This is a genomic window from Dickeya oryzae, assembly GCF_009372235.1.
Taxonomy (GTDB): Bacteria; Pseudomonadota; Gammaproteobacteria; order Enterobacterales; family Enterobacteriaceae; genus Dickeya; species Dickeya oryzae.
Map to the genome: position 1 here is coordinate 57672 of NZ_SULL01000016.1, position 115343 is coordinate 173014.

Below are 115343 nucleotides of genomic sequence, written 5' to 3' on the forward strand. Positions count from 1 at the left end.
CAGCGTGCCGCGCTACAGGAAATCACCCGCGATTTGTCTCGCCTGCACATTAATGACGCGCAGTTTCTGCATGAAGATAAGCGCTTCCACCTGTTGGTGAGCGAAATGTCTGGCAATGAGGTGTTGCAGGACATGATGGAATACCTGTGGAACAAGCGCCAGAGCAGCCGATTTGTTCGGCTGGAAACGCTCTATGCCGACTCCGATTTCCCTCGCACCATGAATCAGGATCACGCCGATATTGCCGACGCTATCATTGCGCACGACCCGGCCCGGGCGCGTGCCAGCATGGAGCGTCATCTCCAGCATGTGTACGATCATCTCTTCAGCGGTGATAAGTAAGCGTTGAATGAAGCCGGTGTGTATGGCGTTGAAAATAAAAAACCCCGGGGGGACACAGGCACCGGGGCTGAGGGATAATGATGAATTCGTGGGCAAGGATTATTTGTAGATAGTCGCATTGCCGTGCAGGGTATCTTCGCCGCCAGCGTAGGTAATGGTATACGCGGAAGCGCCAGCTGCGCTGGCTTTGTGTGCCAGTTTGTTTTGCAGCGAGGTCACGTCATTGGCGGTGGCGGACACGGCACCGATTTTTTCCAGCTGTTGAGCCTGTGCATAGCTGACGCTATGAGCGGCCGCGAAAGAACCAAAAGATACTGTGGCAAGGGCGGCGGCGATAGCGATGGTTTTGATGTTTTTCATGTCTCTTTCCTTTTTCGGTCATCTTGGTAAAGGCGTTTGCGCTTTCGATATAACGCAGAGGTTACGCCCTGTTAGCCTTCGTGGAAAACGGAGGTTGTTGACGCTATCTTTCTACTTTTTTGACCAACAATACAGTCAGGTATTGTAAACAAACCGCTGATTTTTCATTGTTTTTGTCATTCATTGCGTGGTTTCTTATGATATGCCAAGTTAATTTATCAAAGCGGGGAATCTGTGATGAATGAAGACAGGCAGATAACATGTGGGGCATTTTCACATCAGCTGACCAACATCAGTATTTGGTCATGTGATGGAAACTGGCTGATTTATGATGTCCGGCCGCATGGGTCTTCGTTTACCGGTTCGACGATTGAGCGCGTCAATGTGGAAACCCGCGAGTGCGAGGTGCTTTATCGTGCCGGGCAAGGTGCACATGTGGGTGTCGCGACCGGCAGCCCGGTGCCGCCGCAACGCTACGTGTTTATCCACGGTCCGGAAAATCCCGATGCGCTCTGGCAGTATGATTTTCACCATCGCCGTGGCGTGATGATAGCCGATGACGATCGCCAGCAGGCCACGACGCTGGATGCCTGTGTCCTGACGGCACCCTATCTGGCTGGCGCACTGCGCGGCGGTTCTCATGTGCATGTGTTCAGCCCGGACGGTACTCGCCTGAGCTTTACCTACAACGACCATGTGTTGCATGAGCGTGACCCGGCGTTGGACTTGCGCAACGTCGGCGTAGCGGTGCCGTTGCACCGGGTTGACGCGCCACATCGTCATCCGCGTGAGCACGACGGTAGCCATTACTGTGTGCTGGTGAGTCAAACCACACCGCAGCCGCGTCCCGGTAGCGATGAGATTAACCGCGCTTACGAAGAAGGTTGGGTCGGCAATACCGGTTATGTCCGTCTGGACGGTAGCCACCAGCGCTGGGCGCTGGCGTTTATCGGCGATACGCTATCGGCGCGTGGCGAAAAAGTGCCTGACGTGTTTATTGTTGATTTACCAGAAAAACTGGACGACTACGCCCGCCCCGGCGAACGCCCACTGGGTGGTACGGATGACACCTTGCCTGCGCCGCCAGCCGGTGTGTACCAGCGCCGACTCACCTTTACTGCTGACAGGGCTTACCCCGGTGTGGTGAATCAACCGCGCCACTGGTTACGCAGCTCGCCGGACGGCAGCCAAATCGCGTTTTTGATGAAAGACTGTCGTGGCATTGTGCAACTGTGGACGGTATCGCCGAACGGCGGTGAGCCGCGTCAGGTCACGCACAGCGACTGGCCGATACAGTCAGCATTCAGCTGGCATCCGGACGGTGACTCTCTGGCGTTTATTGCCGACAACAGCGTGATGCTGTGTGAGGTCGCCACCGGTCGGTTGATTCGCCAGACGGCGCGCAGTGAAACGCCGCCTATAGGGGATGCGGTAGTGTTTTCACCCAATGGCGATCGCCTTGCCTACCTGCGGGACATTGACGGTTTCAGCCAGATTTTTGTGGTGACAGTCGCCCGTTAACCACCGGTTTTCCCTCAGGCGGCGCGTACCGGATGTCTGCGCCGCCCAGTGCTGACGCCGCGTCAGCACCTTCTCTGCGGTGTTCATCGCGAGGCAATTTTACTTGCCTGATAAAACTGTTTTCTTTCAAGCGATTATTTTTTATTCACCGATCTGCCTCACAGTTCGCAACAAAAATCATTGTCATCTTCTCCATGCTTAAAATAAATTGCTAACTCGACTTAGCAAAGAGATTTCAGCATGAAAAACGATTGCTTTATCGGTGTGGATGTCGGGTCAGCCAGCGTCAGGGCTGGGGTATTTGACGGCAATGGCCAGCGTCTGGCGTTTGCGGTGCGGCCTATTGAACAGTTTCATCCCCGCACGCATGTGGTGGAGCAATCGTCGGCGGATATCTGGCAAGCGGTGGGTACCTGTGTGCGTGAAGCGCTCAGTGTGGCGGCGGTTGCACCTTCGCAGGTCCGTGCCATTGGTATCGACGCCACCTGCTCGCTGGTGGCGGTGGGTCAGCAAGGGCAGCCGGTATCGGTAGCGGAGCAGAATGACCCGCAGCGGGACATCATCATGTGGATGGATCACCGTGCTGCAACCGAAACCGCTGATATCAATACCACTGGTGACGAGGCGCTGCGCTATGTGGGTGGTGAAGTCAGTATCGAGATGGAACTGCCCAAAATCCTGTGGTTGAAGCGCCATTTCCCCGCACGTTACCAACAAACATGGCGTTTTTTCGATTTGGCGGACTATCTGGTATGGCGCGCGACTGGTGCGGATGTGGCCAGTGTCTGCACCCTGACGTGTAAGTGGAACTATCTGGCGCATGAAAATCGCTTTAGCGATGGTCTGTTGCAGGCCGTCGGGTTGGGCGATGTAGTGCAGAAAATCCCGCCACGCATCCTACAACTGGGTGAGGCAGCCGGAACGCTGGCGGCTGACGTCGCGCGCGACTGGGGATTGCCGGAAAACGTGGTGGTCGCCGGTGGCATCATCGACGCGCACGCCGGTGGGCTGGCATTGGTGGGCAGTGAACCGCAGGGGAGTCTGGCCATCATCAGCGGGACGTCTAACTGCCATATGCTGGTCAGTCGTCAGCCGGTCGAGGTGCCCGGCGTATGGGGGCCGTACTGGGGAGCAATGCTGCCGCAATGGTGGCTCAACGAAGGTGGGCAGAGCGCGGCAGGGGCGCTGGTGGAGTGGACCTTACATCAGCATGCCCAGTGGCCGACACTGCTCGCGCAGGCTGAACAACAGCAGCGTAGCCCGTATGCCTTATTGAATGAATGGGTGGCATCACTGGAACAGCGCGAGCCGTTACCGACCCGTCACCTGCATGTGCTGGCGGATCACCACGGTAATCGCTCGCCACGGGCGAACCCGGATACGCGCGGCATGGTGATGGGGCTGACGCTGGAGCAAGGCCCGGACGCGCTGGCCCGGCTTTATCTGGCGACGTTACAGGCTATCGCCTACGGCACCCGGCACATTATCGAGACGTTGAATCAGGCCGGTCATCGTATTACCCGGCTGGTGATGTGCGGCGGGGCGACTAAAAACCCGCTGTGGCTGCGGGAATACGCCGCCATTACAGGGTGCGACATTCAACTGGCGAGTGAGGAGGATGCGGTCACGCTGGGGGCGGCGTTATTGGGAGCGGTGGCGTGCGGCGCGTATTCCTCGTTACCACAAGCGGCACAGTCGCTGGTGCGCCCCGGTGTGCTAATCCGCGCCGATCGAGGCCATCAACCGTTTCACGACGATAAATATCAGATTTATTTGCAGATGTATGACTACCAGCAGGCCGCACAGCAACAGATGCGCCGTCACTGATAGCCGAATTTTCTTCCGGTACCGTCCGGAGAGGACACCAGGAGTACATTATGTTGACACTGAATCTTCCCGTCTCACCCCGCTCGCTTTCCGTCGGCGAACGTGAGGTCTTGCTGGTTACCAATGCGGACTTGCGTGAATCCGCCAACCTGACCTGCTGGCCGACCCAACAACAGTTCGAAAGCCGCCTGCAGAGCGCGCTGGAACACCTTGGGTACCGCATGACGCGCGCCCATGCAGTAGACACCGCACGCGGGCATGGTTTTATCAGCTCTCAGCGGGAAGGCAGTGATGTTTTCGCCGCACTCGACCCGGATGTGCCAGTGATTGTGCTGCTGACCGCCTGGCAGTATTCCCACCATATCGCCCCGTCGCTGGTGCATCACCGTGGTCCGGTGCTGTTGCTGGCCAACTTTGACGGCACCTGGCCGGGGCTGGTGGGGATGTTGTGTATGGCGGGCTGTCTGACCAGCCTGGGGCGCAGTTATTCCCGTTTATGGTCAGAAACCTTTGATGATGAGGCGTTCCATCAGGGGTTGGCGACCTGGCTGCGTGACGGCGCAGTCAGTCACAAGACCGGCTACCTGCGTCCGGTGGCCGCGTCTCACCCGGTGCTGGCGACCACTGCCGGACAGATTGGCCGCCAGGTCGGCGACTACATTTTGCGTCACAAGGCGATTATCGGGCTGTTCGATAGCTTCTGTATGGGGATGATCAACGGTGTATTCCCGCAACAGGCGATGATCCAGACCGGTATGCCGATCGAGTCGTTGTCCCAGTCGGCGTTGCTGGTGGAAATGGCGAAAGTGCCCCATAGCCTGCGGGAAAGCTGTCTGGCGTGGTATGAGCAGCGTGGTATGCGTTTTGAGTTCGGCGATGATGCCAGCCGCCAATTGATACGCGAACAGGTACTGGAGCAGTGCGCGATGATGATCGCGATGGCGCGTTTCGTACAGCGTTTCGGGTTGTCGGCGGTTGGGGTGCAGTATCAGCAAGGGCTGAAGGACAGCTGCGCCGCGTCCGATTTCGCCGAAGGCGCGATCGGCAATGCGGAGCGTTTCCCGCTGCCGGATGAGCAGGGCGTACCGATTCGTCCTGATGTCGCCATCCCCTGCATCAATGAAGTGGACATGGGCAGCGCCATTCCGCAGGTCATGTTGTGGCACCTGTTGCACGGACTGGGATTACCGGCAGAAACCACGCTGCACGATATTCGCTGGGGCAGTGAGTATCAGGGCGTTTTCTACTGGGATTTGGAAATCTCTGGTGCGGTGCCGTTCGCCCATCTTAAAGGTGGTATTGCGGGGGCTACCGGCTATCGTCAACCGCCGATGTTCTTCCCGTATGGCGGCTCCACGATTGCCGGACAGGGTAAAGCGGGGCGTTTTGTCTGGGCGAGGGCGCACTACGAAGGAACGCAGGTTGTCATGCATATTGGTACCGGTACCGCGGTGGAGCTGCCTGCGGACGAGTTCGAGCGCCGTCGCCGTGCAACCAACTACGAGTGGCCGCTGCTCAACGCGGTGCTCGACGGTGTGACCCGCGATGACCTGATGGCGGGTCACCAGAGTAACCATTTGACGGTGGCGTATGTGGACGACGATAAACTCGCCGACGTACTGAAAGCCTTTGTTGCCCAGGCGCTGACGCAGCATATCCAGGTATGGGTAGCGGGCGACGCTCATTCACTGCTGGCGGAGTAACATCATGACCCACGACAATCCTTCGATCAGTGATCAAAACAGTGATCAAAACAAGTACACCGGCATCTGGCCGGTGATGCTCACCCCGTTCGATGCACGTGGCGAAATCGACTACGCGTCGCTGGCGCGCTTGGTGGAGTGGTATCTGCAGGCGGGTGTACACGGTCTGTTTGCCGCCTGCCAGTCCAGCGAGATGTTTTTCTTAAGCGACGCCGAAACCCGCGAGCTGGTGCGCTTTATTGTCGCGCAGGTGGATGGTCGGGTACCGGTCGTGGCGTCAGGCCACACCGCCAGCGCCTTCAGTCAGCAGGTGGATCAACTCAACGGCGTGGCGGAAACCGGCGTTGACGGCGTGATCCTCATCAGTAACCGGCTGGCGCTGGCCGGTGAGTCGGATGAACTGGCGTTGGCCCGGTTGCAGGCGCTGACGGCGCAACTGCCCGTGCAGGTGGATCTGGGGATTTACGAGTGTCCTTATCCTTACAAGCGGTTGCTGTCTGACGAGACCGTCGCCTGGTGTGCGCGCAGCGAGCGCTACACCTTTATCAAAGACACCTGTTGCGATTTACCAACGATTCGTCGGCGGTTGCAACTGGCGCAGGGTTCCCGCCTGCATCTGGCGAATGCCAATAGCCAGACACTGCTGCCCTCGTTACAGGCGGGGTGTCAGGCCTATAGCGGTGTGATGGCTAACTTCCATCCGCAGCTGTACGTGTGGCTGTTCGAGCACTGGCGGGATCACCCGGAGGCAGCGGCGCATTTGGCGGACTACCTCGGTACGGCGGCGTTGGTGGAATTTCTCGATTATCCGGCCTGCGCCAAGTTCTATCAGCAACAATGTGGTACGTTCTCGACCCACGTTTGCCGGGTACGCAACAGCGCGGCTTACGACGAGAGTTTTTTCCCACAGGCTATCGAGAGCATGCTCCGGCTGGGCAATACGCTGGCGGCTGGGCTCCCGGTATCGCCACGTTAACGCAAGGACATCCTGATGAGGCTGACAACGACAACACGGCAATATGTCCTGCCCGAGGGGCATGACTATTTTGGCAACTGCCACGCCTCGACCGTGGTGGCGTTGCCGGACGGGCGGTTACGGGTTGCCTGGTTTGCCGGTGAAAAAGAAGGCAGTGGCGATACCGCTATCTGGCTGGCGAACTGCGAGCAAGGGCGCTGGTTGCCGCCGGTTCGGGTGGCCTGGGAAGACGGGCTGGCGCACTGGAACCCGGTGCTGCATTGGCAAGCGGGCACGCTGTGGCTGTTCTACAAGGTGGGGGCTGACGTCCACCACTGGCAGACGCGGGTACAGCTGTCCACGGATGAAGGCGCGAGCTGGTCCGAGCCGCGCCCACTGGTGCCCGGCGACAGCGCACCGCGCGGGCCGGTGAAGAATAAGCTGCTGGTGATGTCGAACGGCGAATGGCTGGCTCCCGCGTCCGTTGAGGATGACCGCCACTGGGACGCGTTTGTCGATCTCAGCGCTGATCAGGGGCAGAACTGGCAGCGTGCGCCTATCCCGTTGACCCATCGCTTACCCGGCGATCATGGTCGTGAGGCCTTGTGGTCGGGGCTGGAGCAGGCGGCGTTGTGGGAAAACGACCTGACCCGTGTATTCCAGTGGGACGGTGTGATTCAACCGTCGGCATGGGAGTCGTCACCCGGGCGGGTACACGTACTGATGCGCAGTACCCGTGGCGCGTTATACCGCAGCGATTCTGACGATTATGGCCGCCACTGGTGCGGGGCTTACGCGGTGGATTTGCCAAACAATAATAGCGGGGTCGATCTGGTGCATCTGGGCGCGGGTCGTCTGGTGCTGGTCTACAACCCGGTGACCGGCAACTGGCATCGTCGCTACCCGTTAGCCGTGGCCTGTTCGACGGACAACGGTGAACACTGGCAGGATGCCCTCTGTCTTGAGCAGGAGCCTGGCGAGTTTTCTTATCCCGCCATTATTGCTGATGGCGATACGTTACATGTGACCTACACCTGGAATCGAAAAAATATCGTTTACTGCGCGCTGATATTCAGCGGGTAGTCGTTGTAGCACTCAAAAAAACCTGTACCCTACACCCCCCGCCAACCTCCGGGTTAGGCGGCGTCCGGATGGTTTTGCCTGAAGGGCGATAAAATCATAAAGCGAGGAACATCATGTCGATTTCCGTGGAATTATCCCAACACCAGGCGATGCACAATAAATCCAACATTCGCCGCGTGGTGATCTCCAGTTGGATTGGCAACACCATCGAGTTTTACGATTTCCTGCTCTACGGACTGGCGAGCGCACTGGTCTTTGGCAAACTGTTCTTTCCCAACGTCAGCCCGGTAGCGGCGATGCTGGCATCGTTCGCCACCTTTGGCGTGGGGTTTATCGCCCGTCCGTTAGGCGGCATCTTTTTCGGCCACATGGGTGACACCCTGGGGCGCAAGCTGACGCTGCTGATTACCCTCGGTGGCATGGGGATGGCGACCTTTTTGATCGGCTGTCTGCCGACCTATCATCAGATCGGGGTCTGGGCACCGATTTTGCTGGTGGTGCTGCGTTTTGTGCAGGGTTTTCTGGTCGGTGGCGAATGGGGCGGTGCGATGCTGATGGTGGTGGAAACCGCGCCTGCCAATCGTCGCGGCCTGTTAGGCTCTATCCCGCAGACGGGCGGTTTTTCCGGTCAATTGCTGGCGACGGCAATATTCGCCATGGTTTCGACACTGCCGGAAGATCAACTGATGTCCTGGGGCTGGCGTGTGCCGTTCATGCTGAGTGTGGCGCTGGTGCTGGTGGGGCTGTACATGCGCCGCAAGGTGGATGAAACCCCGGTGTTCCAACAGGTTCAGAAGCAGCAACAGCAGCAGGCGAATCAGCGTGATGCCGCGCCGCGTCAGAGCCCGGTGGTGGAAGTGCTGCGTAATCAGTGGCGCAGTGTCTGTTTGATCATGGTGTTGCGCTTCGCGGAAAGTGTGCCGTTCTTTCTGGCGACGGTGTTCGCCGTATCCTACGCCACGGTGCAGTTAGGCGTGCCGAAGCAAACCATGCTCAACGTGATCATGGCGACCTGTGTGCTGGCGTTCCCGATGCACGCGCTGTTTGGCGCGCTGTCTGACCGGGTGGGGCGTCGTCCTATCTACATCTTCGGTGCATTGTGCGCGGCGGCAATGGCATTCCCGTTCTTCTATCTGCTGGAAAGTGGTTCTTTTGGGCTGATGGTGCTGGGGTATGTGTTGCTGATCAATATCGCTCATAACTCCATTAACTCGGTGCAACCGGCGTTCTTTACCGAATTGTTTGGCCCGAAAGTGCGCTACAGCGGCGCGTCTATCGGTGCGCAACTGGGGGCGATTGTGGCCGGTGGTTTTACCCCGTTTATCGCCAAGGGGCTGACGGCGATAGATAACGAATCCTGGACGCTGGTGGCAACCTACGTCACGGTAGCAGCGCTGGTCGCGGCCTTCGCCGCCTGGAAAGCGCCAGAAACATCACGCCGGGATATGACCAAAGACGTGTGATTTATTGATCGCGGCCAGGGTAGGCCGCGCTTTAGCTGCGTCGAGTTAGTTATTCCGTTACACTGGTTATCTTTCAGTTCTCATAGGGATATTCTGTTTCATGGCGAAAACAGTTGAACAGATTGCCAGTGCCTTGAAGTTGTCCGTGACCACGGTACGCCTGGTACTCAATGGAAAAGCGGAACAGTATCGAATCAGTGCCAAAACCCAGCAACGCATCCACCAGTATGTGACGGAGTACGGTTATACCGTTAATCACGTCGCCCGCAGCCTGAAGCTGAACAAAACCGAAACGCTGGGGCTTATCGTTCCCCGTTTATCCAACCTGTTTTTCTCGACACTGGCCGAAAAGCTCGAAACGCGCTGCCGTGAGGTGGGCTACCAACTGATGATCAGCTGTTCTTACAGTGACCCACAGTATGAAAACCGGCTGGTGGAGGCGTTGTTGCAGCGTAATGTCGACGGGCTGTTTGTGGTGCCCTCATCGCTACAGGCCGCGCAGCATCACGCTAAAGTGGTGAAAAAGCCACTGGTACTGCTGGACCGCGATTTTGGTATCGAACAGGTGCCGCTGGTCATGAGTGACAACCTGCAAGGCGGCGCGGCGCTGACTCAGGCGATGCTGACTGCCCAGCCTGCCGCACCGTTGTTTTTTATGGCGGGTGACGTACAGCAACCGGCGATCCGCGATCGTCTGCGTGGTTATCACCAGTCCGTGCAGCAGGCGGGCCTGACGCCAGCGGTGCTGGAAGCCAGCCATAACCGCCGTGAGGATGGCATGTTGATGATGGAGCAGTTTTTACGCCAGCACGATGCGCCGCCGCCCGCGTTTATCGCGTCATCACTGCCGGTGCTGGAGGGGATGCTCAGTGTAGTTCGTGAGCGCTATGGCTATATTCCGGCGCATATTAATATCGGCACCTTCGATGAACACGCCATGCTGGGGTTCTTGCCAAATACGCTGTGGTCGATGCGTCAGAATGAAGATGCATGGTCAGAACAGGCGTTTACCGCGATGCAGCAGGCGTTAAACGGTGAAGTGCAGCCGCATAAAGCGGTGATCCCCATGACGCTTATCCATCGTCGTCAGGCCGGGCATCACTGACCCGCGTTATTCGCCGACGCTGGCATCACCACCAAAGGTGGAGGGGAGCCCATCGGCTGGCGGCGCTCGTATTCTCCCAGACGGTCGTGTGCGGAGGTGCTGTGGGTATCGTCGTGGGTGCGATAGAAGTCATAGGGTAACAGTAGCGTATCCAGCATGGCGGAGAAGGGGACATCCAGCGCCACCATCGGCATCATCGCCCAACTGGTGTCCTCATCTTTCAGCGTGGTCATGCTGGCCTTGGTGCCGGAATAGTATCCTTGTTCGCCGCCAGAGTGGGTCATCACGCTGGAGCAACCGCCGCACGTCGCCAGTATCCCGCCTGACAGCACGAACGACAATGAGGCATTTTTCAGAATGGTCATCATGTTACCTTGAGGTAAATCGTCCCGGTTACGTGGTTGACTGTACTTACATCGACCCGCCCTCGACCTGCATGTGCTTACATGTTTTAGCAAAATGTGCGCGTTGTCCAGTGTATGCGATTACATCAGGACTGGGTTAGAGAATAAGAAAAATTTCCCACCTGCCGTGTTGAAAAGCAGAGACAAATCACCATATCTCAATCAGAGCCGCAGACATACGCCGACAGGGTATGGCGCTGTGTTCCTGATATACAGCAGCTGCGGCCAGGAGCCCGTCCGAATGGAGGGCCGTCGATATTGACCTCGCTGCATGTCAGGAGAGAGTTTATGCGTAATCCCGATTTTTCCCCGCTGTATCGCTCTGCTATTGGTTTTGACCGTCTGTTTAATCTGCTGGAAGCTGGCCAGAGCCAGGGGAATGGTGGATACCCTCCCTATAACGTTGAGCTGGTTGACGAAAACCTGTATCGCATCGCCATTGCCGTGGCGGGGTTTGCTGAAAGCGAACTGGAGATCACCGCGCACGACAACATGCTGATTGTTAAAGGATCGCATAGTGGTGACGCCACCCCGCGCAATTACCTCTATCAAGGCATTGCCGAGCGCAATTTTGAGCGCAAATTCCAACTGGCCGAGCACATCCAGATTCGTGGTGCCAGCCTGGAGAATGGCTTGCTGTTTATTGAGTTACAGCGGGTGATTCCAGAAACGCTCAAACCGCGTCGTATCGAAATCAAATAACCGTTATGGCCGCTGGCGTGCCACGTCGCGGCGTTATGTGGATGACCGGGCGTGAGCGCTATCACCCCGAATCCTGATTGTGACTCGTCCGCCGAACGGGGACGATCCGGTCATCGGCCGGAAACCATTATCTCGCTTCACAGAAGGAGTTATGAGTATGCGTAATTACGATTTATCCCCCCTGCTGCGTCAGTGGATTGGCTTTGACAAGCTCGCCAGTTCTATGGGTAATCAGGACGCCGTGGAGTTCCCGCCGTACAATATCGAGAAAATCGACGATAACCATTACCGTATTACACTGGCGCTGGCCGGATTCCGCCAGTCAGAGCTGGATATTGAAGTGGAAGGCCAGCGTCTGACCGTGAAAGGCACGCCGACATTGCCAGAGAAAAAAGTGCAGTATCTGCACCAAGGGCTGGTGTTCAAACCCTTCACGCTGAGTTTTACCCTGGCCGAGCACCTGCATGTGTCACAGGCCCAGTTCCAGCATGGGTTGCTGCATATTGACCTGATCCGCGAAGTGCCGCAGGCATTGCAACCGCAGCGTATCGCTATTGGCCGACCGGTCCCCGCACTCAATGAGAGTGCGCCTGACGATAAGGCTTAACATTCTGTTCCTTCTGTTACCGACCGCTCGCGGTGTGTCCGTGAGCGGTTTTTTAACATTTCGCGTCACACTTCCCGCGCCTTCCTTCAAGGCTGGGCGTGGTTCGCTTTACGGTAGCTGAATAGTTTTCTTCATTTGAAAGATAAACAGTGAATAACCCTTTAGAGTTATTTTACTTCCCGAGCCAATCAGGCGAAATAAACCAATAAATAATCACGGTGAAAAAGAAATACGGCGATAAATTACCATTAACATTATCGTTAATGGCATGTTCAGTAATTGTTATTTTGTGCGATAATGGTAAATATTTATTTATTTTTGAAAGGGTGTTTTTATTCTTAAAAGTAAATTATTAAACCTATTTAGTAATTAAAATAACAATGGTTTATTCCGTTTTTAATAATACTATTTTCCTCGTTGATCACTTCACTTGATTTTGATGGGACGAGAAAAGCACCCTGTTCTTTATTGTTTTCTCGTCTTTTTTTTGCTGATGCTGTACCCGTTGTGTTTGTCAGGCCGCACTCGTCATGAACGTGGTGATGGCATGATGAAAAAACCGCTATCTGCATTTATTTGCGCTTTTGCATTTGTCTGGATTGTCAGATGGCGACATTAAGGGTGATGAAGAAATAAAATAACTCCTCCACTCATAACACGGGGCCTCCGGTAAACGTGGCTGATTTCGTTTTAATCTTGAGTGGTGTTAGTATGTCTGCAAATAACAGCAGGTTAGTGAAGCTTTTTATTATCCTTGGTATAGCCATTATATTTTGGTTTATCCCCGTCCCTGAAGGTGTGAATCCCCCGGCGTGGCATCTGTTGGCAATATTTGTTGCTACCGTTGTCGGTTTGATCCTTTCTCCCTATCCACTTGGCGCTATTGCCGTTTTTAGTATCACCGCCGTGTCGGCGCTCGGACTCCTGCCGGTCAAGGAGGTGTTGGTTGGGTTTAGTGACCCGACTATCTGGATGATTGCCTGTGCATTTTTCATTTCGCGCAGCTTCATCAAGACGGGTTTCGGCCGTCGTATCGGCTTTCTGTTCATCAGTAAACTCGGTAACAGCAGCCTGGGGCTTGCGTACGGTCTGGTGTTCACCGACCTGCTATTTTCCCCGGCGATGCCGTCAACCTCTGCCCGTTGCGGCGGTATCATCACCCCGCTGTTTCGTTCGATTGCTGAAGCCTACGGTTCGACGCCAGAGCAAGGGACGCAGCGTCGTATTGGTGCGTTTCTGGTACAGACCATTTTCCAGTGCAACACCATTACATCGGCGATGTTCATGACCTCAATGGCCGGTAACCCGCTTATCAGCAAACTGGCGACCCAGTTCGGTGTTCACCTGACCTGGACCGAATGGGCCACTGCCACGCTGGTACCGGGGCTGCTGTCGTTAATCGTCATCCCGCTGGTGCTCTACCGTTTCTACCCGCCGGAACTGAAGAAAACGCCGGAAATGCGCGAGCTTGCTAAAGTCCGCCTGCAGGAAATGGGGCCGATGAGCCGCAACGAATGGGTTGTGCTGTGTGTGTTCCTGGGACTGGTGGTGTTCTGGGTGCTGGGTGCGACCCTGAATATCGATGCGACCCTGACCGCGCTGGGCGGCTTGAGCGTGCTGTTGCTGACCCGAGCGTTAAGCTGGGAAGACGTCACCGGTGAGAAAGAAGCCTGGCATACCGTGGTGTGGTTCGCCGTCTTGATGATGCTGGCGACGCAGTTGAACAAGATGGGGTTGATAGCCTGGCTGGGCGGTATCGCCAGTCACGCGGTTGTCGGCATGCACTGGCTGCCAATGCTGGGGCTGTTGTTGCTGGTGTACTACTACAGCCATTATTTCATGGCCAGCGCGGTCGCGCACATCAGCGCCATGTACGCCATTTTCGTGTCTATCGCTATTGCTGCCGGTGCGCCGCCGGTATTAACGGTGCTGGCGTTTGCCGCGTTCAGTAACCTGTTTATGGCGACCACGCATTATTCTGGCGGCCCGGCACCGATCATGTTCGGCTGTGGTTACCTGCCGTTGGGCACCTGGTGGAAAATCGGTTTTCTGGTTGGACTGGTGGTGATTCCTATCTGGTTAGGTATCGGTAGCCTGTGGTGGAAAGTCTTGGGTATGTGGTAACAAGCGTTAGGTATAGGGTATTGCCTGACGGTTTGTTTCATCCGCCGCCTGTTAAGGGCGGCGGTTTTGTTATCAGCACGGGCAGAAAGGGCCTGAACAGGTTAAGATAACGGGATCGATGATGCGAATTCCGGAGCGAGAAATGAGTAAAAAAAAGACGCCGCTGAAATTGGGTACCTCGGTCATCCTGATGGTGTCGGCGGTGATCGGCTCCGTCTTGCTGGTGGTGTATGCACTGCTGTTTTTTCGCATTACCGAACTCACTGAAGCACATCTCAAAGATAAGGCTTTTGCGGTTGCCCGCACCGTCGCCAATTCGCCGATCGTGGTGGATGAACTCAAAGGCATCGGTGACCCGGCGCTGGTGCAGCGCTTTTCCGAGAATGTGAAAAGCCGCAACCATCTGTTGTTTGTGATTGTTACCGATATGGGGGGGATTCGTCATTCCCACCCGGAGCCGGAACAAATTGGTCGTCACTTTATCGGTGATGATCTCTATCCGGCGTTGCTGGGGCTGGAGAATACGGCGGTGAACCGTGGGGTACTGGACCCGGCACTGCGTGTGTTTACGCCGGTGTTTGACGAAAATAACCACCAGCTTGGTGTCGTGGCCGTTGGGATTTCACTGTCCAGCGTGCAGTCGGTCATCAACGAAAATCGCTGGATTATCCCCTGGACTATTCTGTTTGGTGCGCTGGTCGGTCTGCTGGGTACCTATTTCCTGGTGAAAACCCTTAAACGCATCATGCTGGGTTTTGAGCCGTTCGAAATTTCCAACCTGTTCGAGCAACGTAACGCGATGCTCAAACAACTCAAGGAAGGGGTGATCGCGGTCGATACCGACCTGCGTGTCACTATCATCAATGACGAAGCCAAACGGCTCTTCAGCCAGCACGGCTCCGGCGAAACGCTGGCTATCGGCAGTACTATTAGCCGCTGGCCGGCGCTGATGAACCTGGAAAAGGTGCTGGCCTCTGGCGCGCCGCGCCAGGATGAGGAAATCAATTTCAACGGCAATTTGCTGCTCATCAACACCGTACCGGTGGTGGTGAAGGGCGATATTATCGGTGCGATTGCGACCTTCCGCGATAAAACGGAAGTCAGCCAGTTGCTGCAACGTCTGACCGGGATGTCCTATTACGCTGATGCCTTGCGTGCCCAGTCACATGAATTCATGAACAAGCTGCATGTGATTCTCGGCATGTTGCATCTGAAATATTACCCGCAGTTGGAAGAATATATTTTAAAAACCGCCAATAATTATCAGGCGGAAATCGGTTCGATTATTCGAAAAGTAAAATCACCGGTGATTGCCGGGTTCCTGTTGGGTAAAATCAACCGGGCGCGGGATTTAGGTGTCACGCTATCCATCAGTGAAGATAGCCTGTTGCCGGATACCGACGATGCTCAGGCCACCAATGAATTGATTACCGTGCTGGGCAATCTGATCGAAAATGCGATGGACGCGTTATCTGGTCTGGATAATCGAGAAATCACCGTGACATTTCATCATCAGGATGGGCAGTTGCACTGCACGGTCAGCGATGATGGGCCGGGTATTGCGCCGGATATTCAGCAGCGCATTTATCAGGAAGGCTTTTCCACCAAAGGCTCCGGACGCGGTATCGGTTTGTATCTCACCCGACAGAGTCTTGAGAAAATCGGCGGGACTATCGATTTTGAATCCGAACCGGACGTTTACACCCAGTTTTTTGTGAATATCCCGTATCAAGCAAGGCAGTTTGACCATGATTAAGGCAATTTGACCATGATAAATGTACTGATCGTCGATGACGACGCCATGGTGGCGGAGTTGAATAAGTGTTATCTGAATCAGATTTCCGGGTTTAGCTGCTATGCGACAGTGCCGACGTTGCAGCAAGCGCGAAATCTGCTGATGCAGCCGGACTGCGAGATTGATCTGGTGCTGCTGGATATCTACATGCAGCAGGATAATGGTCTGGATTTGCTGCCCACCATCCGTGAATTTAGTGAACACACGGATGTCATCATTATTTCGTCAGCCAGTGATGTTTATACCATCAAAAAAGCGCTGCACTATGGCGTGGTGGATTACCTGATCAAACCGTTCCAGTTTGCGCGTTTCGAGCAGGCGCTGACGGCTTATCGGGAAGAAGCTAATCTGCTCAAGCACCGTGAGTTTGTAGCACAGTCAGATATCGATAACCTGATCCGTCGTACCAGCGGCACACCCGTGGTGGAACGCAAAAAATTACCGAAGGGATTGACCAGCCTGACATTGCGCACCGTCTGTGAGTGGATTGAAGGTAATCAAGGGACAGAGTTCTCCACCGAGATGTTAGCCAATGCCATCGGCATTTCGCGTGTATCCTGCCGTAAATATCTGATCTACCTGGCAGACACCGGTATTCTCGATACCAACATTCTCTACGGCTCCACCGGCCGCCCGGTTTATCTCTACCGACTGTTGCCGGAAAAGCAGGACGCCCTGCGTCAGTACTGCGAATAACTCAATAAAATCCAATAAAAAAGCCACGGACGACGTGGCTTTTTTATTGGATGTATAAAACGAAAAAGGCCACGAAATCCGTGGCCTTGTCGTATGGCAATCAGTGGATTTGATTACACCAGCCAGCCCAACAGCAGGGTTGCTGCGATCACGGTAGAAGCACCGCCGATACGGGTGGCGATTTGCGCGAACGGCATCAGTGACATACGGTTGGAGGCTGACAGGATGGCGACGTCGCCGGTACCGCCCAGGCCACTGTGGCAACTGGTCACGATGGAGGCTTCAACCGGGTACATTTTCAGGTACGGCGCGATGAAGAAGCTAACCAGCGCCATTGAAAGCACTACCGAGCCACACACCACCACGTAACCGACGGAGAAGACCGCGACCACGCTTTCCAGCGGTACGTACAGCATACCGAGACCGATCATCAGCGGCCACACCAGTGAACTGGACACGAATTTATAGAAGCTGTTGGCACCCGTTTCCATGCTGGAGGGGATAATACGACCGTATTTGCACAATACCGCGATCAGGATCATCAGTACCGGACCGGGAATGTGCAGCACTTTTTCAAACAACCCACCCACGATGAAGAAGGTACAAATCAGCAGCAGGCCGCCACCCATCAGGTGGAAATCCACCGTCTTCGGTGTGTCTTTTATGGCAAATAACGCGTTATCCGCCTCGTTACGCACCAGGTTGCCATTACCGTTCAGGTCACTGCGCAATACACCGATACGAGCCAGCACACCGGCGCAAATGATGGCGAAAATGTTGCCGACTACAGCGGCCGGGGCCAGTTGGGCAACATACACATCCGGTGCGTGACCAAGGATAGCGGAGTAGGCCAGTGACAGCGGCAGGATACCTTCACCGATACCGCCACCGATAATCGGCACGATGATGAAGAAGAAGGTGTGATAGAAGCTGTAGCCAAACAGTTTACCCACCAGCAAACCGGTAATGACGGCTGTAGCGGTACCCACCACCAGCGGAATGAACATGCGGATCATCCCCTGAATCAGGATAACGCGGTTCATACCCAGAATACTGCCAACAACCAGACTGGCGATAACAAAGTAAAGGAAATTGGCGTCTTTCATCAACAACTTGACGGTATCCAACGTGTTAGCGTTGAACAGATGAAAATACACCAGAACTGACGGCACCATCAGGCAGAGAATAGCCGGGCCGCCGATTTCTTTCAGAACAGGAATACGCTGGCCGATATATGCCAACAGGAAGCCCATGGTCATGATCACCGCGAATCCGCCGATCATATTCTTAGGCAAGTAGCTGGCATAAGACGCAATAAAAACAACAGCGGAAATGACCAGGAAGAGAATAAAAGGCACTGATCCGATGCGAGCTTTATTCAGGCTTTCCAGTAAGCCTGATGGTGCGGTGGTGGCGAGCGTGTTATCGCTCATGATTTCAGTTTCAATATTTTTCATTATATTCACCCTGTTGTAGCGGCATTAGGACAGAGATAAGCAGTTTGCTCTGCAATACGTGGAAAACTCAGTCAGGGCGCAGAGCACGTAGTCGTGTGCTGCACCATCCAAGACGGATGCGATGTTATTTTTATAATACTGTGGCAAGTAATTTAGCATGGAGAAATGTTAAAAATAATAGTTGTTCACTGCAAATATTAGGGAATTGTGAACCGCACAGCAATTCATTTTTAAGTAGCTTAATTAGCTATTTTGTAATTAAAATTAGTTCGTGAGTGCCGTGGGCGGGATATTTATATGGAAGGGTTGATTCAGTGTTATATAAAGTTAACACGCTAGCGATGGATGGAAAAATAATTTTTTAAAGTTATATAAATAAAGTATTCAATCCGCCTTTTCTCCAATCTCATGTGATATCTTTGCCTGACCTTGCCGTTATGTTGCTGCTGTTGTTCTGCTTATTGTTATGCCGCTTGTCGTTAATTGATGGTGTGAAGCGAATGGTGTGAAGCGAATAGCGCAGGAGTTTTTAGCGCCTGTCTCTCCATACTCCTCCTGTGTGGTAACAAACGGTATTCGACCTTGCTCACGATATCTCAGCGTTGGGGCATTCTACACTGCACGATGATCTACACTGTGTTAGGCAGGCGAAGTAAAGGAAGCGATGACATGACGTGGCGATCACCCGCCTCTACCATGTTCTGTCACCGTGTTCGGTGCTTTTGCCGCTGTGCGATAAAGTTTTTTTATAATGCGCAAATAGTTGGCTAACAATCGTCAGGGATGATAGGAATACATCACCATCGAGGGGTTTTGTCAGTATTTTCACCTGACTTTAACCTTTTTAACACGCTTTATTGTGCAGTAATTCACCATTCGAGAGGGTTTTCCTATGAGTTATTGTGTGGTGATAATTATCGAATGATGGCTCTGGTGTGGTTTTCTCTGTTGGATTTTTGTTATTTTGTGGGTTTTGTCACCAACTCAGTGGCAAATTGAGCTAACTTTATACCTTGATGATTCCGTGGTTTCTGTTTGTAAATCCTAACAGGTTATATTGACGCGATTGTGATCTGTTGACACATTGTGGGCGTCACAAGGAGGAGAACAGCAGCAGAGGACCAGGAATCATTACGGTTGAATCGACAGGGCTGGTGGGGTTTTTCCTGCTTGTCCCGCACTGTTGTCTCTCCCTGTTTACTATTACATTGGTCTTTGGACGCGCTCCTCAGGCTGAAATAGAAGAAAAGTACAGACCACCGCGATAAAAATCATCGCGATAACCTAAGTTGCGATAACCCTGTTGTAATCACAACAGTCGCGATGACAACAAACAGGTCTGGCTGACACACAACATCCACAATGGAGTTCATGTAATGGCTAAATCCCTGATGAAATCAAGGGTGCTGAAATTCGGCCTTGGTTTGCTGGCGCTGTCCGTTGCCGCCGGTGTACAGGCAAAAACCCTGGTATATTGCTCAGAAGGTTCTCCAGAAGGCTTTAACCCACAGCTGTTTACGTCTGGTACGACGTTTGATGCCAGCTCCATTCCTATCTATAACCGTCTGGTTGAGTTCAAGAACGGTACTACCGAAATCGAGCCGGGTCTGGCCGCAAAATGGGACATCAGCGCCGACGGTAAAACTTACACCTTCCACCTGCGTAAAGACGTGAAGTGGCAGGACAGCAAAGATTTCAAACCGAGCCGTACGTTCAACGCGGACGACGTACTGTTCTCCTTCCAGCGTCAGTTGGATGCTAACCACCCGTACCACAAAGTCTCCGGCGGCAGCTACGAGTACTTTGAAGGCATGGGGATGAATGACCTGATCAGCAAAATCGAGAAAGTGGATGACTATACTGTCCGCTTCCAACTGAACCACGCTGAAGCACCGTTCCTGGCTGACCTGGCGATGGATTTTGCGTCCATTATGTCCGCTGAATACGGCGACAAGATGCTCAAAGCCGGTACGCCGGAGAAAATCGACCTGGATCCGATCGGTACCGGTCCGTTCCAGTTGGTGCAGTACCAGAAAGACTCCCGCATTCTCTACAAGCGTTTTGACAGCTTCTGGGGCACCAAGCCGGGTATCGACCGTCTGGTATTCTCCATTACGCCGGATGCCTCCGTGCGTTACGCCAAGCTGCAGAAAGACGAATGTCAGGTGATGCCGTACCCGAACCCAGCTGACCTTGCCAGCATGAAGCAGGACAAGAACATTGAACTGCTGCAGAAACCGGGTCTGAACGTCGGTTACCTGTCGTTCAACGTTGAGAAAAAGCCGCTGGATAACGTGAAAGTACGTCAGGCGCTGACGTATGCGGTGAACAAGCAGGCTATCATCGAAGCGGTATACCAGGGCGCGGGCCAGGCAGCGAAAAACCTGATTCCGCCGACCATGTGGGGCTATAACGACGACGTTAAAGACTACGCGTACGATCCGGCTAAAGCCAAAGCGCTGCTGAAAGAAGCGGGTCTGGAAAACGGCTTTGAGATAGATCTGTGGGCGATGCCGGTACAGCGTCCGTACAACCCGAACGCTCGCCGTATGGCAGAGATGATTCAGGCTGACTGGGCGAAAGTCGGTGTGAAAGCCAAGATCGTTACCTACGAGTGGGGCGAGTACCTCAAACGTGCCAAAGCGGGCGAACACCAGACCGTGCTGATGGGCTGGACTGGTGACAACGGGGATCCGGATAACTTCCTGGCGACGTTGTTTAGCTGCGATGCGGCGAAGAAAGGCTCTAACTACTCCAAGTGGTGTTACAAGCCGTTCGAAGACCTGATCCAGCCAGCTCGCGCGGTGTCCGATCAGGCCAAACGTATCGAACTGTACAAACAGGCTCAGGTTGTGATGCATGATCAGGCTCCGGCACTGATTGTGGCGCACTCCACCGTGTTTGAACCGATCCGTAAAAACGTGAAAGGCTACGTTATCGAGCCGCGCGGCGTACACAGCTTCAACCACGTATCAATAGACTAATTATCTCATCACGTCACACTTATGGGCGATGGCAGCGCTGTCGCCCCTGTTGTTTTTGAAATGCGTGTTTCTGGAGACACGTGTTTCTGTAGGGAAACGGCAGGGTGCGCTCAACGCCCATTTTAACGCAGTGAGCAATGTCAGGCTCGATGGTGAGCACCATCGAGTCCTTTATCTCTATACGAGAAAGCACAGAGAGTTCGGGATATGTTGCAGTTCATACTCCGTCGTTTGGGGCTGGTTATCCCAACGTTTATCGGTATTACCCTACTGACTTTCGCTTTCGTGCACCTGATCCCCGGCGACCCGGTAATGATCATGGCAGGAGAGCGCGGTATTTCCCCGGAGCGTCACGCGCAGTTGATGGCGGAGCTTGGCCTGGACAAGCCGCTTTGGGAGCAATACGTCCACTATATTTACGGCGTGCTGCACGGTGATTTGGGCATGTCCCTGAAAAGCCGCATCCCGGTCTGGGATGAATTCGTGCCGCGTTTCAAAGCTACGCTGGAACTGGGCACCTGCGCGATGATTTTCGCGGTGATCGTCGGTATTCCGGTAGGGGTTCTGGCGGCGGTCAAACGCGGTTCCGTGTTCGACCATACGGCTGTCAGTATCGCGCTGACCGGTTATTCCATGCCTATCTTCTGGTGGGGCATGATGCTTATCATGCTGGTGTCGGTGCATTTCAACCTGACGCCGGTATCCGGCCGCGTGGGCGACACCGTGTTCCTGGATGATTCCCTGCCGCTGACCGGTTTTATGCTGATCGATACCTTGATTTGGGGTGCGGAAGGCGACTTCAAAGACGCGGTGATGCACATGGTGCTGCCAGCCGTTGTGCTCGGTACCATTCCGCTGGCGGTCATTGTGCGTATGACGCGTTCAGCGATGCTGGAAGTGCTGGGCGAGGATTATATCCGTACTGCGCGCGCCAAGGGGCTAAGCCGTCTGCGGGTCATCGTGGTACATGCGTTGCGTAACGCGATGCTGCCAGTGGTGACGGTGATTGGCTTACAGGTAGGCACCATGCTGGCCGGGGCCATCCTCACAGAAACCATTTTCTCCTGGCCGGGGTTAGGCCGCTGGTTGATAGACGCGTTGCAGCGTCGTGACTACCCGGTGGTGCAAGGCGGGGTATTGCTGGTTGCCACCATGATCATTTTGGTGAACCTGCTGGTGGATGTGCTCTACGGCGTGGTGAACCCGCGCATTCGGCATAAGAAATAAGGGAGACGCGGGATGACTCACGTTACCGAATCCGCAGCGACGGCTGCGCCGAAGCCCATGACCCCGTTGCAGGAGTTCTGGCACTACTTTAAACGTAACAAAGGGGCTGTTGTCGGCCTGGTGTATATCATCCTGATGCTGGTGATAGCGATTGGTGCCAGCGTACTGGCCCCGCACGCACCGGCTGAACAGTTCCGCGACGCGCTGCTTAAACCGCCAGTTTGGCAGGAAGGCGGCAGCTGGCAGTACATTCTGGGAACTGACGATGTGGGCCGCGACGTGCTGTCGCGCCTGATGTACGGCGCGCGTTTGTCGCTGCTGGTAGGCTGTCTGGTGGTGGTGATGTCGCTTGTCCTCGGCATCATTTTCGGGCTGCTCGCCGGTTACTTTGGCGGTACGGTTGATGCGGCCATCATGCGTCTGGTCGATATCATGCTGGCGCTACCGAGTCTGTTGCTGGCGCTGGTACTGGTGGCCATTTTCGGCCCGTCTATCGTCAATGCCTCGCTGGCGCTGACCTTCGTGTCGCTACCGCACTATGTGCGCCTGACCCGTGCCGCCGTGCTGGTGGAAGTGAACCGCGATTACGTGACCGCCTCGCGTGTGGCAGGTGCCGGTCCACTGCGTCAGATGTTCGTCAACATTTTCCCTAACTGTCTGGCACCGCTGATCGTGCAGGCATCGATGGGTTTTTCCAACGCCATTCTTGATATGGCTGCGCTTGGGTTCCTCGGCATGGGCGCACAGCCGCCTACGCCAGAATGGGGCACCATGCTCTCCGACGTGCTGCAGTTTGCGCAGAGCGCCTGGTGGGTGGTGACGTTCCCCGGTCTGGCGATTCTGCTGACGGTATTGGCATTTAACCTGATGGGGGACGGCCTGCGTGATGCTCTCGACCCCAAACTCAAGCAGTAACATGCAGTGATAGAGGTAGAGAGATGGCGTTACTCAATGTAGAGAAACTGTCGGTGCATTTTGGCGATGAGGGGCTGCCGTTTCGTGCGGTAGACCGCATCAGCTATCAGGTGGAACAGGGACAGGTGGTCGGCATCGTCGGCGAGTCCGGTTCCGGCAAATCCGTCAGTTCACTGGCGATCATGGGGTTGATTGATTTCCCCGGTAAAGTGATGGCTGACCGGCTGGAGTTTAACCAGCGTGATTTGCAGACGCTCTCCGACAAGGAGCGGCGTCAACTGGTGGGTGCGGAAGTGGCGATGATCTTCCAGGACCCGATGACCAGCCTTAACCCGTGTTACACCGTAGGCTACCAGATCATGGAAGCCATCAAGGTGCATCAGGGCGGCAACCGTAAAACCCGTCGTCAGCGGGCGATTGACCTGCTCAATCAGGTGGGTATTCCTGACCCGGAATCCCGGCTGGATGTCTATCCGCACCAGTTGTCGGGCGGGATGAGCCAGCGTGTGATGATTGCCATGGCGATTGCCTGTCGGCCGAAACTGCTGATCGCAGACGAACCGACGACCGCGCTGGATGTGACCATTCAGGCGCAGATCATCGAGCTGCTGCTGGAGTTGCAGCAGAAAGAGAATATGGCGCTGATCCTGATTACCCACGATCTGGCGTTGGTGGCGGAAGCGGCGCACCACATCATCGTGATGTACGCCGGGCAGGTGGTGGAATCCGGTAAAGCGGCGGATATTTTCCGCGCCCCGCGTCACCCCTATACCCAGGCGCTGCTGCGTGCGTTGCCGGAATTCGCGGCCGACAAATCTCGTCTGGCATCGCTGCCGGGCGTGGTACCGGGTAAGTATGACCGACCGCAGGGCTGTCTGCTTAATCCACGCTGTCCGTACGCCAGCGATCGTTGCCGTCAGGAAGAGCCTGAGATGCGGGATATCCCCGGTCGTCAGGTGAAATGTCACACACCGCTGGATGATGCGGGGAGGCCAACCGTATGAGCCAGACCATGAATGCTGCCGGGCAGCCGTACCTGCTCGAAGCGATTGATTTGAAAAAACACTACCCGGTGAAAAAAGGGCTGTTCGCACCGGAACGACTGGTGAAAGCGCTGGACGGTGTGTCCTTCACGCTGGAGCGCGGCAAGACGCTGGCGGTGGTAGGCGAGTCTGGTTGCGGCAAGTCCACGTTGGGACGCCTGCTGACCATGATTGAAACGCCGTCGCATGGCGAGCTGTACTATCAGGGACAGGATTTGCTCAAGCCTGATCCGACAGCGCAAAAGCTGCGTCGGCAGAAAATCCAGATCGTGTTCCAGAACCCCTATGCGTCACTCAACCCGCGTAAAAAGGTCGGGCAGATCCTGGAAGAGCCGCTGGTGATCAACACCGAGCTCACCAAGGCAGAACGCCGTGAAAAAGCATTGGCGATGATGGCGAAAGTGGGCCTGAAAACCGAGCATTACGACCGCTATCCGCATATGTTTTCCGGCGGCCAGCGCCAGCGTATTGCTATCGCCCGCGGGCTGATGCTCGACCCGGACGTGGTGATTGCCGATGAACCGGTATCCGCACTGGATGTATCGGTGCGTGCGCAGGTGCTGAACCTGATGATGGATTTGCAGCAGGATCTGGGGCTGTCTTACGTGTTTATCTCGCACGACCTGTCGGTGGTGGAACACATTGCTGATGAAGTGATGGTGATGTATCTGGGCCGCTGCGTGGAGAAAGGCAGCAAAGACGCGATTTTCAACAATCCGCGCCACCCGTACACCCAGGCGCTGTTATCTGCGACACCACGTCTCAACCCGGATGCCCGCCGTGAACGTATCAAACTGACCGGTGAGCTGCCAAGCCCGCTGAACCCACCGCCGGGCTGCGCCTTCAACGCGCGCTGCCAGCACCGTTTCGGCACCTGCACCCAGTTGCAACCGCAACTGAAACCGCATGGCGAGCAACTGGTCGCCTGTTTCGCGGTGGAGCAGGAAGAGAGTCAGGTTAGCTGATTGATACGCGTTGGTGAGATAAAAACGGCCCCGACTAAAATCGGGGCTGTTTTACGATTGGCGAGCAGGCTCGCTTTACTCCCTTAATTGCCGCCACTTGCTATCGATCTCCTGCTGAATGCTGGTAATCAGTGGTGCCGGGAGGCTGAAATGGCTGGCTTCCCGATGAAAGTTTCTGGCGATGTCATAGAGCTCATCCGCTATGTTGAGAACCTCTTTAGCCTTTGATAAACCAGCCTGCCCCGCCAGTTGCTCCATTGCGCTTAAGGTAATGCGTGAGCCATGACCATTAAACGCCGTCATATGCTCTCTCTGTGGTGAAGGGCTGTAGACCACATCGTAAAATGGGGACAGTCGCCAGTGATCCTGATCGTCTGCCAGAAATGAAAAATTCTTAGCGTGATCGTCCTGGTTGACCAACAGGTAATTGAACAGGGCCCGACGCAGTAATTTTCTGGCTTCTTTCACGCCGCACAGTAGCCGTGTTGCTTTAACCAGATCGACATAATCCAGAGAAGGGGCGTGAAAGTTTGCATCCAGTAAGCCACTGGCAGATGCCATGTGTAAGCGACCGGCTTCACCTATACAATCAAATCGGGACTGCTGTAACCAGTAACGTCCTCCACCGACAGGTAGCAACTCAAAGTCAGCGACATCAATACCGGCCTGCCTGGCTATTTTCATATAGAGATATTCGATCTGACTTTCAGCATGCTGGAGAGCAAATTTCTCTGAAGTGAGCTTGACCAGCAGCTTATCGCCCACAGTATCCTGACGAGTGGTAAAGGTACCGTCAGGCTTTTTTGTCACGCTGAGCTTCGGTCTGGCACCACCCGATCCCCCTGCATTCATCAAGTGTTCAATCAGACTGGATTCCGTGCCTTCGAATTCATCGATAGCGGCGTGGCCCAATTGGATCAACTCAATAACCTCTTCACCAACGCCATCAGAACGGGGCATCGCTGGTTCATAGCGTAGCGCACCTGGACCACGGTGGCCGATGAAAGCAAGCCTTTCCAGTGCCGTCATTTGTGCGGGGTTATAACCCTGCTGGCGGAAAAAGCGGTCCATAAGATACAAGCCCCAGCCATCAGGCAGACTGTCAGCAAATATGCCGTGTAAACCATAGTGGGGTTGGCGCGGCGCAGCCTGAAGCTGACCAGTAAACTCCAGATTGAAAGGGCTGAGAGAGGCGTTGTGGCTGGTGAGATAGTCTGCGCTGTACTGGAAATAGACACCCTGTCGGTTTTCCGCCAGTTGTCCAACATGCTCTTCCCGGCCATTGCTCAGGCGGCGCATGACTTCCAGAGGTACACTAAGCATTTTTAAGCACCTCTTCGATGCTGGTGGGGGCATGTACCTGGCTGGTGAGTGCGTTGAGGTCGTTCAGGTTACCCAGGACTTCGTACAACATCAGAAATTGTCTGAGAGAGATATTACCTGTCGCTTCAAATTTGCGGATGGTGCTGTTGGGGACACCGGACTGCCGGGCTAGTGCATCAACAGAGAGCTTGCGATGTTTGCGCATTGCTTTCAGATGTTGTTTGAGTTTCTGTTGAATGTCGTAAGCCGTGTATAGCGATAGCATTCTGAGGCTCCAGATGGCTTTATTGCTATAATGGTAGCAATTAATGAGGAAAAATGATCTTTGTTGCCACTATAGTAGCACTTTTTATTTGGTTATACCTTCGTGATCCCTATGGCGACAATGCTGCACCGCCTGACGCAGTCGCCCGACCTGATCTGTGAGTTCGCTGCGCAGTTTGCGCACGAGGGCGAAATGTTCATCTTCCAGCGTTCGCAGGACTTTCATCGCGGTCGTGACGCTGACGCCATGTTGCTGTGCCAGTGACCGTACTGAGGGGAGCCGATGGTGGATGGGCAACGTGCCGCTCTGGATAGCCTGAATGAAATGGTCGGCGATTTGACGGTAACGGGGCAGGTCTGGCATCGGGAAGTCCCTGGCGTCGACAGTGATGCCGACAGGTTACGTTGAAGCGTGGGTGACAGGCAAATTCCGTCGTGTGGCGCCTCTATCTGTTCGTCAGGCGGTGCTCTGTATTACCTGTCATTGCAGATAACTGTGTCTGTCGGCTGAACCTGTTTGCCAGTAGTTTACTCACAGGTGTGACGTTTAAAGGCAGATAAAAATGACAATAAAAGATCGGTTGCTGGCATTGTGCGTGGTGGTGGTATGGGGTGTGAATTTTGTGGTGATGAAGATGGGCTTGCATGATATGCCGCCATTTTTGCTGGCTGGGTTGCGCTTTTTGCTGGTGGTGCTGCCAGCTATTTTAGTGGTGCCACGCCCGGCGTTGCCGCTACGCTGGCTGGCGGCTTATGGTATGACCATCAGTTTCGGGCAGTTCGCATTTCTGTTTTGCGCCATAAAAATGGGGATGCCGGTTGGCATGGCGTCATTAGTTCTCCAGTCGCAGGCGTTTTTTACCCTGATGCTGGCCGCTGCGGCCTCCTGGGCCTGTGGCAATCTCTGTAACAAGCAAATTATGCGCCGTTATCAGGTCAACGCTATGTCGCTGGTGGTCTGGAGCGCGTTGATTCCGGTGGGGCCGTTTCTGCTGTGTTCCTGGTTATTTGAAGGCGCGGATACCATTGTCGTAAGCCTGACTGCGATGCGCTTGCCGACGATGCTGGCGCTGATGTATCTGTCGTTTATTTCTACGCTGATTGGGTATGCCATCTGGGGCAATTTGTTGTCGCGCTATGAGACCTGGCGGGTTGCGCCGTTGTCGTTGTTGGTGCCGGTCGTTGGCATACTGAGTGCATCGCTCTTACTGGGGGAAAGTCTGTCCGGCAGGCAACTGTCAGGGGCAGCGTTGGTTATGCTGGGATTATTGGTCAACGTATTTGGCACACGGCTATGGCTGTTGCGATGGGTGCGACAGTTGTAACAAGGTGTCCTGCTGTATCACGGCGTTCACACCGCACGGTTGCGCAAGACACGCATTGATGGGGTGATTATTTAATTTATTTTAACGATTTGGTTAATATTTAATCGTGGATTTCGGGTGGAGACTAGACTATCTTCTCGCAGTACATTTATTGCACCGCCTTGAGCAAGTGGTTTCCGCTGTAATTACCGTGAGTTTAACTATCAAGACAGTGAACATTCAGCCGATAGATTATGTTGCTTTAAACACGTTAGAGAAGGAAAAGTTTACTTATAGAATATTTATTTATTTTTCTTGGGTAATTTACCTTCATCACAAATCTCGGTATAAGACTAATCTTAAAAGAGCGTTTTTTGCGCGGTTGTTTCGCGCTATTTAGCCGTCATCCTTTTCCAGGGAAATGTCAGTTAGATGAATAGTTACGATGATATGCAACGCTTTAAGGATAAAGCCCAGATAAAAGATATTAATTTCAGGGACATGTCCGGACAGGTATTGCAATCTGACACTGTCGTCTGGCCGATCATGAAACAACTGTTGCGCAATCAGGCGGATGACGATTCGCTGTCTGGTGCGCAAGCGGTGGGTGTGGCACAACCTGTGCCCGCGAACCTGCATGCGTTGTCTGCGACCGCGCCGACATCGCCTCGTCGCGTGGCACTTCCTTCTCCTCTGGTTCCTGATACGCCAGTGGATGATTCACGTTCGCTGCTGAGTGCTGTTGCTGCGTCATTGCCGCCTGCCGGAGTAGCACCTGCACCACACGTACAACCACTGCCACCAATACCGCCACAGCCTCAACCTCAACCACAACAACCACCGCAACCGGTGGTCACCGGGAGCAACGCGGTATTGCAACCCGAAGCGGTACGGCCTCGTCCGTTGTCACCGGCACCTATGCTGTCGGTTCCGGTAACAAACGACGCGTCAATGGCGACCGATACCGGGCGATTCCGCCAGCTATTCAATGTTCAACGTCATGATGAAACCCATTCGGGTTCCAAGACGATGTTATTAAAACCCTTGTTGGAGAAAATTGCGTTATGCCGTTAGTTTGTGTCTGTTCTCCGAAAGGTGGCGTCGGTAAAACTACCATGGCGGCTAATCTGGCATATGCGCTGGCCCGTGGGGGTAGCAAAGTGCTGGCGATCGACTTCGATGTGCAGAATGCTTTGCGTCTGCATTTTGGCGTGCCGCTTGGCGACGAACGTGGTTATGTCGCTAAATCCGATGAAACGGCGGACTGGAGCCAGTCTATTATGACCTCGGGCGATAACATTTTTGTGCTGCCTTACGGCAACGTCACTGAAGAGCAGCGACTGGCATTTGAGCACCGTCTGGCGAGCGACCCACTGTTTCTTAAACGTGGCCTCAGTTCGGTGATGAATTATCCGGGGCTGGTAATCGTGGCGGATTTTCCGCCGGGACCAAGCCCGGCCCTGAAGGCGATGACGGAGCTGGCCGACCTGCATTTGGTGGTGATGATGGCGGATACGGCCTCTTTGTCGCTGATGCCACATGTTGAAGGCAACAAGCTGACCGGGCAGCCTCTCAACCACCGCAAAGGTTCTTACCTGCTGCTCAATCAGACGGATAACCGTCGTGCAGTCAGCAGTCAGGTCACCTCGTTTGTTCAGCAACGCATGGCGGACAAACTGATAGGCAGTGTGCACCGCGATGAAAGCGTGGCGGAAGCCAATGCTTCACAACGCTCTATTTTTGATTTCAGCCCGGTGTCTGCCGCTGCATTTGATATCGAACTGATTGGAAAGCGCGTTGCTGCGCTGCTGGATATTCGAATCGGGAATGGAGAAGTTCACGCCGATCTGCCAGCCTATCAGACTGTAATGAACCACTAGTCGCCGGTTCCGGCTATATTTGTGAAGAAATTGATATTCTCCGGCTGGTTTTCCCGGCACAAGGTGTGTGCGCGCAAATATTTTCCATCAATTAAATATCAGGATAATCGATGAAAAAGATCCTGTTTTTAGCCGTGCTGTTGCTATTGTTACCGGTTGCGGCGGTGATTGTTATCACCCCAATGGATAGTGAAAAACAATATATTTTTGGTTTGATTAGTCTGGCATTGATGTTGTTGCTGGGCTTCAATAAAAGTCGGCAGGTGACGCTGATACTGATTATTTTGTCGGTACTCTCTTCGACGCGCTATATATATTGGCGAGCAACAGCAACCCTGCATTTCAATTCTGAAATCGAAGCCATTCTCGGTATTGGGCTGTTTATTGCCGAGTTCTATGTCTGGATTGTGTTGTTATTAGGCTTTCTCCAGACGGCCTGGCCGCTGGAGCGCGTCATTGAGCCGATGCCGGAGGACACGCAATTGTGGCCGACGGTGGATGTGTATATTCCTACCTATAACGAAAGCCTGGATGTGGTGCGTGATACGGTACTGGCAGCGCAGTGCATCGATTATCCGCGCGAGAAAATGAAAATTTATCTGCTGGATGACGGTAAACGCAGTGAGTTCGCTGTGTTCGCCTCGCAGGCTGGCGTTGGTTATATCACCCGCGATAACAACTCGCACGCCAAGGCCGGTAACCTTAACCATGCGCTCAAGCTGACCCAGGGTGAGCTGATTTGCGTATTTGACTGTGACCATGTCGCCAAGCGTATCTTCTTGCAGGCGACGGTGGGCCCCTTCCTGTCAGACCCGAAACTGGCTCTGTTGCAGACGCCACACTACTTTTATTCGCCGGACCCGTTCGAACGTAACCTGCGTGCAGCGCGGGATATGCCAAACGAAGGTGCACTGTTTTATGGGCCGGTGCAGCAAGGCAACGACCTCTGGAACGCGGCTTTTTTCTGCGGCTCCTGTGCGGTGATTCGTCGCTCGGCGTTGATGGAGATCGGTGGTTTTGCGGTGGAAACCGTAACGGAAGACGCACATACCGCCATCAAGATGCAGCGTAAAGGCTGGAAGTCCGCGTTTTTGTCAATTCCGCTGGCAGCGGGACTGGCGACGGAACGACTGGTACTGCATGTGATTCAGCGTACCCGCTGGGCGCGCGGGATGACGCAGATTTTCCGGGTCGATAACCCGTTATTCGGGCGCGGACTGACCTTGCCGCAACGGTTGTGTTACCTCAACGCCATGCTGCATTTCCAGTTTGGTTTGCCGCGCGTGGTGTTCCTGACCGCGCCGCTGGCTTATTTGCTGTTTAATCTCAATATTATTCATGCCTCAGCGGCCATGATTTTCGCCTATGCGCTGCCACATCTGGTGGTATCGATGTACGTCAACTCGCGTATGAACGGGCGTTTTCGCTATAGCTTCTGGGGTGAAATTTATGAAACGGTGATGGCGTTCCATCTGGTTATCCCGACTATCGTTACCCTGTTTTCACCGACGCACGGCAAGTTCAACGTAACTGATAAAGGCGGTTTGTTGGACGAAGGTTTTTTTGATTTCCGCATTGTGCGTCCGCATATCGTTGCGGCGGTGTTGCTGGTGGCAGGTGTGTGTGCCGGTATTACCCGTATCGTGGCGCATGACTATTTCAACGTTGACCCTTATGTGATGTTGCTGAACGTCGGGTGGGCGCTGTTTAGCTTGCTGACCCTGCTGGCGGCGATAGCCGTAGCCCGGGAAACCAAGCAGGTGCGCAAGACCATCCGTATCGATGTGGATGTGCCTGCTATCATCCATTACGCCAGCGGTATTGCTTCGCGTACCACGACCATCAATCTGTCGATGGGCGGGGTACAGCTTAAAGCGCCGGATCAGCGCCATAAAACCGATGAAATTGAAGCGGTGGAGCTGTTGCTGCAATCCAGCGAAATCTGCCTGCCAGCGCAGTCGGTGGCGGCAGATGACGACATTATTCGCCTGCAATTTGACGATATTCCACTGGCCCAGCGTCGGGCGCTGGTGCGTGTGGTGCTGTCTCGTGCGGATGCCTGGATGAGCCAGCCCTGGCAGAAAGATCGTCCTTTGCGTTCTCTGTGGGCGGTAGTGTGTACCGTTTGCGCGTTCTTCTGGATGAGTGTGAGAGGCCGTAGCAGAAAAGCGGACCTGAAGAAGGAGGACGTTGCAGCATGATAACGCCACGTTTTATCAAAGCGCTGTTGCCTTGGTGTGTCGGTAGTGTGCTGGCGCTGTGTGGTCATGGTGTGCTGGCCGCTGGTGATGCCGCTGATGAGCCATTGCCCTCGATGCTGAGCCCCGGTGGCAATAGTCCGCAGCCGACGACAGCCGAACCGACGCCTGTGACGACGGTTGCGCCAACACCGGCACCGTTACCCGATATGCCGCCGGTAACCTCACCAACGGTATCGCCAGCGTCATCACCATTATCATCGACAACATCGGTTACACCGGTGACGCCGTCCCCCGTCGTGCCAGAAACGACGTCACCGCTGACTACGCCTCCTATGCTGTTGCCGACCCCAGTGGGCGATCCGGCGGCAGGTTATCAGCCATTGTCCAGTGATGTCTCCGTCGCGCAGATGGGGCAAGCGCAGGGCATTACCCTGGCCGGGGGACAGGTGCAGGCCGGGGTGATTTTTACCCTGCCGGGCGATCAGGTGGTGACTAACGCACGGTTGGATTTGGCGTTGCGGGTATCGCCGGAACTGGCGGCGCTGAATACGTCGATGCAACTGATGTTAAACGGCCAGCCGCTGGGCACCGTGCCATTGAGTGCGGCGACGGGCGACAGCACGCTGTTTCAGTTGGATATTCCTGCCGCGATGGTGGTGTCCAGCAACAACCTGAGTTTTCGCATCAACGATGCCGATCGCCTGCTGTGTGAGCGCGATAGCGCGACCCGTTACAACCTGACCATTTTGCCGACGACGATGCTGCATCTGGAAGGTCAGCAATTGGATATCGGTACCCGGCTGGAGAATTTCCCACGCCCGTTTATCGACCCGTTGCAGATGACGCCAGCCACAGTGACGATGGTGTTCCCGACCACGGTGAACCCTTCAGAGGTGAGTGCCGCCTCGCTGGTGGCCTCCTGGTTGGGGATGCGGATGGACGGCTACGGCGTGACGTTCCCGGTAATACGTGATGCGCTGCCCGAGAAAAGTGGCATCGTGTTTGGCCGCCCAGGGGATAAAATCGGCACGCTGACGTTGCCGGAGGTGGCAGACCCTACCTTGCAACTGATTGATAACCCAGTGAACCCGGTTTACAAGCTGCTGCTGGTGGTTGGTAAGGATGACGAGCAATTACGACAGGCGGCCTACCGTCTGGTGAGCCAGCCATTCACCGGTGATGCCTCAAGCCTGTTGGTCACACCGCAGAAGATACCGTTTCGTCGTGCCTACGACGCGCCGCGCTGGATTAATACCGACCGACCGGTACGGTTGAGTGAATTGTTGCGCAACGATCAAAGTATGACGGTCAATGGGTTGTGGCATGAGGCTCTGCGTATTAATTTTCGTGCCGCGCCGGACTTGTTCTTGTGGGATGGCGATACCGTTCCAGTCACCGTCAATTACCGTTTCCCGTCAGAATCCTGGATTGACGAGAAACGCTCGTACCTGAACGTGATGCTCAACGGTACCTTCTTGCGCAATCTGACGGTGAATAAGATTGGTGTGCTGCAAGAGCTATGGCGTGAGATGGGGGGAGACTCCCGTCAGGAGAACTATACGCTTAAAGTGGATCCGTATTTGATTTACGGATACAACCAGTTCCAGCTCTATTTCAATATTCGGGCAAAAGATGACGCGCCGTGCAGTGTGTTGCTCAACAACAATATCAAGAGTCAGATTGCTGACAGTTCGTCTATCGATCTGAGTCGCACGCGCCATTTCACTATGTTGCCGAACCTCTCCTACTTTGTGGGGGTGGCATTCCCGTTTAGCCGTCAGGCAGATTATGCCCAGACCGTGATGCTACTGCCGGAAAACCCGAGCAATGCTGAAATTGGTTTGCTGCTGGACCTGGCGGGTCGTGCCGGTGATGCCACCGGGGTAAGCCTCAATCATAACCGTGTGATGTTTGGCCTGCCGACCAATGCCGCTGATCGTCAGAAGCTGGAAAGCAGTGACGTGCTGACCGTGACCACATTGCAGCAGACCGCGTTCAACCAAACCTTGCTGTCCGATTCACCGTACACCGTGAACCCTCACACCTTTGGCGTTAAGACTCCGAGCATGTGGGCCCATTTGCGCACGTTGATGACCGGTGACTGGAACCGCACGCCGATCGATGCTGACCGTTATTTTTCGTCTAATCAGGCCTGGCGTGGTTTCCTGAGTTATCGCTCGCCGTGGAGTTCCAGTCATGTGGTGGTGGTGGCGACCGGTAGCAGCGATGAACAGCTATTGCGCTTATATGGCGACCTGAACTCACCCAACATTAACGCTGCGGTACGGGGCGATACCGCCATCATTACCGATGAAAACGGCGTGCGCAGTTTTCGGGTAGGGCCGCAGTTCCCCAGCGGTGAAATGCCCTGGTACATGATGATTGTCTGGTACGCCAATCAGCACTCGGTGTATCTGGCTGTGATGGCGTTGCTGTTGGCAGCAGCGGTAGGGCTGAGCCTGACATCGGTTCTCCGGCGTCTGGCGGAAAAAAGGCTGTCGACCCGACGTGATGCGGGAACGGATAAAAAATAAGCGAGCTACGTATGAAAATAACGACCTTAACAGCCCGCATCCGTCAGTCACTGTCTCTTACCGGGGTGGTGGTCAGCGGCATGCTGTCGACTTGCGCACTGGCGGCACAGACCAATCCGGCGTTACAGGCGCTGTTTGATCAGGCTGATTACTGGCATCAACGTTCTCATGACGATCTTGCCCGTAGTGCGTTGCAGAAAATCCTGATGGTGGATGCCAACAATACCAAGGCGCTGTATTTGATGGCGCTGTACGCTCAGAACAGCGGCGACGGTGCTGAAGCCGCCAAATGGCGCGAACGTTTGAGCAAGGTATCGCCGCAGGACCCGCTATTGCAGTCGCTGGATAATGCCCGCCAGGCGGCGGCCATCCCGCAGTCGCAACTGGCGCTGGCGCGCCAACAGGCCCGCAGCGGTAATATCAGTGCGTCGTTGCAAACCTGGCGCAATCTGTTTAGCGGTAACCAGCCGCCTGCTGGCATCGCGGCTGAATACTATCTGACCATGGCGGGTGACCGGACATTACTGCCACAGGCGATTGACCATTTGCGCGAGTTTACTGCGTCGCACCCGCAGGATACCAGCGCTGCGGTCGCGCTCGGCAAGGCACTGACCTATCAGGAGCCGACCCGGCGTGAAGGGTTGCAAATATTGAGCGGACTGGCATCGGGCAGTACCGATGCAGATCAGGCGATGCGTCAGGCACTGTTGTGGCTGGGTCCGAAAGCCGAGGACGCGCCGCTCTATCAGCTTTATCAGCAGCGACATCCACAGGATACGGCGGTGATAGATTATTACCGCAAAAATGTGGGTGGCAACGAGAAAGACAAAGGCTTTACTGCGCTAAACAGCGGCGATCTCTCCAGTGCGCAAACGGCGTTCGGTCAGGTGTTGCAGGCTAACCCGGAAGATGCAGACGCGCTGGCGGGGATGGGATATGCGGCCCAGCGGCGTGGTGATTTTGCCGCTGCCGCGTCCTATCTGGAGAGAGCGGCCCGGCAGGGCGGCGAGAACAGCACGCAGCGTCAGCAGCAGGCTGAGGATGCCCGTTTCTACGCTCAACTGGCGAATGCCCAGCAGGCAATGAAAAGCGGCAATACCGCGCAGGCGTTGAGCCTGAGCGAGCCGTTGGTGCAGGCGAGCGGTGATAAAGGGATGGCGGCGAAGCTGTTCCGGGCTGATGTGCTGCGCCGCACCAACAATTTTCCGCAGGCGGAGCGTCTGTACCGTGACATCCTGCAAACCGATGCGGACAACCGTAATGCTAAAGAAGGGTTGTATTACGTGCTGCGCGAGCAGAACCGTACCGCTGAAGCTAACACCCTGTTTGCAGCGTTACCGGAGAATGTGCGTCGCAGCATGGCACCGCGTCCGGTCGCGACCAGTTCGCCGATTCGTAATGAAGCCAAACAGGCACTGGCGGTGGGTGACACAACCCGGGCGATTGGTCTGTTGCAACAAGGGGTGCAGCGTTTCCCGAACGACGGCTGGTTGAGGCTCGATCTGGCGCGGATTTACCAGCAACAGGGTAATACCGCTGCCGCCACCTCGGTAATGCAGCCTTTGTTCCGTGCCGGTGCCAGTGGGGATGACCTCTACGCGGCGGCGTTGTTCGCCAGCGAAAATAACGCCTGGCAACAGGCCAGCACGTTGCTGTCACGTATTCCGCCGCGCGATCAGAATGAAGAGAGCCGCAGTCTGGCGCGACGCGTCAATTTCAATTTGCAGATGGCGACCGCTCAGGTGTATCTGTCGCGGGGTGAGAACGCCGCGGCTGCCAACACCTTGCGGGCGTTGTCGGTGACACCGCCGGATAACCCGGCTGATGCCGGTAAACTGGCCCGGGCGCTCGCTGCCTCGGGCGACACTACCGCTGCTGTGGCGGTGGTACGCAGCAATATGCAGCGCGGTGTTCAGGGTAATGCGGGCGATTATGCGGATCAGGTTGGGGTACTGAATCAGGCTGGGCTGGGTGATGAAGCGCAGTCGTGGTTGAGCCGTCCTGAGCTGGTGGCGCGCAGCACGCCTGCGCAGTTGGATGAACTGCGCACCGGTTTTGTGGTGCGAGAAGCCGACCGTCTGCGGGAGAACCAGCAGTATGCGCAGGCGTATGACAAGCTGGCCCGTGCGTTGCAACGCGATCCGAAAAATACCGACCTGATGTTCGCAATGGCCCGGTTATATCAGTCCGGCAAAATGTACAAAGAAGCGGCAGACGTTTACGACTATCTGTTGGCGCACGATACGCCGACACAGGAAGCCCGTGTCGGTGCCATCAATGTGGCGCTGGAACGGCATGACGCGCAAAAGGCGCACGCACTGTCCACCGGGTTGCAGGGTGAGCAGACGCCGGAGCGGCTGTTATTGCTGGCCCGGGTGGCGGATGCTGAAGGCAACCGCGATCAGGCGCTGGCTTACCTGAAAACGGCCCGTGCTAAAGCGGTGGGGCTGGACGGGGCCACGCCGGGCAAAACGCCCGCCATTGGTGGCCTGGCGATGGCGGATAATCCGTTCATCGATCGCTCGACACTGGCTGCCACCCGCAAGGCCAGTAACCCTTCTGCGTATGGCGGCGTGATGCCATGGCAGCAACGTCCTGATACTACTGGCGGTGATACCGCGGTGGTTGCAGGCACGGCGGCGCAACAGCCAACGGCAACACTCACCCAGATCAACACCATGATGGACGATCTGGAGCGGGATAGCGGTGGCTGGGTGCAGACCGGAGTGCAGATTCGATCCCGCGACGGTGAGTCGGGTTTAAGTCGGTTAACCGAAGCCAAAGCACCGTTGACCTGGTCGAGTGGCTCGTTTGGTGACTCTCACATCAATTTTAACGTTACGCCGATGACACTAAGTGCGGGTTCGTCAAGCGGTGATGCGAACCGACGGTTCGGGACAGGTGCTTTGGCTCAAGCACTCAATGCAGCTAATCAAACATTGATCAATGAGTTGGGGGGGAATTTCAACCTTGCCTCTCTCTCATCTGCTCAGGTGCTAAATATTCTCCAAAACTCTACGAAGAAACCGAATATCGATCAGGTCACGGTGGATTCACAGGGTAAGCAAAATGCCTCTGGCGCAGAGCTGAATCTGGCGCTGATCGGTAAGAATTATAAAGTTGACCTGGGTAGTACGCCGTTGGGCCAGGAACTGAATACTCTGGTCGGCGGGGTACAGTGGTCGCCTAAACTGACAGACTTCCTGACGCTGGTGGTGACGGGTGAACGTCGTGCAGTGACGGATAGTCTGTTGTCATATGTGGGTGCCAAGGATTCGCTGACCGGCAAACGCTGGGGACAGGTCACCAAAAACGGCGGCAATGTGCTGCTGAGTTACGATAACGGTGATGTCGGGTTCTATGGCGGCGGCGGCGCTTACAGTTACCTTGGTGACAATGTGAAGAGCAATACCGGCGTGATGGCCAATGCTGGCGCTTATATTCGGCCCTTCCATGACCGCGATCGTGAGTTGAAAACCGGTATTAGTTTGAGCTGGATGAACTTTGCCAACAACCTGGGGTACTACAGTTTCGGTCAGGGGGGCTATTTCAGCCCACAGGACTATGTCTCCGTGTCGTTCCCAGTGGAATGGAGCCAGAAATATGACGACCTGAGCGTCAGGGCGGGCGTGTCGGTGGGGTATCAGTCTTACTCGCGTGATCGGAGTGATTACTTCCCGAATAATCCAGACTGGCAAAGAGCCTTGGACGGTGCCGAACTCCTGGGGCTGGCCAAAGAATCCCACTATGCGGGCGATAGCAAGAGCGGTATCGGCTACAACGTGCATGTTGGTGCGGATTATCGCGTCACCAGGGACGTGACCGTCGGTGGGCAGATGGGCTATGACACCTTTGGCAACTATAACGAAACCACGGCACAGCTCTATTTCCGCTACGGGCTCGGAGGTAAATAAGCATGAGTGACCTGCAACAGCATGCATTGAACTATTATCGCCAGCAGCAATTGCCGCCTGGCTGGGCGGATTTGTTCGGTGTGATCGTCAATGGGATGATGGATAGCGCCGGTGAGCAGGAAGGGCTGGCGTTTTTACGCCACATGGGCAGGCAATTGGCGGGGCGTTATGCATTGCCTGCGGCGGTTACCGTTGCCGACCTTGAACGGGAGATGAATCAGGTATTGTCCCTGTTTCACTGGGGATGTGTGGACCTGCGGCCGTATGAAAACCGGCTGGAGATTTATCATCTGTCATTGCCTGTTCTGGTGGGGGCTGCGGGTAGCACGCGATGGAGGATGTCAATGGCGGCAGTATTGCAAGGACTCTACGGCCATTGGCTATGTGAGCAGGGCGGAGCGGAATATGTCCCGCTGTCCTGTGAGGAAACCGACAATGGCTCGATTTTGCTGTTTCGTTATCAGCATTGAGCCGGGGGATAACATGATAAAGCCAATGTGGCGTGGTTGGGTATTGATAGCGATGATGTGGTTTAGCGTGTCGGCAACGGCAGCAACCGGGTGGGAAACCTACAAAAGCCACTTCATGACCCCAGATGGACGCATTCAGGATACGGGCAACAAGAATGTCAGTCATACCGAAGGCCAGGGGTTTGCCATGTTGATGGCGGTGCACTATGGCGACCGTGCCGCATTCGATAGCTTGTGGAACTGGACGCAAAGCCACCTCAGGGATACGTCCAGCGGCTTGTTTTACTGGCGCTATGACCCGTCGGCAGCCAATCCGGTCGTTGATAAAAACAACGCGTCGGATGGTGATGTACTGATTGCGTGGGCGTTGCTGAAGGCCGGGAACAAGTGGCAGGACAATAGCTATTTGCAAGCCTCGGACGCTATTCAGAAAGCGGTCATCAGTCATGAGATTATCCAGTTTGCTGGTCATACCGTGATGTTGCCCGGTGCCTATGGCTTCAATAAAAACAGTTATGTGGTCCTGAATCCCTCCTATTTCCTGTTCCCAGCCTGGCAAGATTTTGCCCGTCGCAGCCACCTACAGGTGTGGCGGCAACTGATTGACGATGGTTTATCGCTGATTGGTGAAATGCGCTTCGGTCAGGTTGGCTTACCGACGGACTGGGTGGCGTTGAACGCGGATGGCACGATGGCACCCGCCACGGCCTGGCCGTCGCGTTTCAGTTATGACGCTATCCGCGTGCCGTTATACCTGTACTGGTATGATGCCAAAACCACAGCACTGGTGCCGTTCCAGTTGTACTGGCGTAATTATTCCCGCCTGGCGACACCCGCCTGGATTGATGTGCTGAGCAATAATACCGCGCCGTACTCGATGCAGGGCGGCTTACTGGCGGTTCGTGACCTGACGATGGGTAACCTTGACGCATTGAGTGATAAGCCTGGTGCTGCGGAAGATTACTACTCGTCCAGCTTACGCCTGTTGGCGATGATGGCGGCACGTCACCAATAACGAGTGAGTCTACACATGGCGGGGTACTTCTCCTCGCCATATACTCTCCTCGCCATACTCCTCTTCTCTCATCCCCCTTTGTCAGTTTGTGCTTCACGCTTTGTTAACCTGATTGTTACCCGTGATCTCATTCACAAAAAAATCTTATGAATCAGCACAGAATAGTGCTGTGGCGCGGTTTTTCACGTGCCTGAAAGCGTGTTAGTTATGCGTGATGTTGCCAGTAGATTAATGCAATGTTTTTGGGAAAGAGGTTGTTGAAGCGATTCAGCTCTTGTTTTTAACCGGGCGTTCACAAACTAAAGTTATAAAAGTATTTTCTCTGTTATCGGGATGTTATTTTCCGACGCAAGCACAGGCGGCAATTTTATCGTTCTTTGTCCCCTGTGTCTTTTCCCATCAAAGGACGTCACACTATGAAAAAATCAATATTCAAAAGTCTCTACTTTCAGGTGCTTACAGCTATTACTATAGGGATATTGCTGGGTCATTTCTACCCGGCGCTGGGGCAGCAAATGCAGCCTCTGGGCGATGGATTCGTGAAATTAATCAAAATGGTGATCGCGCCAGTGATCTTTTGTACCGTCGTCACCGGGATAGCCGGGATGGAGAGTATGAAAGCGGTCGGGCGCACCGGTGCGGCTGCGCTGCTCTATTTTGAGATTGTCAGTACATTAGCGTTGATTATCGGTCTGGTGGTGGTGAACGTATTGCAGCCTGGTGCGGGCATGAACGTCGATCCATCGTCGCTGAACGCCGCAGCGGTAGCGAACTATGCTACGGAAGCGGGTAAGCAAGGCGTGGTGCCGTTCCTGATGGATATTATTCCTTCCAGCGTCATTGGCGCGTTTGCCAGCGGTAACATCCTGCAGGTGTTGCTGTTTGCGGTCATGTTCGGTTTTGCTCTGCACCACTTGGGTGACAAAGGTGTGCTGATTTTCGACGTGATCGACAGTTTCTCCCGGGTTATTTTCGGCATCATCAATATGATTATGCGTCTGGCACCGCTGGGGGCATTCGGTGCGATGGCCTTTACCATCGGTAAATATGGCGTGGGTACGCTGGTGCAACTGGGGCAGTTGATTATCTGCTTCTACATTACCTGTATCCTGTTCGTGGTACTGGTGCTGGGTAGTATTGCCAGAGCCGCCGGTTTCAGCATCTTCAAATTCATTCGTTACATTCGTGAAGAGCTGCTGATCGTACTGGGAACGTCGTCTTCGGAGTCCGCGCTACCGCGTATGCTGGAGAAGATGGAAAAACTGGGTTGTAAGAAATCAGTGGTGGGTCTGGTTATCCCGACCGGCTACTCCTTCAACCTGGACGGCACCTCGATTTACCTGACCATGGCGGCGGTATTTATCGCCCAGGCCACCAACAGCCACATGGATATCTGGCATCAGATTACCCTGTTGGTGGTGTTACTGCTGTCATCTAAAGGGGCGGCAGGCGTGACGGGTAGCGGCTTTATTGTGCTGGCGGCGACCATTTCTGCCGTAGGACATCTGCCGATTGCCGGTCTGGCGCTGATTCTGGGGATTGACCGCTTTATGTCCGAAGCCCGTGCGCTGACCAACCTGGTGGGCAACGGTGTGGCGACGGTAGTGGTTGCCAAGTGGTGTAAACAGCTTGATTCCAAACAGATGAGCGATGTGTTGTCCGGTCGTCAGGACGGCACGGCGGCGCAATCCCACCCATCCTGATAGTCAGATAGCGTAGTTCGGATTTTTTCCTGCCGGTTACCCACAGTTCGTTTCACGGACTGTGGGTAATTTTCATCCACTCTGTGTTAAATTTAGACGCCACTAAATTTTTTACTCTTATTTTCACATTGTTGAGTGACATAGACGAAAGCACGCTGTCTAACCTGATGGTACACTTCGCCTCTCGTTTTTTGTGGGGCGACTATACCCGTCGTACTTCAAGTTGCAGTTGCGTTGGCTGCCCTCACTCACCCGGTTGCCGCGTTACAAGGCTCATATGCGCTTTCCCCTTGAAGGGCCCGCGTTTTGCGTTGTTCAAACGAGCGCATTGTCCTGCAACTCGAATGATGTGGGTATGACACGTGAGGTGACAGGACGATGTCGCCCGAATTCACAAAAACATACTGTATTGGTTAGTGATTAAAGTAGGGGTTCACATGCAGGGCACCAAATTTGGCCTTTTTGTTGGTGGAGTGTTGCTGGCGATGACAGTCAGCAACGTGCAGGCTGAAGCACTACAACCCGATCCCGCCTGGCAACAAGGCAAGCTGGATAACGGCTTTAGCTGGCAGCTTCTTGCAACACCCCAGCGTCCCAGCGACCGGATTGAACTACGGCTGATGATTAATACCGGTTCATTGACGGAGAATGCGCAACAGACGGGGTTTGCCCATTTTATTCCTCGCCTGGCATTGTTGCCGCGCGATACCTTTTCTGCAGGCCAGTTGCCGTCCTTGTGGCAGCAGTCTGAAAGCGAAACCCGGCCGTTGCCTCCAGCAACGACATCGTATGACTTTACGTCGTACAACCTGAGTCTGCCGAATAACCGGCCTGACCTGCTGAAAGACGCACTGAGCTGGCTGGCGGATACCGCAGGCCAGTTGCCGATTAATGATAAACGCATTGCATCGGCAATGAAGATGATTGACCCGGTAGCCACTGCGCCTGCCAATCCGCAGGATCCGAGCTGGCGCTATCGTTTGAAGGGATCGTCATTGCTGTCATACGCGCCAGGGCAGCCGCTGAAAGCAGCGGTAACGGCCGACCAACTGAGCAAATACTACAAAACCTGGTACACGCCGGATGCCATGACGTTGTACGTGGTGGGGAATGTTGACAGTCGTGCTATCGCAGAACAAATAGACAAGGCATTTTCACCGTTACAGGGGAAACGGGTGACGCCATCGCCGTTGCCGACGCTGTCTGCGATGCCGCCGACCCCGATAAGCCTGATGGATAGCACTGTGCGGCAGGATATTCTGTCGCTGGTGTGGGATATGCCCTGGCAACCCATCCGTGATTCAAAGGCGCTGGCTCGTTACTGGCATAGCGATTTGGCACGCGAGGCGCTGTTCTGGCATATGCAGCAGGCATTGACCAGAAGTCCGTTGAAAGACACCAATATCCGTTTTGACTGCAATGTGGTGTATGGCCGCGCCCAGTGTGCTATCCATCTGGACAATGTTACTGCTGAATCGGCACAGACCAGCGTGACATTCCTGAGCAAAGAACTGCTGGCGCTACGGGATAAAGGGTTGTCTCAGGCTGAGTTCGAAACGCTGATGGCACGCAAGACAGAAGAGCTGGGTAAACTGTTCGCGACTTACGCCCGTGCCAGCACGGATATTCTGATGAGTCAGCGCCTGCGTTCGCAGAAAAACGGGGTGGTGGATATTGCACCGGAGCAATATCAGAAACTGCGTCAGAACTATCTGGCGTCCGTTACCCTGGATATGCTGAATCAGGAACTGCATCAACAACTGTCTCAGGAAGCGACGTTGATGATGCTGCAACCACAAGGTGAGCCCGAAGCCAACATGAAGGCGTTGCGGGAAACCTATATGAGCATCATGAAGCCGGACAATAACGCCACGTCTGCCACGTCGGATGCAGCCAGAGCACCGCAGGATGAAAACTCGGCGGTGCGCTAACCCCCCCGATCGCTAACGCGCAGTATTGGTTTGGGTAGGTAGCGTTAGCGTTCCACTCGCTGTCGGTTTGATAACCGGCAGTAAGTGGGCAACTGTCGTTCGGTAGCGATAATCGTGGTTTTATCGCCGCGGTTTTATAGCAATAACTCGATAGCAATAAAAACGCCGCTTCAGCATGGTACTGAACCGGCGTTTTTTGTTGCGTCAGCTATGGTGCTGCTCAGGCAGGCATGGCTTCCAGCGGGATAATCGCCCCACGATATTGAATAACGGTACTGGCGGTCAGATGGCCGCGTTTGGCGGCCTCTTCTGCACTGCCACCATTGAGACGAACTGACAGGTAACCGGCACTAAATGAGTCACCTGCGGCGGTGGTATCGACGACATTCTCTTTCGGCAGTTTAATGGCTGGAATTTCCAGCAGTGATTCGCCCTGAATAGACACCAGACAGGAATCTGCGCCGCGTTTGACAACCACTTCGGTCACGCCAGCGCCGTGAGTGCGGTTGAGCACCTCATCTATCGGCATCTCACCCCACAGCATATCTTCGTCATCCAGCGTCAGGAAGGCGATATCGGTGCAGGCCAGCATCGCGCCGTACGACTGGCGGGTTTCTTCCTTGCTTTGCCACAGGCGTGGGCGGTAGTTGTTGTCGAAAATCACTTTGCCGCCGTTGGCGCGGCACGCACGCAACACGGCCAGCAGACGTTCGCGACTGTGTTGATTGAGGATAGCCAGGCTGATACCGCTCAGGTAGATGTAATCGAATTTCGCCAGTTGCTGGCTGATGACTTCGGCATCCGGGCTTTCCAGCCAGTAACGGGCGGCGGCGTCGTTACGCCAGTAGTAAAACGTACGCTCACCGGTAGCGTCGGTTTCGATGAAATACAGCCCCGGTAATTTGTTGTCCAGACGTTGGATCAGATCGGTTTTGACACCTTCCTGCTGCCAGGACGCCATCATTTCACTACTGAAGGAATCGGTACCCAGTGCGGTGACGTAGTGCACACCGAGCGCGTCTGGTTTTACCTGACGGGAGATATAAACGGCGGTGTTGAGGGTATCGCCACCAAAGCCACGGCTAAGATCCGCGCCTTTTTGTGACAGTTCAATCATGCACTCGCCAATAATCGCAATGTTCTTCATCGTCATGACAGCTGACCTGTAAAAAAGAGAAGGTGAACCCAATGGAAACTAGCGCCAGTCTCAACATTACACAGCGTAGAGTCAATAGCGATGAAACGATGTTTTATTTTTTCATGATATGGATCGGGAAAACCGCTTGTAATCCCGATCCTCGCCGCAGAGTGAACGGTTAATACATTGTGTTTCCTGTTATGACTGCTGCTGGCGGCGCTCGGTAACGCTCTGTCCGCCAATACCCCAATTGTCGGTTTCCACTTCATCAATAATGACGACAGTGGTGGCCGGGTTTTTCCCCAGCGTATCGACCAGCAACTGCGTTACACCGGCAATCAGCTGTTTCTTTTGTTCGGCGCTGGCGCCGTCTTTGGTGATGCGAATATTAACGAATGGCATGGGGTACTCCTGGTTATCAGCGTGGTACACGTCAGGCGTCGGGTAACGGTGTCTGTCGGCTGGCATCGTTTTTCGGGGTTGCCGTGGCTATCCAGGCGGCGCAGAACAGCGTCAGGCGTGCAAAGAAGTAGAAAAATGTCATCAGGCCGATAACGGAACCAAACGCGGCACCGGAAGGCGAGGTCGCCAGTTTGGGTAACGCCACCGTCATGACGAATTTCAACACTTCAAAGCCGATGGCTGCCATTAATGTGCCGCGCAGCAGCGGTGTGCGTCGGGGATTATGGCGCGGCAACACCCACAGTATCCACAAAAACAACAGATAGTTGGCGAAAATAGAGATGGATAACGCAATTAACGTCATGGCCGGTCGCAGCCATTCAATGCCGCCCAGACCCAACGCCCGCACAATGGTAGCCTGCGCGCTACCTGCGACTGAGGTGAGAAAGAGCGTGACCCCCAGCGCCAGCAGCAGGCCAATCAGTGACAGGAAGTCCCACAGATAGCGCAGATACAGTTTCTCTTCTTCATGGGGTTGGCGCTCCCACACATCACGTGACTGGGCGCGAATCGCTTCGCGCAGGTTGCCTATCCAGTTAACGCCTGAATAAAGCGCTATCAGCAAACCAGTCAATCCGACAGTCGTACGCTGGCGTACGGCGGTATTCACGGTGTTCTTCAGGGTGCGGGCCAGGTTCGGGTCGCTGATGCTGTTGACGATTCGGTTGATAAGCCCCGTCAGCAGATCAGGGTTGGAGGCCAACACAAACCCAACCGTGGCGAACGACACCATCAAAATAGGAATCAACGACAGGAATGAAAAGTAGGTGATAGCGGCACCAAACTGGTTACCCATTCGGTCGTTAAAGCGTTCTCCTGCACGGATAAGATGCGCGATAGCCGGTACCGACCGGATGTGATGGAGCCAGCGGGTCAGACGACCGGGTTGTTGATGGGGCATCCCCTGTTCGGTCGATGACGTGTGTGGGGCGGGCTTCACAGGCATGCGGTTTCTCCTGGACGTAATACGCCTGCTGAGTATAACGCAGGCGTACGGCTGTTATGTCAAAGTGGTGCTCATGTAAACGTTAACGAGTAAAGAAGGTATATCGCCTGGATTGATGCTGAAAGACGAAAATGTCTTGTTTATACTCGGAATCTTAACGTTGTCTGTCCGCCGCGATCGCCTGTCGACGCGACCCGAAAGCGAGCCTATTCGTCATGCCTGTTGCCACACCGCCTGTAGCGCCGAAGCCCTCTGCCGGTGGCTTACGTTTGAATTTACGCATCATGTCTGTGGTGATGTTTAATTTTGCCAGTTACCTGAATATTGGTTTGCCACTGGCGGTATTGCCGGGGTATGTGCATGAACACCTCGGGTTTAGCGCATTCTGGGCTGGCCTGGTTATCAGTCTGCAATATTTTTCTACCCTGCTCAGTCGTCCCCGTGCTGGCCGCCATGCCGATGAAAAAGGGCCGAAGCAGGTGGTGGTGTTTGGATTGACGGGGGTACTGCTAAGTGGCGTGTTCTATGCGCTGGCCTCCTGGAGCGACAGCTCACCGATGCTGGCATTGGTCTTACTGTGCGTGGGCCGCTTGATTCTCGGAATAGGGCAGAGCTTTGCCGGGACCGGTGCCACGCTGTGGGGCGTTGGTGTGGTCGGGTCGTTACACATTGGCCGGGTGATCTCGTGGAACGGGGTGGCGACTTACGGCGCGATGGCGATTGGCGCGCCGCTGGGGGTCTGGATTTATCATCTGGGTGGGTTGCGTTTGCTGGCGCTGGTGATTGTGGTGGTGGCCGGTACGGCGATTTTACTGGCGCTGCCGCGTCCGGCGGTCACGGTCACGCCGGGCAAGAAACTGCCGTTTCGTGAGGTGCTGGGTAAGGTCTGGTTGTACGGTGTGATTTTGTCGCTGGCGTCCGCAGGATTTGGCGTGATTTCAACGTTTATCACGTTGTTTTACGCCAGCCATCAGTGGCAAGGTGCCGCGCTGACCCTGAGTGTGTTCAGTTGCGCTTTTGTTGGTACACGGCTGTTATTCCCCAATGTGATTAGCCGTTTTGGTGGTCTGCGTGTCGCGCTGGTCTGTTTTGTGGTGGAAGGTGCCGGTCTGCTGCTGGTGTGGCTGGCGTCTTACCCGCTGATGGCGGAAGTGGGCGCGTTTTTCGCGGGTGCCGGTTTTTCACTGGTATTCCCGGCGCTGGGCGTGGTGGCCGTCAAAGCGGTATCCGCGCAGAATCAGGGCAGCGCGCTGGCGACATATACCATCTTTCTTGATCTCTCACTGGGGGTGGCAGGACCGGCGGCGGGCGTCATGATGGCCTACACCCCTATCGATACTATCTATCTGGCTGCGGCGGTACTGGCGTTGGTGGGGTTGTTGCTGACGGCGCGATTGTCGTTGCGTGCGGGGCAGGAAGGGCGAGTGGAGTGAAGCGTATTCCCGCCGTCAGCCGTTGTCGGTGCGGCGGGATAATCGAGAAGGCGACGAATCAGTTCAGTTTCAGCGTGCTGATTATCTTGCCTGCATCAGCCTGCGCCTGAGGCAAGTTATCTGCTGGCAGGGTGATTTGCAGCGTCAACAAGCGATTGTCTACTTTAGCCAGTACGATGGACGAGAACGCTTTCTGTCCATTGCTGGTCATGACACTGTCTAACTGCTGAATCTGGTGGCCGTTGATCTCAGTCGTTTTGTTGCCCAGTACCTGAAGGCTGGCGTCGCGGTTACGTTGCTGCTGTTCCAACCGTTGACCTAATGCCGGCAGGTCCAGTGGCGTGTCATCACCGATAATCACGATGATGGCTTTCTGGCCGCTTTGATCCGCATAGACGTGCATGTTGTTGTTCTGATTGCCCAGTTTACCACTTTGGTCGCTCACGCCGTCTGGCAGGGTAAAGTTAAGTTTACCGGAGAGCAGGGACACATTCTGAATGGTGGTTTTTTCTGCCGCCGGGTTAGCGGCTGGCGCAGTGGCTTTTTTATCACTGTTGCCGTCACAGGCAGCCAGTGTAGCGGCCAGCAGACCAATACCGATATATTTCGCTAAGTTTGGCATGGGTATCCTTTCTTTCATCACGAACAAAAACAGAAGTGGCGCTATGGCACCTGATTCGGGGCATAAAAACAAGCGTTTTGTTATTACGCTGGCTGTTATTGCGCCCGAATCAGGCTGGGGCAGGCAATTTTCCGGCTATTCCGAAACCCCTTTCTGGGCGGGAAAGTCCGTTTTACATAAAAACGTGTATCAGGCGGCCTGATTCTGGAACGGCGAGCTCCCTGGCTGGCTCAGGCGGCGCAGCAACATGTTAAGCAGTACGCCGTACATCGGCAGGAAGAAGACCAGGTTGATAGCGATTTTGAAGAAATAATCCACCGTCGCGATTTCCATCCAGTGGGTCGCCATGAACGGGTCGGTACTGCGATAAAAGGCGATAAAAAAGAACGCGATCGTATCGCTCAGGTTACCAAATACCGCGGAGGCCGTTGGGGCTACCCACCAGGCTTTGAGCTGACGCAGGCGGTTGAAAACGTATACGTCGAGAATCTGGCCCAGCACATAAGCCATCAGGCTGGCGGCGGCGATACGTGCGACCATCGGGTTCACCTGACTCAGCGCGCTGAAGCCCTGCCATTCACCTTTATAAAACAGGGAGGAGACCAGATACGAGGCGATCAAGGCCGGTACCATCACGGTCAGAATAATGCGGCGGGCCAGTGGTGCACCGAAAATGCGTACCGTCAGATCAGAAGCCAGAAAGATAAACGGGAAGGTAAAGGCACCCCAGGTGGTGTGAAAGCCAAAAATCGTAATGGGTAACTGCACCAGATAGTTACTGGAAATAATGACCAGAATATGGAAGAGCGACAGCCAGCACAGCGCTGTCAGCCGCTTTTGTGCGGAGAACTGAAACATAATGTGACCTTTTTTTGGTTATTGGGGTGAGGGAACCCAGACTATTGCCTCGTCATACCCGCCATGCTTCAGGTTACTGCCGCGCTGATCGCCCTTGCTTCCCCGATGACTGGCTCAGAATAAGCCTTGGGTGAGACGTTCGGTTTCTGCCGTGCGGTAACTTGCGTTATTTAGGGTATATGCGTCTTTTTAACGCTAACGTGTCGGCATCATACCGCGTTGTTGCGGCTTTGCAATGCTTAGTCAGCGCATCATTTCTGTGCTTATAATTCATGTTTGGCAGGCGGCTTGCACCCCCTTGCGGGAAGCGTAAACTACGCTGCAATAACGATGCTGCATAACTACGCCGCACTGTATTCGATAAGCATAATGAGACACTGAATGACCGATATTTTCGCCAATCCAGACCACACGCTGGACGCACAGGGACTGCGCTGCCCGGAGCCGGTGATGATGGTGCGCAAAACGGTGCGCAAGATGGAGGCCGGGCAAACGTTGTTGATCATCGCCGATGACCCGGCGACCACCCGCGATATTCCCGGTTTTTGCCGTTACATGGAGCATGAGTTGCTGGCGCAAACGACCGAGCAACTGCCGTATCGTTATTTGTTGCGTAAAGGCGCGTAACTCAACACGTCACTAAACGCGTCACTAAAGTGTGCCCCCCGGTTGGCCGGGAGGCCATTGTTATCAGACGTAAAGCGAACGCACTATCAGGAAATGGCCGCCAAAGTAACAGATAGCCATTAATGCCTGATAGGCGCGGAAGCTAACGCGAAAGTGATTCACCAGCCAGATGGCGTGGCCGACGAATAGCAGCAGCGTACCTGCCAGTAACGAGAAGTTGGCGGCGTTGCCCAGCGAAAAATAGTGCTCCCCGGCAACCCATGCCATGAAGGCGGTCACCAACACCAGTGCGGTGACTATCAGACGCTCGGCTTTCAGCCGTGACCATAGCAGTGCCAGGAGCAACGCCGAGAACAGTATCAGCGCCAGTGGTAACGGCCAGAACAAGCCCAGCGAAGGCTGAACGGCGAAAAAGCTGATGGTATAGAGCACATGCGCGGCCAGATAGGCGGCCAGCGCGAACTGTAATTTCTCACCTGAAAGCTGTAACAGCGCGTCACCTATCAGGGTGGCGGCCAGCCCCAGCACAACCAGATAACCGGGGATACCGAGTTGTGGTGTCTGCCAGACCATCAGCATCATCAACAGCAGGGTGAGCGGTTTAAACAACCAGCGCTGCCAGACTGGGCCTCGATAGCTGGCATCGACATACAACCAGCCAGAAAAAAGTACGGCAATAAAAGACCAGAGCATAGGGTGTCCTTTAATCGGGTGAATAAGGCGCCGTCCTGTCGTGTCGCGAAAGTCGGCGTGTTCGCTTTTTATTGGCCTGCCCGGCAGTGTGGTCACGCCAACAGGTGTTGCCTGTCTGAGTCATGCTAAGTCAACGTGTTGTTACCTAAGTATAGGTAGAACCTGATAATGGGCGGTGCACTTCACGGCCTCGACCGGTGTACCGGTGGAGAGGCGTCAGGCTTCATGCTATGTTAGCGGCCAGTTTTTGTGACGGAATGATGATACCCGACAACCAGCCGGGGGAGACGAACTTTTAATGAGCAATGAACCCGTACTTTACCGTATCCAGTTCATGAATAATGGTAAGAACTATCAGCTGTATGTACGCGAGCTGGTGCAGAGCAATCTGTTCGGATTTATTGAAATTGCCGACTTCGTTTTCGATAACCAGTCTGCGGTACTGGTTGATCCCACCACGGAAAAGCTGAAAACGGAGTTTGCCGGTGTGGGCCGCAGCTATATCCCGCTTCAGGCGGTTATCCGTATTGATGCGGTGACCGGGCGTGATCGCGATAGTGCGCGTATTTCAGACCTGGGCGATAACGTTACCCATTTCCCTTATTTGCCCGGTAAAAAAACCTAAGCTATCCGGTGGCGCGTGGCGCGCCACCGTTTCCCTGCTGATAGGCGGTTGGCCGTTAGCGTTTTTTACGCGGCGGCACGGGTTGTTTGCGCTGCCAGTCCAGTAATTCGAATACCCCAAACAGAAAGATGCGCAACTGCAACATCCCGCTGAGCGGCGGGGCGTCTTTGGGTTGACTGGCTTTGAGCAGCAGAAATTGCACGCCGTGCATCAACAGCATGAATCCCATCGCCAGCACCATGAAAATATTCAGCGGGCGGGGAAAAGGATGAATCAGGTTCAGAATCAAGAATCCCCATATACCCAGCATCAGCAGTCGGCCAAAGTTAATCCAAATGCTCATCGTTGCCTCCAGGCGTTGCGTCAGATGCGTGACGGATATAAAGACGATAGGAAACCTGTCCTGCGGTTTTTTCCCGGTGTAGCGACCAGCTGGGCGGAATAGCCAGCATGCGGTTTTCCGCCTCGGTTTCGATATAGATCCAGGCTTCTTCCGCCAGCCAGTCACCGGCTTCCAACAGCCGCAGTGTGTCGTCTAACAGGCCACGACGAAATGGCGGGTCAAGAAACACCACATCGAAAGGAAGCGCCGACGACGGTTTAGCCAGCCATTGCAGCGTGTCGGTGTTCACCACCTCGGCGTTATCCGCACGCAGCAGTGCCAGGTTTTGCGTCAGCTGGCGTGCAACATTGCGCTCGGCTTCCAGCAGCGTGGCGTGGGCCGCGGCACGGGACAGCGCTTCCAGCCCCAACGCGCCGCTACCGGCAAAACAGTCCAGACAACGTGAGTGTGCAATCACCGGTGCGAGCCAGTTGAACAGGGTCTCGCGTACGCGGTCAGTGGTAGGGCGTAAACCGGGGCTGTCCGGCACGGGGAGTTTTCTGCCGCGCCATTGCCCGCCGATGATGCGGATTTGGCCGGGTGCGGATGTCGCTTGATGTTTTGCCATAACCTGTATTTTGCTGAAAAGGGTACCGACGGCTGCCCGTCGGATTTTGTGAGGCGTTATTTTAACGGTGGCGGCCGGTGTAGCAAATGTAAAGATGCAGTTAATGGGAGGAAACGCGGAAAAATCCCCCAAATTCGTAGATTTGTCCGTTGTTTGACACACCTGGTTACGGAGATTGTCACTCTCCCCGGTGGTCCGGCGCGTGTTGCTGGCGTCGGGAAAGTGTTAAACTCGTTGTTTTATTGACTTCATTGGTTATTGATCAGCCGCACTGGGTGGCAGGAGCGCAATTACACGATGGCAAAAGAGAAAAAGCGCGGATTTTTTTCCTGGCTGGGATTAGGGCGTCAGGACGAAGAGCAAACCGAACAATCGCAACCGGTGCCGGAAGCGACACAGACCGCAGATCAGACTGCGGATGACGCAACGCCTGCGGCGGTGGCATCGGCACAGAATATCAGTGAAACCGTACCCGAGCAGCTGGTACAAGACGGGGTGACAGCCGAAACGGCGCAAACGCCATCGCCAGATGCGCAACCGTTGGACACGGCAGTAGAAGCATCAACCGCAGCACCCGAACAACCGGGCATGACGCTGGCAGCCGATACGCCAGATGCTGGCGTAGAAGATGAGGTCGCCGTTGACGCCGACGCAGTAGACGGCACCGAAACGCCAGATGACGTGCAAGTCGAGGAGCCAGCGGAACCCGAGCACGATACGGTGGCAGCGATGGCGGCACCGGTCGTGTCGCAAGAGCAGGAGCGCCCGACCAAAGAAGGCTTTTTTGCCCGCCTCAAGCGCAGCTTGATCAAGACCCGTCAGAATCTGGGTTCAGGATTTGTCGGTCTGTTTCGCGGTAAGAAAATTGATGACGATCTGTTTGATGAGCTGGAAGAACAACTGCTTATCGCCGATGTCGGGGTGGAAACCACCCGCAAAATTATCGCCCGTCTGACCGAACATGCCAGCCGCAAGCAACTGAAAGATGCCGAAGCACTGATCGCGTTGCTGAAAGCGGAAATGAGCGAGATTCTGGCGAAAGTGGATATGCCGCTGGCTATCGACAGCAAAACGCCATTCGTCATTTTGATGGTCGGCGTCAACGGGGTGGGTAAAACCACCACCATCGGCAAGCTGGCGCGTCAGTATCAGGCGCAAGGCAAATCGGTGATGCTGGCGGCGGGCGATACGTTCCGCGCGGCGGCAGTAGAGCAGTTACAGGTGTGGGGCCAGCGTAACAATGTCCCCGTCGTGGCGCAGCACACCGGTGCGGATTCCGCCTCGGTGATTTTCGATGCGTTGCAGGCCGCCAAAGCGCGTGGCGTCGATGTGCTGATTGCCGATACCGCCGGTCGTTTGCAAAACAAATCGCACCTGATGGAAGAACTGAAGAAAATTGTGCGCGTGATGAAGAAGCTGGATGAAGACGCACCGCACGAAGTGATGCTGACGCTGGATGCCAGCACCGGTCAGAACGCGGTCAGCCAGGCCAAACTGTTTAACGAGGCGGTTGGGCTCAGTGGCATCACGTTGACTAAACTGGATGGCACCGCCAAGGGCGGCGTGATCTTCGCTATCGCCGATCAATTCGGCATTCCTATCCGCTACATCGGGGTGGGAGAGAGTATCGATGATTTAAGGCCGTTCAAGGCGGATGATTTTATTGAAGCCTTGTTTGCCCGTGAGGATTAAAACGGATGATTCGGTTTGAGCAGGTCAGTAAGGCGTACCTCGGTGGTCGCCAGGCGTTGCAGGGGGTGGATTTTCATATCCGCCCGGCTGAAATGGTATTTCTGACCGGTCACTCTGGTGCGGGGAAAAGTACCCTGCTGAAGCTGATTTGCGGGATTGAGCGCCCCAGCGCGGGCCACATCCTGTTTGGTGGCCACGATATCAGCCGCCTGAAAAAACGTGAGGTGCCGTTTTTGCGTCGGCAGATCGGTATGATCTTTCAGGATCACCATTTGCTGATGGATCGCACGGTGTATGAAAACGTCGCTATGCCGCTGATTATCTCCGGTGCCAGCGCCGAGGATATCCGTCGCCGTGTGTCGGCGGCGCTGGATAAGGTCGGGCTGCTCGACAAGGCGCGCAGCTACCCGATTCAGCTCTCCGGCGGTGAACAACAGCGTGTCGGCATTGCCCGAGCGGTGGTGAATAAACCTGCCGTACTGCTGGCGGACGAACCGACCGGCAACCTGGATGACGCGCTCTCCGAAGGCATTCTGCGCTTGTTTGAAGAGTTTAACCGCGTGGGCGTCACCGTGTTGATGGCAACGCATGATACCGGGCTTATCGCCCGTCGCCATTATCGGGTGCTGACGCTGGCGCAAGGTCGCATGCTGGGAGGTCACGATGGCGAATAATACCCGCACGCAGCGAACCGCCAACAACACCAAATCCAAGTCCCGTGCTTTGCAAGGTGGCTGGCAGGAACAGTGGCGGTACGCCTGGGCTAACACCCTGAGCGATATGCTGCGTCAGCCGTTGGCTACGTTATTAACCATCATGGTGATCGCCATTTCACTGACACTGCCCAGCATCTGTTATCTGGTGTGGAAAAACGTCAGTCAGGCGGCGTCACAGTGGTATCCCACACCGCAATTGACGGTGTATCTGGACAAGTCGCTGGATGACAACGCCGCCGAAGCGGTGATTGGCAAAATCAAGGCGGAAGATGGCGTAGATAAGGTCAACTACCTGTCACGCAATGAAGCGATGGGCGAGTTCCGTAACTGGTCCGGTTTTGGCGGCGCGCTGGATATGCTGGAGGAAAATCCACTGCCGGCGGTGGCCATTGTCTCGCCGAAGCTGGGCTTCCAGTCTAACCAGACACTCACAACCTTGCGTGATCGTATCGCCGCTACTCAAGGGGTGGATGAAGTGCGCATGGATGACAGCTGGTTCTCCCGTCTGGTGGCGTTGACTGGGCTGGTGGGTCAGGTGGCAGCGACGATAGGCATTCTGATGGTGGTGGCGGTCTTTTTGGTGATCGGCAACAGTGTGCGGCTCAGTATTTTCAGCCGTCGTGAAACCATCAATGTGATGAAGCTTATCGGTGCGACGGACGGCTTTATTCTGCGGCCGTTCCTGCATGGCGGTGCGCTGCTGGGATTTTGCGGCGCGGTATTGTCGCTAATCCTGTCGCAGGCGCTGGTCTGGAAGTTGTCAGGGGCAGCGGCACAGGTAGCAGCGGTATTCGGCACCACCTTCACGGTACGCGGGTTGGGCTGGGATGAAGCGCTACTGCTGATTCTGGTCGCGGCGATGATTGGCTGGCTGGCGGCCTGGCTGGCAACGGTACAACATTTACGCCGTTTTACACCGCAATAACCTGTCTCGACGTCCAGCCTGATGGTTTTCTGGTATACTCTTCCCCCGAAGTGCGTGACGCCCGGCGGGGGAAGTGTGTAACTAAGATTGTTAGTTAGCTAAGACCGTTAGTTAACTAAAGTTGTGAGTGAGAGCCTTCCTTTCTTCGCTGTTCGCCAGCCTGCCTTTCACCGTGCTGCCATCTTGATATGAAAAATAAGATGGTTAAAAATGGTGGAACTTGTGCAGCTTGTCACACTCTAAACCGGTGGTAAGACCTAAATAGTGTTTAGGCGCAGCAAATCGATTTTTTAGGCACAGAAAGTGCAGCAATTACCGGTATGCTATCCGATGATGTGCAACGTTATGAATGATTAATGAGAGGGGTGGAATGACCAAAGATATGCAAACTTTCGCCTTAGTTCCCCAGGGCAGTCTGGAAGGGTACATCCGTGCCGCCAATGCCTATCCGATGCTGACGGCAGACGAAGAGCGGGCGCTGGCTGAACGACTGCATTATCACGGGGATCTGGACGCCGCCAAGCAGTTGATTCTTTCGCACCTGCGTTTTGTTATTCATGTTGCCCGTAATTATTCAGGGTATGGCCTGCCGCAGGCGGACCTGATTCAGGAAGGCAACATCGGCCTGATGAAGGCGGTACGTCGCTTTAACCCGGATGTCGGTGTTCGTCTGGTGTCGTTTGCCGTGCACTGGATCAAGGCCGAAATTCACGAGTATGTCTTGCGCAACTGGCGTATCGTCAAAGTGGCGACCACCAAAGCGCAGCGTAAGCTGTTCTTCAACCTGCGTAAGACCAAGCAGCGTTTAGGCTGGTTCAATCAGGATGAAGTGGAGCTGGTGGCGCGTGAGCTGGGTGTGACCAGCAAAGACGTCCGTGAAATGGAATCGCGTATGGCGGCGCAGGATATGACCTTTGATCCGTCGCCGGAAGATGATGCGCAGCCGGGCCAGCCGATGGCACCGATGCTCTACCTGCAGGATAAGTCGTCCGACTTTGCCGATGGCATCGAAGAGGACAACTGGGAAACCCATGCGGCAGACAAGTTGACCTATGCGCTGGAAGGGCTCGATGAGCGCAGCCAGCATATTATCCGTGCCCGCTGGCTGGACGATGATAATAAGTCCACGTTGCAGGAACTGGCGGATCATTACGGTGTGTCTGCTGAGCGTGTGCGTCAGCTAGAAAAGAACGCGATGAAGAAACTGCGAGCGGCTATCGAAGCATAACGCCGTGCTATTCGCAGACGATTCAACGTCTATACCCAAAATAATTCGAGTTGCAGGAAGGCGGCAAGAGAGTGAATCCCGATGAGCTTACTCAGGTAAGTGATTCGGGTGAGCGAACGCAGCCAACACACCTGCAACTTGAAGTATGATGGGTATAAACGACCGGGATAGTTCAAACTACCCGGTCGTTTTGTTTTATACCCGTATACCTGCAACCTGGATTATTTAGGGTATACACGCCAGGCTTTTTATCACGGGCACGCCACTACTTTCCTTCCTTGTTCACTTCCCTTCCTGATTGACAATATATTCCCAGCCGCCGGATACCGGATAGAAACCGCAGGATTGCATAAACTTATCCATCACGGCTTCACTGACCAGGGCATGGTCGGCGGCGTCCAGCCACCACTCTTTCACGTCAGGGCAGGCTTTTAGTACCTCTTCGAGCAGATACTTGCCGACACCATGCCGCCGGGTGGAGGTTCTGACTTGCAGGTCGGTTAACTCTGCGCTGTCGCTGTTGGTATCGATTTCGACAATCACCCCGGCCAGCAGGTGGTCGTTGAAGCGGGCGGCAAACAGGCGGTGATCATGGTTCAGGTCGCGCTCCAGTGCGTCGAAATTCTGGTGTGGCCAAATGAAAGCCAGGTCATGCCTGTCCTGTTCGCTGATTTTTGTGAGGCGTTCAACCGAGAGTCTCATACGCGGGTACTCCTGTTGATTCTTAAGAATATTGTAGTGATCCTGTAGAAAAAGGGTTGTGTAACTTTTTCTGTACGGTTAACAGGGGAAAAGGTTTTCCCGGCATTAATTTTTCGAGTAATTAATCATTCTTTGGTGTTAAAACCAGCATAACTGACTATTAATAAAGCAAAACTCAAATTTTAAAGGTGATATTTTATGCTGTTCGCACCGTGTTTTACTGAGAATTACAGTTGATTTACAGCATAAAACTCCTGTTTAATATTATGAATAATAAAGCCTTATTACAAACTATTGCTTATAGTAGAGTCTAACTCGTTATTCCGTATGAAAAAGTGCGAACAATAACGGTTAACGACAATAATTATAGCAATATCCAAAAATGACAGATGGGGTAAAACGGATGAAATTAAGCAAAGGTAACGCATTACTGGTGGGGTGCCTGGCAGCGGCAATGAGCCATGCGGTAAACGCGGCGGATATCAAAGTCGCGATCGTCGGTGCCATGTCTGGCCCGGTAGCGCAGTACGGTGATATGGAGTTTACCGGTGCGCGTCAGGCTATTGCCGACATTAACGCCAAAGGCGGCGTGAACGGTAACAAACTGGTGGGTGTGGAATTCGATGACGCGTGCGACCCGAAACAGGCCGTTGCTGTCGCCAACAAGGTGATTAACGAAGGTATTCACTATGTGATTGGTCACCTGTGTTCGTCGTCCACTCAGCCTGCATCTGACATTTACGAAGATGAAGGCGTGCTGATGATTACACCGGCTGCGACCGCACCGGACCTGACCACCCGTGGCTACAAGCTGATTATGCGTACCACCGGTCTGGATTCCGATCAGGGGCCGACCGCCGCGAAATATATTCTGGAGCACGTTAAACCGCAGCGCATCGCCGTGGTGCACGACAAACAGCAGTATGGCGAAGGCCTGGCTCGTGCCGTGCAGGATAGCCTGAAAAAAGCCAATGCGAATGTGGTGCTGTTCGAAGGGATCACCGCCGGGGATAAAGACTTCTCCACGCTGGTGGCGCGCCTGAAGAAAGAAAACGTCGATTTTGTCTACTTTGGCGGTTACTACCCGGAAATGGGGCAGATCTTACGCCAGGCTCGTGCCGCTGGCCTAACGACCAAGTTTATGGGCCCGGAAGGTGTGGGTAACTCGTCGCTGTCCAACATCGCGGGCGAAGCCTCTCAAGGCATGTTGGTCACCTTGCCTAAGCGTTATGACCAGGTGCCGACCAACCAGCCGATCGTTGACGCGCTGAAAGCCAAAAAACTGGATCCGACCGGTCCGTTCGTGTGGACGACCTATGCCGCGTTGCAGTCGCTGAGTACGGCAATGCAGCGTACTGGCAGCACCGAGCCTGCCAAGCTGGCCGCTGACCTGAAAGCCAAGTCGGTAGACACGGTGATGGGCCCGCTGAGCTGGGACGAAAAAGGCGACCTGAAAGGGTTTGAATTTGGCGTATTCGAGTGGCACGCAGACGGTACTTCCTCTCCGGCGAAGTAATTAACCGAACCCGTATTACTCCCAATACCGATGCCCCCTCAGTAGTCAGGCTGCGGGGGCAATGTCTAAGGTTAAGGTATGTCAGAGCAGTTCCTCTATTTCTTTCAGCAGATGTTCAACGGCGTGACGTTGGGCAGCACCTATGCGCTGATTGCCATTGGCTACACCATGGTTTACGGCATTATCGGCATGATTAACTTCGCCCACGGCGAGGTGTACATGATCGGTAGTTATGTTTCTTTTATCGTGATTGCGGCGTTGATGATGATGGGCATCGACGCTGGCTGGCTATTGATTGGCGTCGCGTTTATCGCGGCGGTGGTGATCTCCAGCGCCTATGGCTGGAGTATCGAGCGTGTGGCTTATAAGCCGGTGCGCAATTCCAAACGTCTGATCGCACTGATTTCTGCCATCGGGATGTCGATTTTCCTGCAGAACTACGTCAGTTTGATGCAGGGGTCGCGTGATGTGGCGTTGCCGAGCCTTATCCAGGGCCAGTGGGTGTTGGGTGAAAGCAACGGCTTTGCCGCGACGCTCTCTGCCATGCAGCTGACTATCTGGGTCGTCACCTTTCTGGCGATGCTGGCACTGACGCTGTTTATCCGCTACTCCCGTATGGGGCGCGCTTGCCGTGCCTGTGCGGAAGACCTGAAAATGGCGAGCCTGCTCGGTATCAGTACTGACCGTGTTATCTCGCTGACTTTCGTTATCGGTGCCGCGATGGCGGCGGTGGCCGGGGTGCTGTTGGGCCAGTTCTATGGCGTGATTAACCCCTATATCGGCTTTATGGCGGGTATGAAAGCGTTTACCGCCGCTGTGCTGGGCGGTATCGGCAGTATTCCGGGGGCGATGATCGGCGGCCTGATTCTCGGCATTGCCGAGTCGCTGACGTCTGCCTACCTCAGTACCGAATATAAAGATGTGGTCTCCTTTGCGCTGTTGATCGTGGTGCTGCTGGTGATGCCGACCGGGATTCTGGGCCGTCCGGAGGTGGAAAAGGTATGAAACTGCACACGCTGGTTAATGCCGTGGTCTCAGCGCTGGTACTGCTGGTACTGGCGACATTCCTGATGGGGATGCAACTGAGTCTCGATGGAACCCGTCTGGTGGTACACGGAGCGGAAAAAGTACGCTGGATGTGGATTATCGCTGCCTGCGCGCTGGTGTTCCTGTTTCAATTACTGCGTCCTGCCCTGGCGCAAGGGGCGAAGAAAGTCTCTGGCCCCGGTTTTGTGCTGCCGAGCTTTGACGGCAGCACGCCACGGCAAAAACTGCTGGCGCTGGCGTTGGTTATCGCCGCCGTCGTCTGGCCGTTCGTGGTGTCGCGCGGGACGGTGGATATCGCCACGCTGACCATGATTTACATCATTTTGGGCCTTGGCCTGAACGTGGTGGTGGGGTTGTCTGGTCTGCTGGTGCTGGGTTACGGCGGTTTCTACGCCATCGGCGCTTACACCTACGCGCTGCTGAGCCATTATTATGGCCTCGGTTTCTGGCAGTGCCTGCCGCTGGCAGGGCTGACGGCAGCGTTGTCCGGTTTCCTGCTCGGGTTCCCGGTACTGCGCTTGCGCGGTGACTATCTGGCGATCGTCACCCTCGGGTTTGGCGAGATTGTGCGTATCCTGCTGCTCAACAATACCGGTTTTACCGGTGGGCCGAACGGCATCAGCCAGATTCCGAAGCCGACGCTCTTCGGTCTGGAGTTTAACCGTACTGCGCAAGGCGGTTGGGATACGTTCCATCACTTCTTTGGCCTGCGCTACGACCCTAGCGACCGCATCATCTTCCTGTACATGGTGGCATTGTTGCTGGTGGTGTTGACGTTGTTTGTCATCAACCGCTTGCTGCGCATGCCGCTGGGCCGGGCCTGGGAAGCGCTGCGTGAAGATGAAATTGCCTGCCGTTCGCTGGGGCTGAGTCCCACCAAGATCAAACTGACGGCGTTTACCATCAGTGCGGCATTTGCGGGTTTCGCCGGTACGCTGTTTGCTGCTCGCCAGGGCTTTGTCAGCCCGGAATCCTTCACCTTTGTGGAGTCGGCGTTTGTGCTGGCTATCGTGGTGCTGGGTGGGATGGGCTCGCAGTTTGCGGTGATTCTGGCGGCCATCCTGCTGGTGGTATCGCGTGAGCTGATGCGTGACCTGAATGAGTACAGCATGTTGGTGCTGGGTGCGCTGATGGTACTGATGATGATTTGGCGGCCACAAGGGCTGTTACCGATGAAGCGTCCGCAGATAAAGCTGCAGGTTGGTAAGGTTGAGAAGAAGGAAGAGCAGGCATGAGCACGCAGCCATTATTGTCGGTCCGGGGCCTGATGATGCGCTTCGGCGGCCTGCTGGCGGTCAACAACGTCGAGCTGGATTTGCATCAGGGCGAAATAGTGTCGTTGATAGGCCCCAACGGTGCCGGTAAAACCACGGTATTCAACTGCCTGACCGGTTTCTATCGCCCGACTGGCGGCACCATTGTGCTGCGGGACCAGCATCTGGAAGGCTTGCCGGGACAGCAAATAGCCCGTATGGGGGTGGTGCGCACTTTCCAGCATGTGCGTCTTTTTCGCGAAATGACCGTGATTGAGAACCTGCTGGTCGCCCAACATCAGCACCTCAAAAGCGGGGTGTTCGCTGGCCTGTTAAAGACACCGGCGTTTCGCCGTGCCGAAGCGGATGCCCAGCAGCGAGCCGCCGTCTGGCTGGAGCGCGTGGGGTTGCTGGAACTGGCGAATCGTCAGGCGGGAAATCTGGCGTATGGTCAGCAGCGCAGGCTGGAGATCGCCCGCTGCATGGTGACCCGCCCGGAACTGCTGATGCTGGATGAACCCGCTGCCGGTCTGAACCCGAAAGAAACGGAAGAGCTTAACGAGCTGATTATCGACCTGCGCGGCAATCATCAGGTTTCCGTGCTGTTGATTGAACATGATATGAAGCTGGTGATGGGGATTTCTGACCGGATTTACGTGGTGAATCAGGGGACGCCGCTGGCAAACGGTACCCCGGCTGAAATTCGTAACAACCCGGATGTTATCCGTGCATATCTGGGTGAAGGATAAAACGTTATGTTGTCATTGAATCAGGTTTCTGCGCACTACGGCAAAATTCAGGCGTTGCATCAGGTCAGCCTGCATATCAATCAGGGTGAGATCGTGACGCTGATTGGCGCTAACGGTGCGGGTAAAACCACCCTGTTGGGCACACTGTGCGGTGAGCCGCGTGCCTCGCAAGGGTCTATCGTGTTCGACGGCAAAGACATTACCGACTGGCAGACGGCGCGCATTATGCGTGAAGCTATCGCTATCGTGCCGGAAGGCCGTCGGGTGTTTTCCCGCATGACGGTAGAAGAGAATCTGGCGATGGGTGGGTTCTTCGCCAGCCGTGAACAGTATCAGGAGCGCATTGCGCGTGTGTATGACCTGTTCCCTCGGTTGTTTGAGCGTCGTGCTCAGCGTGCCGGGACCATGTCCGGCGGTGAACAGCAAATGTTGGCTATCGGCCGTGCGCTGATGAGCCAGCCGCGTTTGTTGTTGCTGGACGAGCCCTCGTTGGGCCTGGCACCGATCATCATTTTGCAGATTTTCGACACCATCCAGCAGTTGCGCGAAGAAGGCATGACCATCTTCCTGGTGGAGCAGAATGCCAATCAGGCGCTGCGTTTGGCGGACCGTGGCTATGTGCTGGAAAACGGCCGAGTGGTGTTGGAAGACACCGGTGATGCTTTGTTAGCTAACGAAGCCGTGCGTTCTGCCTACCTTGGTGGTTAAATTACTGTTCACGTGAGACACCTCATCGGGCCGGGTTTTACCGGCCCGTTTTTCTACCATCTTTTTAAAAAAATAAGTGAGATTTAACATGTCAACGGATGGGTTACTGGCGCAGCGCATGGCGCGCCTGAAAAGCTCCGCGATTCGTGAATTGCTCAAGCACAGCAAAATGGACGGCGTGATTTCGTTGGCGGGCGGCATTCCTTCTGATGCGTTATTTGATTTCCAGGGACTGAATGAAGCAACTCAACGGGCGATTACCGAGCAGCCAAAATCGGCGTTTCAGTATGGCCTGACCGAAGGCAGCCCGTTGTTGCGTGAGCGTATCGCTGAACTGTGTGCGCTGCGTGGTGTACAAACGCAGGCGCAGGACATTGTAGTGACGGCCGGTTCCCAGCAGGCGTTGGATCTGGTGATGCGTGCCACCGCCAACCCGCAAGATATCTTTGTGGTAGAGCGCCCGACCTATCTGGCGGCACTGCAAACGCTGCAACTGGCAGAAGCGCAGGTGATGTCGGTATCGTCTGACGAAAACGGCATGGTGGTGGAGGAGCTGGCAGCACTGCTCGAAACCACGCGTATCAAAGGTGTCTATCTGGTACCGAATTTCGGTAACCCGAGCGGCGTTACCCTGAGCGCAGACCGTCGCCGTCAACTGGTGGCGCTGGCCGCCCGTCACGATTTCCTGATCGTAGAAGACGACCCGTATGGCGAGTTGCGTTTCACCGAGGAACGCCATGCCACGATTTACCAGTTGGCGAAAGAAGCCGGTCATGCCGACCGCGTGGTCTATACCTCGTCGTTTTCCAAAATTCTGGCACCGGGGCTGCGTTTAGGCTGGGCGATTCTGCCGGAATGGCTGCTGCATAACGTGGCGATTATCAAACAGGCCGCCGACCTGCACGCCAGCTCATTGTCCCAGACTATCGTGGAGTTCTATCTGGGAAGTGGGCGCTTACCTGCACAGATCGATACCATCCGTCAGGCTTATCGCCGCAAAGGTGAACTGTTGTCTGAATTGATGGCGCATGAACTGGGCGATGTGATGAGCTTCAACCAGCCGAAAGGCGGCATGTTCCTGTGGGCGCGTTTCCGTCAGCCGTTTGATACCACCGCCTGGCTGCAGAAAACACTGGCGCAGGGTGTGGTGTTCGTGCCCGGCGAGTTCTTCTTTGCCGATAAACCGGACCAGTCCACGCTGCGTTTGTCGTTCGCTACGGCCACCGAAGAACAGATGCATGAAGCGGTGGCGCGTTTGCGCCGTGCGCTGTAAGCCGCATCAGGCTGGATACATTACCGGCACGCTATAGATATCGGTCACACCACAGAGGGGACGTGCTACACGTCCCCTCTGTATAGGTAGTACTGCTATGTATGACTGTGCATCACGGTATCAATGCATAACCAGACGGCGCTCGATGGGGGCATCGGCAATGTTAACCGGGTCGTTCATATCCAGCCGTTTGCGTGAAATAGTTTCTTCCACTACAAACACTTTGATCACGTCCACCAGATGGGCTGCTTGCTGGTTCAGGCTATCGGTCGCGGTGGCCGATTCCTCTACCAGCGCCGCATTTTGGTGGGTGACCTGATCCAACTGCGCCACTGCGGTGTTGATTTGCGAGATCCCCAGTTGCTGTTCACTGGTCGAAATACCTATCTCATTGATCAGTTCAGCAACCTGCTTGGTCTGTTGCAGGATATCGCTCATGGTGCTGCCTGCATGGGTGACCAAATCAGCCCCGGTTTCAATTTTTTGTACACTCTCCGTAATCAGGGTTTTAATGTCGTGTGCCGCGCTGGCGGCGTGCTGTGCCAGCGAGCGAACTTCACTGGCGACCACGGCGAACCCTTTCCCTTCTTCCCCGGCGCGGGCGGCTTCTACCCCGGCATTAAGCGCCAGGATATTGGTCTGGAAAGCAATGCTGTCGATAAGCTGGATAATATCAACAATCTTCTGGGAACTGCTGTTGATGTCGTTCATCACGCTGATGACATTGTTGACCACGTCATTGCCTTTATCGGCAGTACTGTTGGCGTTGTTGGCAAGCTCTGTCACGTGATGGACGATTTCTACGTTATGGCTGACCGCGTTGCTGATTTGCTCCATGGACGCGGCGGTTTGTTGCAGGCTGGCGGCCTGTTCTTCGGTACGCTGGCTAAGATCGTTGGTTCCGCTGGCGATTTCGCTGGTTCCCATCGCGATCGCATAGCTACTCTGGCGCACCTGATCGACGATGTGGCTCAGGCTGCGGCGCATCATCTCAAGGGCAGCCAATAGACTGTGATTGTCGTTTTTCTGTAGCGGTATCGCCAGCGACAGGTTGCCTTGTGCGATTTGCCGGGCAATACGCGCGGCTTCTGCCGGTTCACCCCCGAGGGTGCCTTTGACATGACGGGTAATCAACCAGGAGATCAGCGCTCCGATCAGCATGGCCACAATCGCCAGAATAAACATGGTATTACCGGCACTGTCTGACAGATTTTCAGCATCATCAGCCAGATCGGTGGTGGCGGTTTTCTGATAGGTGACGATGTCATCAATGGCCGCAATCAGCTTGTCCTGCGCGGGTTGCATTTCGTTGATGATGACATTGCGGGCTTCCTCATTACGATTAGATTGCGCCAGTGCGATGGCTTTGCTCAGGGCGGCGACAGCTTCGGGACGGACAGTGGCCAGGTTATTTATCAGTTGCTGACCGGTTGGGTCACTGGACATTGCTTTTAATTTATTGATGATCGCTGCATTTTTTTCCACGTTCTCATCGATTTTCTTTCTCTCCTGACTCATCTTGGTGACATCGGTCAGCATAACCATATTGCGCACGGAATTGGTTACGACGATCATATTATCCTTATAGGATTGTATGAGTAGCAATTTAACGATACGATTCTGGGAAAGTAACTGAATATCTGAGCTTAATTCGCGTAATTGTATTTTACCGAATGTAGCGACGAGAAATCCGATAATAATAACGACAGCAAAACCTGCGCCAATCATCGTATTGAGTTTCATGTGCTTTAATTTGTCCATATTTCCGTGCCTGTGTGTCGATGTCTTCGTTCACATGGGTGATGCAAAGAACGGGTGCCAGAAAATAAGGAATATCATCACCTTGTCATGATGACTGGCCGATTGATATACCTGCCATAGTGTCGTGCAACTGCATTTTTACATTGATATTCAATGTGTAACCTATCGCTGGAAAATAAAAACACTAAGCCTTCTCATTTCATTGGATTGGCCCAGATATCTTATTATTTTGTATAAAGTTATCTGTACGGCGTATATTCAAAAAATATCGCAGTACGGTTTTATCCAGCAAGGGTCTATTATCTGGTGTCGGGCTATAACACCGTCGGCAGGTGTATAAAAAGAAAATTGAACAACATATCGTTGGTTGATGCCAGTCCGGCAGATGATGTCTTCCGTGGTAACGCTTACTAGGCCGACACTATCAATATGGAAGCAAAATGAGGGTTTGTCTATAAAGGGCAATATTTATTTTTTTATTAAACTTCATTGGTGTGATTATTTTTATATTAATTCATTTTATTGCGAATGGATTAGGCATAATTTATTGTTATTAATACCGTCTTTTTTCGCCTGTCTATCATATCGCTGTATAGCAGGGTAATGAGAAATGCTTTTGCCTGACGACGGTGTGGTGGTGAAGACGTACATGGCCTAAAGACTGTGGGTGTGGTGCCGTTATGTTTCAATATGTGTCAGAAAAATGTGGCCCGATGGTGTGGGAACACCTCATGCTTCATTTTTGCTGATGAGTGATGACCGGCGCTGCATAGGACTTCGAATGACTTCTCCACTTTCTTTCAACCGTTCTGCCACAGGTACGCCAACGCAGAATGTCAGGACCAATAGTGACGCCAGTACGGCGCAAACCAGCACCGAAACCGAGACATCCCGCGAGCAGCCATCGTTGACGTCTGTGATGGTGCAATTCAGCGACGAGGTTCGTAAACGTATTGATGCCGCCATGCGGGTCAATATGAACAAGCTCAACAGTGCCGACCAGGACCTGGCGCGCGGGCGTATTGAACAAATCAAACGGCGCATCCAGATGCTGAAGATGATGTTGCTGTCGCTGGCTGGCCAGTCGGTGCCTCCCGGTGTACTACGCGAGCTTCGCCAGTTGGCCGCAGAGCTGGGACAGGCGGCGAAAACACTGAGCGGAGGCAGCGGCGGGGCGGCTACCGGCTCGGCGGGAGGGGAAAATCAGTCTGGCGTGGCAGCAGAAAGCGGTGGTGGTGCATTGTCCACAGCCACAGCCACAGCCACAGCCACAGCCACAGCCACAGCCACAGCCACAGCCACAGCCACAGCAGCAACCACCACCTCTGCCGCTGGTGACAGTGCCTCTGCTGAATCGCCGACTCTGGGCGCGGGGGAGCGTACTGCGGGCGTGCCATCGACGGCAAAAAGTGGTGAGGGCGACGCGTCTGCACGGGAAGCGAAACAATGGCAGGACGTGGCTGCTGCGTTTATTGAGCGCAGTGCCGGTTCAACGCAGCGGCGGGCAGATGCGAAGTCAATACAGGATGCCGTTCGTGAGCTGAAATCGTTACTCTCGATGGCGAAAAATGCCAGCCGACATGACGATGACGAAGCCCAAAAGCAGATTAAGGCGATCAATCGCGCTGTTGCCGATATCGAGAAGACGGTGCAGTCGATGAACATGACGGGAGGGGCGGATATCAGTGCCGATCTGTCTGTCGGCCCGGCGGGCAATGTCTCGATTGATGTGCAGGTCTGAGCGTCACACAGCAGCATGATTCGGGGAGTCGGGCCAGTCTCCTTCTCCCCGAATAGGTGATTAACCGCTGCTGATGCCGTGGTTATCGTGACGCTAATGTCAGAGGCAAGGCGACGTTGTCAGGCGATGGGCGTCGGGTCTGGCCAGCATGACTGACCAGGATGAACACATTCACCAACTGCACCAGATGGCTAGCCTGGGCGTTCAGGCTTTCCGCCGCGCTGGCGGATTGTTCTACCAGCGCGGCGTTTTGCTGGGTAACCTGGTCGAGCTGGCTGACAGCCTGATGAATCTGGCCGATGCCGGATTCCTGCTCACCGGTGGTGACCCCAATCTCATTAATTAATTCAGCAACATGACGCGCCTGAGAGACGATCTCCCCCATCGTGACACCGGCATGGCTGATACGACGAGAGCCGCTTTCTACTTTCTCCATGCTTTCGGTGATCAATGCCTTGATTTCCCGGGCGGCGGACGCGGAACGTTGCGCCAGTGAGCGTACTTCTCCGGCTACTACCGCAAAGCCACGGCCTTGCTCACCGGCACGGGCGGCTTCCACCGCGGCGTTCAGTGCCAGAATATTGGTCTGGAAGGCAATACTGTCGATGACGCTGATGATATCGCCGATTTTTTGTGAGCTGCTGGTGATCTCTTGCATGGTGCAAATCACGTCGCTCACCACCTCACTGCCTTTGGTGGCCGTCTGGCTGGCGGTGGTGGCCAGCAGGGCGGCTTCGCGCACGGTTTCGCCGTTTTGATGAATCGTCTGGCTCATCTGCTCCATCGACGCGGCGGTTTGTTGCAGGCTGGCGGCTTGCTCTTCGGTACGCTGGCTGAGGTCTGCGTTGCCGATGGCGATTTGTTGCGACCCGCTGGCGATAGACTCGCTGCTCTGGCGTACCTGACTGACGATGTGACTGAGGTTGTCGCGCATGGTATGCATGGCGGCCAGCAGGCTGTACTGGTCGTTGGCGTGTAACTGCACCTCTACCGCCAGGTTGCCTTGTGCCACCTGTTGGGCAATATGTGAGGCATAGGCTGGCTCACCGCCCAGTTGCCCTTTCACCTGACGGGTAATCAGCCAGGCGACCAGTACACCCAACAATGCACTGATGGCGGTGACTATCAACAACAGGCTACCGGCGTCGCGGGCATCCGCCATGAAATGCTGGGACATCTCGACCGTGTCATTCTTGTGTTCCGTTATCATGGTATCCATCACGTTGAACAGCGTGGACTGCGCGCTCAATAGCTCACCCAGAATTAACGCGCGGGCCTGTTCTTGCTGGCCGTTCATGCTCAGTTCCATGACTTTTCGTACCGCATTGGAATAAGGCGGACGTGCCTGATTGAGTTGCGTCAGCAATTCCCGTGACTTTTTCAGCTTCAGTTTTTCATCCAGCAACCTGAGCAGACTGTTATTCCGTTCGATAAGTGTGTCGAGTCGGCGCTTTTCCTGCGTGAGAAGCGTGGTGTCAGTTTGTATTGCGCTTTCCCGAATAATTCGGGCTGCGGCATTGAAGTTATCTTTAATTTCCTGCATGGCAATCAGGTTATTCAGGCGAATATTGGACAGGTAATCCAGATTATTGCCCACATGAATCAACTGGCTGCGCCCGAAAATGGCTACGGTAAAACCGATCAGAATGACCAGTATAAAACCGGATCCGAGCATAGTGCCGAGCTTCATATTTTTTAGTATCTGCATCGTGTGCCTTATTTTATTTTGGTGTTGCCGTCATGCATGAATATGCATTCCCTGGAGTGAAACAAAAGCGCGTATAGCCGTCATACTTCCGGTGGCAGTCGTGCTGTCCTGCCACATCGAGTGATGTGGGATATCGGTGGTAAAGACGGTGGATGTAACCTCACCGGCGAAACAACCTGTGCGAATTGATTTCAACTTGTTATCGTTGAGTTGCGAAATGATTTTTTAGTTAATTAACTTTTTAACAAAATACATCCACTGTTTTAACCAACATGACAGGTGGCGTGCAGGCGAAATAAAGGCAGACCATTGATGGTGCGATAAAAGTTGCATGTGCTGGCGTGTGTGGCGTTGTTAAAACTGGTGAGGCTGAATATGCCGAGATGGTTGAAAATCTTCCGGCATCCTGAGGTGCAATGGGGAGAGAAAAAGTCGTGAATCCGTTTTTCAAAAAAAACCGCCACGGTGACGTGGCGGTTGGAGGGGTTACGGTTCGTCGTGTAGTCGGGCTTAGAACTGTTCCCAGTCGTGGTTATTGTTTCTGCTCGCCAGCGCGGGTTTCAGGGCCGGTTTAAGCGCAGCCGGTTTTTTTAACGCCGGTGCAGTCTGCGGCTGACGGCGCGGCGATGGAGACGGCGACGGTGTGGCCGAGGCGTGCGCAATGTTAAACACACTCATCAGCTCCACCAGCTTCGCGGCCTGTTCGCTCAGGCTTTCAGCGGCACTGGTCGATTCTTCCACCAGCGCGGCGTTTTGCTGGGTGACGCTATCCAGCTGGGTGATGGCCTGGTTGATTTGCGAGATACCGGATTCCTGTTCCTGCGTGGTGACGCCGATTTCGCTAATCAGGTCGGCCACATGCTGTGCCTGAGTCACAATATCCGTCATGGTTTCACCGGCATGCGACACCAGTTGAGAGCCGCTTTCCACTTTTTCCATGCTGGTGGTGATGAGTTCTTTAATTTCGCGGGCAGCAGACGCTGAACGTTGTGCCAGTGAGCGAACTTCCCCAGCGACCACCGCAAAACCGCGCCCTTGTTCACCAGCGCGGGCCGCTTCTACCGCGGCATTGAGCGCCAGGATGTTGGTCTGGAAGGCGATGCCGTCAATCACGGTAATGATGTCGCCAATCTTACGGGAACTGGTGCTGATGTCGCCCATGGTGGCGATAACATCGCGTACCACATCGTTGCCTTTGGTCGCCGTCTGGCTGGCCGCGCTGGCAAGCTGGGCGGCTTCGCGCACGGTGTCGCCATTCTGGCGGATGGTCTGGCTAATCTGTTCCATTGAGGCGGCGGTTTCTTGCACGCTGGCGGCCTGCTCTTCGGTACGGCGGCTCAGGTCGTTGCTGCCGATGGCGATTTCACTGGAGCCGGTGGAAATTGAGGCGCTGCTGTCGTGTACCTGATGCACGATATCACTCAGTTTGGCACGCATGTCGCCCATGGCAGCCAGCAGGCTGGTGGTATCCCCGGCTTGCAGTTCGACGTTGATGGCCAGGTTGCCGTTGGCAATCTGACGCGCGATATCAGAGGCATACGCCGGCTCGCCACCCAGCATTTTTTTGATACGGCGGGTAATCAACCAGGCAATTGCGATACCCAGTACCGTCGAGATAGCGGTGAGTGCCAGCATCAGGATACCGGCGGTGCGTGCCGCTGCGCTGGCACGTCAGCCGACTGACGAGTGTCACTTTTCTGGTAGCTCACCATCGCGTTGATGGCTTTGAAGTAATTATCCTGCGCTGGTTTCACTTCGTCCATGATGACGGTTTTGGCTTCATCCAGCTTGTTGTTCAGGCTGAGCGCAATGGTTTTTTGCGTGGCAGCTTGGTTGATGGGCCGTACCTGATTGATTGCATCAAGCAGCGATTTTTCTTTGGGGGTGCTCGCCAGTTCACCTATACGTTTTAATATTTCATTATTTCTGGCCGAGTTTTGATTGATACGTTGTTTTGCCTGCTCCACCTGGTCATGCGTGGTAAACAGTGTCAGATTGCGTACCGCAATGGCGGTACTGTTCAGGTTATCTTTCAATTCCTGAACCAGCAGTAATCCTTCCAGTTGGTCGCTGGCCAGGGTATTGATGGTGTTGCCTTGCTGGCGTAATTCAAGCTGCCCATAGCCAGAAACGAAAAAGCTGATGACCAGCACGATGGCAAAACCTGCGCCCAGCATGGTGGCAAGTTTCATATTCTTCAGAATGCTCATGGTGTATCCCCCGAATGTTGTTTTTAATCACGACAAACCGGTGCGTGTTACCCGTCATTCTTCACGTTGCAGCGTTATTTTCTGCCTTGCCGCAATATGAATGATTACGGGCATAAGAAAGAACGAATACCAAAATCATCAGGTTATTTGTGATATCGAGGGTTAATCTAATCGATGAGTCTTTGTTATATCTTAGGATGTGAAATAAATTTTATTGATTGTGAATTTATTTTTTTAATCTTTATCAATCATGGTGTTACGTTTTAATTTTTAATTTTCTTTGGCGGTGGAAAATAATAATAGTCATGTGCGTTATTTTATATCGGTTGACGATATCTATACCTGGGGAAATCATTTTCAAAAAAATGAGTATCGTTGTGGATATACGACAGCGGCTGATAATAGACCCCGTTATTAATCGTGGTGTCAGGTATTTTTAATCGGGATAGCCCGCCACGTTGCCGTGGCGGTGTCAGGAGAAAAGGTGCTTAGAACTGTTCCCAGTTGCCGTTGCTGCCGGTGTCGTTTGCCAACGCCAGTCTGGACGGCGCTAACTTATGCGATGACATTCCCGGTTTCTGCAATGAAGGGGGCTGCTGCTGACCAAAGGTATTCTGAGTCGTGAAGATACTCATCAGTTCCACCAGTTTTGCCGCCTGATCACTCAGGCTGTCGGCGGCACTGGCTGACTCTTCCACCAGCGAGGCGTTCTGCTGGGTGACCTGATCGAGCTGGTTGACCGCATCGTTAATTTGCGAGATGCCGGATTCCTGTTCATGCGTGGTCACACCGATTTCGCCTATCAAATCCGCGACGTGACGCGCCTGCTTCACCAGCTCGTCGATGGTGGAACCGGCTTCGCTGACCAGTACCGAGCCCACTTCCACTTTTTCAACGCTGGCGGTAATCAGTTCCTTGATCTCTTTGGCAGCAGAAGCGGAGCGCTGCGCCAGGTTTCTGACTTCACCGGCCACGACGGCAAAGCCGCGGCCTTGTTCACCGGCACGGGCTGCTTCCACTGCTGCGTTGAGGGCCAGAATATTGGTCTGGAAAGCAATGCCGTCAATGACGCTAATAATGTCGCCAATTTTGTGCGAGCTGTGGGAGATCTCTTCCATGGTACGAACGATGTTACTGACGGCCTCGCCGCCTTTGGCGGCAGTTGAGCTGGCGGATTGCGCCAGTGTGGACGCCGTACGCACGGTATCGCCGTTCTGGCGGATGGTCTGACTCATCTGCTCCATTGAGGCGGCGGTCTGTTGCAGGCTGGCGGCCTGCTCTTCGGTACGCTGGCTCAGGTCGGTACTGCCGGCGGCAATTTCGCTGGCACCGGTGGCGATGGATTCACTGCTCTGGCGCACCTGGGTCACTATCTGCCCCAGCTTCTGCCGCATTTCGTTCATGGCAGCTAACACGCTATTGCTATCGCCTGAGCGCAGTTCAACCTGAAAAGCCAGATTGCCGTCAGAGATTTTCTGCGCCACCGCAGCGGCATACGCGGGCTCGCCACCCAACTGGCCTTTTACTGTACGAGTGATAAGCCAGGCGGTCAGTGCGCCGAGTACGGCGGCGGCCAGCGCCAGCGCCAGCATCACCGAGCCATCGGAACGGGCATCACGCATCGAGCTTTCGACCACATTCATGGTGACTTTCTTTTGAAAGTCGAGCATGTTGTCCAACGCCTTGAACACGCCGTTTTGGGCGGTTTGCATGTCGTTAAGGATCAGGTCACGTGCCTGGGTGCGCTGTTCCTGCTGGGCGGACATCCCCAGTGCGACGGCTTTATTAAAGGCTTGCAGATAAGCCGGACGCGCCAGCGTCAATTGGTTGAGCTGGTCGCGTGTTTCCGGCGTATCCAGCCGTTCGGAAAGTTGTTTGAGCACCTCGGTGTTACGCGCGATCTGCCGGTCTATCTGCTGCTTTTCAGCCGCGATACGCTCCGGGTCGTTACTGAGTGCGATATTGCGTACCAGACGGGAATTGGTATCGAAGCCGGTTTTGGCTTCCTGAATCAACATCATATTGGTGAGGGTCGTGGAGGAGAGGTGATCAATGTCATCACCGAGTCCTACCAGTTGGGTTCGGCCGAAGGTCGCGACCAGCAAACCGATTACGATGACCAGGGCGAATCCGGCACTCAGCATGGTGCCCAGCTTCATTTTTTTTAGCGCGTTCATAGATGTCCTTAACGTCGTGTATTCCATGTATTATTTTTACCTCGTCCAGGAGGTTAAATAGTTCTGAGTGTGTATCATTCAGGTTTATTCTATTTCATATGAGTATTTCTGTGAGCTAGCCGACAATTCTCCTGTTTATTAACTGTATTCTATGAATAGATAAGATGATGTTTTATAAGAGCCAGTAACATGGATCGTTGAAATCAGTGAGTAACGTAAAAATAGCCTTAAATAAAATTAGCCATAGCTGTGCTGGTTAATAAGAGTAAGGAATATAGTTTGATTTGTCGAATGTAAAGTGCGTAAGGCCAAATATACCCAAAATAATTCGAGTTGCAGGAAGGCGGCAAGAGAGTGAATCCCGATGAGTTTACTCAGGTTAGTGATTCGGGTGAGCGAGCGCAGCCAACACACCTGCAACTTGAAGTATGACGGGTATAAAACACCACCTGATAAGTTCAGATGGTGTTTTTGCAATTCTGGTCGTACTTTTACAGTTTTACGTTAAAGAAAGGGAAGAACGCGCAAACAAGAAATGATACCTATCAAATAATAAACCACAGCATCTGAATAATGACGAAACCCACCAGACCCATCACCGTGGTCAGTACCGTCCAGGTTTTCAGACCGTCGGCGACCGACAGCCCCAGATAGCGGGTGACCACCCAAAAACCGGCGTCATTGACGTGCGACAAGCCCAGCCCACCAAAGCAGGCGGACAGCGTGACCAGCACCAACTGCATGTGACTCATGCCACTGACCGCCTGACTCAGTAAGCCACTGGTGGTGATGATGGCGACGGTGGCGGAGCCTTGCGAGGCACGCAGCGCCAGCGAGATGATAAAGGCGGCTGGAATGATGGGCAGATGGATGGCGGTCAGGGATTCGGCCAGCGCTTTGCCGACGCCGGACTCCACCAGGACCTTACCGAAGGCACCGCCAGCGCCCGCGACCATGATCACTGCGGCGGAGGTAGGAATGGCGGCGCTCATCACATCACTGATTTTGTCTTTCGACCAGCCGCGACGCAGTGCCAGAAAATAGGTCGCCAGCGCCAGCGCAATCAGCAGGGCAACCGCCGGTGTGCCCGCCAGTACCATGGCTTTACGCAGCAGGTTGTCGGCAGGCAGGGTGGCAGCGGCAATGGTGCCCAGCAGAATAATACCGATAGGGATAACGATCAGGCTGGCTATCAGACCCGCGCCGGGAACCGCTTGATGACCGGGCAATCGGCTGGGTTCCGGTAATGTGCTGGGTTCCGGTTTGGATAACTGCATCTGTTCCAGCACCTCGATAGACAAGGCATAGTGGCGGCGGTTCATGCTACGAGCGGTAAAGTAGCCGACAATACTGGCCGGAATCGCGATGGCGATACCAACCATCATCAGCCAGCCGATGTCGGCACCCAGCATGGCACCCGCCGCCGCTGCGCCCGGGTGGGTAGGCAGCGCGACATGTACTGCCAGCATCACTCCAGCCATCGGCAGGCCGAATTTTAGCGGCGAAACATGGGCGACTTTACTGAACCCGTAAATAATGGGGACCACGATGATAAACCCGACCTCAAAAAACACCGGGATACCCAGAATAAAGGCGGCCATGGTCAGCGCGACCACGGTGTGTTTGGGGCCAAGGCTGCGGGTAAAGCGCTGTGCCAGCGATTCTGCGCCGTTGGAGGCTTCGATCATGCCGCCCAGCATCGCGCCAAGACCAATGATGATCGTGATAGAGCCCAGTAAACCGCCCATGCCGCCGGTGATGGCTTTCATGATGTTATCGACCGGAATACCGGTAGCGAGCGCCACCATGAAACTGACAACCAGCAGCGCGACAAAAGGATGAACTTTGGCCTTGATGACCATCAGCAGCAGAATCAGGACGCCAGCGATGGCGATGGTAAGCAACAGCGCGGTAGACATAGGTTATCCTCGCAATGGGGGAAGCGGTTATTTATATCGTTATGCGTTATAAATACGGGTGTCCCACGAATTTCTGGCAGCAATATATCTGCGTCATTTTTCGTAAAAAATGCATCGCAAAAATTACTATGCCGCCATTACTTCTTCAGGAAGCGTATTTTAAAAATTATCCCTGGTGGCAAGGCCACGGTGATAATGAATTCGGTTATTTCATTCGGCTATTACAATAAATAAGGTTTTATCCAGGTCAATCCGGCTTCGGTATTGCCACGTGGGTTATATTCACATCCAATCCAGCCGGAATAACCTATTTTGTCTAATTCATCGAAAATAAATGGATAGTTTATTTCCCCTTCATCCGGTTCATGACGACCCGGTACCGCCGCAATTTGAATATGACCATAGCGCCCTTTCATTTCGCGCAAAATATGCGTCAGATTACCGTCGACAATTTGTGCGTGATACAGATCGACCTGCACCATCACGTTACTGCGGTCTATCCGGTTGACCATATCCAGCGTCTGATATTGGCTGGCGAGGAGATAACGTGGTTTGAGGCCAGGATTTAACGCTTCCAGCATTACGGTGATGTCGTAGGGCGCAAACAGATCGGCGGCGTAGCGAATATTGTCGATGTAGGTTTGTTGGCAGCGCTGAATATCGGCATGTTCGGGTATGACGCTTGCCATAATATGCACCGACGGACACTGCAGAGCGATGGCGTATTCCAGCGCGAGCTGAATATCACGACGGGCGTCATCTACCCGCTCAGGCAATGCGGTAACGCCCCATTCTCCGGCGGCGACGTTGCCTGGCGCGGTATTAAATAATACCTGTTGCAGCCCATGCTGTTTTAATTTCTCCGCCAGCAGGTCGGCGGGATAGTCATAGGGAAACAGAAATTCAACGGCCTTGAACCCGGCCTGCGCAGCGGCCTGAAAACGGTCCAGAAAAGGCAGTTCGGTAAATAGCGTAGAAAGATTGGCGGCAAATTTCGGCATGATTAACTCCGTAATTCGGCAATTTCTTCATCCGTCAGATAACGGATGCGTCGGTCACCAAGAATAAAAATCAGTCTGGCGGTTTCTTCCAGCTCTTCCATATTGTCTGCGGCGGCCCGCAGGTCTTTGCCGGTCACAACCGGCCCGTGGTTGGCCAGCAGAAACGCCCGGTAATGCGGAGCAAGGCGGGCGAGGTCTTCCCCCAGCCGGGCATCGCCAGGGCGATAATAGGGCACCAACGGGACAGTCCCTACCCGCATCACGACATAGGGTGTAAACGGTCGGATCACATCCTGCGTATTCAGTCCTTCCAGACAAGATAACGCGGTGAGGTAAGCACTATGCAGGTGGACCACGGCGCGGCAGTCGGGGTTATTCAGATACAGTGCCCGGTGAAAGCTCACCTCTTTAGACGGTTTGTCACCCGATAACCATTCGCCGTTCAGGCTGACTTTGGATAAGCGCTCCGCCTGTAATTCTCCCAGACACGAGCCGGTGGGGGTGGCGAGCAGGTTGCCGTCTTCCAGCAGCAGCGACAGATTACCAGCCGAACCGGTGGCATAACCGCGCTGAAAGAACGAGGCACCCAGCCGCACCATCTCTTCGCGGGCCTGTTTTTCACTTGAGGTGATATGTTCGCTTTGTTTGCTCATGCACTCAGTTCCTATTGTTAACGCATTGAGGGTGACGAGGGATGCTGGGCGCGGGCAAAAAAGTTTTCATCGCCGAAGTTGCCAGACTTGAGCGCCAGCGACAGTGGGTGATCCACCGAGGTGACCCACGGCACGCCGGGCGAAATTGTAGGGCCGATGTGGAAGGCGCGAATGCCAAGCGTTTGTACGACGATGCTGGAGGTTTCACCGCCCGCGATGATAAAGCGGCGGAAACCCGCAGCCTGCAAGTGTGCCGCCACGCTGGCGAACAGGGTTTCCACCGCACGGCTACTGGCGGCGGCACCATACTGCTGCTGAATAGCACTCAGCGCCTGTGGTTCAGCGGTAGCGAACAGCAGGGGGGCCAGTGTGTCATCCCGATGGGTGATCGCCCAATCGGCGAGTTCGCGGGCGTAACGTTGCAACCCGGTTTCGCTTGCCAGACAGCGCACGACATCCACCGCCTGACTGGCCGCCTGCTGGCGATAACACGCCACCTGTTGGTTGGTCATTACTGAGCAGGAGCCGGAAAGCACCACGGCCGGGCCGGGTTGCGGCTCGCCCGCCTTCGTCGCCGGGCATGAGTCGGCACCTGCCCAGACGCGTGCTAATCCTATCGCCAGCCCGGAACCACCGGTGACCAGCTTCATCGTTCGCAGCGCCTCGCCCTGCGTCAGCAAATGCTGCTCGTTTAGGGTGTCTAACACCGCGTAGCGGCAGCCTTGTTCACGCAGTTGCGCCAGTTGCTGTTGCACCGCCTCGCTGCCTTGCTCCATCACACGATAAGGTACCAGTCCGCAACGTCCGCGCGCCTGGCATTCCATCAGCCGTAACAGGCTGCTGTCGGTCATGGGTGTTACCGGGTGATGGCGCATACCGGAATCGGATAACAGCTGATCCATCACAAACAGGTGCCCCTGATACACGGTGCGACCGTTGACCGGCAGCGCCGGGGAAATCACCGTCATCGATTCGCCCAGCGCGTCCAGTAGCGCGTCGGTCACCGGGCCGATATTACCGTTTGCCGTGCTGTCGAAGGTGGAGCAGTACTTGAAGTAAAACTGCTGACAATGCTGTGCCTGTAACCATGACAGTGCGCTCAGGGAATCGTCGATAGCTTGCTGCACCGGACAGGAGCGTGACTTAAGGCTGATGACCACCGCCTGCGCCTGCACCTGATAATCCGCCGACGGTACACCGTTGAGTTGTACCGTCGACAGGCCGTTTTGCACCAGAAAGCTGGCGATGTCGGTGGCACCGGTAAAATCATCTGCGATGACGCCCAGGGTAATCATGCGTCCTCCTGTGGTTGTGGAAATCCTTGTTGTGACGATCCTTGTTGTGGCAGTTCGATACCATTGAAAATCTTGATCACCGCGCTGTCATCTTCTTTGCCGAAACCGGCGTTGCTGGCGGCGGTAAACATGTTGAACGCGGTGGAAGCCAGCGGTAGCGGGAAGTGCAACGATTTGGCCGTGTCGGTAACCAGTCCCAGATCCTTGACGAAGATATCGACGGCAGATTTTGGCGTGTAGTCACCCTCTACCACGTGTTTCATGCGGTTTTCGAACATCCAGGAATTACCCGCGGCGTGGGTCACCACGTCATACATTACTGACAGTGGGATACCGGCGCGGGCGGCCAACGCCATCGCTTCGGCACCGGCGGCGATATGTACGCCCGCCAGCAACTGGTGGATGATTTTTACTGTCGCGCCGAGGCCAATCTCTTCTCCGATACGGTACACCTTGCCTGCGACGGCATTCAGTACCGGTTCGAGTTTCTCAAACGCTTCATGGCTGCCGGATGCCATGACCGTCATTTCCCCGGCAGCGGCTTTGATAGCACCACCAGACACCGGCGCATCCAGCATCAGTAATTGGTGTTCCGCCAGTCGTTCGGCAATGCGTTTGGCGTCCTGCGCTGAAATGGTGGAAGACACCATGACCGCAGTGCCCGGTTTTAGCTGTGCGGCGACATTGGCCTCGCCAAACAGAATGCTGTTGACCTGAGCGGCGTTGACCACCAGCAACACGACCGCATCGAGCTGTGTGGCAAAGTGGTCGATCCTGCTGTCGGCTTGTTCTGCGCCTTCCTGACGCAGTCGCTCTAGCGCGTGCGGGTTGATGTCTACGCCGTAGGTGGTCAATCCGGCGCGGATACAGGAGACGGCGGCACCGAATCCCATGGAGCCGAGGCCGATCACGGCGACAGCATACTGTGCGGGGGTCTGTGGGTTCATAGGGCTTTCTCTGTTAATTTTAGTGATATTTTGTTGTGATGTGTTAAATGTAGGCGCTTGTTAGCGGTAATGCGGTGATTGATATCACACAAATTAACATTGATGGGCAAGACGACGAGAATCGGGTGACGGGGCATGAGGAGGCCATATTGGCGGATGTTACGCTCTATTGCGGGCGGATGTCGGTGAGCGCATAGTTTGCGACGTGAATTTATGATAATTATCGCGCTCGGCACAGGGTGAAATCACAATAGTTATCACAGCAATTAACAGGAGTGGGGAAGTGATACCGGTAGAACGCCATCAAAAGATTTTGTCACTGATTACTGAACGTGGAGTGGTCAGCATCAGTGAGCTGACGGACATGCTGGGCGTATCGCACATGACAGTGCGGCGGGACGTACAAAAGCTGGAGCAGGATGGATTGTTGCTCAGTGTGTCTGGCGGGGTACGCTCGCCGGAGCGCCTGGCGATGGAACCCTCTCATCAGGATAAGTCAGTGATGTTCAGCCAGCAGAAAGAGGCGATTGGTCGGCTGGCTGCGCAGCAGATCCCGCATAACAGTTGCATTTATCTTGATGCGGGTACCACCACGCTGTCGCTGGCGCGCCAGTTGGCAGAGCGGGATGATTTACTGATTGTGACCAATGATTTCGCTATCGCCGCGTTGCTGATCGAATCCAGCCAGTGCCGCATGATCCACACCGGTGGCACCCTGTGCCGGGAAAACCGCTCCTGTGTTGGTGAGGGGGCGGCGCTGGCTCTGCGTAACCTGATGATTGATATTGCTTTCGTCTCTGCTTCCTCATGGAGCCTGCGTGGCTTGTCTACCCCTAACGAAGACAAGGTATCGGTGAAACGGGCAATTATCGAGGCCAGCAGTAAACGCATCCTGCTCAGTGACGCCTCTAAATATGGCCGTATCGCGACCTGGATTGCCACGCCGATAACGGTATTCGACAGCATCATTACTGATAACGGGCTACCCGTCGCCGCCAGAGACGCACTGGGGAAGATGGGGGTAACGGTGATGGTGGCTGGGTAAGACTGACTCACGGTGTGTTAACTGGCCTGCGTAATGGGGAGTCGCCGCTATTTTTCAGGTCACAGACGTGCTGGCGGCAGCTCACGTTTTGCGGTGTCATTTCTTGGTGCTCAGGAGAGAGGGATCATACCGAACAGGGCTGACGGCTACGGTAATGATTCTCAACAACTTGCTGATTAAAAAATAAAATTCGGTTACTGATCTTTCGACCTTCCCCGTTTCCTTTTCGCCAATGCAATCGTATGCACTTGTCATGGCGTTGTCATGTTGAGGTTATTTTTCTGTCATCTGCGCGTGTCATGTTACCTGCCGAATATAAAACGTGCTTTTTCGCTCATGGCGCTAACAACGAATCCGTACTCGCAATCGCTCGGTACTGACAGTCGATCAGTACTTACAGTCGATCAGTACTTATAAACGATCCGTACTTACAGCAGTACTCACCATGATCTCAGGAGACAGCATGTTTCAGCACGCTATCCGTAAAACTGCCGCCGTCGTTATTATGGCGTTAGCCGCCAGCGCACAGGCGCAGGCCGCTACCGAAGTCCAGTTCTGGCATTCAATGGAAGGGGAACTGGGCAAGACCGTGAACTCTCTGGCTGACCGCTTCAACCAGACACACAGCGACGTCAAAATCGTGCCGGTGTACAAAGGCAACTACGAGCAGAGCCTGGCAGCGGGTATCGCCGCGTTTCGTAGCGGTAACGCCCCGGCTATCCTGCAGGTGTATGAAGTCGGTACGGCGACCATGATGGCCAGCAAGGCTATCAAGCCGGTCTATCAGGTCTTCAAAGACGCGGGCGTGCCGTTTGATGAGAGCATTTTCGTGCCGACCGTTTCCGGTTACTACTCCGATGCCAAAACCGGTCACCTGCTGTCCCAGCCGTTTAACAGCTCGACGCCGGTGCTGTATTACAACAAAGACGCCTTCAAAAAAGCCGGTCTGGACCCAGAGCAGCCGCCGAAAACCTGGCAGCAGATGGCTGATTACACCGCTAAGCTGCGCGCGGCTGGCATGAAGTGCGGTTACGCCAGTGGCTGGCAGGGCTGGATTCAGATTGAAAACTTCAGCGCCTGGCACGGCCTGCCGATCGCCACCAAAAACAATGGGTTCGATGGCCTTGATGCGGTGCTGGAGTTCAATAAGCCGATTCAGGTCAAGCATATTCAAATGCTCGAAGACATGAACAAGAAAGGCGACTTCACCTATTACGGTCGTAAAGACGAACCGACCGAGAAGTTCTATAACGGCGATTGCGCGATGACCACCGCGTCATCCGGTTCACTGGCGAATATTCGTCAGTACGCCAAATTTAACTACGGTGTGGCGATGATGCCGTATGACGCCGATGTGAAAGGCGCGCCGCAGAACGCCATTATCGGTGGTGCCAGCCTGTGGGTGATGAGCGGCAAAGACGCGGCGACCTATAAAGGCGTGGCGGAATTCATGCAGTTCCTGTCTACACCGGAAATCGCCGCCGAGTGGCACCAGAAGACCGGCTATCTGCCGATCACCACCGCCGCTTACGAGCTGACCAAAAAGCAGGGTTTCTATGACAAGAACCCCGGTGCTGATATCGCCACCCGTCAGATGCTGAACAAAGACCCGCTGCCGTTTACCAAAGGGCTGCGTCTGGGCAACATGCCGCAGATTCGCACCATCGTCGACGAAGAGCTGGAAAGCGTCTGGACTGGCAAGAAAACCCCGCAGCAGGCGCTGGATGCCGCTGTGGAACGCGGCAACGTGCTGCTGCGTCGCTTCGAACAAGCGAACAAGTAACCGCATTCCGGGCCGAAGGGATTCGGCCACCCCTGTTTTTTCCTGAGAACCCTGTTTTCTGAGAATTCTGTTTTCTGAGAGCCTTGTGCATGAGTGCTTCCCGTCCTGTTTTTGGCCGCAGCCTGTTGCCTTACCTGCTGGTGCTGCCGCAACTGGCCATCACGGTGGTTTTTTTCCTCTGGCCAGCCGGGCAGGCGCTCTGGTATTCGGTGCAGAGTGTCGACCCGTTCGGCCTGTCCAGCCAGTTTGTCGGGCTGGAGAACTTCACTAATCTGTTCCACGACAGCTATTACCTTGGCTCGTTTTACACCACGCTGCTGTTCAGCTTTCTGGTGGCGGCGTCAGGGCTGGTGTTGTCGTTGTTTCTGGCCGCATTGGTGGATTACACCCTGCGCTTTAGCCGCTTATACCAGACGTTGCTGATTCTGCCTTATGCGGTTGCGCCTGCGGTGGCGGCGGTATTATGGATGTTTTTGTTCAACCCCGGTCTGGGGCTGATTACCTGGTTATTGCACCAGTTGGGCTATGACTGGAACCACGCGCAGTACAGTGGTCAGGCGATGTTTCTGGTGGTGCTGGCGTCGGTCTGGAAGCAAATCAGCTACAACTTTCTGTTTTTCCTCGCGGCGTTACAGTCTATTCCCCGTTCGCTGATTGAAGCGGCGGCGATTGATGGTGCCGGGCCGGTACGCCGTTTCTTTAATCTGGTGCTGCCGCTGATTTCACCGGTGAGTTTTTTCCTGTTGGTGGTCAACCTGACCTACGCCTTCTTCGATACCTTCCCGGTTATCGATGCCGCGACCGGCGGCGGGCCGGTACAGGCGACCACCACGTTAATCTACAAGATTTACCGCGAAGGGTTTGCCGGTCTTGATCTCTCCAGTTCGGCGGCGCAGTCGGTGGTGCTGATGCTGGTGGTGACCGTGTTGACGGTTATCCAGTTCCGCTTTGTCGAGCGTAAGGTGAATTATCAATGAGCCAGTCTGCCATGACCGCAAGCCGGATGATTGAGAACCGTCGCGGGCTGGATGTCTTCAGCCACGCCATGCTGGTCGTCGCCATTGTGGTGGTGCTGTTCCCGCTGTATGTCGCGTTTATCGCCGCCACCATGAGTCAGGAACAAATGTCACAGGTGCCGATGTCGCTGCTCCCCGGCGGCCACCTGTGGGAAAACATGGTGTATATCTGGCAGCACGGTGTGGGCGATAACAACAGCGCGCCATTCGGCCTGATGCTGTTTAACAGCTTTGTGATGGCGCTGACGATCACCGTCGGCAAAATCAGCGTCTCGATGCTGTCGGCCTACGCCATTGTCTATTTCCGTTTCCCGTGCCGTAACCTGTTCTTCTGGATGATCTTTTCTACCCTGATGTTGCCGGTGGAAGTGCGTATCTTCCCGACGGTGGAGGTGATTTCTCACCTGAATATGACCAACAGTTATGTCGGGTTGACTCTGCCGGTGATGGCGTCGGCCACCGCCACGTTTCTGTTCCGCCAGTTCTTTATGACGCTGCCGGACGAACTGCTGGAGGCGGCGCGTATCGACGGTGCCAGCCCCATGCGCTTTTTCTTCGACATGGTGCTGCCGTTGTCTAAAACCAATCTGGCGGCGCTGTTTGTCATCACCTTTATCTACGGCTGGAACCAGTATCTGTGGCCGCTGTTGATCATCAACGACCCTCGTCTGGGTACGGCGGTCGCCGGTATCCAGAGCATGATCGCCACCGGCGATACCGCTACCCCCTGGCATCAGGTGATGGCGGCGATGCTGATGACGATGTTACCGCCGTTATTGGTGGTGTTGCTGATGCAACGCTGGTTTGTGCGCGGTCTGGTTGATAGTGAGAAATAAAACCCTATGGCATGCTTAAAACTTCAGGCCGTCACCAAATCCTACGACGGCAAAAATCAGGTGATTCGACCGATTGATCTCGACGTGGCAGACGGCGAATTTGTGGTGATGGTGGGGCCGTCCGGCTGCGGTAAATCGACCCTGCTGCGCATGGTCGCCGGGCTGGAACAGACCACCAGCGGCGATATTTATATCGGCGATGAGCGTGTGACGGATAAAGAACCCAAAGATCGCGGTATTGCGATGGTGTTCCAGAATTACGCGCTCTACCCGCACATGAGTGTGTACGACAACATGGCCTACGGCCTGAAAATCCGTGGCTTTGGTAAAGATCAGATCCGCCAGCGGGTGGATGAAGCGGCGCGCATTCTGGAATTGCAGCCGTTGTTGCAACGCAAACCGCGCGAGCTGTCCGGCGGCCAGCGTCAGCGTGTGGCGATGGGCCGTGCCATTGTGCGCGAACCGTCGGTGTTCCTGTTCGATGAGCCGTTGTCCAACCTTGATGCCAAGCTGCGTGTGCAGATGCGTCTTGAACTGCAACAACTGCACAAACGACTGAAAACCACCAGCCTGTATGTCACCCACGATCAGGTGGAGGCGATGACGCTGGCCCATCGCGTGATTGTGATGAATAAAGGCGTGGCGGAGCAGATCGGCGCACCGGCAGAGATTTACCGCAAACCGGCATCGCTGTTCGTCGCCAGTTTTATCGGCTCGCCTGCGATGAATTTGTGGGCCGGGCAGGTGAGCGCCGACGGTAGCCGGGTTGAACTGTCGGCGGATTTTTCGCTGCCGTTGCCGGTGGCGAAACCGGAGTGGCAAGGGCGCGCGGTGACGCTGGGCATGCGCCCGGAGCACATTGTGCAGTCCACCGCTGAGGCCGGTGGCGTACCGCTGGTGGTGGACACGCTGGAACTGCTGGGTGCGGATAATCTGGCGCACGGCAAATGGGCGGGGCAGAATATTGTGGTGCGCCTGTCGCACGAGCATTGTCCGGCGGTGGGAGAAACCCTGTGGCTTACACTGCCGACGGTATCCTGGCATATATTTGATTCGCAAAGCGGATTACGGATGGAAGCATGACCCCGAACTGGCTTTATCCTGCTATCGTCGCCCACCGTGGCGGCGGTTCTCTGGCTCCGGAAAACACACTGGCGGCGATTGATGTCGGTGCGCAGCATGGTCACAAGATGATCGAGTTTGACGCCAAGCTGTCGCAGGACGGGCACATCTTCTTGTTGCACGACGACACGCTGGAGCGCACCAGTAACGGGTGGGGCGTGGCGGGCGAGCTGCCGTGGGACAAACTGGTCGGGCTGGATGCCGGTAGCTGGTACAGCAGCCAGTTTCAGGGCGAACGCCTGCCGCTGCTGTCTGAAGTGGCGAAACGCTGCGAACAGTACGGTATGGCGGCCAATATCGAGATCAAACCGACTACCGGCTGCGAGGAGCAGACCGGCCGTGTGGTGGCGCTGGTCGCCCGCGAGCTGTGGCAGAGCCATCCTGTCGCGCCGCTGCTGTCGTCGTTTTCGGTTGAGGCGCTGGCTGCCGCGCAGCAGGCTGTGCCGGAGTTACCGCGAGGTCTGCTGCTGGATGAATGGGAGGAGGACTGGCGTAATCTGACGACACGGTTAGGCTGCGTCTCGATTCACCTCAACCACCGTCTGCTTGATGAAGCGCGCGTCAGAGCGTTGAAAGACGCCGGGTTGCGTATTCTGGTGTATACCGTCAATCAGCCCGATCGGGCGCGTACCCTGTTGCAGTGGGGCGTTGACTGTATCTGTACCGACCGGATAGATTTGATTGGACCGCAATTTAATTAACGTCGGCGGGTATCGTCTGTCCTGACAGCGTATGACTCCGACCCATAAATCGGCGTGTTTCGTCAGGCGTTTCCTGTATGACCTCGGGCCATGTCGCCCGCTCCCGGTAAGGCGTTACGCCTTACCGTCGTGACCTGCCATCAGCCTTCGCCTGGGGAGCAACGCCTTATTAAGGAAGGGCGATGCCCACGTTTATTGTTTCTCTTTGGCACCAGATTTTTCTTTCTCTACCGCTGTTTGTGCTGATTGCGCTGGGCTATGCCTTGATCCGTTTCGGCCATTGGTCGTCCACGGTGACCGATGCGCTGAGTAAATTCGTCTTTTCCGTGGCGCTGCCCGCCATGCTATTTCGCATGATGTGCGACTTTTCCAAACGACCCTCGGTGGATGCCCGGTTGCTCATTGCCTTCTTTGGCAGTTGCCTGCTGGTCTTCATTCTGGGGCGGGTGGTTGCCAGTCGGGTGTTCCGGCTGGATGGCGTTTCCGGCTCGGTGTTTTCGCTCAGCGGTATTTTCTCCAACAACGTGATGCTTGGCCTGCCCATCGCCACCCTGATGCTGGGGCCACAAGCGGTTCCGTCTGTGGCGCTGGTGCTGGTGTTCAATGGTTTGATTTTATGGACACTGGTAACGGTGTCGGTGGAGTGGGCGCGTAACGGTTCGTTGTCGATGCAGGGGTTTACCAAAACGGCGCTCGGCGTGCTGAAAAACCCGCTGATCATCGGCATTTTGTCCGGCACGTTTTACAGCCTGACGGGCTTGCCGCTGCCGGATGTGGTGGACAAGCCGATAGGCATGCTAGGGCAAATTGCCGTCCCGCTGTCGCTGATAGCGCTGGGGATGGGGCTGGCGGAATACCGCATCCGTGACGGGTGGCAAATCAGCGTGGCTATCTGTCTTATCAAACTGGTGGTACAGCCGTTGGTGGTGTGGGGGCTGGCGCTGGCATTAGGACTGCCGGAGATGGAAACCCGTGTGGTGGTGCTGCTGGGGTCGATGGCGGTGGGCGTGAATATCTACCTGATGTCCCGGCAGTTCAATGTATTGGGTGGCCCGGTTGCCGCCAGCCTGCTGATGTCGACCGCGCTGGCGGGGGTGACCACGCCGTTGATCCTGACGCTGATGGGCGTGCGGGTTTAACACACGCTCAGGCCTCTTACCTGCTCATGTCAGTGCCCGTCAGGCGATTGCCTGACGGGCACTGACGGGTATTCGGTGATAGCAGCGATATCATCAGTAGCTGCGGTTGGTATTACCGGGGGCAGATTGCTGAATGCGCTGGCGATTTTGCTCCAGTTGCTGTTGCAGTTGTTGCTGTTGTTCGCGGCTGCGCTGCTGAATGTCCTGATTGAGCTGCTGCTGCTGGAATTGTTGGCTTTGCTGCATCTCCTGTAGCAACCGCTTCTGGCTGCTGATGCCGTTTTCAAACTGCTGTTGCTGGGGCGAGATAGTTTGTGTAGCGGCCTGAGCCAGCAACGGCAGGCTCAACAGCCACATCAGGGAAGGCAGTATTCTCATAGCTCCTCCGGGGGAAACGACGGCCTTATCAGGTTCTATTCTAGCGGTTAATGCAAGCCGCGTCTGGTTTTCGCCGACAGATCGGACGATGTGCCACACAGGTCGTTGCTGGGGGACGGACACGGAATACGCTATACTGACGCCCACCTTTTTTCGTGCCTGACTTTATCATGTTTCATATTGCACTCTATGAGCCGCAGATCGCACCCAACACCGGCAATATTATCCGTCTGGCGGCCAACAACGGTTGCTCGTTGCACCTGATCGAACCCTTGGGTTTTGATTTCGAGGAAAAAAAGCTACGTCGCGCCGGGCTGGACTATCACGACCTGGCGAATGTCAGCCGTCACCGTAACTATCAGGATTTTTTGCAGGCAGTGGCAGGGCAGCGGATTTTCGCCTGTACCACCAAAGGCAGCCGTCCTTACGACGAGCCTGACTATCAGCCGGGTGATGTGCTGTTGTTTGGCTCGGAAACCGCCGGTCTGCCGGATGACATTCGCAATGGTTTCGCACCGGAAAACCGCATCCGCATTCCGATGGAACCCAATTGCCGTAGCCTGAATTTGTCCAATTCGGTGGCGATCATCAGTTACGAAGCCTGGCGTCAGAATGGGTTCGGTGGCCGCCGCTGACCGGCCCTTTACTGCTGTGACGGTGCGGATATCGGGTTCCGTAACGGCTGGCAAGCGTTGTGTGGTGGCAGGAGCACGGTGGCAGACGGAAGTCGGGTTAACGCTGTTGCAGGATAGGGGTACGACGCGCAGGCGTCGGGTTAAGCAGGAACACCACTTCGCCCCGGTAGAAGGGTGATGATGCCAGCCGCCGCTGCCACTGTTCATCCCACTTACCGTGTTGTACCAGTCCGAGCCGGAACGGCAAGGTCAGGCGCAACAGCGCAGGCAGATACGCGGTGTAATTCTCCACGGTTTGCCGCCCTTGATAGGTTTGCACCACCATTTCATCGACCACCCCGTTGAGGCGATTGAGTTGGCGAACGTCGCCGGTTTTGGCCCAATCCAGCAGCCCGGTAACGCTCAACCGGCAACCGGGCGGCAATTGCTGGCGTAACGCCTGCAAAAATTCAACGTAATGGGACAAGTGGTAGCTTTTGGCGTCGAAATCAAGCTGGATGCCATCAAGGTGATTACCGGCAGCGGCCCAACGTTGCCGAAGGTGCAACAGGCGTTGCCATTCCGATTGACTCAGCCGCAATTCAGATACCCGAAACGACAACCACAGGTGTTTGACCGGTAACTTGCTGACCGGGATCCCCTGGCGCAGAAAAACGGTTTTGCCGTTCCGGCGGGCGATTTCCCCCTGATGCAGGTAAAGCGTATCGGCCTGAGCGAGCACCGGTTGCGGCTGTACCGCCGCCCATAACCAGAACGCATGATAACGGGCGGCGTCAACGGTGGCACCGTAGGCGGTGATACTCAGGCACAGCAGGCTTGTCAGCACAACAGTACAACGGACTACCAGTAGTATTTGAGCTGTCGCGCCCATTGGCTACCTTTGAACTCGGTTTTGAGCTGTCGGAACCACGCTTTGCGGGTTCCCTTGCTGATATCCTGCGAACCGCAGTCGTTATAGCCGCTGGGTGCGTAGCAATAAATAGCGCGGTAGAGCGCATAGCTCTTGTCTTCCTCTGGGGCTTTCGCGTCGGCAATCACTTGCATGTAGTTATCCAGACGGTTGAACTCCTGACCGGGATAATAATCGGTAGCATCCGTCAGGCCGTTGAGCATGTTGCTTTCACCCCAATCGAACCCCACGCCGTTACCGGTGCGCAGGAAGAATTCGCCCATGCAGTTGAGCGCGTGGGCGTCGTTGGCGTTATGGCTCAGGGCTGTGACCGTTTCCTGCAAGGTGGGACATTCATACCCCTCTTCGGTATCACTGCCGTCCCAGTTAAACAGCGTCAGATCTTCTGCATTCCAGCTCATGTTCTCTGTGCTTTTCAGCGGTGCGATGACTTTCAGCAACTCGCTGTCTTTCAGGAAACCGGTGTAATCGCGGTGGGTGAGCTGTTTGGTGAGCAGTGTGTGCAGGGCGATGGCCCGCTCTTCCGGCGTCTGTTGTGGGCCGGTCTGTCGGTGCAGCAGATCGGCATCGGCGCTGACTTTCAGAATGGCAGAACGAAAACGCAGGTTTTTGACCGGACTTTCGGGGGTGAAGACTCGCTCAGGATGGCCGCTATCCACCAGCGTTTGTGCCAGCGCCAGTTGCAGATACTGCTGCTGGGTGTAGGTGGTTTTCAACGTCAGCAGGTGACGCCAGTGTGCTTCCGCGTCATCCCACTGTTTCTGGCGTTGCATCGCCAGCCCGCGCAGCACCTGGCTGCTAAAGGCGGTCACATCAGAGATATCCTTTGCAGTGGTCATCGGCAGGGTTTTGAGCACCGCTGCGTCGTCCCGCAATTGGTAATACTGAAACGCCGCCTGCAGGTAGTGAAACGCGTCCTGCATCCCGGCTTTTTCAAACAGCGGTTGCTGACGGGTGATTTCTTCCTGTGTAAGAGCGGGTAAGGTCATCCAACCGTCGGGGCTGCGCAGACGTTTGATGTCCTGCACCAGCATCAGAATGGGGGTGTCGGCGGAAGACACAAAGCGACTGTCTTCCAGCAGTTTGTTGTCAATTTCGTTACCGATGGTTTGCAGTTGCTCCACGCTGGTGGCTGATGCCAGCGCTTTGCTAAAACGCCGGGCCAGTGCAACGGTATCACCGCTGATCCATTCAGCCCGGCGGTACAGGCCTTCCGCGGAGTCGACGTATTTCCCTTTAGGGTACTGTTTCAGGTAGTCATCGATGCGTTGCACCGCCTGTTGCCCGGCCGTTTTATCCATCTTGCGTGGGTCGAACATGTTGTACTCGTCCTGCGCGTCTTTCATCGCCTGATTAATCGACACCCGAATCAGCATATAACGCGCGGTTTCTGCGACCCAAGATTGGTCGGCTGGCAACAACTGTTGGAAGCCCTTGTCCGCCTGATCCAATTGCCCGTCATAAAATGCGGTGGCGCTGATGAGGTAGCGTCGCAGCTCACCAGCGTGGCCTGTTTCCGGCACATCGGCCAGATCGGTTGTCGCGTTATCCAGGAGGTAATCGCTGGATAACATCCTCGTTCTGACCAGGGCTAACTGGGTCCGCTGGGCGTCGCTCAGCGACTTATCCGCCAGCAGCAGGTCGAAAAAACGCTCAAGTGTGGTGAGGTCGTTGGATATCCAGCGGCCATCCAGGTCAACGGGTGTCAGGGAGCGCAGTTTATCCAACTCGGTATCGGGGAAATGTAACTGAACGGCTTTTTGCAGCAGTGATGCATTCTCGTCGTTGGCTTTATCATCCACAGGCGCACCAGGATCGGCCTGAGTGTCGGCGTCGGTGCCATTGCCATTGTCTTCGGTGGCGTCGAGCCCCATCACGCGGTACGCGGTGAACGGGTCGACACGGGAACGGGTTTGATCCGGCTCCGGCTGCGGGATAGGCAGCGGGATATGGTTATGGCTGCTTTGCAGCAGCATGAGATTGGTACGGGTGTCATTATCCGGCAAAAGGTAAGGAAGTGCGGGCATACCGCAATCAGCATCGGAAAAACCGCATACGCCATCACCGGAGGCATACGCTGACATTGGTACCAGAGTGGCAATGAATCCAGCCAATAAGGCTAATCCTTTCATGTCCTTTTCCTGTGCAGGGTGTCAGGCAACATCAAGAACGTATCCATCAAACATGTGTAGGTTCATGCATGACTGAAGGGACAAACAGCATGGCCAGCGGGTAGTCTGGTTTGTTTGTTGGCAAGTCAGGACCCGTGGCACTGGTCTACACTCTACCCGACCACAGGAAAAACTCAATTGGTTGACGGTCTGGATGTGACAACAGGCGCGCTACACCGCGCCCGAAAACTGTCCACATCCGATGATACCGCGTGCCTGCCCTTGATGCGTTTGAGATGGCCTTGATGCCGCATTCACACGCATAACAACATTCACTTGGACAACACATTCACACTGACAACAATAAATGCCGACAACATCCTAACGCTGATAGAGCGGTAACCAGAGTGTGAGCTGTAAACCACCCAACGGGCTTTCGTCAGCCTTGGCCCAGCCACGATGTTGGGTCAGTGCCGTTTCGACGATAGCCAGCCCCAGACCAGTACCACCAGACTCCCGGTCACGGGCTTCGTCAGTACGATAGAACGGGCGGAAAATTTGTTCCCGATCTTCCGGGCTGACTCCCGGTCCATCGTCACCGACGACAATGGTCACGCCTTGAGCATCGGCCGAGAACGACACGGCGATGCGGCTGTGCGAATAGCGCAGCGCATTACGCACCACATTCTCCAGTGTGCTGTCGAGCGCGGTAGGGTTGCCGAACAACGGCCACGGTCCCGGTGGTGATAACACCTCAAGCGTTTTGCCCATCTGTTCGGCTTCAAAGCGGGCGTCGTCCAGCACATCGTTCCACAGCTCATCCGCCTGCAGTTCTTCGCGTGACAGTTCGTTCTTATGCTGATTGCGGGAGAGCACCAGCAAGTCGTTGATCATACCGTCGAGACGCTGGGTTTCGGTTTCTATACGGTTGAGTTCGTTGCCTTCGCCCTGACGGCGGCGTAATAGCGCGGTTGCCAGTTGCAGCCGGGTCAACGGTGTGCGTAACTCATGGGAGATATCGGATAACAGGCGCTGTTGCGCGGTCACCATGCGCTCCAGTGCGCTGACCATCTGGTTAAAGCTGGCACCGGTCGCCCGGAATTCCTGTGGGCCAGACTCCAGCTCCGGGTGCTGCTTCAGGTTGCCGCGCGCCACATCATCGGCCGCGTTTTTCAGTTTGCGTGCCGGTTTCGCCAGACTCCAGGCTAGCCATAACAACAATGGCGAACTGGTGAGCATGGTGACTATCAGCAACAACAACGGGCGGTCAAACAACAGGTTGATAAAGTCGGATTGTGGGCTGCTGGCGGGACGCAGCATGTACATCAGGTAGCTGTCTTCGCCATCACGTACAGCGAACGGCCCCAGTAATTCCAGCCGACCGTATTTTTTCTTTTGCGGGAAATCCGCACTGTCGGACTGGCCGATGAAATTGCGCACTATCTGCATTTCATTACGCTGAGCACCGATCACGCGCCCTTCACTGGTGACCAGCAGCAGGCGCTGACCCGGCGGCGCCCACTTTTCGATCACGCGAAACAAGCGACGCCACCACAGCAAATCATTGGCGGGATCGCTCGCCAGCTCGGCTTCTATGTGCTGCTCCAGCATCAACCCCTGCCGCTGTTCGTTTTCCAGCAGCGGGGTCAGTTGCCGTGAGTCCAGTTTCGGCAGCATCAGTACCAGCATCAGCACCAGTGCCAGCGTCAGCCAGAAAATAGCGAAAATACGGGCGGTGAGGCTGTTTATCATACGATGGCGGCCTGAATCATGCGGTAGACACCATCAGATAACCTCTGCCACGCAGGGTTTTAAACCAGGGCAGCCCATCTTTTCGCTCCGGCAGCTTACGCCGCAGGTTGGAGATATGCATGTCGATGGCGCGATCGAACGGCGTCAGGCGCTTACCCAGCACTTCCTGACTGAGATGCTCACGCGAGACGACCTGTCCCAGACGTTGTGCCAGCAGGTAGAGCAGGGTGAATTCCGTACCGGTCAGGTCCAGCACTTCGTTATCGAAGCTGGCTTCCTGACGACCGGGGTTAAGCCGCAGCGCATCCACTTCGATAGTGGGGGCACTGGCTTCGCCGGCCTGCTGTTGATCGGTCCAGTTAGAACGACGCAGGATAGCGCGGATACGGGCGACCAGCTCCCGGTCGTTAAACGGTTTCGGCAGGTAATCGTCTGCGCCCAATTCCAGGCCGAGGACACGGTCCAATTCGCTGCCACGGGCGGTAAGCATGATTACCGGCGTCTGGTAGCGTTGGCGCACTTCTTTAAGTGTGTCGATGCCGTTTTTCTTCGGCATCATGATATCCAGCAATAACAGGTCAACCGAGTCATCCAGCACGCTTAACGCCTGTTCGCCGTCATGGGCGACAACGACGTTAAAGCCTTCCATTTCGAGCAATTCCCGTAACAGGGATGTCAGTTCGCGATCGTCATCAACCAACAGGATTTTATTCATGATTTACCTACCTCCACGGGCAAAATACGCCATAGATCGCCGCTATTCCATGACTTTACTTAGTTTTACATCGTCTGACGCATGTTTGCAGCAAGGCATTTAGACTAGGTCCATCGATTAGCCAACAGTACACGGCACACTTTACGCAAACATAAGCTGTACGTGAACACATGTCGGTGAACACAGAGGAGTCATGAGATGCGGGGCACCCTCATCACGTTATCTTTTACTTCACTGCTGATGCTGGTCACCGGCACTGTGATGGCGATCGAGCATCATTCTTCTGTCGACAGTGATGCCTCTGCCGAAAACAATGCCCCACAAGTGGGGAACTGTTATCGGGATGACTCTGCCACGAAACGTGAAGAGAGTCAGCAAGGTATGTTCGACGGTGTGAGGCTGACGGAACACCAGCGTCAGCAAATGCGTGACCTGATGCGGCAAGTGCGCCACGAACAGCCTGCTTATGAGGCGAATGATGTGGAAATCATGCATCGGTTGGTCACGGCAGAAAAATTTGATGCCCCGGCGGTGCAGGCGCAGGTCGCCAAAATGGTACAGGCACAGATTGCGCGTCAGGTAGAAATCGCCCGGGTGAGTAATCAGATGTACAACATGCTGACGCCGGAGCAAAAAGCGGTGTTAAACCAGAAACATGAGCAGGCGATGCAGACTGTGCGCCAGCAGATGCCCGCGTCCGACTCGAGCAGCCAGAATTTGCAACTGTCCCGTCAGGGGCAGGATGAGAGCCCAGAGCAGTGATAGTTTTGAGTAATGAATGATAGTACCGAGTAATGCGTGTTTTTCCGAGTAGTGAGAAGTGAGAGTAGTGCCGAGAGTAGTGTGTGTTAAAGAAGTAACCTGTTTTCCTTGCCATAGACACCATCCCTGTCTTTTTCCCCGCCTTGATGGCGGGGTTTTTTTTGGTGCACATAACCAATAACTCTTTTGCCTTTAACTAACACAGGCTGATACATCGATTACCAATAGCGCGGCTGGGCCTAATGGTGACGCCATTTCTGGGTGATGGGGTTACTGATGTTGTTTTCTGCCAGGGTAAAGGTGCCATTCTGTTGTGCGATAGCTTCTCCCGTGTCGACAATCGCATTTTGTATAAAGTATTTTTCCTTATCCCCATTAATAAAGGTTAACTGGTGAAAGGCAGTCTTTTTTCCCCAATCTTCAGAAGGTAATGAGATATATCTGATAGTGTATGTTTGATCTTGAAAATTTCCCTGCATGACATAGACGCCATAATGCTCTTCACCCTGGGAGATTATTTTATAAATACCATTGTCATAATAAAATATTTCCGCATCAGGAAAGGGTTTCTTTTCATAGAGTTTACGGTAATGCAGCGTTTGCTTGTAAGTCGGCGCACCAAAGCCAACTTCGAGTTTTTGCTCATTATTATCGGTGGTTAACGAGCTTGCCTTGCTGGAGCTGACGGTCATCAGTCCCAGAAAAAGAAATGAAAAATTCATCTTCATGACCTATCTCCTTAACGTTGCTTCATGATTCCTCTGAAAAATAATAATGCATGCTGGTTGAGGTGACTACCCGCCTGTCGATTCTCTGGAGGAATTATATTTCTGTCATGCCAATGATGTTACTAATTATCACCTGCTTTCCCGTTGTTTATGGCGATGAATTTATGGCGATAAAAAAACACGATAAGAGTGGTTGTGCTATCGCTGTTCCAACCCTAATCAGGCGTTTTTTTGTTGGCCTGTCAGCATAATGCCCGGTACTGCCACAACAGGCTTAAATCGCTTGAAAAAGTGCATGTCGACAGGTGTGGCGGTATTTTCTCCATGCCTGAGCATGGGTCTCTTTATCGCTAATTCTGATGAGACATATTATGAGTACGAAATATACGGCTCTGCTTACCCAGGTGGGAGCCGCCAGGCTGGCTAATGCCATCGCGCAGGGAAAACAATTGGCGATCGCACGGATGGGCGTAGGCGATGGCGGTGGTATATTACCCACGCCGAACCCCTCCCAGACTGCGCTGTTGAATGAAAAACGCCGCGCTGCGATTAATTCGTTGAGTATCGACCCCACTAACGCGAACCAGATTATTGTCGAACAGGTTATCCCGGAAAACGAGGGGGGATTCTGGCTGCGGGAAATTGGTTTGTACGATGACGATGATAATTTGATTGCGGTAGCTAACTGCCCGGAAACTTATAAACCGCAGTTACAGGAGGGTTCTGGCCGTGTACAGACGGTACGTATGATTCTGGCTGTCAGCCAGGTTGATGCGGTGTCATTGAAAATTGACCCGGCGGTGGTGTTGGCGAGTCGGCAATATGTCGATGACAAGGCATTATCTTCGCAGACGTATACCAATACGAAAGTAACGGAAGTTAAATCCTATACCGACAATGGATTAGCTGCACATATTGCTGCTGTGAATCCACACAAGCAGTATGCGCCGATTGAAAGCCCGGTATTTACCGGTAATCCCACCGCACCGACACCACCTTTATTTGATGCGGATAGCAGTATTGCGACTACGGCGTTTGTGCAAAGATCACTGGGTAATTTACAGGGTGTATACCAGATAAAAGAGTCGACCACACTGACCCCTGATGCGTTTGGGCGCTTTATTGAAGTCATTTCACCCGGTATTACACTTACTTTGCCTGATGCAACCCTATGTCAAGGCGGGGTAATTGAGCTGCGCAATGCCAGCGGGGGTGTGCTCTCGGTCTCTGGAGCGGGGAAAAGTATTGTGGGTTCCGTAACCCCTGTGGGGCCGGACAGTATCGTATTGCAGAGCGGAACTTACGTACGCTTACTGACGACGGGGGGCGATTGGCGTGTCTCAGGTGCCAATCTCCCACTTGATGAAATTGCGGGTATTCCATTGCCCTGGCCGCAGTCTATGGCACCCACTGGCTGGCTTAAATGTAACGGTCAGTCGTTCGATAAAAATCTGTATCCCAAGTTGGCGCAGGTTTATCCATCAGGCTTGTTGCCCGATTTGCGTGGCGAGTTTATTCGTGGCTGGGATGATGGGAGAGGAGTGGATGAAGGACGAGTTCTCGGGTCTGCACAGGCTGGTACTTATATTACAGGTGATAATGGTAATACACCCGCAGTGCAGGGTATTGGGAATTTGCAAGAATGTAATGCGGATAAACCAGATTCGATAGCAAGGTCAATATATTGGATAGCTACATCTAGTACTCAGGAGTCGATTGGTTCTCCTTATTGGGGGGTGACTCGTCCACGAAATATCGCCTTTAACTACATTGTGAGAGCCGCATAAACGAGAGATATTTTTCCACTGTAGTAAATATCTTCTGTGAATAAAAACACATTGATTATTCTATTTGAACTGGATTGACTGAATATATCACTCTTTTTCTACCCGCCTTGATGGCGGGTTTATTTTTATCAGCACTGTTGTGCCATGGTAGATACAACCCCCGTCGGACGATTTACCCCCTATCTCTTTGCATAATGTTGTCAGAGGCAACAACAACATGAAATGGCTTGCAAAAGCAGGTGGTGATTCTTGCTGTGCATTATGGCGATACAACATGACTGTTTAAGGTAACCCGGAAGGAAAATGGTATGGCGGCGAAATATATAGCATTGCTCACTCAGGTGGGAGCGTCGAAACTGGCGAATGCCACGGCATTAGGGAAAATACTGAATATTACCCATATGGGGGTGGGGGATGGCGGCGGTAACCCGACAACACCTAATCTGACTCAGACGGCATTAATTAATGAAAAACGTCGGGCGGAATTAACGACCCTGAACGTGGACCCCGCTAATCCGAACCAAATTATTGCCGAGCAGATAATTCCAGAAAATGAAGGGGGGTTCTGGCTGCGTGAAATCGGGTTATACGATGCAGATGGGGATTTGATCGCGGTAGCCAACTGCCCGGAAACCTATAAACCGCAGATGCAGGAAGGCTCTGGTCGTGTACAGACAGTGCGCATGATTCTGGCTGTCAGCCAGACTGATGCAGTGTCATTGAAAATTGACCCGGCGGTAGTGTTGGCAAGTCGGCAATATGTTGACGACAAGGCATTATCGTCGCAGGCGTATACCGATACGAAAATCACGGAAGTTAAATCCTATACCGACAATGGATTAGCCGCACATACTGCTGCTGTAAATCCACATAAGCAGTATGCACCGATTGAAAGCCCGGTATTTACCGGTAATCCCGCGGCACCAACGCCACCTTTATTTGATGCGGATAGCAGTATTGCGACTACGGCGTTTGTGCAAAGAGCCTTGGGTAATATGCGGTCGGTATTGGGTGTCAAAGAAAGCCAGGTGTTAACCGGTGATGCGTTTGGCTGCTTTATTGAAGCCCAGGTGGCAGGTATTACGATTACGTTACCGAACGCGTCCCTTTGCGCTGGTGGGGTTATTGAGTTCAATAATATCTCCAACGGAGCTGTGACGATTTCTGGTGCAGGGGTGAATATTCTGGGGCCCAATAACCCATCTGGCTCAAATACGATGACGGTTAAAAGTGGGACGAATATAAAATTCCTTTCCACGGGGCCACAGTGGCGTGCGATTGGTGGTGTAGGCGCTGCTGGTGTAGGGTTGAATGGTTATCAAATTTTACCGTCCGGCATTATTATGCAATGGGGGACCGGGGTAACCTTAGGCGCGGGAGTTATCAACCAGCTATTCCCTATTGCCTATCCTAATAATATCTTCTCCGTCGTTATTACGGAAAATAACTCCGTTGGCTGGAATTATACGGGGGTGACAGTGTATGGGCAAAGTAATAGTACAAAAGAAATGCTGAAAGGCTATGGTGCCTTTGTTCGTAATGGTGGTTCCGTTGAGTTCTCTTCGGGTATTTCATATCAGTTTATTGCAATAGGGAATTGAGGTGTAATATGTTTTACTCTAAATCGTCTAATGGTTTTTATAGCCGTGAAATTCATGGTGCTAATGTTCCTGATGATGTTATTGAAATCAGTGATGATGATTATCAGGACTTATTAAGCCAACAGGTTCTTGGTAACGCTATTGTGTTTGATGAATCAACCCAAAAACCGATAGCGGTTACACCGGCATCACCATCGAAAACGCAGTTGGCGGAGGCCGCACGGCGTCAACGAGATAGCTTATTGGCTACCAGTGACTGGACGCAAGCGCCTGATGCCCCAGTAGATCAACAGGCCTGGCGGATATATCGGGAGGCACTGCGCAAGATTCCTGAACAGGCGGGGTTTCCCGTCACTATTGAATGGCCGTTATTACCTGAAAATAAATAACCGTATTTTTCTTTTTAGTTTTTCTCATCGTCTTTTTTAACGTTCCCCGCCTTGATGGCGGGTTTTTTTCACCCGTGTTGTTGTGCCATGGCGGATACAACGCCAGCCAGACGATTTGCCTGCCGTCTCTTTGCATAATGTTGTCAGAGGCAACAACAAAATGAAATGGCTTGCAAAAACAGACGGCAGTCTTCGCGGTACGGATTGCGATGCCATATGACGGATTAAGCTGACCTGAAAGGAAAATGGTATGACGGTGAAATACATGACATTGCTCACCCAGGTGGGAAGGGCGAAACTGGCGAATGCCGCGGCATTAGGAAAAATGCTGAATATTACCCACATGGGGATAGGCGATGGGGGCGGTAACCCAACAACGCCAGACCCGGCACAGACGGCATTAATTAATGAAAAACGCCGGGCGGTATTGAATGCCCTGAGAGTGGACCCCAATAACCCAAACCAGATTATTGCCGAACAGGTGATCCCGGAAAATGAAGGCGGATTCTGGCTGCGTGAGATCGGGTTATATGATGCGGATGGGGATTTGATCGCAGTCGCCAACTGCCCGGACACCTACAAACCGCAGTTGCAGGAAGGCTCGGGTCGCGTGCAAACCGTGCGTATGATTTTGGTGGTTAGCAATGCCAGCGCCGTTACCTTGAAAGTGGACCCGTCGGTGGTACTGGCAACCCGTCAGTCGGTTGATGACAAAGCCATTGAGGTGAAAGCCTACGCCGATACGCTGATGACCAGCCATGTGAGTGAGGCGAATCCGCACAAGCAGTATGCGCCGATTGAAAGCCCTGCATTGACGGGCATTCCCACCGCGCCGACCGCAGTGGCAGGAACGACCACAACACAATTGGCAACGACGGCATTTGTGGCAGGGGCGGTGAATTCACTGTCAGATAAAACCGATAACAACATCAAACTAAAACTGGATATTAATGACATCGTGGGTATTCCACTGCCCTGGCCGCAGGCTAACGTGCCTTCGGGCTGGCTCAAATGCAACGGTCAGGCGTTTGATAGAAACCTGTATCCACGGCTGGCACAGGTCTACCCGTCGGGAGTATTGCCTGATTTGCGTGGTGAGTTTATTCGTGGTTGGGATGATGGGCGTGGGGTGGATAGTGGTCGGCAGTTGTTAGTGTTGCAATCTGATGAGTTTAAAAATCACTCACATACATATACGGTAAGTCTTGACCGAGCACCAGCAACAGCAGGCAATGCAGTGTTTGGTGATGAACCATATTATGGCACTACTACTATTGCGGTCTCGCCAGCAGGTGGTGCAGAAACGCGTCCCCGAAACATTGCCTTTAACTACATCGTAAAGGCGGCATAATAGATATAAAAAAGAGTGTTATTTATTCATCGGCAGTATGGATAAAACAATACAAATTTATTTTGGGGGATGGGATTTATTTCTTACAACTACAGCATGCTTGTTTTTAATGAAATTATTACCTGAAGGTATATTTATCCCATCTGTTGTGTCATAGCAGAAACAACGCCATCAACAGGTAATTATTTTAGTATCTTTGCATAATGGTTGTGAGAACGCAGAACGAACACTCGACTCTGGTATTACGGCAATATTTTTGCCGCTGACTCTATTTTAAATTTATTCAGACGAGATAAACGATGGGAACTAAATATTTTACGATTCTCACTCATATCGGTGAGGCGAAATTAGCGCAGGCAATCTCAACCGGAAAACCGCTGGAAATTACCCAAATGGGGGTGGGGGATGGCGGTGGTGTATTACAGGCACCGGACCCGACGCAGACATCACTGGTGAATGAAAAACGCCGGGCGGCGATTAATTCCCTGAGTGTGGACCCGGATAACCCCGGTCAGGTTATTGCCGAGCAGGTAATCCCTGAAAATGAAGGGGGGTTCTGGCTGCGTGAGGTGGGGCTTTATGATGCGGCCGGTAATCTGATTGCGGTGGCAAACTGCCCGGAAACCTATAAACCCGAACTGAAGGAAGGGTCGGGCCGGATTCAGACCGTGCGCATGATTCTGATCGTCAGCCGTACTGATGCCATCACCCTAAAATTTGACCCGACGGTGGCGCTGGCGACACGGCGTTATGCCGACACACTGCTGGCCGGGCATCTTGCTGAGCCTAACCCGCATTCGCAGTACCTGCTGATCAGTGAGTTTGTGGGGATCCCACAACCCTGGCCGCAGGCGACCGCCCCGGCGGGCTGGCTGAAATGTAACGGCCAGTCGTTTGATAAAAGCGCTTATCCCCGGCTGGCGCAGGTCTACCCGTCTGGCGTGTTGCCGGATTTGCGCGGTGAATTTATTCGTGGCTGGGATGATGGGAGAGGGATAGATTCAGGTAGATCATTGCTATCTATGCAAGAATCTACGTGGATACAACCAGATTTAGAAAACGGTACAACTGCATCAGCTATCGCTCTTGGGAATACTGAGCGTGGTTTTGATTTATCAATGACAGGAGCACTGAGCAATATTCCGGGAGCTACGTCGAATGGCTCAAGAGGTAAATGGTATATCAGGCCTCGTAACATCGCCTTTAACTACATCGTGAGGGCGGCGTAATGACGATATCGACGCAGGACGTGCGCGCAGTGCTGGCGGCAGACGGGCTGGCTACTCAGGCAGGTTGGTTGCGGGTGTACCACGTGGATGTGCTCACCCGTGAGTTCGATGGTTACAGCGATGAATACCTGATGGTCGGTACCGGGATTCCCGCCCATAGCTACGCCGATGAGCCGCCGCAGCCAGAGGTGGAAGGGCAAGCGCTACGGCGTTCATCTGACGGCCTGCAGTGGGAATGGGTGCCTGATTTACGTGGGCAGACCGCTTACGATACGCAGACCCGTCAGCCACAGGTGGTGAGTGAGCTGGGTGCGTTGCCCGCAAACCTCACCCTGCTGCCGCCTGCCAGTGCCTTTGACCGCTGGGAGGGGGCGCAATGGGTAACGGATACGGCGGCCTATCAGGCAAGCCTGGCGCAATCGGCCCGACAGGAGTATGACGCCCGTCGCCAGATAGCACATGACCGCATTCGCGAGCTGACCTATGCGCAGGAACTGGACATCGCCACCGAGCAGGAAACCGAGGCGCTTAAAAGCTGGAAAATCTATCTGGTGCAGTTAAGTCGCGTCGATTTGAGTCATACACCGGACATCGACTGGCCGACCCCTCCATCACACTGATGAGACGCTACACCCGTTCGGAATAACGCGGCGTTGTTATTCCGAACGGGTTGTTTTTTGCTACCCCATTCCAATGCGTTATCCCTCCTGGGTCTTATCGCTCGTTCCTGTTTACCGACCCTGTAGTGATGATGTTGTGCCATCGCTGCTACACCCGTATGAGCGGGTGATTTAACGGGCCATCAGCATAATGGTTGTCAGACGGCAGACAGGACAGTGCACGCTTGCCGTGTGCTGATTCTCCCCGACGACTGCCTGACCTTTTCCTTTACATTCATGCTGATGAGAGAAACGATGGGAACGAAATACTTTACCTTGCTCACCCAGGTGGGTGAGAAAAAGCTGGCGGCGGCGATAGCCGCAGGAAAAGCGCTGGAGCTGGCCCAAATGGGCGTGGGGGATGGCAACGGTGTACTCCCCACTCCCGATCCGCTGCAAACCAAATTGGTCAATGAAAAGCGACGTGGGGTGATCAACTCGCTAACGGTTGACCCGGACAACACCAATCAGATGATTGCCGAGCAAGTGATCCCGGAAAATGAAGGGGGATTCTGGCTGCGTGAAATCGGGTTGTACGATGTTGATGGTGACTTGATTGCGCTCGGTAACTGCCCGGAAACCTATAAACCGGAACTGAAGGAAGGATCGGGCCGGGTGCAGACGGTGCGCATGATCCTGATTGTCAGCCGTACCGATGCGATAACGCTGAAATTTGACCCGACGGTGGCACTGGCGACACGGCGCTATGCCGATACCTTACTGGCTGATCATGTCGTTGCCGTTAACCCGCATAAGCAGTATGCCCCGATTGAAAGCCCGGCATTTACCGGTACTCCTGCGGCACCGACCGCTGTAGCAGGAACGAGAACGACACAACTGGCAACAACCGCCTTTGTAGTAAATGAAATCAATAGTGAATTTACGGAATACCATCTCGACGGTGTATTTTCAGCCATCGATATCGCTAAAAAACGACGGATTATGCAAGGAAAGGGCTCCGGAGTATTTTCTAATGGTACTGTGATATTCACGTTACCATTAGCATTCAGCGATGCCTATTTTTCATTTATTGCTATTGATGTGGGGAATGGCGCAATTAGTTTTGCGGCAACACCAGCCGGTGCAGGAACCGTAACTATTTATGCGCGACATGTGGTTAATGGTGCACTGATTAATGGGACATTTGATTTTAAATATATTGCAATGGGGGGAATCTAATGTTTTATGCAACTGATACGGGTTTTACATTTGAATGTATTTCAAATAAGCAAGTACCTGTGACTGATGAGGTATGGTCTGAATTAATTCAGGGGCAAGCATCAGGAATGGTAATTACAACCGACCATAATGGTTACCCTGTATTAATAAATGCTCCCCAACTGACATCCTCGCAAGCAGTTGCGAATGCCCAAGCAATGAAGAGCAAACTACTTTCTGACGCTGCATTAGTAATTGCACCCTTTCAGGATGCTGTTGATCTTGGTATGGCAACAGACCGTGAAGTTACGCTATTAGCTGAGTGGCGGAATTATCGTGTGCTTTTAAATAGAGTTGACACATCCACCGCACCCGATATCACCTGGCCTGCTGCTCCTGCGGCGTAACCAGACAAGCTCTGCCCGGCCACAGCATTTCAACTAGCTGTTCCGGGTAGACCTTATCCTGTGTGGCGAGGAGTTCATCGCGGCTCCACCAGTGATGGTCTCGCATCACTTCCTGTTCATGCGCCGTCCAGTTGCCAGTGTGGAGAGTACTGCCGGTGATAGGGATGACAAAAAACCGTTCATCGGCAAGCACGGTGTTTCCGTCAGGCATCGCCATGGTAAAGGTACGCGTCGCGATACACGGGCCGGGACCCTGACGACGGATACCGGTCTCTTCCCACAGCTCTCGTACCGCTGCCTGCTCAAACGTTTCTCCGTTTTCTACCGCCCCGCCAGGTGTTGCCCAATAACGCTGTCCGGCAAGGGCATCCTGAGTATGATGGAACAGAAATAGCAATACCCGTTGTTCAGGGTTGAGAATCAGCAGGCGTGAAGCTGGTCGCCGTTTCATACGATTTCCCGATGTCTATCTGGTCGTCGCTATTCTCCCCATCACCAGACGTGATGTCCATGCCTGCTGCGAAAAAGCGAGCCATGGCGCGGCTTGCGTGGCGTGTCAGGTGGCTGTCGGGTTGGTGTCAGGTTACTGTCGTGGTGTTTTTCACGGTGCTCACGCAGGCTTGCATCGGGTTTTCATTCAACAGGAGTGCACCATGAACACGATCAAATCACAGCGCCTTGCCCGTGCCTGGTCTCAGGAACAACTGGCCGAACTGTCGGCGTTGAGCGTCAGAACCATTCAGCGGATTGAAAACGGAGAACGTGCCAGTCTGGAAACGCTCAGTGCGATTGCCGCGGCGTTTGGCGTCAATGTGACGACGTTGATGCCAGAAGACAGCGAGCAGGCGGCGAGTGGCGACTCGCTGGCGTTACGCATTTCGCAGGCCAGAACACAGGTTGAGCAGGAAAGCCGTTTCTGGCGCAGTCTGTTGCTGTTTGTACCGGTGAACATCGTGCTGGTGGTCATCAATTTGTGGGTTAATCCGCACACGTACTGGTTTATCTGGCCACTGCTGGCGTGGGGCGGCGCGCTGCTGGTTCGGTCGGCCCGGATTTTCTGGCTGCGAGATCGCTGGTCACGCTGGGAGCAGGAACGGTTGCAGAAAATTCTGCGTAAGCCCTGAGTCAGCGAAGGGCATGACGCGCTGTATATATCGATGGGTTGGCCGTCGCTGGAAAAGCGCGGGTGACCCCAATCCTGACATAAAGTGTCACGGTTTTTCCCTGCTGGAATTCGGTATACTGGCTCCCTCGCTTGAATGGAATAGTGTATGAATTCTCATTACGCACGTCTGGTGACGACCGCGGCTTTTCTGGCTACCGGTATGGCGTTATCGCTGTTTGGCATGAAGGTGTATGCCTGGTGGTACACCGGTTCGGTCAGCTTGCTGGCATCACTGGTGGATTCGCTGGTGGATATCGCAGCGTCGCTGGTTAACCTGCTAGTCGTTCGCTATTCGTTGCAACCTGCTGATATGGAACATACGTTCGGGCATGGCAAAGCCGAGTCGCTGGCCGCGCTGGCGCAGAGCATGTTCATTGCCGGTTCGGCGCTGTTTCTGTTATTGACGGGCGCTCAGCATCTGATGAACCCACAGCCGCTACAAGGGGCTGAACTGGGTATGTGGGTGACCGTGATTGCGCTGGTGGCGACGGGCTTTCTGGTGAGCTTCCAGCGTTGGGTTATCCGCAGAACACATAGTCAGGCGGTGCGGGCAGACATGCTGCATTACCAGTCTGATGTCCTGATGAATGGCGCCATTTTGCTGTCGTTGGTACTAAGCTGGAAAGGTATCAACTGGGCCGACGCGGTCTTCGCGTTGGGGATTGGTATCTATATTCTGAGCAGCGCGCTGCGCATGGCCTATGAGGCGATTCAGGTTCTGCTGGACAGAGCCCTGCCTGATGACGAGCGACAGGAAATCGTCAATATCGTGTCTTCATGGCCGGGGGTAAGTGGTGCGCATCAGTTGCGCACCCGCCGTTCTGGCCCGACTCGCTTTATCCAGTTGCATCTGGAAATGGCGGATAACCTGCCGCTGGTGGAATCACACCAGATTGCGGACGAACTGGAGCAGGCATTGCTCAAACGCTTCCCCGGTTCAGATGTTATCATTCATCAGGATCCTGTTTCGGTGGTGCCGCAGGAGCAGCGTGGGCGCTGGGAACTGTAACGGGTCGGGTTTTATCCGGGCCATGATGTGTTGTAAGAATGTGATCTACGATAGATTTTTCGTGGATGAAGAGACTGACCTGAATCAATTCAGCTGGGTGTATTTGTTATACTATGTTGATAAAACGGTTAGGCTTTGTCTTGTGAGCCTTGAGAATAGAAGAATCTGCGAATTTACATCTACAAATCCAGAGGTTGTCATGATTAAAAAAATCGGAGTACTGACGAGCGGTGGCGATGCGCCGGGGATGAATGCGGCCATTCGTGGTGTGGTGCGTGCCGCGTTAGCGGAAAACCTGGAAGTATACGGTATTTATGACGGCTATCTGGGCTTGTATGAAGATCGCATGGCACAGTTGGACCGCTATAGCGTGTCTGACGTGATCAACCGTGGCGGCACGTTCCTCGGGTCTGCCCGTTTCCCGGCGTTCCGTGAGGAAGCGGTACGTCAGGTGTGCGTGGAAAACATGAGAAAGCATGACCTGGACGCGCTGGTGGTGATCGGGGGGGACGGTTCCTACATGGGGGCTAAGCGCTTGACCGAAATGGGCTTCCCCTGCATCGGCCTGCCGGGCACCATCGACAATGACGTGGCCGGTACCGACTACACCATCGGTTATTTCACCGCGCTGGAAACCGTGGTGGAGGCGATTGACCGCCTGCGTGATACCTCGTCTTCCCACCAGCGTATTTCCATCGTGGAAGTGATGGGACGCCACTGTGGCGACCTGACGCTGGCCGCAGCGATTGCCGGTGGTTGTGAATTCATCGTGCTGCCGGAAGTTGACTTCAAAAAAGAAGACCTGGTGGAAGAGATTAAAGCCGGTATCGCCAAAGGGAAGAAACACGCCATCGTCGCGATTACCGAACTGGTGTGTGATGTGGATGAACTGGCACACTATATTGAAACGGAAACCGGACGCGAAACCCGCGCCACGGTGTTGGGCCACATTCAGCGTGGTGGTTCACCGGTAGCGTATGACCGCATCCTGGCTTCCCGCATGGGGGCCTACTCCATTGAGCTGTTGCAGCAAGGCTATGGCGGCCGTTGCGTCGGGATTCAGAATGAAAAACTGGTCCATCATGATATTATCGACGCCATCGAGAACATGAAGCGCCCGTTCAAAGGCGACTGGCTGAATACCGCCAAGAAGCTGTTCTGATGCGCACCCGGCGTGGCCGGGTTGAGCAAGCAAATCCCGCTCTATTTGGGCGGGATTTCTTATTGGGAAACGGAAAACGGCGACGGCCCGATGAACGAGGTGTATGCCAGCGGTGGGTAACGCAGACATGCAGGTGCATCCTCACCGTCATGATTCGCTGGCATAATGTCGATGCCCTGCGGCGTTCACCGGGCGTCGGGTGAGTTGCTGATCTACACTTTTACCCGTCTCATGCTATTCCCACGCGCAGGTGGCGCAGGCATGAGCACCCCATACAGAAATTATTGAGGTTTTCGCATGACAAAAGTTACTGTTGCCGCCACGCAGATGGCCTGCACCTGGGATTTGCCAAAAAATATCGCAAACGCCGAAAGGCTGGTGCGTCAGGCTCATGCGCAGGGAGCGCAAATCATTCTGATTCAGGAACTGTTTGCCGCGCCTTATTTCTGCATCGACCAGAGCCCAGAGCATTACGCGCTGGCGCAGGAATTGGAAACCAGCCCGCTTATCAAACACTTTTCCGCGCTGGCGGCCGAGTTGGAAGTGGTGCTGCCGCTGAGTTTCTTCGAGCGCGCCAATAACGCCTACTATAATTCGCTGGTCATGATTGACGCTGACGGTAGCGTACTGGACGTCTATCGCAAAACCCATATTCCTAACGGTCCGGCCTATCAGGAAAAACAGTTCTTCATTCCGGGCGACACCGGGTTCAAAGTGTGGCAAACCCGCTACGCCAAAGTGGGCGTGGGTATCTGCTGGGATCAGTGGTTCCCGGAAACGGCCCGTTGCCTGGCACTCAAAGGGGCCGAACTGATTTTCTACCCGACCGCCATCGGTTCTGAACCGGCGTATCCGGATATCGACAGTCAGCCGCACTGGACCCGCGTACAGCAGGGTCACGCCGCCGCCAACCTGATCCCGGTGATCGCGTCCAACCGTATCGGTACCGAAGCCAGTAAATACCTCGACGGTCTGGAAATGACGTTCTATGGCTCGTCGTTCATTGCCGATCAAACCGGTGCGCTGGTCGCGCAGGCCAACAAGACCGACGAAACAGTGCTGGTGCATGAGTTCGATTTGGAAGCGATTGCTGCGCAGCGCGCTGCCTGGGGCTTGTTCCGTGACCGCCGTCCGGACATGTACGGTGTTATCGGCACCTCTGACGGCAAGACCTGGAGATAAGTGATGTCTGAGCTGACCACGCCGTTGCAAGACGGCTTCGCCATGCCAGCGGAATGGGCGCCGCACGACGCGGTGTGGATGTTGTGGCCGTACCGCCGCGACAACTGGCGCATGCAGGGCGACGAGATTCCCGCCCAGCGGACCTTTGCTGCCGTTGCGGCGGCTATTTCGCAAACCACACCGGTTGTGATGGGCGTGCCGCGTGACCAGATGGCGCTGGCTAAAAGCGTGATGCCGACTGGCGTGACGCTGGTGGAAATGGAAAGCGATGACGCCTGGGTACGTGACACCGGGCCTACCGTGGTGTTGAACGCGGCCGGTGAGCGTCGTGGCGTCGACTGGCAATTCAACGCCTGGGGTGGCACGCTGGGCGGCCTGTATGAAGACTGGAGCCGTGACGAGAAGGTGGCGGCGCAGGTGCTGGCTTATCACGGCGATGCGCGCTATGCCGCTCCGCTGATTCTGGAAGGTGGATCGATCCACACCGATGGTGAAGGCACATTGCTGACTACTGCCGAGTGCCTGTTGAACCCGAACCGCAATCCGCATCTGAGCAAAGCGAAGATTGAGCAGCACCTGCGGGATTATCTCGGTGTGTCGGCCTTTATCTGGCTGGAAGAAGGCGTCTATAACGACGAAACCGACGGCCATATCGACAACATGTGCTGTTTTATCCGCCCCGGCGAAGTGGTGCTGCACTGGACGGACGATGAAACCGACCCGCAGTATGCCCGCTCTCAGGCGGCGTATCAGGTGCTGTCCCAGACGAAGGATGCCCAGGGCCGGTCGCTAAAAATTTGGAAACTACCGGCACCCGGCCCGCTGTATGCGACCCCGGAAGAAGCGGCGGGCGTGACCGAGGGTAACGCTATCGAGCGTAACGCCGGGTCACGGCTGGCAGGGTCTTACGTCAATTTCCTGATCAGCAACAAGCAGGTGATTTATCCGCTGCTGGATGAACGTACTGACGGCGAGGCACATGCGCTGTTGCAACAGATGTTCCCCGACTACCTGATAAGTGGTGTTCCGGCGCGCGAAATCCTGCTGGGCGGCGGCAATATCCACTGTATTACTCAGCAGATCCCGGCGGCGAAACAGGGGTAATTTACCTAATGCCGATCTTTAAATGATCGGCATTAGGTTTCACTCCTGCCTTTTGTATTATTGCGGTGCTACGGTTGCGTTATCGGATGTAGGGATCACTTCAGACCCATCGCGTTTTTCATGGTGTAGAACAGGTCGGTTTGGTCGGTCAGCCCCACGACGTTGGCGGCGTGCGGGCCGTAGGCGGCGATGCGCAACTGGGTGCCCGTGTGGCCTTGGGATTCCTCTTCCGAGTTACCGTAGCTGATGGTCATCACCGCATTATCTTTGGTGTTCAGCGCCTGCGTCAGGCCCGGTGCTTTGGTTCCGTTTTCGATAATCTGGCTGGAGTGGGCGTGGTCGGCGGTGACAATCACCAGCGTGTTGCCGTCACGACGGGCGAATTCCAGTGCTTTTTGGACCGCTTCGTCCAGGTCGACGGTTTCACCGAATTGACCACATGGGTTGGCGGCGTGGTCCTGTTTGTCGATAGACGCGCCTTCAACTTGCAGGAAGAAACCGTTTTTATTCTTGCTCAATAACTGGATAGCTTTATCGGTCATTTGCGCCAGCGTCGGCACGGTGGCCGCGCGTTTGGTATTCGGCTCACAGGTTACAACCGGTTTGTCCAGGTTGCCGTGGTAGCTCGCTTGCGGCCCCTGCCAGCGCACCGGCATGTTGCCATCGGCGAATAGCCCCAGCACCGGCTTGCTCTGCGTGGCGGCGGTAACGGCGTTCATGCCATCGAGATCCGTCACGATGTGATAGCCCAGCGCTTCCGCCTGTTCTTTCAGGCTTTTCCCCTGATATTTACCTGCTTTGGCGAGTTCTTTAAACGTGGCACCGCCACCGCCCAGCGTGACATCAGCACGGGTGACCAGTAACTGTTCAGCAATAGAGCCGCGACCGCCGTTTTCCAGTGCGTTGGTCGGGCACTGCTGGCTGGTTTTTTCCGGGCCGTAGCACTTGCGGGAGGTCACGTGGGACACCATGGCGGCCGGTGTGGCGTCTTCCAGTTCGGCGGTAGAGACGTTGCCCGTCGCTTTGCCTGCCATTTTAGCGATTTCAATCAGTGTTTTATGGTCTTTGCCATCCACATCAACGCCCAGTGCGCCGTTGTAGGTTTTGACACCGCTGGACCAGGCGGTGGCCGATGCCGCGGAATCGGTGACGTAGTCTGGTTTGCGGGTTTTCTTGTCCAGCGAGTAGTGGGTGTACTGGCCTGTCAGCGGCAGTGCATCGATACCTTTGAAGAAGCCGCCAGCCCCCATCGCGTAGTTGCGTGCAGCCGTGATTTCCGAATCGCCCATGCCGTCGCCAATCAGCAGAATCACGTTTTTGGCAGTCTTCGCGTTGAGTGAGGCTTTCAGCATCTCCGTTTGATCGGCATTGAGGCGGCGGGCACCACCGGGTTGGGTGATGTCACCCTGCGCCTGGCGTTGGTAGTCGGCGCTGGCGGCCAGTGCGCTACCTGCTACCAGTGTCATCATCAGGGAAGAGAGCAGTGTTTTGCGAATAATAGCCTTACGAGTCATTTTCATTCACTCTTGGTTAAATTAAGTAACAAATAAACACGACTGGTAAAACCTAGACGGGAAAAATGACAAAATAATGAATGCAGGCGGAGTCAGTGGGAAAAAGACATAAAAAAACGGCTCCAGACTGGAACCGTTGTGTGGTGTTCGCGCAGGAATCAGGCCAGGCCTTTGGCTTCGGCTGCGGCTTTAACGATAACGGCGAACGCATCGGCTTTCAGTGAGGCACCGCCCACCAGCGCACCATCGATGTCCGGCTGGGTGAACAGTTCGGCAGCGTTAGCCGCATTGACCGAGCCACCGTACTGGATGATGACCTGTTCTGCGACCGCCGCATCCTGTTTAGCGATGTGGTTACGGATGAATTTGTGCACTGCCTGTGCCTGTGCCGGCGTGGCGGATTTACCGGTGCCGATGGCCCATACCGGTTCGTAGGCAATGACTGTGTTTTCGAACGCTTTCGCGCCCAGCGTGTTCAGCACCGCGTCCAACTGACGTGCACAGACCGCTTCGGTCTGGCCCGCTTCGTTTTCAGCTTCGGTTTCACCGATGCACAGTACCGGAATCAGGCCGGTTTCTTTCAGCACGCCAAATTTTTTGGCAATGAACTCATCACTTTCATGGTGATAGGTACGACGCTCGGAGTGGCCGATGATGATGTACTTCGCGCCGATGTCTTTTAGCATCTCAGCGGATGTTTCACCGGTGAAGGCACCAGCAAGGTTGACGTCCACGTTCTGGGCACCCAGCACAATACGGCTGCCTGCCAGCTGGTGTTTCGCCTGATCCAGATAAATAGCTGGCGGCGCAATGGCTACGTCACAACCGGTGACGGCGCTCAGTTCTTTGCGCAGGCCGGCGATCAGTTCGTGAACCATGCTGGTGCTGCCGTTCAGCTTCCAGTTGCCCATGACTAAGGGATGTCGCATCTTGTTTCCTCCAGGCGAATTGCCAGTTAATCAATACATGGCTGCGTCAGGCAGCCACTCTGACGATGATACAGAACTGCCGATAGTATAGAGTCGAAATGGCGCGGTGGCTCTGTTTTTCGTGCCTAATTCTCGATGTGATCACGAATCAGATAGTGCTAGCTTAATCGGTTCAACAGCGAAGGTTAGCCCTTTTTCACCGTGATCAGCCACAACATAGCGCAATGCGCCCTCTGTTTGCTGGTAAAAGCGCTGCCCTTTGCCTTTTTCCAGCAATGTCTCGATTTTTTTCAGGCTTTGTTCGTTGGTGAGCGATGGCATAAAAGTGCGTACCAGTGCTGCCATGTAACCGATGGCTTGTTTGCGTCTCCCGTTTTGGTCAGTGTCTTTAGGCTTGGGAAGCCAGGTAATTTGCATGGTTTTAATCTTGCCGGTGCCTTTTTCCAACGCGGTGGATGAATACAGATAGTCGTTGATACGACTGGCCGCACGCGTCAGGTTCGGTGAGTCTTCACCGGTGTCGATGACCCGGTATTCACTAATCGGCAGGGACGGGTTACTCAGGTTGTAGCGGGTACGAAATTGCACGATGTTCATGTCGAACGTGGGAGAACCCGGCAGCAGGTAAGGGGCGGCAGTCGGGGTTTGAGGTTTGAATAAGCCGTCACTTCTGGCATAGGGTGTGCAGAGTAGGCCAGCAGACAGGCAACAAACAATCAGCAGGGCATTTTTCATCATTAGTTTATTCGTATCGTCACTCACTGTTGGCATGCTGTGTGATTAAAGCGGGATTCAGGATCAATTGTCAAAATGTGCGGTAAAAAACACAACCTGACTTAAGGTAAACTCATACCCGTAGACCGTATTCGGGGATAAGAAGACATGACAATACAACAATGGTGTTTTTCGTTTCGTGGCCGCGTTGGTCGCCGGGATTTTTGGTTAGGGATGGTGATCGTGCTGGCGCTGATGGTGGGATTATTCGTGTTGGCCGGTACCGGTTGGCTGGATACCCAGAAGGCGGCGTTTGCACTGGTGATGCTAATGTGGCCGCTGACGGCGGTACTGGTCAAAAGACTGCATGATCGCAACCGAAGTGGCTGGTGGGCGTTATTGCTGGTGGTGGCCTGGATGCTGGGTAACGGCAATTGGTCGATGCTACCATCGCTCGCGCAATGGGGCGTAGAGCGTTTCTTGCCGACGCTGATTACCGTGATGATGTTGCTTGATTGCGGCGCGTTTGTCGGCACGACAGGTGCAAACCGTTTCGGACCGGCAGCGGAACCGTTGCGGTTCCGCGCGTCCTGAGTGCCGTTTGTTTCTATCGTTTTGTGGTTACTCGACGGTTGTCGGGATAGTCGGGATTACCAGTAGTGCTCGCTGGTCATATGGCCGGGACGACGACGCAGGTGTTTGCTCATCTGTCGCGTCTCCTTGAGCAACTGCTGGGTATCTCGCACCATCTGCGGGTTGCCGCATAGCATGACGTGGCTGGTAGCGGCATCCATCGGTAAGCCGACTGCTTCTTCCAGCGCACCGTTTTCAATCAGTGCCGGTACGCGGCCAGTGAGTGAGCCGGGCTGTTCCTCCCGGCTGACAACGGACTGGATGCGTAACTTACCGTTGTAGCGCTGTTCCAGTTGTTGCATCAGTGGCAGATAGCTCAGGTCTCGAGCGAACCGAGCAGCGTGGACCAGCACGATGTTCTTGAACCGCTCCAGGTCGCGCCCTTCCTGCAAAATCGACAGATACGGGCCGATGGCGGTACCGGTTGCCAGCATCCACAAGGTATCGCAGTCCGGGATCTCCTCAAGTACGAAGAAACCAGCCGCTTCCTGGGTTACCAGCACCTCATCGCCTGGCTGGCAACGGTGCAGATGCGGGCTGAGCTTGCCGTCCGGCACGTTAACCAGATAGAACTCCAGCAGCGTGTTGCTGGGTGCGTTGACGTAAGAATAGGCGCGCTGTACCCGTTCGCCATCCAGTTCCAGCGCCAGTTTGGCGAACTGCCCGGCGGTAAACGGCGCTATCGGCGCTTCCAGCCGCAGGCTGAATAAATTTTCCGTCCAGTGTTCAACCTGAATAACTTTACCGGTCACCCACTCTGCCATGGTTATCTGCTCCTGTTTTTGATCTCTCGGGTGTCACAGGGCTGTGTGCAGCCGAGCTTTACGATACGCGATCTATTAACAACAGTGAAACAATTCATGCTGAGCTGCGCATCCCCTGCCGTGATTACAGCAGAAAGTCGTGCAGCGCCTGATCTTTGCGGTCCAGGTAATGGGTGGAGCTGATACGACGGATGGTTCGTGACTTGCCGCGGATCAGCAGCGTTTCGGTGGTGGCGATATTGCCCCGGCGTGAAATGCCGTCGAGCAGGTCACCTTTGGTGATGCCGGTAGCGGAAAATATCACGTTGTCGTTGCGCGCCATGTCACCCAGTGTCAGCACGTTGCCTGCTTCAATGCCCATTTCGCGACAGCGTGCTAATTCCTGTTCGCCCAGGCGGCGGTTTTCCTCGTTATCTTCCTTTACCTGATGGCGGGCCAGCAGGCGCCCTTGCATGTCGCCATCCAGCGCACGGATCACCGCGGCAGAAATCACGCCCTCCGGCGCACCGCCGATGCCGTAAAGTACATCCACTTCGCTTTCCGGCATACAGGTCAGAATAGACGCGGCCACATCGCCATCAGGAATGGCAAAGACTTTTACCCCCAGCCGCTGCATATCTGCGATGACCTGATCGTGACGCGGTTTGGCCAGCGTGATGACGGTCAGCTCGCTCAGCGGTTTACCCAGCCGTTCGGCAACGCGCTTGAGGTTCTCTTCCAACGGTTGGTCAAGATTGATAGCGCCTTTAGCCTGCGGGCCGACAATCAGTTTTTCCATGTACATGTCAGGAGCATGCAGGAAGGCTCCCTGTTCGCCGACGGCCAATACCGCCAGGGCATTAGCCTGCCCCATAGCAGTCATACGGGTGCCTTCGATCGGGTCGACGGCGATGTCTACCGCGTCGCCGTTACCGGTGCCCACCTGTTCGCCGATATAAAGCATCGGGGCTTCGTCGATCTCACCTTCGCCGATGACAATCTTGCCGTTGATGTCGACCTGATTGAGCATGATGCGCATCGCCTGCACGGCAGCGTTATCAGCGGCGTTTTTGTCGCCGCGCCCCAGCCATTTGTAGCCGGCCAGCGCAGCGGCTTCGGTTACGCGGGAGAATTCGATGGCTAATTCACGTTTCATGGATACCAGTCCTGCACAGGGAATAAGGAACAAAAGAAGAGTAGTCGGGACGCTATGGTAACACAGGCGTGTTGGCGGGCGGGTGAGGGGGAGGGTAAGAAAAAGGGCGCGATAACCGCGCCCGATCAAGGATAGTGGTGATTTTACTCGTCGTGTTCTTCCCACGCACGGGCGCGTTCCACCGCTTTTTGCCAGCCACGATAGCGGAAATTACGTTCCACGGTTTCGATGCTGGGGCGGAATTCACGCTCAATGGTGGCCTTGCTCTTCACTTCGTCCAGATCGTTCCAGAAACCGGTAGCCAGACCCGCCAGGAAGGCGGCACCCAGCGCGGTAGACTCACGCACTTGCGGACGCTCAACGCGCGTACCCAAAATGTCAGACTGGAACTGCATCAGGAAGTTGTTGGCGACGGCACCGCCATCC

General features: G+C 54.6%; 101 protein-coding genes and 3 pseudogenes (2 of these 104 cut by a window edge). 67 read left to right on the forward strand and 37 right to left on the reverse strand.

What is annotated here, in order from left to right:
- Positions 1 to 342, forward strand: the 3' end of a protein-coding gene (locus FAZ14_RS17235; protein WP_016942743.1) for a FadR/GntR family transcriptional regulator. 354 nt of this gene lie to the left of the window's left edge; only the last 342 of its 696 coding nucleotides appear in the window; its start codon lies off the left edge, out of view; its stop codon occupies positions 340 to 342.
- A gap of 99 nt (positions 343 to 441) precedes the next feature.
- Here the strand turns inward: FAZ14_RS17235 and bhsA are convergent, their stop codons facing one another.
- Positions 442 to 702, reverse strand: coding sequence for a multiple stress resistance protein BhsA (gene bhsA / locus FAZ14_RS17240; RefSeq protein ID WP_016942744.1), 261 nt, complete (start codon positions 700 to 702; stop codon positions 442 to 444).
- A gap of 237 nt (positions 703 to 939) precedes the next feature.
- Here bhsA and FAZ14_RS17245 point away from each other — a divergent pair, with 237 nt between their 5' ends.
- The 7 genes from FAZ14_RS17245 (at position 940) to FAZ14_RS17275 (ending at position 10359) form a co-directional block, all read left to right on the forward strand.
- A complete protein-coding gene (locus FAZ14_RS17245; RefSeq protein ID WP_016942745.1) occupies positions 940 to 2223 on the forward strand; it encodes a YidR family protein in 1284 nt (427 codons plus the stop codon).
- A gap of 240 nt (positions 2224 to 2463) precedes the next feature.
- Positions 2464 to 4050 (forward strand): FGGY-family carbohydrate kinase, encoded by a 1587-nt coding sequence (locus FAZ14_RS17250; protein WP_153508934.1) that lies wholly within the window; start codon positions 2464 to 2466, stop codon positions 4048 to 4050.
- Positions 4051 to 4100: 50 nt separating this feature from the next.
- Positions 4101 to 5753, forward strand: a complete 1653-nt coding sequence (locus tag FAZ14_RS17255) for a signal transduction protein (protein ID WP_153508935.1) — start codon at positions 4101 to 4103, stop codon at positions 5751 to 5753.
- 4 nt (positions 5754 to 5757) lie between these two features.
- The gene (locus FAZ14_RS17260; RefSeq protein WP_016942748.1) at positions 5758 to 6729 is read left to right on the forward strand and encodes a dihydrodipicolinate synthase family protein; all 972 of its coding nucleotides are present in this window, start codon (positions 5758 to 5760) and stop codon (positions 6727 to 6729) included.
- Positions 6730 to 6744: 15 nt separating this feature from the next.
- On the forward strand, positions 6745 to 7791 hold the full coding sequence (locus tag FAZ14_RS17265; RefSeq protein WP_153508936.1) for a sialidase family protein: 1047 nt from the start codon (positions 6745 to 6747) through the stop codon (positions 7789 to 7791).
- Positions 7792 to 7904: 113 nt separating this feature from the next.
- The gene (locus FAZ14_RS17270; protein ID WP_016942749.1) at positions 7905 to 9254 is read left to right on the forward strand and encodes an MFS transporter; all 1350 of its coding nucleotides are present in this window, start codon (positions 7905 to 7907) and stop codon (positions 9252 to 9254) included.
- A gap of 100 nt (positions 9255 to 9354) precedes the next feature.
- Positions 9355 to 10359 carry a LacI family DNA-binding transcriptional regulator gene (locus tag FAZ14_RS17275; RefSeq protein WP_016942750.1) on the forward strand — a complete coding sequence of 335 codons (1005 nt, stop codon included), beginning with the start codon at positions 9355 to 9357 and terminating at the stop codon, positions 10357 to 10359.
- Here the strand turns inward: FAZ14_RS17275 and FAZ14_RS17280 are convergent.
- A complete protein-coding gene (locus tag FAZ14_RS17280) occupies positions 10353 to 10727 on the reverse strand; it encodes a YceK/YidQ family lipoprotein (protein WP_016942751.1) in 375 nt (124 codons plus the stop codon). The two genes, FAZ14_RS17275 and FAZ14_RS17280, sit on opposite strands and share 7 nt — an antisense overlap.
- A gap of 324 nt (positions 10728 to 11051) precedes the next feature.
- Between FAZ14_RS17280 and ibpA the strand changes: the two genes are divergently transcribed.
- The 5 genes from ibpA (at position 11052) to dcuR (ending at position 16687) form a co-directional block, all read left to right on the forward strand.
- A complete protein-coding gene (gene ibpA / locus FAZ14_RS17285) occupies positions 11052 to 11465 on the forward strand; it encodes a small heat shock chaperone IbpA (protein WP_016942752.1) in 414 nt (137 codons plus the stop codon).
- A gap of 157 nt (positions 11466 to 11622) precedes the next feature.
- On the forward strand, positions 11623 to 12072 hold the full coding sequence (gene ibpB / locus FAZ14_RS17290; protein ID WP_016942753.1) for a small heat shock chaperone IbpB: 450 nt from the start codon (positions 11623 to 11625) through the stop codon (positions 12070 to 12072).
- A gap of 711 nt (positions 12073 to 12783) precedes the next feature.
- Positions 12784 to 14196, forward strand: coding sequence for an anion permease (locus tag FAZ14_RS17295; RefSeq protein WP_029456506.1), 1413 nt, complete (start codon positions 12784 to 12786; stop codon positions 14194 to 14196).
- A 142-nt stretch (positions 14197 to 14338) separates the two neighbouring features.
- Positions 14339 to 15952 (forward strand): sensor histidine kinase, encoded by a 1614-nt coding sequence (locus tag FAZ14_RS17300; protein ID WP_016942755.1) that lies wholly within the window; start codon positions 14339 to 14341, stop codon positions 15950 to 15952.
- Positions 15953 to 15964: 12 nt separating this feature from the next.
- Positions 15965 to 16687, forward strand: a complete 723-nt coding sequence (gene dcuR, locus FAZ14_RS17305; protein WP_016942756.1) for a two-component system response regulator DcuR — start codon at positions 15965 to 15967, stop codon at positions 16685 to 16687.
- 113 nt (positions 16688 to 16800) lie between these two features.
- Here the strand turns inward: dcuR and FAZ14_RS17310 are convergent, their stop codons facing one another.
- A complete protein-coding gene (locus FAZ14_RS17310) occupies positions 16801 to 18144 on the reverse strand; it encodes a 2-hydroxycarboxylate transporter family protein (RefSeq protein WP_012886665.1) in 1344 nt (447 codons plus the stop codon).
- Between the two features lie 1376 nt (positions 18145 to 19520).
- On the opposite strand from FAZ14_RS17310, the gene dppA reads away from it, so the two are divergent.
- The 5 genes from dppA (at position 19521) to dppF (ending at position 25278) form a co-directional block, all read left to right on the forward strand.
- A complete protein-coding gene (dppA, locus tag FAZ14_RS17315) occupies positions 19521 to 21128 on the forward strand; it encodes a dipeptide ABC transporter periplasmic-binding protein DppA (RefSeq protein WP_038925685.1) in 1608 nt (535 codons plus the stop codon).
- A 207-nt stretch (positions 21129 to 21335) separates the two neighbouring features.
- A complete protein-coding gene (gene dppB / locus FAZ14_RS17320) occupies positions 21336 to 22355 on the forward strand; it encodes a dipeptide ABC transporter permease DppB (RefSeq protein WP_012886663.1) in 1020 nt (339 codons plus the stop codon).
- Between the two features lie 12 nt (positions 22356 to 22367).
- Positions 22368 to 23270, forward strand: a complete 903-nt coding sequence (gene dppC / locus FAZ14_RS17325) for a dipeptide ABC transporter permease DppC (protein WP_016942758.1) — start codon at positions 22368 to 22370, stop codon at positions 23268 to 23270.
- A gap of 23 nt (positions 23271 to 23293) precedes the next feature.
- On the forward strand, positions 23294 to 24274 hold the full coding sequence (gene dppD / locus FAZ14_RS17330; RefSeq protein WP_016942759.1) for a dipeptide ABC transporter ATP-binding protein: 981 nt from the start codon (positions 23294 to 23296) through the stop codon (positions 24272 to 24274).
- On the forward strand, positions 24271 to 25278 hold the full coding sequence (gene dppF, locus FAZ14_RS17335; protein ID WP_038925686.1) for a dipeptide ABC transporter ATP-binding subunit DppF: 1008 nt from the start codon (positions 24271 to 24273) through the stop codon (positions 25276 to 25278). Before dppD ends, dppF begins: the two co-directional genes overlap by 4 nt.
- A gap of 75 nt (positions 25279 to 25353) precedes the next feature.
- Here dppF and FAZ14_RS17340 read toward each other — a convergent pair whose 3' ends face one another.
- From FAZ14_RS17340 to FAZ14_RS17350, 3 genes and pseudogenes are all read right to left on the reverse strand, one after another.
- Positions 25354 to 26601, reverse strand: coding sequence for a type II toxin-antitoxin system HipA family toxin (locus tag FAZ14_RS17340; RefSeq protein WP_038925687.1), 1248 nt, complete (start codon positions 26599 to 26601; stop codon positions 25354 to 25356).
- Entirely contained in the window at positions 26594 to 26866 is a 273-nt protein-coding gene (locus FAZ14_RS17345) for a helix-turn-helix domain-containing protein (protein ID WP_016942762.1), read from the reverse strand. Before FAZ14_RS17345 ends, FAZ14_RS17340 begins: the two co-directional genes overlap by 8 nt.
- A gap of 177 nt (positions 26867 to 27043) precedes the next feature.
- Positions 27044 to 27202, reverse strand: a pseudogene (locus tag FAZ14_RS17350) (GntR family transcriptional regulator); the annotation flags it as partial.
- Between FAZ14_RS17350 and FAZ14_RS20405 the strand changes: the two are divergent.
- The 11 genes from FAZ14_RS20405 to FAZ14_RS17400 all read left to right on the forward strand — a co-directional run bounded on the left by FAZ14_RS20405 (position 27149) and on the right by FAZ14_RS17400 (position 43817).
- Entirely contained in the window at positions 27149 to 27274 is a 126-nt protein-coding gene (locus FAZ14_RS20405) for a hypothetical protein (RefSeq protein WP_016942764.1), read from the forward strand. The pseudogene FAZ14_RS17350 and the gene FAZ14_RS20405 overlap by 54 nt on opposite strands.
- 154 nt (positions 27275 to 27428) lie before the next feature.
- Positions 27429 to 28190, forward strand: a complete 762-nt coding sequence (locus FAZ14_RS17355; RefSeq protein ID WP_153508937.1) for an EamA family transporter — start codon at positions 27429 to 27431, stop codon at positions 28188 to 28190.
- A 411-nt stretch (positions 28191 to 28601) separates the two neighbouring features.
- A complete protein-coding gene (gene bcsO, locus FAZ14_RS17360) occupies positions 28602 to 29243 on the forward strand; it encodes a cellulose biosynthesis protein BcsO (RefSeq protein ID WP_153508938.1) in 642 nt (213 codons plus the stop codon).
- Positions 29234 to 30049 carry a cellulose biosynthesis protein BcsQ gene (gene bcsQ / locus FAZ14_RS17365; RefSeq protein WP_016942767.1) on the forward strand — a complete coding sequence of 272 codons (816 nt, stop codon included), beginning with the start codon at positions 29234 to 29236 and terminating at the stop codon, positions 30047 to 30049. The genes bcsO and bcsQ overlap by 10 nt, the downstream gene beginning before the upstream one ends.
- A 110-nt stretch (positions 30050 to 30159) precedes the next feature.
- On the forward strand, positions 30160 to 32250 hold the full coding sequence (gene bcsA, locus FAZ14_RS17370) for a UDP-forming cellulose synthase catalytic subunit (RefSeq protein WP_050567057.1): 2091 nt from the start codon (positions 30160 to 30162) through the stop codon (positions 32248 to 32250).
- Complete coding sequence (bcsB, locus tag FAZ14_RS17375; RefSeq protein ID WP_153508939.1) at positions 32247 to 34784, forward strand: cellulose biosynthesis cyclic di-GMP-binding regulatory protein BcsB; 2538 nt, start codon at positions 32247 to 32249, stop codon at positions 34782 to 34784. The genes bcsA and bcsB overlap by 4 nt, the downstream gene beginning before the upstream one ends.
- Positions 34785 to 34795: 11 nt before the next feature.
- The gene (locus FAZ14_RS17380; protein WP_153508940.1) at positions 34796 to 38698 is read left to right on the forward strand and encodes a cellulose biosynthesis protein BcsC; all 3903 of its coding nucleotides are present in this window, start codon (positions 34796 to 34798) and stop codon (positions 38696 to 38698) included.
- A 2-nt stretch (positions 38699 to 38700) separates the two neighbouring features.
- Entirely contained in the window at positions 38701 to 39168 is a 468-nt protein-coding gene (bcsD, locus tag FAZ14_RS17385) for a cellulose biosynthesis protein BcsD (RefSeq protein WP_153508941.1), read from the forward strand.
- Positions 39169 to 39181: 13 nt separating this feature from the next.
- On the forward strand, positions 39182 to 40183 hold the full coding sequence (locus FAZ14_RS17390) for a glycosyl hydrolase family 8 (RefSeq protein ID WP_038909328.1): 1002 nt from the start codon (positions 39182 to 39184) through the stop codon (positions 40181 to 40183).
- A gap of 416 nt (positions 40184 to 40599) precedes the next feature.
- Positions 40600 to 41886 (forward strand): dicarboxylate/amino acid:cation symporter, encoded by a 1287-nt coding sequence (locus tag FAZ14_RS17395; protein WP_016942772.1) that lies wholly within the window; start codon positions 40600 to 40602, stop codon positions 41884 to 41886.
- A 437-nt stretch (positions 41887 to 42323) separates the two neighbouring features.
- Positions 42324 to 43817 carry a M16 family metallopeptidase gene (locus FAZ14_RS17400; protein WP_016942773.1) on the forward strand — a complete coding sequence of 498 codons (1494 nt, stop codon included), beginning with the start codon at positions 42324 to 42326 and terminating at the stop codon, positions 43815 to 43817.
- Between the two features lie 220 nt (positions 43818 to 44037).
- Here FAZ14_RS17400 and kdgK read toward each other — a convergent pair whose 3' ends face one another.
- The 3 genes from kdgK to yhjD all read right to left on the reverse strand — a co-directional run bounded on the left by kdgK (position 44038) and on the right by yhjD (position 46363).
- Complete coding sequence (gene kdgK / locus FAZ14_RS17405) at positions 44038 to 44970, reverse strand: 2-dehydro-3-deoxygluconokinase (RefSeq protein ID WP_016942774.1); 933 nt, start codon at positions 44968 to 44970, stop codon at positions 44038 to 44040.
- Between the two features lie 183 nt (positions 44971 to 45153).
- Positions 45154 to 45357: a 2-hydroxymuconate tautomerase family protein gene (locus FAZ14_RS17410; protein ID WP_012886647.1), complete on the reverse strand. Its 204-nt coding sequence runs from the start codon at positions 45355 to 45357 to the stop codon at positions 45154 to 45156.
- Between the two features lie 31 nt (positions 45358 to 45388).
- Positions 45389 to 46363, reverse strand: a complete 975-nt coding sequence (gene yhjD, locus FAZ14_RS17415; protein ID WP_153508942.1) for an inner membrane protein YhjD — start codon at positions 46361 to 46363, stop codon at positions 45389 to 45391.
- Between the two features lie 215 nt (positions 46364 to 46578).
- On the opposite strand from yhjD, the gene FAZ14_RS17420 reads away from it, so the two are divergent.
- Positions 46579 to 47796 (forward strand): MFS transporter, encoded by a 1218-nt coding sequence (locus tag FAZ14_RS17420; RefSeq protein WP_038925693.1) that lies wholly within the window; start codon positions 46579 to 46581, stop codon positions 47794 to 47796.
- A gap of 58 nt (positions 47797 to 47854) precedes the next feature.
- Here FAZ14_RS17420 and FAZ14_RS17425 read toward each other — a convergent pair whose 3' ends face one another.
- Positions 47855 to 48418, reverse strand: coding sequence for a DcrB family lipoprotein (locus tag FAZ14_RS17425; RefSeq protein WP_016942776.1), 564 nt, complete (start codon positions 48416 to 48418; stop codon positions 47855 to 47857).
- 43 nt (positions 48419 to 48461) lie between these two features.
- On the opposite strand from FAZ14_RS17425, the gene FAZ14_RS17430 reads away from it, so the two are divergent.
- Entirely contained in the window at positions 48462 to 48620 is a 159-nt protein-coding gene (locus FAZ14_RS17430) for a hypothetical protein (protein ID WP_016942777.1), read from the forward strand.
- On the opposite strand, the gene FAZ14_RS17435 is transcribed toward FAZ14_RS17430, so the two are convergent.
- The gene (locus FAZ14_RS17435) at positions 48608 to 49276 is read right to left on the reverse strand and encodes a 7-cyano-7-deazaguanine/7-aminomethyl-7-deazaguanine transporter (protein ID WP_016942778.1); all 669 of its coding nucleotides are present in this window, start codon (positions 49274 to 49276) and stop codon (positions 48608 to 48610) included. The two genes, FAZ14_RS17430 and FAZ14_RS17435, sit on opposite strands and share 13 nt — an antisense overlap.
- A gap of 381 nt (positions 49277 to 49657) precedes the next feature.
- Between FAZ14_RS17435 and tusA the strand changes: the two genes are divergently transcribed.
- Entirely contained in the window at positions 49658 to 49903 is a 246-nt protein-coding gene (gene tusA, locus FAZ14_RS17440; RefSeq protein WP_016942779.1) for a sulfurtransferase TusA, read from the forward strand.
- A 63-nt stretch (positions 49904 to 49966) separates the two neighbouring features.
- Here the strand turns inward: tusA and FAZ14_RS17445 are convergent, their stop codons facing one another.
- Positions 49967 to 50596 carry a lysoplasmalogenase gene (locus tag FAZ14_RS17445; protein ID WP_016942780.1) on the reverse strand — a complete coding sequence of 210 codons (630 nt, stop codon included), beginning with the start codon at positions 50594 to 50596 and terminating at the stop codon, positions 49967 to 49969.
- A gap of 298 nt (positions 50597 to 50894) precedes the next feature.
- Here FAZ14_RS17445 and FAZ14_RS17450 point away from each other — a divergent pair, with 298 nt between their 5' ends.
- Positions 50895 to 51221, forward strand: a complete 327-nt coding sequence (locus FAZ14_RS17450; RefSeq protein WP_016942781.1) for a DUF1820 family protein — start codon at positions 50895 to 50897, stop codon at positions 51219 to 51221.
- Between the two features lie 55 nt (positions 51222 to 51276).
- On the opposite strand, the gene FAZ14_RS17455 is transcribed toward FAZ14_RS17450, so the two are convergent.
- Both FAZ14_RS17455 and rsmD read right to left on the reverse strand, forming a co-directional pair.
- Positions 51277 to 51558, reverse strand: a complete 282-nt coding sequence (locus FAZ14_RS17455; protein ID WP_023641036.1) for a DUF1145 family protein — start codon at positions 51556 to 51558, stop codon at positions 51277 to 51279.
- Positions 51548 to 52171 (reverse strand): 16S rRNA (guanine(966)-N(2))-methyltransferase, encoded by a 624-nt coding sequence (gene rsmD / locus FAZ14_RS17460; RefSeq protein ID WP_153508943.1) that lies wholly within the window; start codon positions 52169 to 52171, stop codon positions 51548 to 51550. Before rsmD ends, FAZ14_RS17455 begins: the two co-directional genes overlap by 11 nt.
- A 297-nt stretch (positions 52172 to 52468) precedes the next feature.
- On the opposite strand from rsmD, the gene ftsY reads away from it, so the two are divergent.
- From ftsY to rpoH, 4 genes are all read left to right on the forward strand, one after another.
- The gene (ftsY, locus tag FAZ14_RS17465; RefSeq protein ID WP_153508944.1) at positions 52469 to 53863 is read left to right on the forward strand and encodes a signal recognition particle-docking protein FtsY; all 1395 of its coding nucleotides are present in this window, start codon (positions 52469 to 52471) and stop codon (positions 53861 to 53863) included.
- 5 nt (positions 53864 to 53868) lie between these two features.
- Complete coding sequence (ftsE, locus tag FAZ14_RS17470; RefSeq protein ID WP_012886636.1) at positions 53869 to 54537, forward strand: cell division ATP-binding protein FtsE; 669 nt, start codon at positions 53869 to 53871, stop codon at positions 54535 to 54537.
- Entirely contained in the window at positions 54527 to 55504 is a 978-nt protein-coding gene (ftsX, locus tag FAZ14_RS17475) for a permease-like cell division protein FtsX (protein ID WP_016942785.1), read from the forward strand. The genes ftsE and ftsX overlap by 11 nt, the downstream gene beginning before the upstream one ends.
- Positions 55505 to 55874: 370 nt before the next feature.
- Positions 55875 to 56732, forward strand: coding sequence for an RNA polymerase sigma factor RpoH (gene rpoH, locus FAZ14_RS17480; RefSeq protein ID WP_012886634.1), 858 nt, complete (start codon positions 55875 to 55877; stop codon positions 56730 to 56732).
- A 282-nt stretch (positions 56733 to 57014) separates the two neighbouring features.
- On the opposite strand, the gene panM is transcribed toward rpoH, so the two are convergent.
- Complete coding sequence (gene panM, locus FAZ14_RS17485) at positions 57015 to 57434, reverse strand: aspartate 1-decarboxylase autocleavage activator PanM (protein WP_016942787.1); 420 nt, start codon at positions 57432 to 57434, stop codon at positions 57015 to 57017.
- 403 nt (positions 57435 to 57837) lie between these two features.
- Here panM and FAZ14_RS17490 point away from each other — a divergent pair, with 403 nt between their 5' ends.
- From FAZ14_RS17490 to FAZ14_RS17515, 6 genes are all read left to right on the forward strand, one after another.
- On the forward strand, positions 57838 to 58950 hold the full coding sequence (locus FAZ14_RS17490) for a branched-chain amino acid ABC transporter substrate-binding protein (protein WP_153508945.1): 1113 nt from the start codon (positions 57838 to 57840) through the stop codon (positions 58948 to 58950).
- A 78-nt stretch (positions 58951 to 59028) separates the two neighbouring features.
- The gene (gene livH / locus FAZ14_RS17495) at positions 59029 to 59955 is read left to right on the forward strand and encodes a high-affinity branched-chain amino acid ABC transporter permease LivH (RefSeq protein ID WP_012886631.1); all 927 of its coding nucleotides are present in this window, start codon (positions 59029 to 59031) and stop codon (positions 59953 to 59955) included.
- Complete coding sequence (locus FAZ14_RS17500) at positions 59952 to 61232, forward strand: high-affinity branched-chain amino acid ABC transporter permease LivM (RefSeq protein WP_016942789.1); 1281 nt, start codon at positions 59952 to 59954, stop codon at positions 61230 to 61232. Before livH ends, FAZ14_RS17500 begins: the two co-directional genes overlap by 4 nt.
- Entirely contained in the window at positions 61229 to 61999 is a 771-nt protein-coding gene (livG, locus tag FAZ14_RS17505) for a high-affinity branched-chain amino acid ABC transporter ATP-binding protein LivG (RefSeq protein WP_012886629.1), read from the forward strand. Before FAZ14_RS17500 ends, livG begins: the two co-directional genes overlap by 4 nt.
- Positions 62000 to 62005: 6 nt before the next feature.
- Positions 62006 to 62707, forward strand: a complete 702-nt coding sequence (gene livF, locus FAZ14_RS17510) for a high-affinity branched-chain amino acid ABC transporter ATP-binding protein LivF (RefSeq protein WP_016942790.1) — start codon at positions 62006 to 62008, stop codon at positions 62705 to 62707.
- Between the two features lie 88 nt (positions 62708 to 62795).
- Positions 62796 to 63980: an aminotransferase-like domain-containing protein gene (locus tag FAZ14_RS17515; RefSeq protein ID WP_153508946.1), complete on the forward strand. Its 1185-nt coding sequence runs from the start codon at positions 62796 to 62798 to the stop codon at positions 63978 to 63980.
- A gap of 120 nt (positions 63981 to 64100) precedes the next feature.
- On the opposite strand, the gene FAZ14_RS17520 is transcribed toward FAZ14_RS17515, so the two are convergent.
- Positions 64101 to 65741 (reverse strand): methyl-accepting chemotaxis protein, encoded by a 1641-nt coding sequence (locus tag FAZ14_RS17520; RefSeq protein WP_153508947.1) that lies wholly within the window; start codon positions 65739 to 65741, stop codon positions 64101 to 64103.
- Between the two features lie 781 nt (positions 65742 to 66522).
- Here FAZ14_RS17520 and FAZ14_RS17525 point away from each other — a divergent pair.
- Complete coding sequence (locus FAZ14_RS17525; protein ID WP_153508948.1) at positions 66523 to 67482, forward strand: cell envelope biogenesis protein TolA; 960 nt, start codon at positions 66523 to 66525, stop codon at positions 67480 to 67482.
- A gap of 82 nt (positions 67483 to 67564) precedes the next feature.
- On the opposite strand, the gene FAZ14_RS17530 is transcribed toward FAZ14_RS17525, so the two are convergent.
- From FAZ14_RS17530 to ltnD, 8 genes and pseudogenes are all read right to left on the reverse strand, one after another.
- Positions 67565 to 69190 (reverse strand): methyl-accepting chemotaxis protein, encoded by a 1626-nt coding sequence (locus FAZ14_RS17530; RefSeq protein WP_153508949.1) that lies wholly within the window; start codon positions 69188 to 69190, stop codon positions 67565 to 67567.
- A gap of 510 nt (positions 69191 to 69700) precedes the next feature.
- Positions 69701 to 71400, reverse strand: a pseudogene (locus tag FAZ14_RS17535) (methyl-accepting chemotaxis protein).
- A gap of 488 nt (positions 71401 to 71888) precedes the next feature.
- Entirely contained in the window at positions 71889 to 73577 is a 1689-nt protein-coding gene (locus FAZ14_RS17540) for a methyl-accepting chemotaxis protein (RefSeq protein WP_153508950.1), read from the reverse strand.
- A 545-nt stretch (positions 73578 to 74122) separates the two neighbouring features.
- On the reverse strand, positions 74123 to 75496 hold the full coding sequence (locus tag FAZ14_RS17545) for a GntP family transporter (RefSeq protein WP_153508951.1): 1374 nt from the start codon (positions 75494 to 75496) through the stop codon (positions 74123 to 74125).
- A 221-nt stretch (positions 75497 to 75717) separates the two neighbouring features.
- A complete protein-coding gene (otnI, locus tag FAZ14_RS17550; RefSeq protein WP_153508952.1) occupies positions 75718 to 76497 on the reverse strand; it encodes a 2-oxo-tetronate isomerase in 780 nt (259 codons plus the stop codon).
- 2 nt (positions 76498 to 76499) lie between these two features.
- Positions 76500 to 77150: a 3-oxo-tetronate 4-phosphate decarboxylase gene (gene otnC / locus FAZ14_RS17555; RefSeq protein WP_016942800.1), complete on the reverse strand. Its 651-nt coding sequence runs from the start codon at positions 77148 to 77150 to the stop codon at positions 76500 to 76502.
- 17 nt (positions 77151 to 77167) lie between these two features.
- The gene (otnK, locus tag FAZ14_RS17560; RefSeq protein WP_153508953.1) at positions 77168 to 78445 is read right to left on the reverse strand and encodes a 3-oxo-tetronate kinase; all 1278 of its coding nucleotides are present in this window, start codon (positions 78443 to 78445) and stop codon (positions 77168 to 77170) included.
- Positions 78442 to 79392 (reverse strand): L-threonate dehydrogenase, encoded by a 951-nt coding sequence (ltnD, locus tag FAZ14_RS17565; protein WP_153508954.1) that lies wholly within the window; start codon positions 79390 to 79392, stop codon positions 78442 to 78444. The genes otnK and ltnD overlap by 4 nt, the downstream gene beginning before the upstream one ends.
- 283 nt (positions 79393 to 79675) lie before the next feature.
- Here ltnD and ygbI point away from each other — a divergent pair, with 283 nt between their 5' ends.
- From ygbI to FAZ14_RS17600, 7 genes are all read left to right on the forward strand, one after another.
- A complete protein-coding gene (gene ygbI / locus FAZ14_RS17570; RefSeq protein ID WP_038906006.1) occupies positions 79676 to 80437 on the forward strand; it encodes a DNA-binding transcriptional repressor YgbI in 762 nt (253 codons plus the stop codon).
- A 463-nt stretch (positions 80438 to 80900) separates the two neighbouring features.
- The gene (ugpB, locus tag FAZ14_RS17575) at positions 80901 to 82220 is read left to right on the forward strand and encodes a sn-glycerol-3-phosphate ABC transporter substrate-binding protein UgpB (protein ID WP_016942804.1); all 1320 of its coding nucleotides are present in this window, start codon (positions 80901 to 80903) and stop codon (positions 82218 to 82220) included.
- Positions 82221 to 82309: 89 nt separating this feature from the next.
- A complete protein-coding gene (ugpA, locus tag FAZ14_RS17580; RefSeq protein ID WP_038925708.1) occupies positions 82310 to 83197 on the forward strand; it encodes a sn-glycerol-3-phosphate ABC transporter permease UgpA in 888 nt (295 codons plus the stop codon).
- 26 nt (positions 83198 to 83223) lie between these two features.
- Complete coding sequence (ugpE, locus tag FAZ14_RS17585) at positions 83224 to 84072, forward strand: sn-glycerol-3-phosphate ABC transporter permease UgpE (protein WP_023641019.1); 849 nt, start codon at positions 83224 to 83226, stop codon at positions 84070 to 84072.
- A 6-nt stretch (positions 84073 to 84078) separates the two neighbouring features.
- Complete coding sequence (locus FAZ14_RS17590) at positions 84079 to 85155, forward strand: sn-glycerol-3-phosphate import ATP-binding protein UgpC (RefSeq protein ID WP_038925709.1); 1077 nt, start codon at positions 84079 to 84081, stop codon at positions 85153 to 85155.
- A complete protein-coding gene (ugpQ, locus tag FAZ14_RS17595; RefSeq protein WP_153508955.1) occupies positions 85152 to 85895 on the forward strand; it encodes a glycerophosphodiester phosphodiesterase in 744 nt (247 codons plus the stop codon). The genes FAZ14_RS17590 and ugpQ overlap by 4 nt, the downstream gene beginning before the upstream one ends.
- A 182-nt stretch (positions 85896 to 86077) precedes the next feature.
- Positions 86078 to 87034 carry an AEC family transporter gene (locus FAZ14_RS17600; protein WP_016942809.1) on the forward strand — a complete coding sequence of 319 codons (957 nt, stop codon included), beginning with the start codon at positions 86078 to 86080 and terminating at the stop codon, positions 87032 to 87034.
- A gap of 93 nt (positions 87035 to 87127) precedes the next feature.
- Here FAZ14_RS17600 and FAZ14_RS17605 read toward each other — a convergent pair whose 3' ends face one another.
- The gene (locus FAZ14_RS17605; protein ID WP_016942810.1) at positions 87128 to 87412 is read right to left on the reverse strand and encodes a DUF2756 domain-containing protein; all 285 of its coding nucleotides are present in this window, start codon (positions 87410 to 87412) and stop codon (positions 87128 to 87130) included.
- 170 nt (positions 87413 to 87582) lie between these two features.
- On the opposite strand from FAZ14_RS17605, the gene FAZ14_RS17610 reads away from it, so the two are divergent.
- Complete coding sequence (locus tag FAZ14_RS17610) at positions 87583 to 88047, forward strand: tRNA (cytidine(34)-2'-O)-methyltransferase (RefSeq protein ID WP_029456510.1); 465 nt, start codon at positions 87583 to 87585, stop codon at positions 88045 to 88047.
- Between the two features lie 97 nt (positions 88048 to 88144).
- On the opposite strand, the gene FAZ14_RS17615 is transcribed toward FAZ14_RS17610, so the two are convergent.
- From FAZ14_RS17615 to cpxR, 4 genes are all read right to left on the reverse strand, one after another.
- Positions 88145 to 88918: a DUF3142 domain-containing protein gene (locus tag FAZ14_RS17615; protein WP_016942812.1), complete on the reverse strand. Its 774-nt coding sequence runs from the start codon at positions 88916 to 88918 to the stop codon at positions 88145 to 88147.
- Positions 88888 to 91089, reverse strand: a complete 2202-nt coding sequence (locus tag FAZ14_RS17620; RefSeq protein WP_153508956.1) for a PA5441 family protein — start codon at positions 91087 to 91089, stop codon at positions 88888 to 88890. Before FAZ14_RS17620 ends, FAZ14_RS17615 begins: the two co-directional genes overlap by 31 nt.
- Positions 91090 to 91449: 360 nt before the next feature.
- The gene (gene cpxA, locus FAZ14_RS17625; RefSeq protein ID WP_016942814.1) at positions 91450 to 92820 is read right to left on the reverse strand and encodes an envelope stress sensor histidine kinase CpxA; all 1371 of its coding nucleotides are present in this window, start codon (positions 92818 to 92820) and stop codon (positions 91450 to 91452) included.
- A gap of 16 nt (positions 92821 to 92836) precedes the next feature.
- Entirely contained in the window at positions 92837 to 93535 is a 699-nt protein-coding gene (cpxR, locus tag FAZ14_RS17630) for an envelope stress response regulator transcription factor CpxR (protein WP_015848325.1), read from the reverse strand.
- Between the two features lie 198 nt (positions 93536 to 93733).
- Between cpxR and cpxP the strand changes: the two genes are divergently transcribed.
- Complete coding sequence (cpxP, locus tag FAZ14_RS17635) at positions 93734 to 94297, forward strand: cell-envelope stress modulator CpxP (protein WP_016942816.1); 564 nt, start codon at positions 93734 to 93736, stop codon at positions 94295 to 94297.
- A 239-nt stretch (positions 94298 to 94536) separates the two neighbouring features.
- Here the strand turns inward: cpxP and FAZ14_RS17640 are convergent, their stop codons facing one another.
- Entirely contained in the window at positions 94537 to 95025 is a 489-nt protein-coding gene (locus FAZ14_RS17640; protein ID WP_016942817.1) for a hypothetical protein, read from the reverse strand.
- 371 nt (positions 95026 to 95396) lie between these two features.
- On the opposite strand from FAZ14_RS17640, the gene FAZ14_RS17645 reads away from it, so the two are divergent.
- From FAZ14_RS17645 to FAZ14_RS17680, 8 genes and pseudogenes are all read left to right on the forward strand, one after another.
- Entirely contained in the window at positions 95397 to 96812 is a 1416-nt protein-coding gene (locus FAZ14_RS17645; protein WP_153508957.1) for a phage tail-collar fiber domain-containing protein, read from the forward strand.
- A gap of 308 nt (positions 96813 to 97120) precedes the next feature.
- On the forward strand, positions 97121 to 98413 hold the full coding sequence (locus tag FAZ14_RS17650) for a phage tail protein (protein WP_016942819.1): 1293 nt from the start codon (positions 97121 to 97123) through the stop codon (positions 98411 to 98413).
- Positions 98414 to 98421: 8 nt separating this feature from the next.
- Positions 98422 to 98802, forward strand: coding sequence for a tail fiber assembly protein (locus FAZ14_RS17655; protein ID WP_016942820.1), 381 nt, complete (start codon positions 98422 to 98424; stop codon positions 98800 to 98802).
- Positions 98803 to 99052: 250 nt separating this feature from the next.
- Positions 99053 to 100153 (forward strand): phage tail-collar fiber domain-containing protein, encoded by a 1101-nt coding sequence (locus FAZ14_RS17660; RefSeq protein WP_153508958.1) that lies wholly within the window; start codon positions 99053 to 99055, stop codon positions 100151 to 100153.
- A gap of 299 nt (positions 100154 to 100452) precedes the next feature.
- The gene (locus tag FAZ14_RS17665; RefSeq protein ID WP_153508959.1) at positions 100453 to 101382 is read left to right on the forward strand and encodes a phage tail-collar fiber domain-containing protein; all 930 of its coding nucleotides are present in this window, start codon (positions 100453 to 100455) and stop codon (positions 101380 to 101382) included.
- A complete protein-coding gene (locus tag FAZ14_RS17670; protein WP_016942823.1) occupies positions 101382 to 102002 on the forward strand; it encodes a tail fiber assembly protein in 621 nt (206 codons plus the stop codon). The genes FAZ14_RS17665 and FAZ14_RS17670 overlap by 1 nt, the downstream gene beginning before the upstream one ends.
- Before the next feature lie 294 nt (positions 102003 to 102296).
- Positions 102297 to 102911: pseudogene (locus tag FAZ14_RS17675) on the forward strand (phage tail protein); the annotation flags it as partial.
- A gap of 308 nt (positions 102912 to 103219) precedes the next feature.
- On the forward strand, positions 103220 to 103606 hold the full coding sequence (locus FAZ14_RS17680) for a tail fiber assembly protein (protein ID WP_153508960.1): 387 nt from the start codon (positions 103220 to 103222) through the stop codon (positions 103604 to 103606).
- Here the strand turns inward: FAZ14_RS17680 and FAZ14_RS17685 are convergent.
- Complete coding sequence (locus FAZ14_RS17685; protein WP_153508961.1) at positions 103578 to 104057, reverse strand: NUDIX hydrolase; 480 nt, start codon at positions 104055 to 104057, stop codon at positions 103578 to 103580. The two genes, FAZ14_RS17680 and FAZ14_RS17685, sit on opposite strands and share 29 nt — an antisense overlap.
- Positions 104058 to 104259: 202 nt before the next feature.
- Here FAZ14_RS17685 and FAZ14_RS17690 point away from each other — a divergent pair, with 202 nt between their 5' ends.
- The 5 genes from FAZ14_RS17690 (at position 104260) to aguA (ending at position 109228) form a co-directional block, all read left to right on the forward strand.
- Positions 104260 to 104730 carry a 2TM domain-containing protein gene (locus tag FAZ14_RS17690; protein ID WP_038925719.1) on the forward strand — a complete coding sequence of 157 codons (471 nt, stop codon included), beginning with the start codon at positions 104260 to 104262 and terminating at the stop codon, positions 104728 to 104730.
- Positions 104731 to 104877: 147 nt separating this feature from the next.
- Positions 104878 to 105780, forward strand: coding sequence for a CDF family cation-efflux transporter FieF (gene fieF / locus FAZ14_RS17695; RefSeq protein ID WP_038925720.1), 903 nt, complete (start codon positions 104878 to 104880; stop codon positions 105778 to 105780).
- Positions 105781 to 105979: 199 nt separating this feature from the next.
- Positions 105980 to 106942 (forward strand): 6-phosphofructokinase, encoded by a 963-nt coding sequence (pfkA, locus tag FAZ14_RS17700; RefSeq protein WP_016942828.1) that lies wholly within the window; start codon positions 105980 to 105982, stop codon positions 106940 to 106942.
- Positions 106943 to 107239: 297 nt separating this feature from the next.
- Positions 107240 to 108124 carry an N-carbamoylputrescine amidase gene (gene aguB, locus FAZ14_RS17705; RefSeq protein WP_016942829.1) on the forward strand — a complete coding sequence of 295 codons (885 nt, stop codon included), beginning with the start codon at positions 107240 to 107242 and terminating at the stop codon, positions 108122 to 108124.
- Between the two features lie 3 nt (positions 108125 to 108127).
- Positions 108128 to 109228 carry an agmatine deiminase gene (gene aguA, locus FAZ14_RS17710; protein ID WP_029456514.1) on the forward strand — a complete coding sequence of 367 codons (1101 nt, stop codon included), beginning with the start codon at positions 108128 to 108130 and terminating at the stop codon, positions 109226 to 109228.
- Between the two features lie 95 nt (positions 109229 to 109323).
- Here the strand turns inward: aguA and phoA are convergent, their stop codons facing one another.
- From phoA to FAZ14_RS17725, 3 genes are all read right to left on the reverse strand, one after another.
- Positions 109324 to 110748, reverse strand: a complete 1425-nt coding sequence (phoA, locus tag FAZ14_RS17715; RefSeq protein ID WP_016942831.1) for an alkaline phosphatase — start codon at positions 110746 to 110748, stop codon at positions 109324 to 109326.
- A gap of 152 nt (positions 110749 to 110900) precedes the next feature.
- A complete protein-coding gene (tpiA, locus tag FAZ14_RS17720; RefSeq protein WP_016942832.1) occupies positions 110901 to 111671 on the reverse strand; it encodes a triose-phosphate isomerase in 771 nt (256 codons plus the stop codon).
- Positions 111672 to 111812: 141 nt separating this feature from the next.
- Positions 111813 to 112406: a DUF1454 family protein gene (locus FAZ14_RS17725; protein WP_020477062.1), complete on the reverse strand. Its 594-nt coding sequence runs from the start codon at positions 112404 to 112406 to the stop codon at positions 111813 to 111815.
- Positions 112407 to 112553: 147 nt separating this feature from the next.
- Between FAZ14_RS17725 and FAZ14_RS17730 the strand changes: the two genes are divergently transcribed.
- Complete coding sequence (locus FAZ14_RS17730) at positions 112554 to 112979, forward strand: DUF805 domain-containing protein (protein WP_029456515.1); 426 nt, start codon at positions 112554 to 112556, stop codon at positions 112977 to 112979.
- 56 nt (positions 112980 to 113035) lie between these two features.
- Here the strand turns inward: FAZ14_RS17730 and fpr are convergent, their stop codons facing one another.
- From fpr to glpK, 3 genes are all read right to left on the reverse strand, one after another.
- Positions 113036 to 113782 carry a ferredoxin--NADP(+) reductase gene (gene fpr, locus FAZ14_RS17735; protein WP_153508962.1) on the reverse strand — a complete coding sequence of 249 codons (747 nt, stop codon included), beginning with the start codon at positions 113780 to 113782 and terminating at the stop codon, positions 113036 to 113038.
- Between the two features lie 124 nt (positions 113783 to 113906).
- Positions 113907 to 114917 carry a class II fructose-bisphosphatase gene (gene glpX / locus FAZ14_RS17740; RefSeq protein WP_016942836.1) on the reverse strand — a complete coding sequence of 337 codons (1011 nt, stop codon included), beginning with the start codon at positions 114915 to 114917 and terminating at the stop codon, positions 113907 to 113909.
- Positions 114918 to 115060: 143 nt separating this feature from the next.
- A protein-coding gene (gene glpK / locus FAZ14_RS17745; RefSeq protein ID WP_016942837.1) for a glycerol kinase GlpK crosses the window boundary here: on the reverse strand, positions 115061 to 115343 show its 3' portion. The gene runs 1229 nt beyond the window's last position; only the last 283 of its 1512 coding nucleotides appear in the window; its start codon lies beyond the right edge, outside the window — the gene reads right to left on this strand; its stop codon occupies positions 115061 to 115063.

Excerpts from the sequence above, each read along its gene's own strand:
- bhsA (WP_016942744.1), bottom strand. The coding sequence starts at position 702 with ATGAAAAACATCAAAACCATCGCTATCGCCGCCGCCCTTGCCACAGTA.
- FAZ14_RS17245 (WP_016942745.1), top strand. The coding sequence starts at position 940 with ATGAATGAAGACAGGCAGATAACATGTGGGGCATTTTCACATCAGCTG.
- FAZ14_RS17250 (WP_153508934.1), top strand. The coding sequence starts at position 2,464 with ATGAAAAACGATTGCTTTATCGGTGTGGATGTCGGGTCAGCCAGCGTC.
- FAZ14_RS17255 (WP_153508935.1), top strand. The coding sequence starts at position 4,101 with ATGTTGACACTGAATCTTCCCGTCTCACCCCGCTCGCTTTCCGTCGGC.
- FAZ14_RS17260 (WP_016942748.1), top strand. The coding sequence starts at position 5,758 with ATGACCCACGACAATCCTTCGATCAGTGATCAAAACAGTGATCAAAAC.
- FAZ14_RS17265 (WP_153508936.1), top strand. The coding sequence starts at position 6,745 with ATGAGGCTGACAACGACAACACGGCAATATGTCCTGCCCGAGGGGCAT.
- FAZ14_RS17270 (WP_016942749.1), top strand. The coding sequence starts at position 7,905 with ATGTCGATTTCCGTGGAATTATCCCAACACCAGGCGATGCACAATAAA.
- FAZ14_RS17275 (WP_016942750.1), top strand. The coding sequence starts at position 9,355 with ATGGCGAAAACAGTTGAACAGATTGCCAGTGCCTTGAAGTTGTCCGTG.
- FAZ14_RS17280 (WP_016942751.1), bottom strand. The coding sequence starts at position 10,727 with ATGATGACCATTCTGAAAAATGCCTCATTGTCGTTCGTGCTGTCAGGC.
- ibpA (WP_016942752.1), top strand. The coding sequence starts at position 11,052 with ATGCGTAATCCCGATTTTTCCCCGCTGTATCGCTCTGCTATTGGTTTT.
- ibpB (WP_016942753.1), top strand. The coding sequence starts at position 11,623 with ATGCGTAATTACGATTTATCCCCCCTGCTGCGTCAGTGGATTGGCTTT.
- FAZ14_RS17295 (WP_029456506.1), top strand. The coding sequence starts at position 12,784 with ATGTCTGCAAATAACAGCAGGTTAGTGAAGCTTTTTATTATCCTTGGT.
- FAZ14_RS17300 (WP_016942755.1), top strand. The coding sequence starts at position 14,339 with ATGAGTAAAAAAAAGACGCCGCTGAAATTGGGTACCTCGGTCATCCTG.
- dcuR (WP_016942756.1), top strand. The coding sequence starts at position 15,965 with ATGATAAATGTACTGATCGTCGATGACGACGCCATGGTGGCGGAGTTG.
- FAZ14_RS17310 (WP_012886665.1), bottom strand. The coding sequence starts at position 18,144 with ATGAAAAATATTGAAACTGAAATCATGAGCGATAACACGCTCGCCACC.
- dppA (WP_038925685.1), top strand. The coding sequence starts at position 19,521 with ATGGCTAAATCCCTGATGAAATCAAGGGTGCTGAAATTCGGCCTTGGT.
- dppB (WP_012886663.1), top strand. The coding sequence starts at position 21,336 with ATGTTGCAGTTCATACTCCGTCGTTTGGGGCTGGTTATCCCAACGTTT.
- dppC (WP_016942758.1), top strand. The coding sequence starts at position 22,368 with ATGACTCACGTTACCGAATCCGCAGCGACGGCTGCGCCGAAGCCCATG.
- dppD (WP_016942759.1), top strand. The coding sequence starts at position 23,294 with ATGGCGTTACTCAATGTAGAGAAACTGTCGGTGCATTTTGGCGATGAG.
- dppF (WP_038925686.1), top strand. The coding sequence starts at position 24,271 with ATGAGCCAGACCATGAATGCTGCCGGGCAGCCGTACCTGCTCGAAGCG.
- FAZ14_RS17340 (WP_038925687.1), bottom strand. The coding sequence starts at position 26,601 with ATGCTTAGTGTACCTCTGGAAGTCATGCGCCGCCTGAGCAATGGCCGG.
- FAZ14_RS17345 (WP_016942762.1), bottom strand. The coding sequence starts at position 26,866 with ATGCTATCGCTATACACGGCTTACGACATTCAACAGAAACTCAAACAA.
- FAZ14_RS20405 (WP_016942764.1), top strand. The coding sequence starts at position 27,149 with ATGGTGGATGGGCAACGTGCCGCTCTGGATAGCCTGAATGAAATGGTC.
- FAZ14_RS17355 (WP_153508937.1), top strand. The coding sequence starts at position 27,429 with ATGACAATAAAAGATCGGTTGCTGGCATTGTGCGTGGTGGTGGTATGG.
- bcsO (WP_153508938.1), top strand. The coding sequence starts at position 28,602 with ATGAATAGTTACGATGATATGCAACGCTTTAAGGATAAAGCCCAGATA.
- bcsQ (WP_016942767.1), top strand. The coding sequence starts at position 29,234 with ATGCCGTTAGTTTGTGTCTGTTCTCCGAAAGGTGGCGTCGGTAAAACT.
- bcsA (WP_050567057.1), top strand. The coding sequence starts at position 30,160 with ATGAAAAAGATCCTGTTTTTAGCCGTGCTGTTGCTATTGTTACCGGTT.
- bcsB (WP_153508939.1), top strand. The coding sequence starts at position 32,247 with ATGATAACGCCACGTTTTATCAAAGCGCTGTTGCCTTGGTGTGTCGGT.
- FAZ14_RS17380 (WP_153508940.1), top strand. The coding sequence starts at position 34,796 with ATGAAAATAACGACCTTAACAGCCCGCATCCGTCAGTCACTGTCTCTT.
- bcsD (WP_153508941.1), top strand. The coding sequence starts at position 38,701 with ATGAGTGACCTGCAACAGCATGCATTGAACTATTATCGCCAGCAGCAA.
- FAZ14_RS17390 (WP_038909328.1), top strand. The coding sequence starts at position 39,182 with ATGATAAAGCCAATGTGGCGTGGTTGGGTATTGATAGCGATGATGTGG.
- FAZ14_RS17395 (WP_016942772.1), top strand. The coding sequence starts at position 40,600 with ATGAAAAAATCAATATTCAAAAGTCTCTACTTTCAGGTGCTTACAGCT.
- FAZ14_RS17400 (WP_016942773.1), top strand. The coding sequence starts at position 42,324 with ATGCAGGGCACCAAATTTGGCCTTTTTGTTGGTGGAGTGTTGCTGGCG.
- kdgK (WP_016942774.1), bottom strand. The coding sequence starts at position 44,970 with ATGACGATGAAGAACATTGCGATTATTGGCGAGTGCATGATTGAACTG.
- FAZ14_RS17410 (WP_012886647.1), bottom strand. The coding sequence starts at position 45,357 with ATGCCATTCGTTAATATTCGCATCACCAAAGACGGCGCCAGCGCCGAA.
- yhjD (WP_153508942.1), bottom strand. The coding sequence starts at position 46,363 with ATGCCTGTGAAGCCCGCCCCACACACGTCATCGACCGAACAGGGGATG.
- FAZ14_RS17420 (WP_038925693.1), top strand. The coding sequence starts at position 46,579 with ATGCCTGTTGCCACACCGCCTGTAGCGCCGAAGCCCTCTGCCGGTGGC.
- FAZ14_RS17425 (WP_016942776.1), bottom strand. The coding sequence starts at position 48,418 with ATGCCAAACTTAGCGAAATATATCGGTATTGGTCTGCTGGCCGCTACA.
- FAZ14_RS17430 (WP_016942777.1), top strand. The coding sequence starts at position 48,462 with ATGGCACCTGATTCGGGGCATAAAAACAAGCGTTTTGTTATTACGCTG.
- FAZ14_RS17435 (WP_016942778.1), bottom strand. The coding sequence starts at position 49,276 with ATGTTTCAGTTCTCCGCACAAAAGCGGCTGACAGCGCTGTGCTGGCTG.
- tusA (WP_016942779.1), top strand. The coding sequence starts at position 49,658 with ATGACCGATATTTTCGCCAATCCAGACCACACGCTGGACGCACAGGGA.
- FAZ14_RS17445 (WP_016942780.1), bottom strand. The coding sequence starts at position 50,596 with ATGCTCTGGTCTTTTATTGCCGTACTTTTTTCTGGCTGGTTGTATGTC.
- FAZ14_RS17450 (WP_016942781.1), top strand. The coding sequence starts at position 50,895 with ATGAGCAATGAACCCGTACTTTACCGTATCCAGTTCATGAATAATGGT.
- rsmD (WP_153508943.1), bottom strand. The coding sequence starts at position 52,171 with ATGGCAAAACATCAAGCGACATCCGCACCCGGCCAAATCCGCATCATC.
- ftsY (WP_153508944.1), top strand. The coding sequence starts at position 52,469 with ATGGCAAAAGAGAAAAAGCGCGGATTTTTTTCCTGGCTGGGATTAGGG.
- ftsE (WP_012886636.1), top strand. The coding sequence starts at position 53,869 with ATGATTCGGTTTGAGCAGGTCAGTAAGGCGTACCTCGGTGGTCGCCAG.
- ftsX (WP_016942785.1), top strand. The coding sequence starts at position 54,527 with ATGGCGAATAATACCCGCACGCAGCGAACCGCCAACAACACCAAATCC.
- rpoH (WP_012886634.1), top strand. The coding sequence starts at position 55,875 with ATGACCAAAGATATGCAAACTTTCGCCTTAGTTCCCCAGGGCAGTCTG.
- panM (WP_016942787.1), bottom strand. The coding sequence starts at position 57,434 with ATGAGACTCTCGGTTGAACGCCTCACAAAAATCAGCGAACAGGACAGG.
- FAZ14_RS17490 (WP_153508945.1), top strand. The coding sequence starts at position 57,838 with ATGAAATTAAGCAAAGGTAACGCATTACTGGTGGGGTGCCTGGCAGCG.
- livH (WP_012886631.1), top strand. The coding sequence starts at position 59,029 with ATGTCAGAGCAGTTCCTCTATTTCTTTCAGCAGATGTTCAACGGCGTG.
- FAZ14_RS17500 (WP_016942789.1), top strand. The coding sequence starts at position 59,952 with ATGAAACTGCACACGCTGGTTAATGCCGTGGTCTCAGCGCTGGTACTG.
- livG (WP_012886629.1), top strand. The coding sequence starts at position 61,229 with ATGAGCACGCAGCCATTATTGTCGGTCCGGGGCCTGATGATGCGCTTC.
- livF (WP_016942790.1), top strand. The coding sequence starts at position 62,006 with ATGTTGTCATTGAATCAGGTTTCTGCGCACTACGGCAAAATTCAGGCG.
- FAZ14_RS17515 (WP_153508946.1), top strand. The coding sequence starts at position 62,796 with ATGTCAACGGATGGGTTACTGGCGCAGCGCATGGCGCGCCTGAAAAGC.
- FAZ14_RS17520 (WP_153508947.1), bottom strand. The coding sequence starts at position 65,741 with ATGGACAAATTAAAGCACATGAAACTCAATACGATGATTGGCGCAGGT.
- FAZ14_RS17525 (WP_153508948.1), top strand. The coding sequence starts at position 66,523 with ATGACTTCTCCACTTTCTTTCAACCGTTCTGCCACAGGTACGCCAACG.
- FAZ14_RS17530 (WP_153508949.1), bottom strand. The coding sequence starts at position 69,190 with ATGCAGATACTAAAAAATATGAAGCTCGGCACTATGCTCGGATCCGGT.
- FAZ14_RS17540 (WP_153508950.1), bottom strand. The coding sequence starts at position 73,577 with ATGAACGCGCTAAAAAAAATGAAGCTGGGCACCATGCTGAGTGCCGGA.
- FAZ14_RS17545 (WP_153508951.1), bottom strand. The coding sequence starts at position 75,496 with ATGTCTACCGCGCTGTTGCTTACCATCGCCATCGCTGGCGTCCTGATT.
- otnI (WP_153508952.1), bottom strand. The coding sequence starts at position 76,497 with ATGCCGAAATTTGCCGCCAATCTTTCTACGCTATTTACCGAACTGCCT.
- otnC (WP_016942800.1), bottom strand. The coding sequence starts at position 77,150 with ATGAGCAAACAAAGCGAACATATCACCTCAAGTGAAAAACAGGCCCGC.
- otnK (WP_153508953.1), bottom strand. The coding sequence starts at position 78,445 with ATGATTACCCTGGGCGTCATCGCAGATGATTTTACCGGTGCCACCGAC.
- ltnD (WP_153508954.1), bottom strand. The coding sequence starts at position 79,392 with ATGAACCCACAGACCCCCGCACAGTATGCTGTCGCCGTGATCGGCCTC.
- ugpB (WP_016942804.1), top strand. The coding sequence starts at position 80,901 with ATGTTTCAGCACGCTATCCGTAAAACTGCCGCCGTCGTTATTATGGCG.
- ugpA (WP_038925708.1), top strand. The coding sequence starts at position 82,310 with ATGAGTGCTTCCCGTCCTGTTTTTGGCCGCAGCCTGTTGCCTTACCTG.
- ugpE (WP_023641019.1), top strand. The coding sequence starts at position 83,224 with ATGATTGAGAACCGTCGCGGGCTGGATGTCTTCAGCCACGCCATGCTG.
- FAZ14_RS17590 (WP_038925709.1), top strand. The coding sequence starts at position 84,079 with ATGGCATGCTTAAAACTTCAGGCCGTCACCAAATCCTACGACGGCAAA.
- ugpQ (WP_153508955.1), top strand. The coding sequence starts at position 85,152 with ATGACCCCGAACTGGCTTTATCCTGCTATCGTCGCCCACCGTGGCGGC.
- FAZ14_RS17600 (WP_016942809.1), top strand. The coding sequence starts at position 86,078 with ATGCCCACGTTTATTGTTTCTCTTTGGCACCAGATTTTTCTTTCTCTA.
- FAZ14_RS17605 (WP_016942810.1), bottom strand. The coding sequence starts at position 87,412 with ATGAGAATACTGCCTTCCCTGATGTGGCTGTTGAGCCTGCCGTTGCTG.
- FAZ14_RS17610 (WP_029456510.1), top strand. The coding sequence starts at position 87,583 with ATGTTTCATATTGCACTCTATGAGCCGCAGATCGCACCCAACACCGGC.
- FAZ14_RS17615 (WP_016942812.1), bottom strand. The coding sequence starts at position 88,918 with ATGGGCGCGACAGCTCAAATACTACTGGTAGTCCGTTGTACTGTTGTG.
- FAZ14_RS17620 (WP_153508956.1), bottom strand. The coding sequence starts at position 91,089 with ATGAAAGGATTAGCCTTATTGGCTGGATTCATTGCCACTCTGGTACCA.
- cpxA (WP_016942814.1), bottom strand. The coding sequence starts at position 92,820 with ATGATAAACAGCCTCACCGCCCGTATTTTCGCTATTTTCTGGCTGACG.
- cpxR (WP_015848325.1), bottom strand. The coding sequence starts at position 93,535 with ATGAATAAAATCCTGTTGGTTGATGACGATCGCGAACTGACATCCCTG.
- cpxP (WP_016942816.1), top strand. The coding sequence starts at position 93,734 with ATGCGGGGCACCCTCATCACGTTATCTTTTACTTCACTGCTGATGCTG.
- FAZ14_RS17640 (WP_016942817.1), bottom strand. The coding sequence starts at position 95,025 with ATGAAGATGAATTTTTCATTTCTTTTTCTGGGACTGATGACCGTCAGC.
- FAZ14_RS17645 (WP_153508957.1), top strand. The coding sequence starts at position 95,397 with ATGAGTACGAAATATACGGCTCTGCTTACCCAGGTGGGAGCCGCCAGG.
- FAZ14_RS17650 (WP_016942819.1), top strand. The coding sequence starts at position 97,121 with ATGGCGGCGAAATATATAGCATTGCTCACTCAGGTGGGAGCGTCGAAA.
- FAZ14_RS17655 (WP_016942820.1), top strand. The coding sequence starts at position 98,422 with ATGTTTTACTCTAAATCGTCTAATGGTTTTTATAGCCGTGAAATTCAT.
- FAZ14_RS17660 (WP_153508958.1), top strand. The coding sequence starts at position 99,053 with ATGACGGTGAAATACATGACATTGCTCACCCAGGTGGGAAGGGCGAAA.
- FAZ14_RS17665 (WP_153508959.1), top strand. The coding sequence starts at position 100,453 with ATGGGAACTAAATATTTTACGATTCTCACTCATATCGGTGAGGCGAAA.
- FAZ14_RS17670 (WP_016942823.1), top strand. The coding sequence starts at position 101,382 with ATGACGATATCGACGCAGGACGTGCGCGCAGTGCTGGCGGCAGACGGG.
- FAZ14_RS17680 (WP_153508960.1), top strand. The coding sequence starts at position 103,220 with ATGTTTTATGCAACTGATACGGGTTTTACATTTGAATGTATTTCAAAT.
- FAZ14_RS17685 (WP_153508961.1), bottom strand. The coding sequence starts at position 104,057 with ATGAAACGGCGACCAGCTTCACGCCTGCTGATTCTCAACCCTGAACAA.
- FAZ14_RS17690 (WP_038925719.1), top strand. The coding sequence starts at position 104,260 with ATGAACACGATCAAATCACAGCGCCTTGCCCGTGCCTGGTCTCAGGAA.
- fieF (WP_038925720.1), top strand. The coding sequence starts at position 104,878 with ATGAATTCTCATTACGCACGTCTGGTGACGACCGCGGCTTTTCTGGCT.
- pfkA (WP_016942828.1), top strand. The coding sequence starts at position 105,980 with ATGATTAAAAAAATCGGAGTACTGACGAGCGGTGGCGATGCGCCGGGG.
- aguB (WP_016942829.1), top strand. The coding sequence starts at position 107,240 with ATGACAAAAGTTACTGTTGCCGCCACGCAGATGGCCTGCACCTGGGAT.
- aguA (WP_029456514.1), top strand. The coding sequence starts at position 108,128 with ATGTCTGAGCTGACCACGCCGTTGCAAGACGGCTTCGCCATGCCAGCG.
- phoA (WP_016942831.1), bottom strand. The coding sequence starts at position 110,748 with ATGAAAATGACTCGTAAGGCTATTATTCGCAAAACACTGCTCTCTTCC.
- tpiA (WP_016942832.1), bottom strand. The coding sequence starts at position 111,671 with ATGCGACATCCCTTAGTCATGGGCAACTGGAAGCTGAACGGCAGCACC.
- FAZ14_RS17725 (WP_020477062.1), bottom strand. The coding sequence starts at position 112,406 with ATGAAAAATGCCCTGCTGATTGTTTGTTGCCTGTCTGCTGGCCTACTC.
- FAZ14_RS17730 (WP_029456515.1), top strand. The coding sequence starts at position 112,554 with ATGACAATACAACAATGGTGTTTTTCGTTTCGTGGCCGCGTTGGTCGC.
- fpr (WP_153508962.1), bottom strand. The coding sequence starts at position 113,782 with ATGGCAGAGTGGGTGACCGGTAAAGTTATTCAGGTTGAACACTGGACG.
- glpX (WP_016942836.1), bottom strand. The coding sequence starts at position 114,917 with ATGAAACGTGAATTAGCCATCGAATTCTCCCGCGTAACCGAAGCCGCT.